The sequence below is a fragment of the Acidovorax sp. ACV02 genome (assembly GCF_014851475.1).
In the GTDB taxonomy this organism is placed as follows: Bacteria; Pseudomonadota; Gammaproteobacteria; order Burkholderiales; family Burkholderiaceae_C; genus Acidovorax; species Acidovorax delafieldii.
Window position 1 is genome coordinate 112754 of the sequence record NZ_JACUZU010000008.1, and the last position, 112972, is coordinate 225725.

The 112972-nt window shown below is 63.9% G+C and carries 104 protein-coding genes and 8 tRNA genes (2 of these 112 cut by a window edge); 64 read left to right on the forward strand and 48 right to left on the reverse strand.

The window, feature by feature from the left end:
• Positions 1-1245, reverse strand: the 5' portion of a protein-coding gene (locus tag IB236_RS19515; protein WP_192421874.1) for a PLP-dependent aminotransferase family protein. The gene continues 240 nt to the left of window position 1, outside the view; the window shows 1245 of its 1485 coding nt (coding positions 1-1245); its start codon is at positions 1243-1245; its stop codon lies beyond the left edge, outside the window.
• A 170-nt stretch (positions 1246-1415) separates the two neighbouring features.
• Between IB236_RS19515 and IB236_RS19520 the strand changes: the two genes are divergently transcribed.
• The 12 genes from IB236_RS19520 to IB236_RS19575 all read left to right on the forward strand — a co-directional run bounded on the left by IB236_RS19520 (position 1416) and on the right by IB236_RS19575 (position 18225).
• Positions 1416-2228, forward strand: a complete 813-nt coding sequence (locus IB236_RS19520; RefSeq protein WP_192421875.1) for a c-type cytochrome — start codon at positions 1416-1418, stop codon at positions 2226-2228.
• Between the two features lie 14 nt (positions 2229-2242).
• Entirely contained in the window at positions 2243-3523 is a 1281-nt protein-coding gene (locus tag IB236_RS19525) for a cytochrome c (RefSeq protein WP_056746505.1), read from the forward strand.
• 59 nt (positions 3524-3582) lie between these two features.
• Positions 3583-3984 (forward strand): thioredoxin family protein, encoded by a 402-nt coding sequence (locus IB236_RS19530; protein WP_056746498.1) that lies wholly within the window; start codon positions 3583-3585, stop codon positions 3982-3984.
• Between the two features lie 201 nt (positions 3985-4185).
• The gene (locus IB236_RS19535) at positions 4186-7536 is read left to right on the forward strand and encodes a DEAD/DEAH box helicase (RefSeq protein WP_192421931.1); all 3351 of its coding nucleotides are present in this window, start codon (positions 4186-4188) and stop codon (positions 7534-7536) included.
• A gap of 377 nt (positions 7537-7913) precedes the next feature.
• Entirely contained in the window at positions 7914-8510 is a 597-nt protein-coding gene (gene rimP / locus IB236_RS19540) for a ribosome maturation factor RimP (protein WP_056063893.1), read from the forward strand.
• Between the two features lie 80 nt (positions 8511-8590).
• A complete protein-coding gene (gene nusA, locus IB236_RS19545) occupies positions 8591-10075 on the forward strand; it encodes a transcription termination factor NusA (protein WP_192421876.1) in 1485 nt (494 codons plus the stop codon).
• A gap of 24 nt (positions 10076-10099) precedes the next feature.
• Positions 10100-12973 (forward strand): translation initiation factor IF-2, encoded by a 2874-nt coding sequence (gene infB / locus IB236_RS19550; protein ID WP_056746494.1) that lies wholly within the window; start codon positions 10100-10102, stop codon positions 12971-12973.
• A gap of 18 nt (positions 12974-12991) precedes the next feature.
• On the forward strand, positions 12992-13363 hold the full coding sequence (rbfA, locus tag IB236_RS19555) for a 30S ribosome-binding factor RbfA (protein WP_008904004.1): 372 nt from the start codon (positions 12992-12994) through the stop codon (positions 13361-13363).
• Between the two features lie 3 nt (positions 13364-13366).
• On the forward strand, positions 13367-14368 hold the full coding sequence (gene truB, locus IB236_RS19560; protein WP_192421877.1) for a tRNA pseudouridine(55) synthase TruB: 1002 nt from the start codon (positions 13367-13369) through the stop codon (positions 14366-14368).
• Positions 14365-16188 (forward strand): translational GTPase TypA, encoded by a 1824-nt coding sequence (typA, locus tag IB236_RS19565; protein ID WP_056063883.1) that lies wholly within the window; start codon positions 14365-14367, stop codon positions 16186-16188. Before truB ends, typA begins: the two co-directional genes overlap by 4 nt.
• Before the next feature lie 70 nt (positions 16189-16258).
• Positions 16259-17134, forward strand: a complete 876-nt coding sequence (locus IB236_RS19570) for a DMT family transporter (RefSeq protein WP_192421878.1) — start codon at positions 16259-16261, stop codon at positions 17132-17134.
• Entirely contained in the window at positions 17131-18225 is a 1095-nt protein-coding gene (locus IB236_RS19575) for an enoyl-CoA hydratase/isomerase family protein (RefSeq protein WP_192421879.1), read from the forward strand. Before IB236_RS19570 ends, IB236_RS19575 begins: the two co-directional genes overlap by 4 nt.
• A gap of 40 nt (positions 18226-18265) precedes the next feature.
• Here the strand turns inward: IB236_RS19575 and IB236_RS19580 are convergent, their stop codons facing one another.
• From IB236_RS19580 to smpB, 4 genes are all read right to left on the reverse strand, one after another.
• Positions 18266-19171 carry an anti-sigma factor gene (locus tag IB236_RS19580; protein WP_192421880.1) on the reverse strand — a complete coding sequence of 302 codons (906 nt, stop codon included), beginning with the start codon at positions 19169-19171 and terminating at the stop codon, positions 18266-18268.
• Between the two features lie 23 nt (positions 19172-19194).
• Positions 19195-19746: an RNA polymerase sigma factor gene (locus IB236_RS19585; RefSeq protein WP_192421881.1), complete on the reverse strand. Its 552-nt coding sequence runs from the start codon at positions 19744-19746 to the stop codon at positions 19195-19197.
• A 34-nt stretch (positions 19747-19780) separates the two neighbouring features.
• Positions 19781-20152, reverse strand: coding sequence for a hypothetical protein (locus tag IB236_RS19590; protein WP_116747265.1), 372 nt, complete (start codon positions 20150-20152; stop codon positions 19781-19783).
• Positions 20153-20372: 220 nt separating this feature from the next.
• Positions 20373-20846, reverse strand: a complete 474-nt coding sequence (smpB, locus tag IB236_RS19595; RefSeq protein ID WP_056746487.1) for an SsrA-binding protein SmpB — start codon at positions 20844-20846, stop codon at positions 20373-20375.
• Between the two features lie 130 nt (positions 20847-20976).
• Between smpB and IB236_RS19600 the strand changes: the two genes are divergently transcribed.
• Together IB236_RS19600 and IB236_RS19605 are read left to right on the forward strand one after the other, a co-directional pair.
• A complete protein-coding gene (locus tag IB236_RS19600; RefSeq protein ID WP_192421882.1) occupies positions 20977-21417 on the forward strand; it encodes a type II toxin-antitoxin system RatA family toxin in 441 nt (146 codons plus the stop codon).
• The gene (locus tag IB236_RS19605; RefSeq protein ID WP_121942681.1) at positions 21410-21775 is read left to right on the forward strand and encodes an RnfH family protein; all 366 of its coding nucleotides are present in this window, start codon (positions 21410-21412) and stop codon (positions 21773-21775) included. The genes IB236_RS19600 and IB236_RS19605 overlap by 8 nt, the downstream gene beginning before the upstream one ends.
• Before the next feature lie 42 nt (positions 21776-21817).
• Here IB236_RS19605 and IB236_RS19610 read toward each other — a convergent pair whose 3' ends face one another.
• Complete coding sequence (locus tag IB236_RS19610) at positions 21818-22342, reverse strand: DUF4124 domain-containing protein (RefSeq protein ID WP_192421883.1); 525 nt, start codon at positions 22340-22342, stop codon at positions 21818-21820.
• A gap of 108 nt (positions 22343-22450) precedes the next feature.
• Between IB236_RS19610 and guaB the strand changes: the two genes are divergently transcribed.
• The 4 genes from guaB to guaA all read left to right on the forward strand — a co-directional run bounded on the left by guaB (position 22451) and on the right by guaA (position 26335).
• Positions 22451-23926 carry an IMP dehydrogenase gene (gene guaB, locus IB236_RS19615; RefSeq protein WP_055398151.1) on the forward strand — a complete coding sequence of 492 codons (1476 nt, stop codon included), beginning with the start codon at positions 22451-22453 and terminating at the stop codon, positions 23924-23926.
• Between the two features lie 91 nt (positions 23927-24017).
• On the forward strand, positions 24018-24275 hold the full coding sequence (locus tag IB236_RS19620) for a type II toxin-antitoxin system Phd/YefM family antitoxin (protein ID WP_056746479.1): 258 nt from the start codon (positions 24018-24020) through the stop codon (positions 24273-24275).
• Entirely contained in the window at positions 24272-24706 is a 435-nt protein-coding gene (locus IB236_RS19625; RefSeq protein ID WP_121942684.1) for a type II toxin-antitoxin system VapC family toxin, read from the forward strand. The genes IB236_RS19620 and IB236_RS19625 overlap by 4 nt, the downstream gene beginning before the upstream one ends.
• A gap of 12 nt (positions 24707-24718) precedes the next feature.
• Positions 24719-26335 carry a glutamine-hydrolyzing GMP synthase gene (gene guaA, locus IB236_RS19630; protein ID WP_121942685.1) on the forward strand — a complete coding sequence of 539 codons (1617 nt, stop codon included), beginning with the start codon at positions 24719-24721 and terminating at the stop codon, positions 26333-26335.
• Positions 26336-26612: 277 nt separating this feature from the next.
• Here guaA and IB236_RS19635 read toward each other — a convergent pair whose 3' ends face one another.
• Positions 26613-27503: a hypothetical protein gene (locus IB236_RS19635; RefSeq protein ID WP_121942686.1), complete on the reverse strand. Its 891-nt coding sequence runs from the start codon at positions 27501-27503 to the stop codon at positions 26613-26615.
• Positions 27504-27915: 412 nt separating this feature from the next.
• On the opposite strand from IB236_RS19635, the gene IB236_RS19640 reads away from it, so the two are divergent.
• Entirely contained in the window at positions 27916-28983 is a 1068-nt protein-coding gene (locus IB236_RS19640; RefSeq protein WP_192421884.1) for a DUF6352 family protein, read from the forward strand.
• A 100-nt stretch (positions 28984-29083) separates the two neighbouring features.
• On the opposite strand, the gene putA is transcribed toward IB236_RS19640, so the two are convergent.
• The gene (putA, locus tag IB236_RS19645; RefSeq protein WP_192421885.1) at positions 29084-32842 is read right to left on the reverse strand and encodes a trifunctional transcriptional regulator/proline dehydrogenase/L-glutamate gamma-semialdehyde dehydrogenase; all 3759 of its coding nucleotides are present in this window, start codon (positions 32840-32842) and stop codon (positions 29084-29086) included.
• Positions 32843-32969: 127 nt separating this feature from the next.
• Between putA and IB236_RS19650 the strand changes: the two genes are divergently transcribed.
• From IB236_RS19650 to rlmD, 3 genes are all read left to right on the forward strand, one after another.
• On the forward strand, positions 32970-33443 hold the full coding sequence (locus tag IB236_RS19650; RefSeq protein ID WP_060985213.1) for an Lrp/AsnC ligand binding domain-containing protein: 474 nt from the start codon (positions 32970-32972) through the stop codon (positions 33441-33443).
• A 92-nt stretch (positions 33444-33535) separates the two neighbouring features.
• Positions 33536-33832: a hypothetical protein gene (locus IB236_RS19655; protein WP_099730513.1), complete on the forward strand. Its 297-nt coding sequence runs from the start codon at positions 33536-33538 to the stop codon at positions 33830-33832.
• Positions 33833-33890: 58 nt separating this feature from the next.
• Entirely contained in the window at positions 33891-35354 is a 1464-nt protein-coding gene (gene rlmD, locus IB236_RS19660) for a 23S rRNA (uracil(1939)-C(5))-methyltransferase RlmD (RefSeq protein WP_192421886.1), read from the forward strand.
• Positions 35355-35431: 77 nt separating this feature from the next.
• On the opposite strand, the gene IB236_RS19665 is transcribed toward rlmD, so the two are convergent.
• Entirely contained in the window at positions 35432-35806 is a 375-nt protein-coding gene (locus tag IB236_RS19665) for a hypothetical protein (protein WP_056063836.1), read from the reverse strand.
• Positions 35807-35919: 113 nt separating this feature from the next.
• Positions 35920-36615 carry a Bax inhibitor-1/YccA family protein gene (locus tag IB236_RS19670; RefSeq protein ID WP_015014565.1) on the reverse strand — a complete coding sequence of 232 codons (696 nt, stop codon included), beginning with the start codon at positions 36613-36615 and terminating at the stop codon, positions 35920-35922.
• Positions 36616-36837: 222 nt separating this feature from the next.
• Between IB236_RS19670 and IB236_RS19675 the strand changes: the two genes are divergently transcribed.
• Positions 36838-37245, forward strand: a complete 408-nt coding sequence (locus tag IB236_RS19675; RefSeq protein WP_015014564.1) for a heme-binding protein — start codon at positions 36838-36840, stop codon at positions 37243-37245.
• Between the two features lie 254 nt (positions 37246-37499).
• Here the strand turns inward: IB236_RS19675 and hemP are convergent, their stop codons facing one another.
• The 9 genes from hemP to IB236_RS19720 form a co-directional block, all read right to left on the reverse strand.
• Positions 37500-37724 (reverse strand): hemin uptake protein HemP, encoded by a 225-nt coding sequence (hemP, locus tag IB236_RS19680; RefSeq protein ID WP_056746730.1) that lies wholly within the window; start codon positions 37722-37724, stop codon positions 37500-37502.
• Between the two features lie 293 nt (positions 37725-38017).
• A complete protein-coding gene (locus IB236_RS19685; protein WP_015014562.1) occupies positions 38018-38431 on the reverse strand; it encodes a biopolymer transporter ExbD in 414 nt (137 codons plus the stop codon).
• Positions 38432-38434: 3 nt separating this feature from the next.
• The gene (locus IB236_RS19690) at positions 38435-39151 is read right to left on the reverse strand and encodes a MotA/TolQ/ExbB proton channel family protein (protein ID WP_056063831.1); all 717 of its coding nucleotides are present in this window, start codon (positions 39149-39151) and stop codon (positions 38435-38437) included.
• 25 nt (positions 39152-39176) lie between these two features.
• Positions 39177-39866 carry an energy transducer TonB gene (locus IB236_RS19695; RefSeq protein ID WP_192421887.1) on the reverse strand — a complete coding sequence of 230 codons (690 nt, stop codon included), beginning with the start codon at positions 39864-39866 and terminating at the stop codon, positions 39177-39179.
• A gap of 103 nt (positions 39867-39969) precedes the next feature.
• The gene (locus tag IB236_RS19700) at positions 39970-40242 is read right to left on the reverse strand and encodes a bacterioferritin-associated ferredoxin (RefSeq protein WP_056063825.1); all 273 of its coding nucleotides are present in this window, start codon (positions 40240-40242) and stop codon (positions 39970-39972) included.
• A 136-nt stretch (positions 40243-40378) separates the two neighbouring features.
• Complete coding sequence (locus IB236_RS19705) at positions 40379-41521, reverse strand: alpha-hydroxy acid oxidase (RefSeq protein ID WP_192421888.1); 1143 nt, start codon at positions 41519-41521, stop codon at positions 40379-40381.
• A gap of 115 nt (positions 41522-41636) precedes the next feature.
• Positions 41637-42329: a Fe2+-dependent dioxygenase gene (locus tag IB236_RS19710; RefSeq protein ID WP_192421889.1), complete on the reverse strand. Its 693-nt coding sequence runs from the start codon at positions 42327-42329 to the stop codon at positions 41637-41639.
• A 66-nt stretch (positions 42330-42395) separates the two neighbouring features.
• A complete protein-coding gene (locus IB236_RS19715) occupies positions 42396-44618 on the reverse strand; it encodes a TonB-dependent siderophore receptor (RefSeq protein ID WP_192421932.1) in 2223 nt (740 codons plus the stop codon).
• Between the two features lie 270 nt (positions 44619-44888).
• A complete protein-coding gene (locus IB236_RS19720) occupies positions 44889-45209 on the reverse strand; it encodes an SWIB/MDM2 domain-containing protein (RefSeq protein WP_015014555.1) in 321 nt (106 codons plus the stop codon).
• 435 nt (positions 45210-45644) lie between these two features.
• Here IB236_RS19720 and rraA point away from each other — a divergent pair, with 435 nt between their 5' ends.
• Positions 45645-46166: a ribonuclease E activity regulator RraA gene (gene rraA, locus IB236_RS19725; RefSeq protein WP_192421890.1), complete on the forward strand. Its 522-nt coding sequence runs from the start codon at positions 45645-45647 to the stop codon at positions 46164-46166.
• Between the two features lie 76 nt (positions 46167-46242).
• Here the strand turns inward: rraA and IB236_RS19730 are convergent, their stop codons facing one another.
• Positions 46243-47154: a DMT family transporter gene (locus IB236_RS19730; protein WP_370539935.1), complete on the reverse strand. Its 912-nt coding sequence runs from the start codon at positions 47152-47154 to the stop codon at positions 46243-46245.
• Positions 47155-47247: 93 nt separating this feature from the next.
• Here IB236_RS19730 and IB236_RS19735 point away from each other — a divergent pair, with 93 nt between their 5' ends.
• The 14 genes from IB236_RS19735 (at position 47248) to IB236_RS19800 (ending at position 60394) form a co-directional block, all read left to right on the forward strand.
• Positions 47248-47670 carry a gamma-glutamylcyclotransferase gene (locus tag IB236_RS19735; RefSeq protein ID WP_192421892.1) on the forward strand — a complete coding sequence of 141 codons (423 nt, stop codon included), beginning with the start codon at positions 47248-47250 and terminating at the stop codon, positions 47668-47670.
• Positions 47671-47922: 252 nt separating this feature from the next.
• Entirely contained in the window at positions 47923-49254 is a 1332-nt protein-coding gene (gene aceA / locus IB236_RS19740) for an isocitrate lyase (protein ID WP_055402695.1), read from the forward strand.
• A 230-nt stretch (positions 49255-49484) separates the two neighbouring features.
• Complete coding sequence (locus IB236_RS19745; RefSeq protein ID WP_192421893.1) at positions 49485-50270, forward strand: hypothetical protein; 786 nt, start codon at positions 49485-49487, stop codon at positions 50268-50270.
• A gap of 96 nt (positions 50271-50366) precedes the next feature.
• Complete coding sequence (locus IB236_RS19750; protein ID WP_192421894.1) at positions 50367-51281, forward strand: glycosyltransferase family 32 protein; 915 nt, start codon at positions 50367-50369, stop codon at positions 51279-51281.
• A gap of 519 nt (positions 51282-51800) precedes the next feature.
• Positions 51801-53720 carry a threonine--tRNA ligase gene (gene thrS, locus IB236_RS19755; RefSeq protein WP_192421895.1) on the forward strand — a complete coding sequence of 640 codons (1920 nt, stop codon included), beginning with the start codon at positions 51801-51803 and terminating at the stop codon, positions 53718-53720.
• Between the two features lie 80 nt (positions 53721-53800).
• The gene (gene infC, locus IB236_RS19760) at positions 53801-54409 is read left to right on the forward strand and encodes a translation initiation factor IF-3 (protein ID WP_082522461.1); all 609 of its coding nucleotides are present in this window, start codon (positions 53801-53803) and stop codon (positions 54407-54409) included.
• 183 nt (positions 54410-54592) lie between these two features.
• Complete coding sequence (gene rpmI, locus IB236_RS19765) at positions 54593-54796, forward strand: 50S ribosomal protein L35 (RefSeq protein ID WP_008904041.1); 204 nt, start codon at positions 54593-54595, stop codon at positions 54794-54796.
• A gap of 26 nt (positions 54797-54822) precedes the next feature.
• Positions 54823-55182: a 50S ribosomal protein L20 gene (rplT, locus tag IB236_RS19770; RefSeq protein ID WP_005795139.1), complete on the forward strand. Its 360-nt coding sequence runs from the start codon at positions 54823-54825 to the stop codon at positions 55180-55182.
• A gap of 101 nt (positions 55183-55283) precedes the next feature.
• On the forward strand, positions 55284-56336 hold the full coding sequence (pheS, locus tag IB236_RS19775; RefSeq protein WP_056063795.1) for a phenylalanine--tRNA ligase subunit alpha: 1053 nt from the start codon (positions 55284-55286) through the stop codon (positions 56334-56336).
• Positions 56337-56408: 72 nt separating this feature from the next.
• A complete protein-coding gene (pheT, locus tag IB236_RS19780; RefSeq protein WP_192421896.1) occupies positions 56409-58856 on the forward strand; it encodes a phenylalanine--tRNA ligase subunit beta in 2448 nt (815 codons plus the stop codon).
• Positions 58857-58881: 25 nt separating this feature from the next.
• Entirely contained in the window at positions 58882-59208 is a 327-nt protein-coding gene (locus tag IB236_RS19785) for an integration host factor subunit alpha (protein ID WP_056063789.1), read from the forward strand.
• Positions 59209-59304: 96 nt separating this feature from the next.
• Complete coding sequence (locus tag IB236_RS19790) at positions 59305-59739, forward strand: MerR family transcriptional regulator (RefSeq protein ID WP_056746443.1); 435 nt, start codon at positions 59305-59307, stop codon at positions 59737-59739.
• A 30-nt stretch (positions 59740-59769) separates the two neighbouring features.
• Positions 59770-59846 (forward strand) — tRNA-Pro (locus IB236_RS19795).
• A gap of 236 nt (positions 59847-60082) precedes the next feature.
• Positions 60083-60394 (forward strand): single-stranded DNA-binding protein, encoded by a 312-nt coding sequence (locus IB236_RS19800; RefSeq protein WP_056746726.1) that lies wholly within the window; start codon positions 60083-60085, stop codon positions 60392-60394.
• A gap of 81 nt (positions 60395-60475) precedes the next feature.
• Here IB236_RS19800 and IB236_RS19805 read toward each other — a convergent pair whose 3' ends face one another.
• The 7 genes from IB236_RS19805 to IB236_RS19835 form a co-directional block, all read right to left on the reverse strand.
• Entirely contained in the window at positions 60476-60682 is a 207-nt protein-coding gene (locus IB236_RS19805; protein ID WP_225581271.1) for a hypothetical protein, read from the reverse strand.
• Positions 60683-61040: 358 nt separating this feature from the next.
• Positions 61041-61116: transfer RNA gene (locus IB236_RS19810), tRNA-Thr, on the reverse strand.
• 11 nt (positions 61117-61127) lie between these two features.
• Positions 61128-62135, reverse strand: a complete 1008-nt coding sequence (locus tag IB236_RS19815) for a class 1 fructose-bisphosphatase (RefSeq protein WP_056063775.1) — start codon at positions 62133-62135, stop codon at positions 61128-61130.
• 23 nt (positions 62136-62158) lie between these two features.
• Complete coding sequence (pepN, locus tag IB236_RS19820; protein WP_192421897.1) at positions 62159-64915, reverse strand: aminopeptidase N; 2757 nt, start codon at positions 64913-64915, stop codon at positions 62159-62161.
• Positions 64899-65573, reverse strand: coding sequence for an HAD family phosphatase (locus IB236_RS19825; protein ID WP_056746407.1), 675 nt, complete (start codon positions 65571-65573; stop codon positions 64899-64901). Before IB236_RS19825 ends, pepN begins: the two co-directional genes overlap by 17 nt.
• Positions 65574-65582: 9 nt before the next feature.
• Positions 65583-66687 (reverse strand): peptide chain release factor 2 gene (prfB, locus tag IB236_RS19830; RefSeq protein WP_099730502.1). Its coding sequence is split into 2 segments (ribosomal slippage): positions 65583-66605 and positions 66607-66687, totalling 1104 coding nucleotides; the frame shifts between segments, so codons are not numbered across the junction.
• Positions 66688-66888: 201 nt separating this feature from the next.
• Positions 66889-67797: an alpha/beta fold hydrolase gene (locus tag IB236_RS19835; RefSeq protein ID WP_056746405.1), complete on the reverse strand. Its 909-nt coding sequence runs from the start codon at positions 67795-67797 to the stop codon at positions 66889-66891.
• 157 nt (positions 67798-67954) lie between these two features.
• On the opposite strand from IB236_RS19835, the gene IB236_RS19840 reads away from it, so the two are divergent.
• Positions 67955-69016, forward strand: a complete 1062-nt coding sequence (locus IB236_RS19840; protein WP_192421898.1) for an aldo/keto reductase — start codon at positions 67955-67957, stop codon at positions 69014-69016.
• Positions 69017-69109: 93 nt separating this feature from the next.
• Here IB236_RS19840 and IB236_RS19845 read toward each other — a convergent pair whose 3' ends face one another.
• Together IB236_RS19845 and IB236_RS19850 are read right to left on the reverse strand one after the other, a co-directional pair.
• Entirely contained in the window at positions 69110-70534 is a 1425-nt protein-coding gene (locus tag IB236_RS19845) for a M20 family metallopeptidase (RefSeq protein WP_192421899.1), read from the reverse strand.
• A 25-nt stretch (positions 70535-70559) separates the two neighbouring features.
• The gene (locus IB236_RS19850) at positions 70560-71558 is read right to left on the reverse strand and encodes a tripartite tricarboxylate transporter substrate binding protein (protein ID WP_192421900.1); all 999 of its coding nucleotides are present in this window, start codon (positions 71556-71558) and stop codon (positions 70560-70562) included.
• A 177-nt stretch (positions 71559-71735) separates the two neighbouring features.
• Here IB236_RS19850 and IB236_RS19855 point away from each other — a divergent pair, with 177 nt between their 5' ends.
• The 3 genes from IB236_RS19855 to plsY all read left to right on the forward strand — a co-directional run bounded on the left by IB236_RS19855 (position 71736) and on the right by plsY (position 74008).
• Positions 71736-72695 carry a LysR family transcriptional regulator gene (locus IB236_RS19855; protein ID WP_146871923.1) on the forward strand — a complete coding sequence of 320 codons (960 nt, stop codon included), beginning with the start codon at positions 71736-71738 and terminating at the stop codon, positions 72693-72695.
• A 71-nt stretch (positions 72696-72766) separates the two neighbouring features.
• Positions 72767-73258, forward strand: a complete 492-nt coding sequence (locus tag IB236_RS19860; protein WP_192421901.1) for an aminoacyl-tRNA deacylase — start codon at positions 72767-72769, stop codon at positions 73256-73258.
• Positions 73259-73315: 57 nt separating this feature from the next.
• The gene (gene plsY, locus IB236_RS19865) at positions 73316-74008 is read left to right on the forward strand and encodes a glycerol-3-phosphate 1-O-acyltransferase PlsY (protein WP_056746399.1); all 693 of its coding nucleotides are present in this window, start codon (positions 73316-73318) and stop codon (positions 74006-74008) included.
• 34 nt (positions 74009-74042) lie between these two features.
• Here plsY and IB236_RS19870 read toward each other — a convergent pair whose 3' ends face one another.
• The 3 genes from IB236_RS19870 to IB236_RS19880 are packed head-to-tail and all read right to left on the reverse strand — an operon-like array spanning position 74043 to position 76336.
• Positions 74043-75062, reverse strand: a complete 1020-nt coding sequence (locus tag IB236_RS19870) for an HD-GYP domain-containing protein (RefSeq protein WP_056063748.1) — start codon at positions 75060-75062, stop codon at positions 74043-74045.
• A 16-nt stretch (positions 75063-75078) separates the two neighbouring features.
• Complete coding sequence (locus tag IB236_RS19875; protein WP_225581272.1) at positions 75079-75849, reverse strand: TIGR02281 family clan AA aspartic protease; 771 nt, start codon at positions 75847-75849, stop codon at positions 75079-75081.
• A gap of 1 nt (position 75850) precedes the next feature.
• Complete coding sequence (locus IB236_RS19880; RefSeq protein WP_056063745.1) at positions 75851-76336, reverse strand: YajQ family cyclic di-GMP-binding protein; 486 nt, start codon at positions 76334-76336, stop codon at positions 75851-75853.
• Positions 76337-76421: 85 nt separating this feature from the next.
• Between IB236_RS19880 and murB the strand changes: the two genes are divergently transcribed.
• Entirely contained in the window at positions 76422-77495 is a 1074-nt protein-coding gene (gene murB, locus IB236_RS19885; protein WP_192421902.1) for a UDP-N-acetylmuramate dehydrogenase, read from the forward strand.
• 220 nt (positions 77496-77715) lie between these two features.
• On the opposite strand, the gene argG is transcribed toward murB, so the two are convergent.
• The 4 genes from argG to IB236_RS19905 form a co-directional block, all read right to left on the reverse strand.
• Positions 77716-79053, reverse strand: a complete 1338-nt coding sequence (gene argG / locus IB236_RS19890; RefSeq protein ID WP_056063739.1) for an argininosuccinate synthase — start codon at positions 79051-79053, stop codon at positions 77716-77718.
• An 85-nt stretch (positions 79054-79138) separates the two neighbouring features.
• The gene (locus IB236_RS19895; RefSeq protein ID WP_015014470.1) at positions 79139-79456 is read right to left on the reverse strand and encodes a pyrimidine/purine nucleoside phosphorylase; all 318 of its coding nucleotides are present in this window, start codon (positions 79454-79456) and stop codon (positions 79139-79141) included.
• 163 nt (positions 79457-79619) lie between these two features.
• Complete coding sequence (locus IB236_RS19900; protein WP_192421903.1) at positions 79620-80282, reverse strand: glycine zipper 2TM domain-containing protein; 663 nt, start codon at positions 80280-80282, stop codon at positions 79620-79622.
• A gap of 135 nt (positions 80283-80417) precedes the next feature.
• The gene (locus tag IB236_RS19905) at positions 80418-80801 is read right to left on the reverse strand and encodes an arsenate reductase (RefSeq protein ID WP_192421904.1); all 384 of its coding nucleotides are present in this window, start codon (positions 80799-80801) and stop codon (positions 80418-80420) included.
• 61 nt (positions 80802-80862) lie between these two features.
• Between IB236_RS19905 and folC the strand changes: the two genes are divergently transcribed.
• From folC to IB236_RS19965, 12 genes are all read left to right on the forward strand, one after another.
• Positions 80863-82188, forward strand: a complete 1326-nt coding sequence (folC, locus tag IB236_RS19910) for a bifunctional tetrahydrofolate synthase/dihydrofolate synthase (RefSeq protein ID WP_192421905.1) — start codon at positions 80863-80865, stop codon at positions 82186-82188.
• A 22-nt stretch (positions 82189-82210) separates the two neighbouring features.
• The gene (locus IB236_RS19915) at positions 82211-83053 is read left to right on the forward strand and encodes an SPOR domain-containing protein (RefSeq protein WP_192421906.1); all 843 of its coding nucleotides are present in this window, start codon (positions 82211-82213) and stop codon (positions 83051-83053) included.
• A gap of 25 nt (positions 83054-83078) precedes the next feature.
• Positions 83079-83567 carry a CvpA family protein gene (locus IB236_RS19920; RefSeq protein ID WP_121942709.1) on the forward strand — a complete coding sequence of 163 codons (489 nt, stop codon included), beginning with the start codon at positions 83079-83081 and terminating at the stop codon, positions 83565-83567.
• Positions 83568-83645: 78 nt separating this feature from the next.
• The gene (gene purF, locus IB236_RS19925) at positions 83646-85151 is read left to right on the forward strand and encodes an amidophosphoribosyltransferase (protein WP_121942710.1); all 1506 of its coding nucleotides are present in this window, start codon (positions 83646-83648) and stop codon (positions 85149-85151) included.
• A gap of 144 nt (positions 85152-85295) precedes the next feature.
• Entirely contained in the window at positions 85296-86717 is a 1422-nt protein-coding gene (gene gltX / locus IB236_RS19930; protein WP_192421907.1) for a glutamate--tRNA ligase, read from the forward strand.
• 65 nt (positions 86718-86782) lie between these two features.
• Positions 86783-86858, forward strand: a tRNA-Ala gene (locus tag IB236_RS19935).
• Between the two features lie 32 nt (positions 86859-86890).
• Positions 86891-86966, forward strand: a tRNA-Glu gene (locus IB236_RS19940).
• A gap of 53 nt (positions 86967-87019) precedes the next feature.
• A tRNA-Asp gene (locus IB236_RS19945) sits at positions 87020-87096 on the forward strand.
• 63 nt (positions 87097-87159) lie between these two features.
• Positions 87160-87235 (forward strand) — tRNA-Ala (locus IB236_RS19950).
• Between the two features lie 37 nt (positions 87236-87272).
• A tRNA-Glu gene (locus IB236_RS19955) sits at positions 87273-87348 on the forward strand.
• Positions 87349-87401: 53 nt separating this feature from the next.
• A tRNA-Asp gene (locus IB236_RS19960) sits at positions 87402-87478 on the forward strand.
• A 210-nt stretch (positions 87479-87688) separates the two neighbouring features.
• Positions 87689-90571 carry an EAL domain-containing protein gene (locus tag IB236_RS19965; RefSeq protein WP_192421908.1) on the forward strand — a complete coding sequence of 961 codons (2883 nt, stop codon included), beginning with the start codon at positions 87689-87691 and terminating at the stop codon, positions 90569-90571.
• 229 nt (positions 90572-90800) lie between these two features.
• Here IB236_RS19965 and IB236_RS19970 read toward each other — a convergent pair whose 3' ends face one another.
• The 3 genes from IB236_RS19970 to IB236_RS19980 form a co-directional block, all read right to left on the reverse strand.
• A complete protein-coding gene (locus tag IB236_RS19970) occupies positions 90801-91559 on the reverse strand; it encodes a 3-hydroxyacyl-CoA dehydrogenase (RefSeq protein ID WP_015014461.1) in 759 nt (252 codons plus the stop codon).
• A 120-nt stretch (positions 91560-91679) separates the two neighbouring features.
• Positions 91680-92732: an extracellular solute-binding protein gene (locus IB236_RS19975; RefSeq protein ID WP_056746389.1), complete on the reverse strand. Its 1053-nt coding sequence runs from the start codon at positions 92730-92732 to the stop codon at positions 91680-91682.
• A gap of 382 nt (positions 92733-93114) precedes the next feature.
• Positions 93115-93663: a phasin family protein gene (locus tag IB236_RS19980; RefSeq protein WP_056063715.1), complete on the reverse strand. Its 549-nt coding sequence runs from the start codon at positions 93661-93663 to the stop codon at positions 93115-93117.
• A 199-nt stretch (positions 93664-93862) separates the two neighbouring features.
• Between IB236_RS19980 and IB236_RS19985 the strand changes: the two genes are divergently transcribed.
• The 7 genes from IB236_RS19985 (at position 93863) to IB236_RS20015 (ending at position 102013) form a co-directional block, all read left to right on the forward strand.
• Entirely contained in the window at positions 93863-94795 is a 933-nt protein-coding gene (locus IB236_RS19985; protein ID WP_192421909.1) for a histone deacetylase, read from the forward strand.
• Positions 94792-95274: a thioesterase family protein gene (locus IB236_RS19990; protein WP_192421910.1), complete on the forward strand. Its 483-nt coding sequence runs from the start codon at positions 94792-94794 to the stop codon at positions 95272-95274. The genes IB236_RS19985 and IB236_RS19990 overlap by 4 nt, the downstream gene beginning before the upstream one ends.
• Before the next feature lie 252 nt (positions 95275-95526).
• Complete coding sequence (pncB, locus tag IB236_RS19995; protein WP_056063706.1) at positions 95527-96747, forward strand: nicotinate phosphoribosyltransferase; 1221 nt, start codon at positions 95527-95529, stop codon at positions 96745-96747.
• A gap of 66 nt (positions 96748-96813) precedes the next feature.
• Positions 96814-98226, forward strand: coding sequence for a sodium:proton antiporter (locus tag IB236_RS20000; RefSeq protein ID WP_192421911.1), 1413 nt, complete (start codon positions 96814-96816; stop codon positions 98224-98226).
• Between the two features lie 17 nt (positions 98227-98243).
• On the forward strand, positions 98244-99227 hold the full coding sequence (locus IB236_RS20005; protein WP_192421912.1) for a D-glycerate dehydrogenase: 984 nt from the start codon (positions 98244-98246) through the stop codon (positions 99225-99227).
• Positions 99228-99302: 75 nt separating this feature from the next.
• Positions 99303-100850, forward strand: coding sequence for a DNA recombination protein RmuC (gene rmuC / locus IB236_RS20010; protein ID WP_192421913.1), 1548 nt, complete (start codon positions 99303-99305; stop codon positions 100848-100850).
• The gene (locus IB236_RS20015) at positions 100847-102013 is read left to right on the forward strand and encodes an MFS transporter (protein ID WP_192421914.1); all 1167 of its coding nucleotides are present in this window, start codon (positions 100847-100849) and stop codon (positions 102011-102013) included. The genes rmuC and IB236_RS20015 overlap by 4 nt, the downstream gene beginning before the upstream one ends.
• A gap of 58 nt (positions 102014-102071) precedes the next feature.
• Here the strand turns inward: IB236_RS20015 and IB236_RS20020 are convergent, their stop codons facing one another.
• From IB236_RS20020 to IB236_RS20040, 5 genes are all read right to left on the reverse strand, one after another.
• Positions 102072-102935, reverse strand: a complete 864-nt coding sequence (locus IB236_RS20020; protein WP_056746378.1) for a TIGR00730 family Rossman fold protein — start codon at positions 102933-102935, stop codon at positions 102072-102074.
• A gap of 119 nt (positions 102936-103054) precedes the next feature.
• Complete coding sequence (gene crcB / locus IB236_RS20025; protein ID WP_121942719.1) at positions 103055-103438, reverse strand: fluoride efflux transporter CrcB; 384 nt, start codon at positions 103436-103438, stop codon at positions 103055-103057.
• A gap of 122 nt (positions 103439-103560) precedes the next feature.
• Positions 103561-104865, reverse strand: a complete 1305-nt coding sequence (locus IB236_RS20030) for a TRAP transporter large permease (protein WP_192421915.1) — start codon at positions 104863-104865, stop codon at positions 103561-103563.
• Between the two features lie 17 nt (positions 104866-104882).
• Positions 104883-105392, reverse strand: coding sequence for a TRAP transporter small permease (locus tag IB236_RS20035; protein WP_192421916.1), 510 nt, complete (start codon positions 105390-105392; stop codon positions 104883-104885).
• 18 nt (positions 105393-105410) lie between these two features.
• The gene (locus tag IB236_RS20040) at positions 105411-106394 is read right to left on the reverse strand and encodes a TRAP transporter substrate-binding protein (protein WP_056746370.1); all 984 of its coding nucleotides are present in this window, start codon (positions 106392-106394) and stop codon (positions 105411-105413) included.
• A 187-nt stretch (positions 106395-106581) separates the two neighbouring features.
• On the opposite strand from IB236_RS20040, the gene IB236_RS20045 reads away from it, so the two are divergent.
• Both IB236_RS20045 and IB236_RS20050 read left to right on the forward strand, forming a co-directional pair.
• The gene (locus IB236_RS20045; RefSeq protein ID WP_056063673.1) at positions 106582-107118 is read left to right on the forward strand and encodes a winged helix DNA-binding protein; all 537 of its coding nucleotides are present in this window, start codon (positions 106582-106584) and stop codon (positions 107116-107118) included.
• Between the two features lie 92 nt (positions 107119-107210).
• Positions 107211-110861, forward strand: coding sequence for a hydantoinase B/oxoprolinase family protein (locus tag IB236_RS20050; protein ID WP_192421917.1), 3651 nt, complete (start codon positions 107211-107213; stop codon positions 110859-110861).
• A 65-nt stretch (positions 110862-110926) separates the two neighbouring features.
• Here IB236_RS20050 and mnhG read toward each other — a convergent pair whose 3' ends face one another.
• The 4 genes in view from mnhG to IB236_RS20070 are tightly spaced (at most 38 nt apart) and all read right to left on the reverse strand, a layout consistent with a single transcriptional unit that may run on beyond the window.
• Positions 110927-111325, reverse strand: coding sequence for a monovalent cation/H(+) antiporter subunit G (mnhG, locus tag IB236_RS20055; protein ID WP_192421918.1), 399 nt, complete (start codon positions 111323-111325; stop codon positions 110927-110929).
• The gene (locus IB236_RS20060; protein WP_099730474.1) at positions 111322-111600 is read right to left on the reverse strand and encodes a K+/H+ antiporter subunit F; all 279 of its coding nucleotides are present in this window, start codon (positions 111598-111600) and stop codon (positions 111322-111324) included. The genes mnhG and IB236_RS20060 overlap by 4 nt, the downstream gene beginning before the upstream one ends.
• Positions 111597-112106 carry a Na+/H+ antiporter subunit E gene (locus IB236_RS20065; protein WP_192421934.1) on the reverse strand — a complete coding sequence of 170 codons (510 nt, stop codon included), beginning with the start codon at positions 112104-112106 and terminating at the stop codon, positions 111597-111599. Before IB236_RS20065 ends, IB236_RS20060 begins: the two co-directional genes overlap by 4 nt.
• 38 nt (positions 112107-112144) lie before the next feature.
• Positions 112145-112972 carry the end of a monovalent cation/H+ antiporter subunit D gene (locus IB236_RS20070; protein ID WP_225581273.1) on the reverse strand. The gene runs 894 nt beyond the window's last position, so 828 of the gene's 1722 nt are visible here — the last part of the coding sequence; its start codon lies beyond the right edge, outside the window; it ends in the stop codon at positions 112145-112147.

Here is a 112972-nt window from a genome sequence, read left to right on the forward strand (position 1 = left end):
CAGCTCCACCCACAAGAAGTACCCACCCTCAGGCCGCGATACCCGGGTGCCGGGTGGGAAGTGCTGTGCGACCACCGCCAGGGCCAGCGCCTGCTGCTCGGCCAGGCTGCGGCGCAGCTGGCGCAGGTGCCGGTCGTAGCCGCCCTGGGCCAGGTACTCCGACAGCGCCTGCTGTGACGGCGTGGCAGCCGATAGCGTGGTCATCAGCTTGAGCCGCTGCACCGCCTTGGCCTGGCGGCCCGCCGCCACCCAGCCCACGCGGTAGCCGGGCGCAAGGCTTTTGCTGAACGAGCTGCAGTGCATCACAAGCCCCTCGGTATCAAACGCCTTGGCTGGGGGCGGGCGCTGGGGGCCAAAGTGCAGCTCGCCATACACGTCGTCCTCGATCAGCGGCACGCCGTGGCGCGCCAGCAGGGCGACCAGCTCGCGCTTCTTGTCCTCGGGCATCAGGCTGCCCAGCGGGTTCTGAAAACTGGGCATGAGCCAGCAGGCCTTGATGGGCTGGTGGGGTGTTTGCCGCTCCAGTGCTTGCGCCAACGCCGCTAGGTCGATGCCATCGCGCGGGTGGGTGGCGACTTCCAGCGCCTGCAGGTTCAGTCGCTCCAGGGCCTGCAACGCGGCGTAGAAGGTGGGCGATTCGACCACCACCACGTCGCCGGGCTGGGTGACGGCCTCCAGGCAGAGGTTGAGCGCCTCCATGGCGCCGTTGGTGATGATGATTTCTTCCACATCCACCGCCATGCCGTGCACGCCGTAGCGCAGTGCAATCTGCTGGCGCAGGCGTTCGTCGCCGGGCGGCAGGCTTTGAACGATGGTCCACGGGTCGAGCTTGCGCATGCCGCTGCCCAGGCAGCGCGCCAGGCGCTCCAGTGGAAACAGCTCCAGCCCTGGAAAGGCCGAGCCCAGCGGCACCAGGTCGCGGTCGCGCGCCAGGCCCAGCACCTCGAACACCAGGTCGCTGATGGCCACGCCGGTGGAGGTGGCGGCGGGCTGCGAGGGCTGGGGCTCCGCGGGTCGAACCTCGGCCGTACCCGGTAGCTGGGCGCTGACGTAGTAGCCCGAGCGCGGGCGCGCATGGATCAGGCCCTGGGCCTCCAGCAGGTAATACGCCTCGAACACGGTGGACGGGCTGATGCCCCGTGTGCGGCTGGCCTCGCGCACCGAGGGCACGCGGTCGCCGGGGCGCAGGGCGCCGCTGTGGATGAGCTGGGCAATGGCGTCGGCGTGGCGTTCGTAGCGCTTCATGGGCAGGGCGAGGTTGATACAGGGCAAACTGATCTGTATTTTTAACTCGAAACTGAATCTGTACTGTTTTTGGGGGCGGGCGTAGAGTGGCGGACTGTGTGGGCGCACGCCTTGCGTGTTTGGCCGCTGTGGGCCACCCAACCGTTTCTTTCCCGGACAAAAAGATTCCCATGACCGATTGCCTGCGCAGCTTGCTGCGCCCCGTTCTCAGCCTGCCTGCGGCCACTGCCCTGTTGGCGCTGGCCTTGAGCGCTGGCGCTGTGGCCCAGACGGTGCCTGCCAGCGCCACCCCTGCAACCCCGGTGGCCACTGCATCCGCTGCGGCCACGGTGCCCGTGTCTTCCATGTCTTCGCGCGTGCTGGCCTGCACCGCCTGCCATGGCAAGGAAGGCCGTGCCACGCCCGACGGCTACTTTCCGCGCATTGCGGGCAAGCCGGCGGGCTATCTGGCCAACCAGCTGCTCAACTTCCGGGACGGGCGGCGCAGCTACCCGCAGATGGGCTACCTCATCGAGCACCTGACGGACGATTACCTGCGCGAGATGGCCGAGCACTTTGCCGCGCTCGACTTGCCGTACGCACCGCCGCCTGCACCACAAGCGCCCGCCGCCGCGCTGGAGCAGGGCCGCCAGCTGGTGCAGCAGGGCGACGCGGCGCGCCGCATTCCCGCCTGTGTGGCCTGCCACGGTGCGGCCATGACGGGCGTGGCACCGTCCATCCCCGGCCTGCTGGGCCTGCCGCGTGACTACCTCAACAGCCAGCTGGGCGCCTGGAAGACCGGCCAGCGCCGCGCGCACGTGCCCGACTGCATGGCCGATATTGCCCGCCAGCTCACGCCCGATGACGTGAGCGCTGTCTCGGCCTGGCTGGCCGCCCAGCCCGTGGCGGCGGGTGGCAAGCCGGCCCGCACGCTGCCCGCCGCCATGCCGGCGCGTTGCGGCGGTGTGGCGGAGGTTCCCGTTGCTGCTGCAGCGGCACGCTGAGAAGGGATGCACCGATGAAACGCATCCTCTGGACCCTCTCTTCCGTGCTGGCGGCGCTCGGCATTGCCGCCGCCGTGCTGATCACCCTGAACCTGCGTGGCGAAGAGCCGCTGCCGGCCGCCGAGACGCTGCAATCCACGCCCGTGCTGGTGCAGCGCGGCGAATACCTGGCCCGCGTCGGCAACTGCTTGGCCTGCCACACCACCCAGGGCGGCGCGCCGTTTGCCGGTGGTCGCGGCATCGAGACGCCCTTTGGCGTGGTGCACAGCTCCAACCTCACGCCCGACAGGGTGCAAGGCATTGGCAGCTGGACCTCGGCCGAGTTCTGGCGCGCCATGCACCACGGCCGCAGCAAGGACGGACGGCTGCTGTACCCGGCCTTCCCGTACCCCAACTACACGCAGGTGACGCGCGATGATTCGGACGCCATCTTTGCCTATCTGCAAAGCGTGCCCGCTGCGCCAGATGCCAACCGCGCCCATGCGCTGCGTTTTCCGTACAACACGCAGGCGGCATTGGCCGTGTGGCGTGCGCTGTTCTTCGCACCCGGAGCGCCCAGCGCCGAACCCACACAGACGGCGGAATACAACCGGGGCGCCTATCTGGTCAACGGCCTGGGCCATTGCACCGCCTGCCACACGCCCCGCAATGCACTGGGCGCCACGTCGGACGCCAAGGCCTTCACCGGCGGGTTGATCCCGGTGCAGAACTGGTATGCCCCCGCACTCAATGCGGCGCACGAGGCGGGCGTGAAGGAGTGGCGCACCGACGACGTGGTGGCACTGCTCAAGACCGGCGTGGCCCCGCAGGGCTCGGTGCTGGGCCCCATGGCCGAGGTGGTGTTTCGCAGCACGCAGTACCTGAGCGACGCCGATGCGCGCGCCATGGCCGTGTACCTGCAGGGCCTGCCGCAGCAGGATCGCAAGGCGCCTGCCACCGTGGCCGCCCCCCCGGCCAGCGCGATGGCGCGGGGCGGCAAGGTGTACGAGCAGCAGTGCGCGCAGTGCCACGGCGACCGGGGGCAGGGCGAACCCGGCGCGTTTCCGGCACTGGCGGGCAACCGCGCCATCACGCTGGCCGATCCCACCAACCTGGTGCGCGTGGTGCTGCAGGGCGGCTACCTGCCCGCCACCGCAGGCAACCCGCGTCCGCACGGCATGCCGCCGTTTCAGCAGACCTTGTCGGACGAGGAGGTGGCGGCGGTCACCACGTTTGTGCGCAACAGCTGGGGCAACCAGGCGCCAGGTGTGGGTACCATCGAGGTCTATCGCGCGCGTGAGCGCCGCGGCATGTAGCGCCAGGCCCGGGGCCCGCGCCCGCCGCCCCGCAGCGCGGCCCTCCAGGAGCCCTTTTGATGTCCAGTCCCGCCGCACTGCCCCAACCCACCCCCACGAGCCCTGGTGCCGCCACGCCCAGCGGCTGGTGGGCCGTGTGCCTGTGTGCAGCGTGGTGTGGCACCTGCGGCATTTATCGCCCCTTGTTCGACGAATTGGCCCGTGCACACCCGGACGTGCGGTTTGAATGGGTGGACATCGAAGACGAATCCGATCTGGTCGGGGACCTGGATGTGGAGACCTTTCCCACCCTGCTGATTGCCGACGGCGAGCGAGCCCTGTTCCTGGGCCCGTTGTTGCCGCAGGCGCCAGTGCTCACGCGGTTGTTGACCAGCCTGCAGGCGGCAGCGCCCGGCAGTGCCGGTGCGGGGGGCGAGGCCCAGAGCGTTTTCGAGCGGGTGCGCGCAGCACGCCGCGCCTAGCGGGCGGGCTTGCGGGCTGGCAGCGGTGGCTACCGTACCATCGCCCACATCTTGAATGCTCTTTTTTTGATAGCTGACGGCGCATGATCCACTAGCGCTACAGCCACTTTTTTCTCGAAATCTGTGTCCACACCCCCTCCACCCTGGTTCCCGCTCAACTCGCTGCAGGCCCAGTGCGACAAGGGCACCTGGGAGCGGGGCATGGAGCTGTACCGCCAGGCAGATGTGGTGCGCGTGGGGCTCCAGCAACAGGCCGAGGGCCGCTGGGCCTTGGCGGGTGAAGTGCAGGGCAGCTCGCCCGACCCGTACGAAGTGTCCGTGCAACTGGTGCTTGCGCCCAATGGCCAGGTCAAGCAATGGTCGGGCGATTGCAGTTGCCCCGTGGGGGCAGATTGCAAGCACGCCGTGGCCCTGGCCCTGGAGGCCGCGCACCGCGACCCGGCGCAGGGCCCATCGTCCACGCGGGCCGCCGATGCGCTCAAGACCATGCAGGAGCGCAAAGAGGCCCTGGCGCGCGCCGAGGCCGAGGCGCGGCTGGTGCACTGGCTGCAGGAGTGGGACCGCGCTTTGGGCGGTGCGGTGCCGCAGGAGCCAGTCGCACGGCCGGGGCGGCCCGAGTGTTATCTCTATCTCGTCTCTACCGTAGGGCGGGCGCGCACCAGCGTGCCGCAGTTGCAGCTGGAGGCCGTGGTGTCGTACCCCAAGCTCACGGGGGGGTGGGCCAAGCCGCAACAGATCCGCACCCAGCCCGCGCCCGGCCAGGCGGTGTACGACCGCGCCAGCGACGCCGACCGCCAGGTGCTGCAGCTGCTGCGTGCCATGCCCCGCAGCGTGGGGTACTACTCGGCCTACAGCGTCGCGCCCATTGGGGTGCTGGAGGGTGCTGTGGGCTTGCTGGCGCTGGAGCAGGCTGCGGCCACAGGCCGCCTGTTTGTGGATGCGGGTGGCTCCACCGTGGGCGAGCCTTTGCGATGGGGCGATCCGCTGCCCATCGCGTGGGCATGGCAGGCGTCCACGCCCGCGCAAGGCGGCGAGGCCGTCTGGGGCCTGCGGGCCAGTCTGCCAGGCGACACCGCTGTCCTGTGCGATAACCATCCGCCCTTGTACCTGGACGCCGGCCGGGGCGTCTGCGGCCCGGTGCACGCCGAGGGCCTGAGCCCGGCCCAGGTGGCCATGCTGCTCAAGGCCCCCGCGCTCAGTGCTGCGGCGCTGCAAAAGCACCATGCCGAGGTGGTGCGCCGCATTGGCGGGGTGTTGCCGTTGCCGCCGGCGCTGGGTCCGCTCACACAGGTGCGGGGGGTGAAACCCGTGGCGCGCCTGCATCTGGCTCCGTCATCTCCGAACCAGGTGGCTGAAATGGGGCTTATCACCGCGCACTTGCGTTTTGACTACCAGGGCCATGTGGGCTGGTGGGCAGGGCAGGAGCTGGCGGTGCTGGTGCCCGGTGCCGACGGCGGCCAGGTGCTGCTGCAGCGCGATGCGATGGCTGAGCGCCATGCCGTCGAGCGTCTGGAAGGTCTGGGTCTCCTGGCCACCGACGACGGCCTGTTCGGCATCCCTGGCGAGCGTGCGCAGGATGACTGGATGCATTGGGCAGACAACGGCTTTGCAGGGCTGCGCGACGCGGGTTTTGATGTCACGCTGGACGCGGCGCTGCATGGCTGGGTGCAACACGCCGACCGACTGGATGTGGTGCTGCAGCCTGAGGGGGATGACGCGACCACATCGCCCTGGTTTGCGCTGTCGCTGGGCATGGAGATCAATGGTGTGCGCCACAACATCCTGCCCTGGCTGCCCGATCTGATTGCCGCAGCGGCGGCACAGCCGCTGGACCCTGCGACGGGCTTGCCCCAGCTGCCGGGACATGTCTACATGCCCTCGTTGACCGGTGCCGGGTTCGTGCGCCTGCCGACAGATACTCTGCGGCCCTGGATGGCAGCGCTGCTCGACCTCGCGGGCGACCGCGCGCGTGACTTCAACGCCGACCGCCTGAAGCTCTCGCGCCTGGACGCCCTGCGCACCAGTGCTGCGCTGGGCGAGGGCGCGGTGTGGCAGGGCGCCGGTGCCTTGCGCGACATGCTGGCCCAGCTGCGGGGCGCCAGCGCCTTGCCCGAGGTGCCGCTGCCCGCCAGCGTGCGTGCCACGCTGCGCCCGTACCAGCAGCAAGGCCTGAACTGGCTGCAGTTTTTGCGGGCCCACGGCCTGGCCGGTGTGCTGGCCGACGACATGGGCCTGGGCAAGACCCTGCAGACCCTGGCGCACATCCAGGTCGAAAAGGACGATGGGCGGCTGACGTGCCCTGCGCTGGTCATTGCGCCCGTGAGCCTGATGGGCAACTGGCAGCGCGAGGCCGCTCGCTTTTGCCCGGGCCTGCGGTGCCTGGTGCTGCATGGCGCGGATCGCCATGAAGTGGCCGATGAAGTCACCGAGCACGACCTGGTCATCGCGCCGTATTCGCTGCTGCAACGCGACCGAGACCGCTGGCTGGCGCACCAGTGGCACCTGGTGGTGCTGGACGAGGCCCAGAACATCAAGAACGCCAGCAGCCAGGCCGCACAGGTGGTCAGCGAACTGCAGGCGCGCCACCGGCTGTGCTTGTCGGGTACGCCCATGGAAAACCACCTGGGCGAGGTCTGGAGCCTGTTCCACTTCTTGATGCCGGGCTTTCTGGGCAGCCAAACGCGCTTCAAGGAGGTGTTTCGTACGCCCATCGAAAAGCAGGGCGACGGCGCGCGCATGGCCCAGTTGCGCGCCCGCATCACCCCCTTCATGCTGCGGCGGACCAAGGCGCTGGTGGCAGGGGAGCTGCCGCCCAAGGTCGAATCGGTCATGCCTGTGGAGCTGACCGGCGCGCAGGCGGACCTGTACGAAACCATCCGCCTGGGCATGGAGAAGACCGTGCGCGAAGCGCTGCAGTCCAAGGGGCTGGCGCCATCGCAGATCACCATCCTGGATGCGCTGCTCAAGCTGCGGCAGGTGTGCTGCCACCCGCAACTGGTGCCGCTGGACGCAGCCAAGGCCGTGGAGACCTCGGCCAAGCTGGACCATTTGATGACGCTGCTGCCCGAAATGTTGGCCGAGGGGCGGCGCATTTTGCTGTTCTCGCAGTTCACCAGCATGCTCAGGCTGATAGAGATCGAGCTGAAAAAGCGCGACCTGCCCTGGGTCAAGCTCACGGGGCAGAGCCAAAAGCGCGACGCGATCATCGAGCAGTTCACCAGCGGGCAGGTGCCTTTGTTTCTCATCAGCCTCAAGGCGGGCGGGGTGGGGCTGAACCTGCCGCAGGCCGACACGGTGATCCATTTCGACCCTTGGTGGAACCCGGCGGTGGAAAACCAGGCCACCGACCGCGCCCACCGCATGGGTCAGACGCAAAGCGTGTGGGTGATCAAGCTGGTGGCGCAGGGGACGATCGAGGAGCGCATCCTGGCCCTGCAGGAGCGCAAGGCGCAGCTGGCGGGCAGCCTGTACAGCGGAGCTGCTGCCCGCAAGGAGCCGCTCTTCACCGAAAGCGATCTGGCAGAACTGCTGCAGCCGCTATCACTGTCATAGCTGCTGGTGCAGCTTGGACAAGCGTGTGGTGCCATTGAGGCAGGGCACCGCCCGGAAGGCCGCATGGACACTGGCTTGGGCGTCCTGCCTGAGCGTGTTGACAACAGTTTTCCCTGCCTGCGCCTTTGCAAATCAACACTTTGCACGCTACAATACGAATCTCACGACCAAACGGGCGGGTACCAACCGCCCGTTTTTTTTGGTCGAACGCTTTTGGAGCTCGAAGCTGTCGGGGAAGAGTCTCCGGGGGTTATCGGGTTTTTTGTTTTGGATTTGCGCAAATGCGGGGGCACAAACAGTGCTCCCACTTGGGTGGGCTGGTGGCTCGGTCCTGATTGGCGCAAGTTGTGTGGTTTATCCGGGATTGAACTGAACACGTGGCATTGCAGCAAGTCGTTGAACAAATTGTGACGGGACTGGGGTATGACCTGGTGGAGATCGAGCGCTCTGCCGGCGGCTTGTTGCGCGTCACCATCGACTTGCCTTGGGTGCAGCCGGCCGCTGATGCACCCCAGCCCGTGATCGAGCAGTTTGTGACGGTCGAGGATTGCGAGAAGGTCACCCGCCAGCTGCAGTTTGCGCTGGAGGTCGATGGCGTCGAGTACAAGCGCCTCGAAGTGTCATCTCCTGGTATCGACCGGCCCTTGCGCCACGAGCAAGACTTCGTGCGCTTTGAAGGCTCTGTCATCGACATCACCCTGAAGGCGCCCATCGGCGCAGCAGCAGCGGGAGGCCAGGTCAACGCCACCCGCAAGAAATTTCGCGGCACGCTGGAGCGGGCCGAGGCCGGAGGCTGGCAGATCGTCTGGAGCGACGAGCCGCCGGTCAAGCCAGGACAAAGAGTCAGCAAGAAACGCGTGCCCGCCCCGTTGCAGGCGATGGGCTTCACCTTGGACGAATGCCGGGATGTGCGCCTTGCGCCCATCGTGGACTTCAAGGGACGCGCAGGCAAGGCCGGGGCTGCACCTGCCTGATTTGCTGCTGAAAATTGTGGGGTGGGTGGCTGCAGTGCGTTGCCTTGCCCTCGGGTGATTGAAAACAGGAGAGTCGTCGCATGAATCGCGAATTGTTGATGTTGGTTGAGGCCATTTCGCGCGAGAAGAACGTGGAGCGTGATGTGGTCTTGGGCGCCGTGGAGTCGGCCCTGGCCCAGGCTACCAAGAAGCTGTACCAGGGCGAGGTGGACATTCGCGTGTCCGTGGATCGCGACAGCGGCAACTACGAGACTTTCCGTCGCTGGCTGGTGGTGCCCGACGATGCGGGCCTGCAAAACCCCGAAGCCGAAGAGCTGCTGATGGATGCGAAGGATCGCATCCCAGACATCGAAGTCGGCGAGTACATCGAAGAGGGTGTCGAGTCGGTGCCCATCGGTCGCATCGGCGCCATGGCTGCCAAGCAGGTCATCCTGCAGAAGATCCGCGACGCTGAGCGCGAAATGTTGCTCAACGACTTCATGTCGCGCGGCGAGAAGATATTCACCGGCACCGTCAAGCGCATGGACAAGGGCGACATCATTGTCGAGTCCGGCCGCGTGGAAGGCCGTCTGCGCCGCAGCGAAATGATCCCCAAGGAAAACCTGCGCAGCGGCGACCGCGTGCGGGCCATGATCATGGAAGTGGACCTGACGCTGCGCGGCGCTCCCATCATCCTGTCGCGTTCGGCGCCTGAGTTCATGATCGAACTCTTCCGCCAGGAAGTGCCCGAGATCGAGCAAGGCCTGCTGGAGATCAAATCCTGCGCCCGTGACCCCGGCTCGCGTGCCAAGATCGCCGTGCTGTCCCATGACAAGCGCGTGGACCCCATCGGCACCTGCGTCGGCGTGCGTGGCACCCGTGTGAACGCGGTGACCAACGAGCTTGCTGGCGAGCGCGTGGACATCGTGCTGTGGTCCGAAGACCCCGCACAGTTCGTGATTGGCGCACTGGCTCCGGCCAACGTGTCCTCCATCGTGGTCGATGAAGAAAAGCACGCCATGGATGTGGTCGTGGACGAGGAAAACCTCGCCATCGCCATCGGCCGTGGTGGTCAGAACGTGCGCCTGGCGTCCGACCTGACCGGCTGGAAGATCAACATCATGGACGCCGCCGAAAGCGCGCAAAAGCAGGCCAACGAGACCGATACGGCCCGCAAGCTGTTCATGGAAAAGCTCGATGTGGACGAGGAAATCGCCGACATCCTGATCTCCGAAGGCTTCAACAGCCTCGAAGAAGTGGCCTACGTTCCCCTGCAGGAAATGCTGGAGATCGAAAGCTTCGATGAAGACACCGTCAACGAGCTGCGGGCCCGTGCCAAGGACGCGCTGCTCACCATGGAAATTGCCCGTGAGGAAAGCGTGGAAGAGGTCTCCCAGGACCTGCGCGACCTCGAAGGCCTCACCCCTGAGCTGATTGCCAAATTGGCCGAAGGTGGTGTGCACACACGTGACGACCTGGCCGATCTGGCCATTGATGAACTGACCGACCTGACCGGACAGTCTGATGAGGAAGCCAAAGCCTTGATCATGAAGGCGCGCGAACACTGGTTCGCGGGGCAAGAGTAAAGGTCAGGGAGGCACGAACCACATATGTCCAGTAACACTGTTGCCGAGTTCGCTACCGAACTCAAAAAATCGCCTGAAACCCTGCTCGACCAGCTCAAGGCTGCCGGCGTGGGCAAGGCTGCTCCCTCTGACGCGTTGACCGAGTCGGACAAGCAAAAGCTGCTTGCTTACCTGCAGGCCAGCCACGGCACGGCCTCGGCCGATCGCAAGAAGATCACGCTGGTCAAGAAGTCCACCAGCGAAATCAAGCAGGCGGACGCTACGGGCAAGGCCCGTACCATCCAGGTGGAAGTGCGCAAGAAGCGCACGTTCATTCAGCGCGACGAAGGTGCAGAGGCTGCTGCAGAGTCGCACGCCCCCGCGGCGGTGGAAGAACCCGCTGTGTCGAGTGAAGACCTTGAGCTGTCCCGCCGCGAGGAAGAAGCCCGCCGCCAGGCCGAGCTGATCCGCCGCCAGGAGGCGGAATTGGCCGAAAAGCGCGCCGAGCGCGAAGCCCGCGAAAAGCGCGAGCGCGAAGCCGAAGAGCGTGCTGCCGCCTACGCTGCTCAGGAAGCTGAGAAGAAGGCCCAGGCTTCTGCCGTCAAGCAGGAAGCCACCCGCGAGCAGGCTGCCGAAGCCGCTGCGCGCACGGCAGCACAGAACGAAGCCCGCGAAAAGGCTGCTGCCGAATCCAAGGCCCGCTCTGACGAAGAAGCCGCCCGTGCGGCCGACCTGGATGCACGTCGCCGCAAGGCCGAGGCAGAAGCTGCCGCCATTCGCTCCATGATGGCCACGCCCAAGAAGGCGGTCATGGTCGCCAAGAAGCCCGAGGAACCCAAGCCAGTGGCCAAGCCTGCTGCCGTGGGCGACGCCAAGAAGGGCACGCTGCACAAGCCGGCCGTCGGTACTGGCGTGGCGCGCGCCGGTGCTCCCGCTGCTGCTGGAGCGGGCGCGGGTGCGCCTGGCGCTGGCAAGGAAGTGAAGTCAGCCAAGCTGTCCTCCAGCTGGGCCAATGACACGGCCAAGAAAAAAGAAATCAAGACCCGCGGCGACAGCAGCGGCGGTGTCGGTCGCAACAACTGGCGTGGTGGCCCGCGTGGCCGCCGTGGCGACAACCGCGACCACCGTGATGATCACCAGCAGGCCGCACCGGTCGAAGCACGCATCATCGAAGTGCATGTGCCCGAGACCATTACCGTGGCTGAACTGGCGCACAAGATGTCCATCAAGGCCAACGAGGTCATCAAGGCGCTGATGAAGATGGGCCAGATGGTCACCATCAACCAGCCGCTGGACCAGGACACGGCCATGATTGTGGTGGAAGAGCTGGGCCACAAGGCCGTCGTGGCTGCGCTGGACGACCCGGAAGCCTTCACCGACGAAGATGCAGGCCAGCAGAACGCAGAACTGTTGCCGCGCGCTCCGGTCGTGACCGTGATGGGTCACGTGGACCATGGCAAGACCTCGCTGCTGGATTACATCCGCCGCGCCAAGGTGGCTGCGGGTGAAGCCGGTGGCATTACCCAGCACATCGGTGCCTACCACGTGGAAACGCCACGCGGCATGGTGTCGTTCCTCGACACCCCGGGGCACGAGGCTTTCACGGCCATGCGTGCCCGTGGTGCCCAGGCCACCGACATCGTGATTCTGGTGGTGGCCGCCGACGACGGCGTCATGCCCCAGACCAAGGAAGCCATCAAGCACGCCAAGGCGGCGGGTGTTCCGATCGTGGTGGCCATCACCAAGGCTGACAAGCCCGATGCCAACCCCGACCGCGTCAAGCAGGAGCTGGTGGTCGAAGAGGTGGTGCCTGAAGAATACGGTGGCGATTCGCCCTTTGTGCCCGTGTCCTCCAAGACCGGCATGGGCATCGACACCCTGCTGGAGCAAGTGCTGCTGCAGGCCGAAGTGCTGGAACTCAAGGCGCCGGTGGATTCGCTGGCCAAGGGTCTCGTGATCGAAGCCCAGTTGGACAAGGGCCGAGGCCCTGTGGCCACGGTGCTGGTGCAGTCCGGTACGCTGAAGGTGGGCGATGTGGTGCTGGCTGGCCAGACCTATGGCCGCGTGCGCGCCATGCTGGACGAAAACGGCAAGGTCGCCAAGACGGCTGGTCCATCGATTCCTGTCGAAATCCAGGGTCTGACGGAAGTGCCGCAGGCGGGTGACGAATTCATGGTGTTGACGGACGAGCGCCGTGCCCGTGAGATCGCGACGTACCGTGCAGGCAAGTTCCGCAACACCAAGCTGGCCAAGCAGCAAGCTGCCAAGCTGGAAAACATGTTCGCCGACATGACGGCGGGTGAGGTCAAGACCCTGCCCATCATCGTCAAGGCCGACGTGCAAGGCTCGCAGGAAGCGCTGGCCCAGTCGCTGCTCAAGCTCTCGACCGACGAGGTCAAGGTGCAACTGGTGTACGCCGCTGTGGGCGCCATCAGCGAGTCCGACATCAACCTGGCGATCGCCTCCAAGGCCATCGTGATCGGCTTCAACGTGCGTGCCGATGCCGGTGCGCGCAAGCTGGCCGAAGGCAATGGCGTGGACCTGCATTACTACAGCATCATTTACGACGCTGTGGACGAGTTGCGTGTGGCGATGTCCGGCATGCTGGCTCCCGAGCAGCGCGAAGAAGTCATTGGTACGGCCGAGATCCGCACCGTGTTCGTGGCCTCCAAGATCGGTACTGTGGCGGGTTCGTACATCACGTCCGGCATGGTCCATCGCAACGCCAAGTTCCGTCTGCTGCGCGACAACGTGGTGGTCTACACCGGCGAAGTCGACTCGATCAAGCGCCTCAAGGACGATGTCAAGGATGTCAAGGAAGGCTTTGAGTGCGGTATCAAGCTCAAGAACTACAACGACATCAAGGAAGGCGATCAACTCGAGTTCTTTGACATCAAGGAAATCGCCCGGACGCTGTAAAGCCTCGGTGACGACGATATGGCTGCGAAGAAATCTTCCACTCCCAACCGCGCCTTCAAGGTGGCCGACCAGATCCAGCGTGATCTGACGGAGCTGATCGCGCGCGAGTTGAAAGACCCGCGCGTGGGCATGGTGACGCTGCAGGGCGTGGAGGTGACTCCCGACTACGCCCATGCCAAGGTGTTCTTCAGCCTGTTGACGGGCGACCCTGTGGAAACGCAGGCGGCGCTCAACCAGGCGGCTGGATTCCTGCGCAATGGCTTGTTCAAGCGCCTGCACATCCACACCGTGCCTACGCTGCACTTCGTGTTCGACCGCACCTCTGAGCGTGCGGCCGACATGAACGCCTTGATCGCCAAGGCGGTGTCTTCGCGCGCCAAAGAGGATTAGTCCATGCACGCGCCACGCACCAGGGTGCAGCGGCGCCCTGTGCATGGGGTGTTGCTGCTCGACAAACCGCTCGGCCTTTCGAGCAATGACGCCTTGCAAAAGGCGAAATGGCTGCTGCGCGCCGAGAAAGCGGGCCATACGGGCACGCTGGATCCGCTCGCCACGGGCGTGTTGCCGCTGTGTTTCGGCGCCGCCACCAAGTTCAGCCAGCTGCAGCTGGATGCCGCCAAGACCTACGAGGCGATTGCGCTGCTCGGCGCCACCACGACCACCGGCGATGCCGAGGGGGACGTGGTGCAACGCTGCGACGTAGATGCTGCCCAACTCACGCCAGAGCGCCTGGCGGCTGTTCAGCAACAGTTCACGGGGCCCATCCGCCAGGTGCCGCCGATGCACAGCGCGCTCAAGAAGGACGGCAAGGCGCTGTACGAATATGCACGCGCCGGTGTCACGGTGGAGCGCGAAGCACGGGACGTGATCATCCATGCCCTCAAGCTGACGCTGGTGCATACGGATCAAGCGCAGGCAGCTATTAAAATGATAGTGACCTGTAGCAAGGGCACCTACATCCGTACGTTGGGTGAAGACATTGGCGCGGCATTGGGCTGCGGGGCTCACCTGACCTTCTTGCGCCGCATCGACACTGGGGGCATTGGTGTGGAGCGCTGTGTCACGCTGGCCCAGCTGGAGGCCATGCCCGAGGCAGAACGCCTGGCCAGTCTGGAAGCGCCCGAGTCACTGCTGGCACAACACATGCGTGTCACGCTGGACGGTGAGAATGCAGCCCGATTCCTGTCGGGCGTGCGTCGCCGTGGCAACTGGCCCGATGCCAGTGCCGTGGCGGTGTTTGGCGAGAATCCCCCGGCGCTGCTGGGGGTGGGCCACATCGTGGGCGGGGAGCTGGTGCCGGACAGGCTCCTGAGTCCGCTGGAAATTCAACAAATTTTGGAAAGCACGCCGCATTCCGCGTCCATGGCGCACAGCGGCATATTGGAAAAACTATGACTAAACAAATCCGCAATATCGCCATCATTGCCCACGTTGACCATGGCAAAACCACCATGGTGGACCAGCTGCTGCGCCAGTCCGGCACCTTCGCCGACCACGAAAAGGTCGTCGATACCGTGATGGACAACAACGCGATCGAAAAGGAACGCGGCATCACCATCCTGGCCAAGAACTGCGCCGTGAGCTGGAAGGGTACGCACATCAACATCGTGGACACCCCCGGCCACGCGGACTTCGGTGGCGAAGTGGAACGTGCTCTGTCCATGGTGGACAGTGTGGTGCTGCTGATCGATGCGCAAGAAGGCCCCATGCCCCAGACGCGTTTCGTGACCAAGAAGGCCCTGGCGCTGGGCCTGCGCCCCATCCTGGTGGTGAACAAGGTGGACAAGCCCGGTGCCAACCCCGACAAGGTGGTGAACGCCGCGTTCGACCTGTTCGACAAGCTCGGTGCTACCGATGAACAGCTCGATTTCCCCGTGGTGTACGCCTCGGGCATCAACGGCTGGTCGTCGCTGGAAGAAGGCGCGCCCGGTGAGCAGTGGGGCCCCGACATGTCGGCCCTGTTCGACACCATCCTCTCGCACGTTCCACCCAACACGGGCGATGCCAATGCGCCGCTGCAGCTGCAGATCTCTGCGCTGGACTTCTCCAGCTTCGTGGGCCGCATCGGCGTGGGCCGCATCAGCCAGGGTACCCTGAAGCCCATGCAGGACGTGATCGTCATGGAAGGCCCTGATGGCAAGGCCGTGAAGGGTCGTGTGAACCAGGTGCTGACATTCCAGGGCCTCGATCGCATGCAGACCCCCTTGGCGGGCCCTGGCGACATCGTGCTGATCAACGGCATTGAAGACATCGGTATCGGCGTGACCGTGACCGACCCCGCCAACCCCGCGCCGCTGCCCATGCTGAAGGTGGATGAGCCCACGCTGACCATGAACTTCTGCGTGAACACCAGCCCGCTGGCCGGCCGCGAAGGCAAGTTCGTGACCAGCCGCCAGATCTGGGACCGCCTGCAAAAAGAACTGCAGCACAACGTGGCCCTGCGCGTGAACGAAACCGACGAAGAAGGCATCTTCGAAGTGATGGGCCGTGGTGAACTGCACCTGACCATCCTCTTGGAAAACATGCGCCGCGAAGGTTACGAGCTGGCCGTGTCCAAGCCCCGCGTGGTGTTCAAGGACATCGACGGTGTCAAGCACGAGCCTATCGAGCTGGTGACGGCCGACATCGAAGAAGGCCACCAGGGCGGCGTGATGCAGGCCCTGGGCGAGCGCAAGGGCGAGCTGGTGAACATGGAGTCCGACGGCCGTGGCCGCGTTCGCCTGGAGTACCGCATCCCGGCCCGTGGCCTGATTGGTTTCACCAACGAATTCCTGAACCTGACGCGCGGCTCCGGCCTCATCAGCAACATCTTCGACAGCTACGAGCCGCACAAGGGCGACATCGGCGGCCGCAAGAACGGCGTGCTGATCTCCATGGACGACGGTGAAATCTTCACCTACGCGCTGGGCAAGCTGGACGACCGTGGTCGCATGTTCGTGAAGGCCAACGACCCTGTGTATGAAGGCATGATCGTCGGCATCCACAGCCGTGATAACGACCTGGTGGTGAACGCCACACGTACCAAGCAACTGACCAACTTCCGCGTGTCCGGCAAGGAAGACGCGATCAAGATCACGCCTCCGATCGACCTCACGCTCGAATACGGCGTGGAGTTCATCGAGGACGACGAACTGGTCGAAATTACGCCCAAGTCCGTGCGCCTGCGCAAGCGCTATCTGACCGAAAACGAGCGCAAGCGCGCCTCCCGTTCTTGATAAGCTCAGCGTTTCCGAAAGGGCCACTGCCACGCAGTGGCCTTTTTTCCGTCTGAACCCTGCACAAACCATGTTGAAACTCACCCATACCCGGGCGGTGCTGCTGATGGTGGCGGTGACCCTCATGTGGTCCATCGCCGGCGTGGTCACGCGCCACCTGGAGCATGCGGCAAGTTTTGAAGTGACCTTCTGGCGCAGCTTTTTCACGTTGCTGTCGCTGCTGGTCATCTTGCCCGTGCTGCAAGGCAGGGCGGTGTTTGCCTCCATGCGCCACAGTGGCCGTGCGTTGTGGATCTCTGGCGTGTGCTGGAGCGTGATGTTCACGGCGTTCATGGTGGCGCTGGTTCTCATGCCGGTGGCCAATGTGCTGGTCACGATGGCCGTGGGGCCGCTGCTCACAGCGCTGTTTGCAAGGGTGTTCATCGGCCATCACATCGCCCCGCGCACCTGGGCTGCGATTGCCGTGGCGGGGCTGGGTATTGCGTGGATGTATGGTTCGCAGATGGCGGGCCTCCCTCTGGCGGGAACGCTGGTGGCGCTGTGTGTGCCTGTGGCCGCTGCCATCAACTGGACGGTGGTACAACATTCGCAGCGCCATGGCCATGCGGTGGACCTGGTGCCTGCGGTGTTGATCGGCGCAGTGACTTCGGTGGTGGCCACGCTGCCACTGGCGCTGCCTTTTCAGGCGTCGGCCCACGACCTGGGCCTGCTGGCCTTGCTGGGCGTGGTGCAATTGGCCATCCCTTGTGTGCTGGCCGTGCGCTGCGGGCGCGTGCTCAAGGCGCCCGAGATGGCGCTGCTCGGGCTGCTTGAAGTGATCTTTGGCATCTTGCTGGCATGGCTGGGCGCGGGCGAAAAGCCTGGCACGGCGGTGCTGACGGGGGGCGCACTGGTGATTGGTGCGCTGGTTTTCAATGAACTGTTGGGTTGGAAGGAACAAAAATGACGGAGACGGTCGTGTCTGAAGTGTTGAGCGAAGTGCGTGGCCAGGTGGGCTTCATTACCCTGAACCGCCCGCGTGCGCTCAATGCCTTGTCGCTGGGTATGGTGCGTGACCTGATGGGCATCCTGCTGGCATGGCAGAACGATGCGCGGGTGCTGGCCGTGGCCATCCGTGGCAGCAACAAGGAAGGCCCGTTTGGTGCTTTCTGCGCAGGCGGCGATATCCGCTTTCTGCACCAGGCAGGTAGCCAGGGCAACCCGCTGATCGAGGACTTCTTCACCGAGGAATACGCGCTCAACCACCTGATCCACAACTACGCCAAGCCCTACATCGCCTTCATGGATGGCATCGTGATGGGGGGCGGCATGGGCATCAGCCAGGGCGCCGCCCTGCGCGTAGTGACCGAGCGCACCAAGATGGCCATGCCCGAGACGGCGATTGGCCTGTTCCCGGACGTGGGCGGGGGTTACTTCCTGAGCCGCTGCCCGGGCCGCGTGGGCGAGTGGCTGGCGCTGACCGGCGACACCATTGGCGCGGGAGATGCCATTGCCTACCAGCTGGCCGATGGCTGCCTGCCGTCAGACCGGCAGGCAACGGTGTGGGATGCGCTGGCTACCCAAAGCTTTGCAGATGGCGCGGCCATCAAGGCCTATGTTGCTTCTCAATTTGTAGCATCTCAGGCAAGCGGTACTAGCGCTCTGGCCGATATTGACCAATATTTTGCACTGCCGACCGTCGGCGAGATCGTGCGGGCACTCGAGGCCGCCGACAGCGACTGGGCGCGCACCACGGCTGCCACGCTGCGCAAGCGTTCGCCACTGATGCTGCATGTGGTGCTGGAGCAGATTCGCCGCGCCCGTGCGATAGGCCTGGCCGACGACCTGCGCATGGAGCGCGATATGGTGCGCCACTGCTTTTTCCTGCGCCCAGGACAGAGTGAGACCGTGGAAGGCATCCGTGCCCTGGCCGTGGACAAGGACCATGCGCCTCAGTGGAATCCAGGCCGCATTGAAGATGTGACGCCGGAGATGGTGGCGCCGTTCTTTGCCAGCCCCTGGCCTGCACACGCCCATCCGTTGGCCCATTTGTCCTGACCGCATACGGACACGGTCGGGCCAGGCCCCCGGCGGCGCGTCAGGGGTTCAGCTGCTGATACACCGCTGTGGCCAGGCTCAATAACTCGGGGCGCGACAACTGTCCGCTCAGGGCGTAGCCAAAGCCGGTATCCGTCCAGTAAAAGCCCGGCACCGGGCCTTCGTGTGTGAACTGGAACGCGGTGGTGGGTGCTGCCGCCGGTGCTTCCGTGCGCGCTTTGGTGCCGCCCTGGTTGTCACTGGCAGGGCGGGGCGGGGTGGGGGCGAGAGCGCCCAGGTACAGCGTGATTCGCTGGCCTGCGCTGTTCTGGTACATGAACTGCGCGCGCACTCCGGTATCGCCGGGCAGCAACCGGCCTCCCACCAGTTCATAGCCCTGGGCGCCCAGCACAGGGACTTTCAGCGGTCGGTCCAGCCGTTTGGACAGCCATTGCACCAGGTGGTCTTGCTGGGCAGCCGTGACCTCAACGGGGTGACGCACTTCGGGTTGGTACACCGCATGGGCCACCGAGGCCTGCTGCGCGAAGCGCTGTGCCGGTTCGGCTGCCACCAGCGCGGCTCCTTGGCCAGTCGCCAGCGTTTTGCCGGGTAGCCCTGCGGGCCACTGGCTGCGGCCCGTCCAGCCCAGTACAAAGGCCAGCAGGACCGATGCAGCCATGCCACCCCAACGCCACCACTGCGCCTGTTGCTCCCTGCGGTCTGCGGCGCGCAATGCTGCGGCCAGCAAGGCATCGGGAACGGGGGCGTGGAGAAGGTCCTGGTGTAGGTCGTGCAGCCGCTGCCGCTGCGCCTGCCAGTGGGCCAGTGTGGCCGGAGCCTCCTCATCGTCCCGCAGTTGCTCGCGCAACGCCTGTGCCTGAGCGGGCGACAACTGGCCGTCCACAAGGGCATGCCAGGCGCTGCTCTCTTCTGCGCGTGCTGGGGGGGGTGGGTATGTCGGGTCCATGGTGGAGGATCGGGTCAGGGTGGCTATTTGAGACGGCGCAGTGCAGGCGTCGTGCCTGTGACTGCGCCCGCCTGGGCGGCCGGTACAGCCGGTGCGGTGCCTGATGTGGGCTCCCGGTCCATCAGCACTCGCAGGCGCATGCGGGCCCGCGACAGGCGTGACATGACGGTACCCACCGGAATGCTCAGGATGCGTGCGGTGTCTTCGTAGCTCATGTCCTCCATCGCCACCAGCAGCAGCACGGCCCGCTGGTCGGCGGGCAGGCGCTGCAGGCAGCGCTCCAGGTCCAGGGCGTCATCCGAGGGCGCACGGGCGCCTTGCAGCTGGTCTTGAACCTCATCGATGTCCAGAGGGGGCAGCGCGGGCAACGCGCGGCGTTGGTTGAGATACAGGTTGTGCATCAGGGTGAACAACCATGCGCGCAGGTCGCTGCCGGTGCGCCACAGCAGCCATTTGCTGCAGGCCCGCTCCAGCGTGTCCTGCACGAGGTCATCAGCCGCCCAGGCATCGCCCGTCAGCACCCGCGCGTAGCGGCGCAGGCCCGGCAGCTGTTCGATGACCTGGGAGCGATTCATGCCGTGCGGGGCCTGTGTTGCGCTGTGCGTGCTCTTACGGCCGTGCGGTGCGCCACACCTGGTTCACGCCTTCGCCCGTCTTGTCTCCGGGCTTGGTGTCCTTGATCCAGTAGTACAGCGGCTTGCCCTTGTAGGCAAGCTGGGTCTTGCCATCGTCGCGGGTGACGACGCTGTAGTCGCCGCCAGGGGCCTTGCTGGCCATCAGCGGCGGCCAGTTGGTGGCGCAGGGGCCGTTGCACACTGACTTGCCACTGCCTGCAGCATCGCGGTCAAACGTATAGAGCGTCATGCCGCCCGCGCCGACCAGTACGCCGTCCATGGTCTTCACGGGCGAGTCGTCCATGGTGGCGCAGCCAGCCAGTGCAGCGGCTGCGACGAATGCGGCCATCGAGATCAGTTTCTTCATGGGTTTCTCCAGAGGGTGGTGCAGGCGGAGGCGAATGCTGCCTTGCACCGGGATGAACACCCGGACATGGTGATTTATTCCATCACAACTGAAAAAATAGTGACCAGCAGCGCGCAGGGCTTTCAAAACTGGCACGGCCCGGGCCGGCGCATCCGTTCAAGGCTGCTCTGCCTCCCCGTATGCGGTCCTCTTGGGGGACATCGCTCAGCGACTTTGGGGACTATTTGTTCCTGCTCTTCATGGCGCGCTCCACCTCGCGCTTGCCTTCGCGGTCTTTGATGGTGTCGCGCTTGTCGTGCTCGGCCTTGCCTTTGGCCAGGGCGATCTCGCACTTCACGAAACCGTTCTTCCAGTGCAGGTTGATGGGTACCAGCGTGTAGCCCTTTTGCTCGACCTTGCCAATCAGGCGCTTGATGTCGTCCTTCTTGAGCAGCAGTTTCTTGGTGCGTGCCGATTCGGGGTTGACATGGGTGGACGCTGTCTTGAGCGGCATGATCAGGCAGCCGAGCAGATACAGCTCGCCATCGCGGATCAGCACGTAGCCATCGGTCAGCTGCACCTTGCCCTCGCGCAGCGCCTTGACCTCCCAGCCGTGCAGCACCATGCCCGCCTCGTGGCGCTCCTCGAAGAAGTAGTTGTAGGCCGCTTTCTTGTTGTCGGCAATGCGGGACGTGGGATCGGGTTTTTTGGCCATGTAGATCAGATGCGGCGCCCTGCGGGAGATAAAAGGTCTCCCTACATACAATTGTGGCCGTTCAGAGACCCGTGATTCTAGTTTCCCCGGCCCGCCTTTCCCCTTCGAAAGCCCCGCGCTAGTTGCCTGCATGAAAACCGTCCACAAGTCCGTCCTCATTTGGTACAGCCCCGAAGAGATGTTTGCCCTGGTCACCGGGGTGGAGCACTACCCGCAGTTCCTGCCCTGGTGCGACCGCGCCGCAGTGCTGGAGCAGACCGACGAGGGCATGACCGCCGAGGTGGGCATTGCATTCAGCGGCATTCGCCAGACCTTTGTCACGCGCAACACGCACGAAGTGGGCAGGCGTGTGCAGATGCATCTGGTGAAAGGACCGTTCTCACGGCTGGACGGGGATTGGCACTTTCATCCCGTGGGGGACGGCACGCAGCGTGCGTGCAAGGTGGAGTTGATGCTGAACTATGGGTTTGATAGTGCCGCGTTGGCCACGCTGGTGGGGCCGGTGTTTGACCGCATCGCAGGGAGCATGGTCGATGCCTTCGTCAAGCGAGCGGAACAGGTCTATGGCTGAGGTGGGTGGAGGTGCCTCGGCGACCATCGCTATCACCGTTGTCGTCTGTCTGGCTCCGCGCGAGGTGCGTGAGTGGACTCTGGATTTGCCGGTGGGCGCCACGGTAGCGGATGCACTGCACGCCAGCTGCGGTATGGCCACGCTGTCCGCGCTGGAGGAGGGGGGCGCACCGTGCGTCGGTATCTGGGGCCGTGCTGCCAATCTGGATGTGGTGTTGCAGCCCCAGGACCGCGTAGAAATCTACCGACCCTTGAAGGTGGACCCCAAGGTAGCACGGCGGGAGCGCTTTGCCCGACAAGGGGCGCGCACTACAGGACTCTTTGCGCGCCGCCGACCAGGGGGCAAGTCAGGCTACTGATACTGCTGAGTTGATCCGTGCGGTAGCGGAGCAGCACGCAGCTCAGCGTACGCAGTCGGCCGCGACAATCTCGTCGATGCGCTTGGCTTCGGCCGCGCGGGCGGGGCCGTCCAGGAAGATTCTTTCGCCCTGGGCGTTCGCTTGTGTGATGGGCTTGCCAGCATCGAACGCCGCTTTGGCTGCGCGTGCACGGGTGCAGTTTTCAGCCTTGGCCTTGGCGATCTTTTCGTCCTCGGCCTTTTTCTTGGCGGCTTCTGCGGCCTCGGCCTGGGCTTTCTTCTCTTCCAGCTCCTTGTCCTTGCCAGCACCAGGGGCGCTGGCAGCGGTCTTGGGCGCTGCTGCTGCTGCGGGCGCCGCGTCAGAGGCTGCTGGCGCGGCCGGGACGGCAGTCCGTGCCGGGCGGTTGCCCCCAGGCTGTTTCAGGATACTTTTTTCGGGGATATCGGGTGGTGGCGGACGATCGCTGAAGACTTTGCGCCCGTCTTTGTCTGTCCACTGCCATTGCGCCGCCGCGCCCATGGCCCAGGTGCAGGCCACGGCCAGCAGGAGAAGCTTGTGCATTTTCATGCGGACAAGTTTATCCATGTGATTCCCCCCCCGCCAGTGCGTTGCAGACGGGTGGGCGCGTTTTCACCACACGCGGCGCGGGTACAATCCGTTTTTTGGAGCTTTCTCATGCGCCTTCTTGGAAAAGCGCTCACCTTCGACGATGTGTTGCTGGTGCCAGCGTACTCCCAGGTCCTGCCCAAGGACACGTCCCTCGCGACGAAACTCTCCCGCAATATCCAACTGAACCTGCCGCTTGTGTCCGCCGCCATGGACACCGTGACCGAGGCGCGTCTGGCCATTGCCATTGCCCAGGAGGGCGGCATCGGCATCGTGCACAAGAACCTCACGGCGCAAGAGCAGGCTGCTCATGTGGCCAAGGTCAAGCGCTACGAGTCTGGCGTGTTGCGTGATCCCGTGGTCATCACCCCCGAGCACACCGTGCTGCAGGTGCTCCAGCTGTCCGAACAGCTGGGCATCTCGGGCTTCCCGGTGTGCGACGGCGGCAAGGTGGTGGGCATTGTCACTGGCCGTGACCTGCGCTTCGAGACCCGTTACGACGTCAAGGTCCACCAGATCATGACCCCGCGCGAGAAGCTCATCACGGTCAATGAAAAAGAGGGCACCACGCCGGCCGAAGCCAAGGCGCTGCTCAACAAGCACAAGCTCGAACGCATCCTGGTCGTGAACGACGCCTTTGAACTCAAGGGCCTGATCACGGTGAAGGACATCACCAAGCAGACCAGCTTTCCCAACGCGGCCCGCGATGCCGCAGGCCGCCTGCGCGTAGGCGCGGCGGTGGGTGTGGGCGAGGGTACCGAAGAACGCGTTGAAGCCCTGGTCAAGGCCGGTGTGGATGCCATCGTGGTGGACACGGCCCACGGCCACAGCAAGGGCGTGATCGACCGCGTGCGCTGGGTCAAGCAGAACTACCCGCAGATTGACGTGATCGGTGGCAACATCGCCACCGGCGCTGCAGCCCTGGCACTGGTTGAGGCCGGCGCGGATGCGGTCAAGGTCGGTATCGGCCCAGGTTCCATCTGTACCACCCGCATCGTGGCGGGTGTGGGAGTGCCCCAGATCATGGCCATCGACAACGTGGCCACGGCCCTCAAGGGCACCGGCGTGCCGCTGATCGCGGACGGCGGTATTCGCTACAGCGGCGACATCGCCAAGGCCCTGGCCGCTGGCGCTGGGACGGTGATGATGGGCGGTATGTTTGCGGGCACTGAAGAAGCGCCGGGCGAAGTCATCCTGTTCCAGGGCCGCAGCTACAAGAGCTACCGCGGCATGGGCTCCATTGGCGCCATGCAGCAGGGCAGTGCGGACCGCTACTTCCAGGAATCGAGCACCGGCAATCCCAATGCCGACAAGCTGGTGCCTGAAGGCATCGAAGGTCGCGTGCCCTACAAGGGCTCCATGGTCAGCATCGTCTACCAGATGGCTGGCGGCGTGCGTGCCTCCATGGGCTACTGCGGTTGCGCCACGATCGAAGAGATGAACAACAAGGCCGAGTTCGTCGAGATCACCACTGCTGGTATCCGCGAAAGCCACGTGCACGATGTGCAGATCACCAAGGAAGCGCCGAACTACCGCGCTGACTGATCGTTGCAAACCGATCTGGCCTGATTGAAAAATCTGGTCAGACTGATATAGTCTGGTCTGAATTCGCCATTCAGGCCAGACTTTTTTATTTATGCAGTCCGTTGGCATCTACGAAGCAAAAAGCAAGTTCTCTGCCTTGATCGAACTGGTCGAGCAGGGCGAGGAAGTGCGCATCACCCGCCATGGCAAAGAGGTGGTGCGCATGCTGCCGGTGCGCCGCCGTCCAGTGATTTCTGACGAACAGATTGCGCGCGAACTGGGCCAGATGGACGTGTTGCATGCCAGCATTCAACCCGCTGGGTCAACAACAGTGGATGGCTTGCGCCGTGCAGGGCGGAGCACTGCATGACCGCCTTCGTGCTCGATGCCTCGGTCACTGCCGCCTGGCTGCTGCCTGACGCGGCCAGCGAACACACCCGCCGCCTGTACGCCCTGATCCGCCGCGATGAGGTCGAGCCGCAGGCGCCCAACCTCTGGCACTGGGAGTGTCACAACATACTGGCCACCGGTGTGAACAGCAGGCGCATTCCAGCCGCTTCAGTCGAAGGCCTGTGGGGCGTGCTCGAAGCCATTCGTCACCGCGTCGAATTGCACGAACTGGCCCCTGCCCAGCACAAAGCCGTGCTCGATGTGGCATTGGAAACCGGCCTGCCCACCTTTGATGCTGCATACCTGTGGCTGGCGCGCTCGCTGCGCCTGCCTTTGGCCACCTTTGATTCTCACCAGATCGCTGCCGCCCAGCGCAGCGGCGTCCCGCTTCTTGATCTCTCCAGCCTCTGACGGACCACCACCATGCAACACCAGAAAATCCTCATCCTCGATTTCGGCTCGCAAGTCACCCAGCTCATCGCCCGCCGCGTGCGCGAGGCCCATGTGTACTGCGAGGTGCACCCCTGCGACGTGACCGACGAGTGGATCCGCGACTACGCCAAGGACGGCTCGCTCAAGGGCGTGATCCTGTCGGGCAGCCACGCCAGTGTGTACGAGGTGGATGACAAGGCGCCGGATGCGGTGTTTGAACTCGGCATCCCCGTGCTGGGCATCTGCTACGGCATGCAGACCATGGCCCAGCAGTTGGGCGGCAAGGTCGAGGGTTCCAACACCCGCGAATTTGGCTACGCCGAAGTGCGCGCCCATGGCCACACCGAACTGCTCAAGGGCATCGAAGACTTCGCCACGCCCGAAGGCCACGGCATGCTCAAGGTGTGGATGAGCCACGGCGACAAGGTCACTGTCTTGCCCCCGGGCTTCAAGGTGATGTGCTCCACACCCTCGTGCCCCATCGCTGGCATGGCCGACGAAAGCCGCCACTACTACGCCGTGCAGTTCCACCCTGAAGTCACACACACCGTGCAGGGCCGCGCCTTGCTGGAGCGTTTTGTGCTGGGCATCTGCGGCACCCGTGCCGACTGGGTCATGGGCGACTACATCGAAGAGGCTGTGCAAAAGATTCGCGAGCAGGTGGGCGATGAGGAGGTGATCCTCGGCCTGTCGGGCGGCGTGGATTCGTCCGTGGCTGCCGCGCTGATCCACCGCGCCATTGGTGACCAGCTCACCTGCGTGTTTGTGGACCACGGCCTGCTGCGCCTGAACGAAGGCGACATGGTCATGGACATGTTCGAGGGCAAGCTGCACGCCAAGGTCATCCGCGTGGACGCCAGTGACCTGTTCCTGGGCAAGCTGGCCGGGGTGAGCGAGCCCGAGCAAAAGCGCAAGATCATCGGCGGCCTGTTTGTGGACGTGTTCAAGGCCGAGGCCGCCAAGCTCAAGGCAGGCACCGGTGGCCACAAGGGTGCCACCTTCCTGGCCCAGGGCACGATCTACCCCGACGTGATCGAATCCGGCGGCGCCAAGAGCAAGAAGGCCGTCACCATCAAGAGCCACCACAACGTGGGCGGCCTGCCCGAGCAGTTGGGCCTGAAGCTGCTGGAACCCCTGCGCGACCTGTTCAAGGACGAAGTGCGCGAACTGGGCGTAGCCCTGGGCCTGCCGCCCGACATGGTCTACCGCCACCCCTTCCCCGGCCCCGGCCTGGGCGTGCGCATCCTGGGCGAGGTGAAGAAGGAATACGCCGACCTGCTGCGCCGTGCCGACGCGATCTTTATCGAAGAGCTGCGTAACTTCAAGGACGAAGCTACAGGAAAGACCTGGTACGACCTCACCAGCCAGGCCTTCACCGTGTTCTTGCCCGTCAAGAGCGTGGGCGTGATGGGCGATGGCCGCACGTATGACTACGTCGTCGCCTTGCGCGCCGTGCAGACCAGCGACTTCATGACCGCCGACTGGGCTGAACTGCCGTATGCGCTGCTCAAGAAGGTGTCCGGCCGCATCATCAACGAGGTGCGTGGCATCAACCGCGTGACATACGACGTGAGCAGCAAGCCCCCAGCGACGATTGAATGGGAATAATAGCTATCCCTCATGTCCTCATATCCCTCTGCACCCGTACTGGCAACACGCTGGTAGGGAGCATGGGGAGATGCTTTGGTGCGGTAGGCATGGCGCCTGCCCTGAGGGTGTGAACATTGCACGGGGGTAAACGGCCCAGCGGGAAAGGCGGGGCGACCGGCCTAGTCCTGGACTCTCGGCGCTGATTGCGCCGGGTCTCTGCTGAAACGCCTGCTGTGATCTTTTTGGCTTCGCTCAGGAGTACTATGACTTCAGGTGATGAGCGAGGGGATTTTGCTCAAGCTTTGGCCTCACCAGTCACTGGGTCGTAAGCGACGCCTTCATGGTCAATGATGCTGTTGGTTGTCGCATCGTAGGTTGTTCTGCGGTAGGTATCGGAGCCTTTGCCGTCCAGGCCGATGTAGGGTGCATGTGCGAAGACCGTTCGATTGTCCTGTGCCACGATGCCGTTGGCAGTCCATTTGTTGCTCATCAGCCATTCTGATGGGTTTGCGCCTTCGGGGATTTCCACTTTGCCTTCCATCCGCATTTTGGCGAGCGTGGGGTCCATGTTGAAGCCCTCGGCTGCCAATAACTCGGCGGTATGTCCCTTGTAGTACGCCGCAGTCTCTGTGGGCATCGTGGACAGGTCGCTTTTGACCAGTGTGGAACCATCCGTGGGGAATTTCGACAATTCGCCGCTGCGGATCGCCGCGTAGTCGGCGGCGAACTCCGGGTTGTTCTTGAAGAACATGTAGCGGCTCACGACAGCCTCATCGCCTCCACCGAGTGAGGTCGAAATCATCCGTACGTAGTCTGGAACCTCGTAGTCTTCTGCCAGTGTGTCTCCCAGACCCTTTTCCCAGGCACGGAACTCCGTGAGGTTGTTGAAGGGCGCCTTGGCGGTGGATTCGGTGGCTTCGCCAGTCTCCGTGCCTGTCTTGTACAGGGCCGAGGTGGATTGATAGGGTTTGGTTGACGCCGTCGTTGTAGACGTGGCGCTCGCTGTACTGCTGCCAGCCGCACTCTCGGAGGAGAACTCTTTCAACGTGGTCTGGAGTTCTTTGAGGAACGCGAGAGCGTCGGTACCTCCCTGGCTTTGTGCCGTTCGCTCGGCAACCTTGGCCGCCAGTGTGCTGGAGACGCCCAACGAAGTCAGCATGTTGGTAGCTTTTGAGATATCGAGCATTGTGCGACTCCTTCTGAGGAACGATCATTCACCCGCTGGCAACGTGCCAGGGTGGTTATGCGGTTATTGGCCCTATGGTCCTCCAGCTGCCGTTCGCTGTCTTTTCAGTAAGCGCCATAAAACCGGGCCTGTTTGGCTTTTAGGGATGACATCTGGTGTGCACGCCTGCGTGCCGTGAATTGACGCCCCTGCGCGCAGGGCTTTGACATTGCTGTTCGCGCGTCGTGTGGAGCCGGGCAAAATATGCGGATTGGTGGGAGATGTTTTTAGCCAGGGGCGGCACCCATTGCGGCCTGGGAGCTTTTTCACTCCCTCGCGCCGACGGTCCGGCCTCCTTCCCTCGATTCCTGGCGCCTCCTTCCTGCCTCATCAACGCTGCTTTGCCGTGCGCGCGAGCGCTCATTCCATGAACATGACTTCCACAGATTTCTGGCCTGGTTGCGGGTTTTCTGCCCTGTTGCGCGATACGCGGGGATGGTTGGTACCGACCGATGAATACTTGTGTTGGCTGCTGGCCCGCCCAGAGTTGGCGTTGGTGCCCGAGTCCTGCGCGGCGGAGCGGGCATTGAACGCATCACTGGGTGTTACCCCTGCACGCAAGGTATCTGGAGAAGAACTTGCTGCTCTGCAGGACGCTGATGCCCGCGAGAACTACACCGTGTTCCTGCGCTTCCGAGATGGCTTGCTCGCTGCTGGCACGCTGGAGGCCTACTACCTGCAGCTCATGCGCAGTGGCTCGGTGAACGTGCCCGTCGTGTTCATTGACGCTGTGGTGCAGGCCCTGCTGCGCAACGTGCTGGACGACTGCAACGACGCCTTCGAAGCCCGCGCCGCCGAGATGCTGTTTAGCCCGCAACGTATTACCTTGCAAGACGGGCAAATGCTGGCAGGCGACCGTGCGACGCTCGACATGCTCAACGAAACTGCGGGCCTGGGCGAGGTGGGACGCTTGCTGTTGCAAAGCGGTGCGCTACAGCCCACGGCGCAGGTCAAGGTGCTGTCGGCCGACAACGCGGCGCAATATTGGCAGGAGAGTGACCGCCACCACTTTCTGCTCGACCTGACCCATGAGCTGACACAGGACCTGAGCCATGGCCTGACCTTCAAGATGACCCGCGCCCGCTCGGGCCTCAAGGCGCTGGCGCGGGTGCTGGAGCGCTGGGTCGCCCACCTGCTGGGCGTGCAGGTGTTGATCGAGCCTGTGCACGAGGTCACCGACAGCGCCTGGCGCTGGCATGTGGGGCTGGATGTGGAGTCCACCGCCATCCTCAACGACCTGTACCAGGACCGGCCCGTGGAGTCTGAGCGCATGGCGCGGCTGGTGAGCCTGTTCACGCTGACCTTTGCCAACCCGGCCGAGATGCGCGCCGATGTGGCGGGCAAGCCGGTGTATCTGGGGTTGGCGACAAACGCCGAGGGTGTGGTGCGCATCAAGCCGCAGAACCTCTTGCTCAATCTGCCGCTGGCATCGCCATCTTGATTGCTATTGAATCAATAGCTGCTAGCGCATGAAAAATATGCGCTAGCGGCCAATTTGATTCAAATTTCTCCCTGACGGATGACAACCAAGTGCCGTACGCTCATCCAATGGTCATCAGGCTCGCATTGCCCCCTGCCGCCGCCGTGTTCACGCTCAACGCGCGTTCGATGAGCAGGCGCTCCAGCGGGATATCGGTCGCGCCGGGCTGGAGCGCAGTCACGCCCACGATGGGTCCGGTGCGGCGAGCGAGGGCGGTGCACACCGCATGCAGGGATGGGGCGTCGCCATGGTGCAGCACGGCGTCCAGCGCCTGCGTGCCGTCGTTCAGTGTGTTGTCTCGTAGCAGAACCTGCGCCTGCACCAGCGTGGGTAGCTGTGTGCGGAGGTGGGCTTGGGCAGTGGGCCACAGGGCGGTGCCGCCACTGGCAAGCACGGCAGCCGTCTGCACCAGGAGGTCTTCCGTGCTTTGCGCCAGACACAGCAAGCGGGCACGGGGCGCCAGGGTGTAGACGTTGCGCTCTCCGGTGGGGCCGGGCAGGGTGCGGGCGGTGCCGCTTTGGGTTTGCTGGGCGAAGCGCTGGCAGGTGGCGGCCAGCGCGGCGTTGCCTTGTTGCAGCGCCCATTGCTCCAGCGTGGTCAGCGGTGCCAGCAGGCGCTCGCGCCGCTCGGTGTCGGGTGGGCTGAAGCGATCAGCTTCGGCAAAGGTGCGTGCCAGCGCATCGGCCGGGCGCTGCGATAGCAGGCGCAGCAGGTACAGCGGCCCACCTGCCTTGGGCCCCGTGCCCGACAGGCCTTCGCCGCCAAAGGGCTGCACGCCCACCACGGCGCCCACCATGTTGCGGTTGACGTACACGTTGCCAGCATGGGCCCGGTTCACCACGCGGGCAATGGTTTCGTCGATGCGGGTGTGCACGCCCTGCGTCAGGCCGTAGCCGGTGGCGTTGATCTGGTCGAGCAACTGGTCCAAGTCATTGCGGGCGTAGCGCACCAGGTGCAGCACGGGGCCGAAGACTTCGCGCTCCAGCTCACCGATGTGGTTCAGTTCGATCAATGTGGGAGGCACGAAGGTGCCTTGTATGCCGGCGGCCGACACATGGTTCGGGTGCTGGAACACCCGATGGCCCTTGGCCTTGAAGTTCTCGATGTGTCGGACGATGCCCGCTTGTGCTTCGGCATCGATGACGGGGCCCACGTCCACACGCAGCGCTCCGGGGTTACCCACGCGCAGTTCGCCCATGGCGCCCTGCAGCATCTCGACGACGCGGTCGGCGGCTTCTTGCTGAACGCACAGCACGCGCAGGGCGGAGCAGCGCTGGCCTGCGCTGTCAAAGGCGGACGACACCGCGTCGCCAACCACTTGCTCGACCAATGCGGATGAGTCCACGATCATCGCGTTCTGCCCACCGGTTTCGGCAATCAGCGGGATGGGGCGGCCTGCAGCATCCAAGCGCCCGGCCACGGTGCGCTGCAGGATGCGCGCCACTTCGGTGGAGCCGGTGAACATCACGCCCATCACGCGGGCGTCGCCAATCAGGCGGGCACCTACCGTCTCGCCCTGGCCGGGCAGCAGTTGCACGGCGGCACGGGGCACACCGGCCTGCCACAGCAGGCGCACGGCCTCGGCGGCGATCAGCGGGGTTTGTTCGGCGGGCTTGGCCAGCACGGGGTTGCCTGCGGCCAGTGCAGCCGCCACCTGGCCCATGAAGATGGCGAGCGGGAAGTTCCAGGGGCTGATGCAGGCCACGGGGCCGAGCGGGATGTGGGTGGCGTTGTCGAAGGTGCTTTGCACCTGTGCCGCGTAGTAGCGCAGAAAGTCCACCGCCTCGCGCACCTCGGCCACGGCGTTGCTGGCGCTCTTGCCCGCTTCGCGCATCAGCAGGCCCAGCAGGGGCTGCATGCGGGCCTCCAGAAGGTCAGCGGTGGCCAGCAGGGCGGCGGCGCGTGCCACGGGTGGTGTGGCGGCCCAAGGGGCTGCGGCGGCCTGGGCGTGGGCCAGTGCCTGGTCCACATCGGCGGTAGTGGCCTCTTGCACGGTACCCACCACATCGCTGTGGTCGGCGGGGTTGCGCACGGGCTGCATGGGGCCTGCGGGGGCATCGGCGCCCAGCAGGGGGGCGGAGGTCCAGGCATGGGTGGCGGTGGCTTGCAGGGTGGTGGCCAGCTCGGTCAGCGTGTTTTCGTTCGACAGGTCCAGCCCGCGCGAGTTGGTGCGGTGCACGCCATACAGGCCCTGGGGCGTGGCAATGCGGGGGTGGGGCAAGCCCGCAGTGCCTTCTGCCGCAGCTTGCTGGTCCACCACTTGCACGGGGCTGCGTACCAGCTCATCCAGCGCAATCGTTTCATCGGCAATGCGGTTCACAAACGAGGTGTTGGCGCCGTTTTCGAGCAAACGGCGCACCAGGTAGGCCAGCAGGGTTTCGTGCGTGCCCACGGGGGCGTAGATGCGGCACGGGCGGCCGAGTTTGCCTGCGGTCACAGCGCCTACCACCTGCTCGTACAGCGGCTCGCCCATGCCGTGCAGGCACTGGAACTCGTACTGCCCCGCGTAGTAGTTGCTGCCCGCCAGTTGGTAGATGGTGGCCACCGTCTCGGCGTTGTGCGTGGCGAACTGGGGGTACACGGCCTCGGGCGCGGCCAGCAGCTTGCGTGCGCAGGCGATGTACGAAATGTCGGTGTGCACCTTGCGGGTGTAGACGGGGTAGTCCTCCAGCCCATCGACCTGGGCACGCTTGATTTCGCTGTCCCAGTACGCGCCCTTGACCAGGCGCACCATCAGCCGGCGCTGGGTGCGGCGGGCCAGGTCCACGACATAGTCGATGACGAACGGGCAGCGCTTTTGGTAGGCCTGGATGACAAAGCCAATGCCGTTCCAGCCCGCCAGCGTGGGCTCGTGGCACAGGCGCTCCAGCAGGTCCAGCGACAGCTCCAGGCGGTCGGTTTCTTCGGCGTCGATGTTCAGGCCAATGTCGTACTGCTTGGCCAGCGCGGTCAGGCGCAACACCAGCGGGTACAGCTCATCCATCACACGGCCAAACTGTGCGCGGCTGTAGCGCGGGTGCAGGGCCGAGAGCTTGATGGAGATGCCAGGCCCTTCGTAAATGCCGCGCCCGGCAGAGGCCTTGCCAATCGCGTGGATGGCCTGCTCGTAAGAGGCATAGTAGTGCTTGGCGTCTTCGCTGGTCAGCGCGGCCTCACCCAGCATGTCGTACGAATAGCGAAAGCCCTCGGACTCCATCGTGCGGGCGTTGCGCAGGGCTTCGTCGATGGTTTCACCGGTCACAAATTGCTCGCCCATCATGCGCATGGCCATGTCCACGCCCTTGCGGATCAGGGGCTCGCCGCCCTTGCCGATCAAGCGGCTGAGCGAGTTGCCCAGGCTGCCTTCGCTGTGCGTGGCCACCAGCTTGCCGGTGATGAGCAGGCCCCAGGTGGCAGCGTTGACGAACAGCGAGGGGCTTTTGCCCAGGTGGGCATCCCACTGGCCGTGGCTGATCTTGTCGCGGATCAGCGCATCGCGTGTGGCCTTGTCGGGGATGCGCAACAGCGCCTCGGCCAGGCACATCAGCGCCACGCCTTCTTGCGACGACAGCGAAAACTCCTGCAGCAGCCCCTGCACGATGCCTGCGCGCCCGGCGCTGGCCTTGCGTTCGCGCAGCGCCTTGGCAATGCGCAGCGCCAATTGCTCGGCGGACGCCGCTTGATCGGCAGGCAGGCGGGCCTGGGCCAGCAGCGGGGCCAGGGCCTCGGGCTCGGGGCGGCGGGTGGCGGCGGTGATGGCGGCGCGCAGCGGGTTGCTCAGCGGGGTGCGGGGAGCGAAGTCGGCAAACGGAGCTGAGGGCTGGGCGTTGGGCTGCGTCATGGCGGTGGCTTTCGGTGGGTCTGGAGGGCCAAACGAGGGTTTGGCGCGTTATGGGTGATGATCCTTGGCTTGATGATGAATAAATGATCGAAAATTGGTATTCACACCGGATAAATCGCTAATTGAAATGCAAGCAGAACCCGATCTGGACCGCATTGACCGCAAGATCCTGTCAATCCTGCAGGAAGACGGCCGCATTGCCAACCTCAAGCTGGCCGAGGCCGTGGCCCTGTCGCCCACGGCCGTGCTGGCACGGGTGCAGCGCCTCACGCGCGATGGCTTCATCCTGGGCTACGAGGCGCGCCTGAACCCTCTGAAGCTGGGCGCGGGCATGTTGGTGTTTGTGGAGGTGCTGCTGGACCGCACCACGCCCAACGTGTTCGACCAGTTCAAGGCCGCCGTGCAGGTGCACCCCGAGATCATGGAATGCCACATGGTGGCGGGCGGGTTTGACTACCTCCTCAAGACGCGATCGGCCGACATGAATGCCTACCGCGTGTTTGCGGGCAATGTGCTGTGGCAACTGCCCGGCGTGCGCGAGACGCGGACCTATGCGGTGATGGAAGAGGTCAAGCACACCAACCACCTGTACCTGCGCTGACTCCACACCATGCGCGTACACCCACCGGATTGGCGGTGCTGGCAGAAGCCCGCATAATTCTCTGCAGATCTGCTTGCATGAGGAGCCATACCATGACGACCGCTTTCCCCTATGCCGCCGCAGCCCTGGTGGCTGCCCTGTTCAGCCAGACGGCCGCTGCATCCTGCTACGTCGTCTATGGCCCTGACAAGGACATCGTGTACCGCGCCCCGGTGCCGCCGGTGGACATGTCACGGCAGATTCACGAAACCCTGCCCCTGGTGGCCCCGGGCTCGACCCTCGTGTTTTCGCCCGACAACTTTGGCTGCGAACTCACCATCAACAAGCTGCCACTCACGGCCGTGTCCGCGCCCGGGGGCATGCGGCCTGCGCGCGCTGACCGGGGCTGAAACGGACAGTTCGCAGGGGTGCGGCCAGTGGGCGTGCCGCGCCTGAGACAATCGGGGGATGAGCGAACCGAAAGAACTATCCCCCTCGTTTGAACCCACCGAGCAGAATTCCCAAAGCGACCTGCCCGAAGGCTGGCTGCACGTGCAGTCCATGGACCTGGACGCCCAGGGCGTTGCCCGCAAGCCCGATGGCAAGGTGGTCTTTATCGATGGTGCCTTGCCATTCGAGCTGGTCACCGCCAACACCCACCGCAAGAAGAACAACTGGGAGCAGGCCAGCCTGGTAGCGATCCACCGCGAGTCGTCCCAGCGCGTGCGGCCGGATTGCCCCCACTTTGGCCTGCACGCAGGCGCCTGTGGCGGCTGCAAGATGCAGCACTTGCACGTGGGCGCCCAGGTGGCCGTCAAGCAGCGGGTGCTGGAAGACAACCTCTGGCACCTGGGCAAGGTCAAGGCCGAGACCATGCTGCGTCCCATCGAGGGGCCCGCCTGGGGCTACCGTTACCGCGCCCGCCTGGCGGTGCGCCACGTGATCAAGAAGGGCCAGGTCCTGGTGGGCTTTCATGAGCGCAAGAGCCGCTACATCGCCGACATGCAGACCTGCAAGATCTTGCCCCCGCATGTCGATGCCATGCTGATGCCCCTGCGGGCACTGATTGCCAGCCTGGATGCCCGCGACACCTGCCCACAGATCGAGCTGGCCTGCGGTGACACCGTGACCGCGCTGGTGCTGCGCCACCTGGAGCCGCTGAGCACCGATGACATCGCCCGGCTGCGCGCCTTTGCGGCGGAGCACCATGTGCAATGGTGGCTGCAGCCCAAGGGCCCGGACACGGTGAAGCTGCTGGACGAAGGCGGCGAGCAGCTGTCGTACGCACTGCCAGACTTCGGCATCACCATGCCTTTCAAGCCCACGGACTTCACCCAGGTGAACCCGCACATCAACCGCGTGCTGGTGAGCCGCGCGCTGCGCCTGCTGGACGTGCAGCCCCACGAACGCGTGATCGACTGGTTCTGTGGCCTGGGCAATTTCACGCTGCCCCTGGCCACGCAGGCGCGCGAGGTGCTGGGCATCGAGGGCAGCGAGGCCCTGGTGGCCCGCTCGCGTGAGAACTATGCACTGAATCAGGCCCAGGCGCCAGACCATAAAGCACTGGCAGCTACGGATTTTGTAGCGCGCAACCTGTTCGAGATGACGCCCGAGATGCTGGTGGCCGACGGCACTGCCGACAAGTGGCTGGTGGACCCACCACGCGAGGGGGCGTTTGCGCTGGCCAAGGCGCTGGCGGACATTGAACAGGCCCGCATTGGCGCCGAGGGCGCTGGCCCCTTGCCTGCAGGGGCCGAAGGCTGGATGCCCCCGAAGCGCATTGTGTACGTGAGCTGCAACCCAGCCACCCTGGCGCGCGATGCTGGGCTGCTGGTGCATCTGGCCGGCTACCGGTGCACGGCGGCGGGCATGATCAACATGTTCCCGCACACGGCCCATGTGGAGAGCATGGCGGTGTTCGAGCGGGTCTGAGTCCGGTTGCCAGAAAGAGGCTTCAGGAAGGGGAGGGCGCAGCCCTCGTCCCGCGGCCTTGCCTCCCCCGCGCAATATCAGCTGCGGTTGCGGCTGGCTGCGGGGTCGCGGGGTTCGGTTTCGATGTCGGGCGCGCGTTCGCTGCGTTCGGGCTTTTCCACCTTGCCCAGCACCGAGGGCGTGCCCTCGATCTTGTTCTCACGCATGTAGGCGTCCATGTCCTTCCAGCCCGCAAACACCGAGGCCTTGGAGGCCTTGGGGTTGAGGGTGTAGCAGTCTTCCAGCCCCCGCAGTGCGTGTCGGCAGGCACCGCCGATGGCCTTGGCCTCGGCATCGCGTTGGGCCACGCGCGGGTCAGGGCCCAGGCCCGGGATCTTGTCGCAGCCTGCAAGCAGCAACAGGCCCGCCAGAACCATCAGGCGCAATGCGGTGGAAGGGCTTTGTGGATACATGTACTTGCATTATCGGCACACTGGCCGCGCTATTGAGGCTTGATCCTGGGGCGCGACCCACAAAAAAGGCTCCCGAGGGAGCCTTTTGATGGAGGTCAAGGGACTGGCAGGGCTCAGTCGCGCTCGCCGCCCATGATGCCCAGCAGGGCCAGCAGGCTCTGGAACACGTTGAAGATGTCCAGGTACAGGGCCAGCGTGGCGCTGATGTAGTTGGTTTCGCCGCCGTCCAGGATCTGCTTCAGGTCATACAGCATGTAGGCGCTGAAGATGCCGATGGCCAGCATCGAGATCACCATCATGCCCACGCCAGAGCCGACGAACACGTTGATGATGCCGCCGACCATGAGCACCAGCGCGCCCACCATCAGCCACTTGCCCATGCCCGAGAGGTCGCGCTTGATGACGCTGGCCAGGCTGGCCATCACAAAGAACACACCGGCCGTGCCGGCAAAGGCCGTCATGATGAGGTCGGTGCCGTTCTTGAAGCCCAGCACCATGCCGATCATGCGCGACAGCATCAGGCCCATGAAGAACGTGAAGGCCAGCAGCACCGGCACGCCTGCGGCCGAGCGCTTGGTCTTTTCGATGGCGAACATGAAGCCGAACGCGCCGCCCAGGAACACGATCAGGCCCAGGCCGCCGGTCAGCGAGCGGGTGATGCCGGTGGCCACTCCGATCCAGGCGCCCAGCACCGTGGGGATCATGCTCAGGGCCAGCAGCCAGTACGTATTGCGAAGCACCTTGTGGCGCTCTTCCTGCGAGATGCCATAGCCCGCAGAGTGGCCCAGGGTGGTGACTTGGTCATTCATCTTGTGTCTCTCCTTGTTGGCCTGCACGACGCAGACATCACAAATTCTAGGTGGTGATGCTTTTTTGCTTTGCAATGACCGCACCCGGTCACCTACTTTTGGTAAGGATACTTTCACCCTGGCTGAGGGCAACGGCGCCGGGGATGCCGGTATGCTCGGTTCTCTTTGCGTGCCGGGGCGGCCTGTGCGGCCCGGTTTCCTCTCCCACTTTCGGATCCTTTCATGAAAACCAAGCACGAACTCGAACTGGCCGACGTCAAGGCCGTGGCCGCTGCCGCTGAAGCCGAGGCCCTCAAGAACAACTGGGCCGTGACCATCGCCATCGTGGACGATGGCGGCCACCTGCTGTGGCTGCAGCGCCTGGACGGTGCCGCAGCCGTGTCATCGCACATCGCTCCTTCCAAGGCCCGCACGGCCGCTCTGGGCCGTCGCGAAAGCAAGGTCTACGAGGACGTGATCAACGGCGGCCGTACCTCGTTCCTGAGCGCGCCCACCATTGACGGCCTGCTCGAAGGCGGCGTGCCGATCATGAAGGACGGCCAGTGCCTGGGTGCCGTGGGCGTGAGCGGCGTGAAGTCCACCGAAGATGCACAGATCGCCCGCGCGGGCATTGCAGCCCTGGGCCTCTGATTCGGGGGCTCCCGGCAGGGAGTGTGGTTGCTATTATTTTGATAGCTTCGAGCGCATGTTCCACTAGCGCATGGGGCTGAAAACGCTTCAAAACCCTCTGGGAGCATGAAAAAACCGGCCTGTGGGCCGGTTTTTTGTTGGCAGGGTCGGGGGGGCGGCAAAAAAAAGCCTGGCTACGCGGGAGCAAACCCGTTGGCTGGCAAAAACGACCCTTGCGAGCTTGTTGCAAGCCCGGGAGTCGCCCCACGATGAAACTATTTGGTCAGGATGAGCTTGCCCAGCTTGGTGGCCTGCAGGCGGTACACCGAGCCGTTGTGGCTGATGGCGACGGTCTTGTGCCCTTGCAGCAGCACGCTGCTGTCCAGTGCAGCAGTGGCGCAATGCGCACCGGACGACGGGGCCTCGCCAGATGCCGAGGCGTCTGCGGAGTCAGCCGGCGCAGCGCGGCGGAGCGGGGCGGAGGTCAGGGAGGCTTGCATGGAGTTTTCCTGGGTCATTGCAGTGCGTTTTGTTAATGATAACGATTCGCAATTACAAGTCAAGCGAACGGTGTGTTTCTTTTTGTTCTTGGTTCCGCCCCGCATCAGGTGCAAGGGCGAGGCGTTGAGCAGCGCTCTGGGCGCGGGGCAAAGGTTCGTGCGCCCTGGGCGCCGTGCAGGGGGCTGCGAGCCCGCTGCACGGGCCCTGCGTTCCCTGGCGCCCGCCAGCGCGCCCAAGACGGGTGGGCTGGCCAAGATGCGCAGGGACCGGGCCGGTGACTTTCGCCGTGTCTTTACTGGCCCTGCGGGTCGGTTACAAACCCGATCTTGCGCACGCCAGCGCGTTGCGCGGCCGCCATGGCCTGGGCCACGAATTCGTAGCGCACGTTCTTGTCGCCACGGATGTGGAGGTCCGGCTGGGGCTCCTTGGCGGCCTCGGCCTGCAGGCGGGGGAAGAGCTCTTCTTCCGACACCTGGGACTCGTTCCAGAAGAACTTGCCATCGGCCGACACCGACAGGCGCACGGTCTCGGGCTTGACGTTTTCGGGCTGGTTGGTGGCGCGGGGCAGGTCCACGTTCACCGCGTGTTTCATCACCGGCACGGTGATGATGAAGATGATGAGCAGCACCAGCATGACGTCCACCAGGGGCGTCATGTTGATCTCGTTCATCACGTCATCGGTGTCGTCTTGGGTTCCAAAGGCCATGGCTTAGCCGCCTTTCTTCATGGGCAGCACCTTGCCGGGCTCGCCAGCGTTCACGCGGGCGCCGGTCACAAAGTAGGCGTGCAGGTCATGGGCAAAGCTGTTCAGGCCATTCAGGATGGACTTGTTGCCGCGCACCAGCGCGTTGTAGCCCAGCACCGCCGGGATGGCCACGGCCAGGCCCAGCGCGGTCATGATCAGCGCCTCGCCGATGGGGCCGGCCACCTTGTCGATGGTGGACTGGCCCGAGGTGCCGATGGCCAGCAGCGCATGGTAGATGCCCCACACGGTGCCGAACAGGCCGATGAACGGGGCGGTGGAGCCCACCGACGCCAGGATGGCCAGGCCCGAGGACAGGCGGGCGGTGAACTCGTCGATGCAGTTGCGCAGGCAGCGGGTCACCCAGTCACTCACGTCCAGGCTGTCGTGCAGGTGGGCCTTGGTGTTGCGGTGGTGGGCGGTGGCTTCGCGGCCTTCCAGCGCCAGGTGGCGGAAGGGGTTGGTCGGGTCGGCGCCCAGCTTGGTCAGGCCCGCGGCAAAGTCCTCGCTGTGCCAGAAGTCCTGGGCGGCGCGGGCGTGTTTTTTGAACTTGATGATGTCCAGTGCCTTGATGAGGATGACGATCCACGAGGCCAGCGACATGGCCAGCAGCAGGATGGCGACGGCGCGGGTGACAAAGTCACCCTGGATCCAGACGTTGGCGATGCCGAATTGCGATTCCATGAAAACTCCCTGAGCGGTGATTGGTTTATTCGAGAACAAAGTTGACGGGGACGAGGTTCCACATGGCCTCGGGCACGCCGTTGCGTTTGCCGGGCACAAAGCGCCAGCGCATCACGGCATCCTGGGCCTGGCGGTCCAGCCGGTCAAAGCCGCTGGACTTGTTGACTTCGACCTTTTGCGGCACGCCATCGGTGCCGATGAGCACCCTGAGCACCACCTTGCCTTGCTCGCCCATGCGTTTGCTGATGGCGGGGTAGCTGGGCTTGGGGTTGTTGAGATAGGCCGCGTCGCTGGACGGCAGCTCGATCTTGGGTGGTACGGGTGGTGCCGGGGGCGCAGGCGCGGGGGCCGGGGGCGCCACGGGAGCCTCGATGGGCGGTGCGGGCGGCTGGGGCGTGGTGATGCCGGTGGGGGCATTGGGCGCTGGCGTGGGGTCGGCAATGGCGACGGGCATTGGTGCCGGGCGCGGCGCGGCCTTGGGCGCTGGCTTGGGAGGGGGCGGTGGTGCCGGTGGCGGCGGGGTGACCTTGGGCGGGGCGGGCGGCGCGATGAATTCGCTGAGCAGTTCGGCCGGCACGATCACCTCGGCCGCCTTGCGCACCAGGCCGGACTGCAGGGCCCAGATGCCCGCCACATGCAGCGCCACCACGGAGCCGACGATCACGGCATTGCGGCTCACACCGCCAGGGGGGGCGAAACGATCAGGGTGAGACATAAAAAGAAAGGAAGGGCAGCGCCGCCCCTAGCATAGGGCGGACGTTGCCGGGTAAACCCGGATTATTTGCGAAAGATCCACCAGGCCGAACCTGCGACCAGGATCAGGCTGCCTGCGAGGGTAGAGAGGAGTTCCATGACTTGCTTTCCAGGATGGAGCTGGCAAGCTGGATCGTCTGCGGTGCCGCATCGTTGCGCAAGGCGGCTACCGGGTTCGAGACACTGCACTGCGCCACCACGTCGCGGGCGCAGCTTTCGCAGCATCCGCATTGGGTGGCCACGCCCAGTTCGAACTGGATCTCATCGAAGCTCATGCCAGCACGGGCATGGCGGGCAATCTCACGGTCCGAAACCCGGCGGCAAACACAGACGATCATGGCGGCAGGCAGTGTGGCTGGCTGTTGAAAGGATGATTGAGATTATAAATACGAATCTATCGCATTTGCAATAAATCATTCCTGCCGACAGGGGGAAGGCGCACCTGCCCGTGTGGAGCTGCCGATACCCCGGGCCTCAGATCGCGCCCGCCGCGGGCTCGTCGCGGCCGTCCAACAGCGCGGAAGTCGCTTCGGCAAGGGTGGAGCAGCCGGTCAAGGCCATGGCGACCTCCAATTCGTCGCGCAGCAGGCGCAGCACATGGGCCACGCCCGCAGCGCCTGCATTGGCCAGGCCCCACACGGCAGGGCGGCCCACCAGCACGGCCGATGCGCCCAGCGCCATGGCCTTGAGCACATCGGTGCCGCGCCGGATGCCGCCGTCCACCAGCACCGGCACCTTGCCCTGCACGGCCTGCACCACACGAGGCAGCGCGGTGGCGGTGGCAGGGGCCGTGTCCAGCGTGCGCCCGCCATGGTTGGACACGATGAGGCCCGCAGCGCCCAGCGACACGGCCTGGCGCGCGTCGGCGGGGTGCAGCACACCCTTGAGCAGCACCGGCAGCCGGGTGATGGACTGCAGCCACGCGATGTCGTCCCACGTGGGCGCATGGTGGAGCAGGCCGTCGAACAAGGCACTCTGGCCGGGGCCCAACGCAGAAGGGGTGGGTGCCTGCAGGCCTGCCAGGTTGACGGGGCCCACGCCGGGCGGAAGCCGAAAGCCCGCACGCCGTTCGCGGTCGCGCACGCCGCTGGTGGGGGCATCCACCGTGAGCACCAGGGCCTCGTAGCCGGCCGCTTCGGCACGCTGCACCAGAGCCTGGGTGAAGCCACGGTCAGGTTGCAGGTACAGCTGAAACCACAGCGGGCCGCGCCCCGGGTCGGGCAGGACGGCCTGGGCCACGCTCTCCAGCGACACGCTGGCCTGGGTGCTGAGCACCACGCCCGCGCCCAGCGCCGCTGCGGCATAGGCCATGGCCAGTTCGCCGTCGGGGTGCGCCAGGCGCTGGAAGGCCACGGGTGCGAGCAGGATGGGGTGCGCCAGCGTGCGGCCCAGCAGGGGCACGCGGGTGTGCCCACCCGCCAGCGGCCGCAGCACGCGGGGCCACAGCGGCAGGGCGTCCCAGGCGCTGCGGTTGGCGTGCAGGCTGATCTCGTCGGCCGCGCCGCCACTGAAGTACGCCCAGGCGTTGTCGTCCAGCTGCGTGCGCGCGTGTTGCTCGTGGTCGGCCAGGGTGACCAGGCCCGGGGGGATGGTGTGGCGTGCAGGAAATTGGGTCATACAAATAAAAATAGCACCAAGCGCTAGTGGATCATGCGCTGGGTGCTATCAAAATAATAGTTCTTGCGGGGTGTCTCATACCCCCGGTCGCAGCCGTGGGGTAGGGGTCTGCGGTTCACACATCGGCCCACATGCGCAGCAGGTTGTGGTACGTGCCCGACAGCGCGATGGCCGACGGGTCGGTGTCGCCGTGGGTCTGGCGCAGCTTGAGCAGTGCCATGTCCATGTCGAACAGCAACTGGCGCTGCTCCAGCCCGCGCACCATGCTCTCTACCCAGAAGAAGCTGCTCACGCGGTGCCCGCGCGTGACCGGCGCGACCTGGTGCACGGTGCTGCTGGGGTACACGATCATGTCGCCCGCAGGCAGCTTGATGCGCTTCTCGCCCAGGGCTTCGGCAATCACCAGCTCGCCACCGTCGTAGTCGTCGGGCGGCGTGAGGAACAGCGTGCACGACAGGTCGCTGCGCACCCAGCAGCTGTCGGCGCGGGAGTGCATGACGGCGCTGTCCACATGGTTGCCATAGTAGTTGGCGCCATCGCCATACTTGTTGAACAGCGGGTTGTAGATGCGGCGCGGCAGTGCGGCCGAGAAGAAGAGGGCGTTGCGATTCAACGCGGCCTTGACCAGGCCCTGGAGCTGGGCGGACAGCTCGCTGGCTTGTGCGAGCTGCAGGTTGTTTTTATGGTGCACCGCCTGGCCGCCCGCGCTGCGGGTGCCGTCCACCCAGGGGGCGTCGGCCGCCCAGAGCTTTTGCCGGAAGAACGCGACCTCGTCGGCGGTGAGAACGTCTTGGATGTGCAGGAACATGGAGCCATTGTGAACCGGCCCCGGGCAGTGCCGGGGCCGGTTCATTCGAGGGACTTCAGAGGTGCGTCAGAAGCGTGTCTTCAGCGTCAGCTGCACTGCGCGCGGGGCGCCGGGCGTGTAGAAGCCGCGGTACAGGCCTTCGGCATACGTGCGGTCGAACAGGTTGCTCACGTTCAGCTTCAGCGAGGTCTTGTCGTCAAACGCGTACTCGGCCATGGCGTCCACCACGGCAAAGCCGCTGGCGTACACGGCGCGCGAGCCCTCGGGGTTCTGCTTGGCGCGGTATGTCAGGCCAGCACCCACACGCAGCTTGGAGGTGACGGCGTAGGTGCTCCACACGCTGCCGCTGTGCTTGGGCGTGAGGCCGGGTCGGTCACCCTGCACCTGCGCGCCGCCGCCGTTGGCGGCCAGCACCACGTTGCTCTTGTCGATCTTGGCCGACGGGATCCAGGTGTGGTTGAAGAACAGTTCCCATTGGGGCGTCAGCCGGCCCGCCAGGTTGAACTCCATGCCGGTGGCGTGGCGCTTGCCCGAGAGCAGTTCTTGCGCGGCAGCGGTGTCGGGGTCGGTGTTGCGCTCGTTGTACTTCTGGCTGTAGAAGGCGGCCACACCCAGCAGGGCGCGGCGCTCGAACAGCTCGAACTTGCCGCCGACTTCGATGTTGCGGCTCTTTTCTGGATCGGTGTTGGCGGTGCGCGCCGTGGTGGTGCCGGGGTTGCCAAACTGGTAGGTGTCGCCCGAGGTGTTGTACGAAGTGCCGTACGACAGGTAGTACGAGGTCAGCTCGTCAGGCTGGAAGATCATGCCCACGCGGGGGCTGAACAGGCTGTCGGAGCGCGAGTTGCTCAGGCTGCCTGCGGCGTTGTGGTACGCGGCGCGGAAGTTGTCGTAGCGCAGGCCGCCGACCAGCTTGAGCGTGTCGCTCAGCGAGACCGTGTCCTGGAAGTACAGGCCCAGGTTGCGCGATGTGAACGTGTTCCACTGCACCGGCGCACGACCGTCGGCCACCCACGCGCCGTCGTTGGGCGTGCCCACGGTGGTGGTGGGGCGGGTGGTGGTGTTGGCGTAGTTCTGGTTGCGCTTGGCGTCGTCGTCGTAGTAGTCCACGCCGGTCAGCACCGCGTGCTTCTTGCCACCCCAGTTGTAGGTGTTGCTGTAGTCGCTTTGCACCTGCAGCACATTGCTCTCGCCCACGCGGCCCTTGGAGCCACGGGTCAGCACGGTGTTGCTGTTGATCTGGTCCAGCGTGATGGCGCTGTTCTGGAAGCCGATGGTGCTGGCCAGCAGGTCGCGCTCGTACTTGCCGTAGCGCAGGCGCGTGGTCAGCTCGCCGCTGTCGTCAAAGCGATGGATGTGGCCCAGCGTGACGTACTGCGATGTGGTGTCGTTGTGGTCGCTGGCCAGGCCGTAGTACTTGCCGGCTTCCAGCGGCATGTTGATCTTGCCGTCGGCCGAGAGGCGCCAGGGGTGGTTGTAGAGCGGGCGGCCCTTGGATTCGAGGTAGTACAGCCCGACGGAGAACTCGTCGCGCGTGCCGATGCCCCAGGCAAAGGTGGGTGCAATGCCGCGCTTGTCCTGCTTGGCACCGTAGTTGTCGTACTCCTGCACCATGGCGTTCAGGCGGAAGGCCGAGTTCTCGCCCGTCACCCAGTTGAAGTCGCCGGTGGCGCGGTGGTACTTGCCGGTGCCCAGCGTGTAGCCGGCTTCGTGCTGGTCGATCAGCAGCGGGTACTTGTTGACCTGGTTGACCACGCCGCCGGTCGAGCCCTTGCCGAACAGCATGGAGGCCGAGCCCTTGAGCACTTCGATGCGGTCGTTGTTGAAGGTGTCGCGCTCGATCAGCGGGGCGTCCTTCATGCCGTCCACGTAGATGTCGCCCGCCAGGCCCAGCGAGAAGCCGCGCAGGCGCACGTCTTCTTCACCGGTCTCGCCGGACTGGAAGGTCACGCCCGCCGTGGTGCGCAGCACTTCGCGGAAGTCGTCCTGGTTGCGGTCGTTCATCAGCTTTTCGGTGAACACCGTCACGGACTGAGGGATGTCCTTGATGTCCTGCTTGCCCTTGCCCACGGTGGTCTTCTTGATGAGCAGGGTGTCCTTGCCCTGGACTTCAGCGGCTTCCTTCACCGTCACGGTGGACAGGGTGGTCTCGGACGTGCCGGTCTGCGCCATGGCGCCCATCGAGGCGGCCAGCATCAGCGCGCCCAGTGGCAGCAAAGCTCTGTCGGATTGCGAAGCCTGGGGCGACAGGGTGGCGGGAGAAGCAACGAATGCGGGAGAAGAACGCAGCATGCCGCTGCAGCGCTGGGCGCGAGATTTAGCCAAGAGGGCCTCCGTCAATAGGGGTGTGCAGGTGGCGCGCAGGGGCACCAAGAGCAGGCGAGAGGCAGTGGCTAGATCAACATGGCTGTGCGTCGTCGTGCAGCTTTATGTTACATCAAATGCGGGTCATTCTCATTTGCATTGATGCGGGCGCGCCACACTTCGACAGGGTGTGGGCGTAAAAAAACCGGCAGAGCCGGTTCTTTTACGGGTGCGACGCGGGTCGCAAAGCGCCAGGGCTTACTTGACGTGCTTGCCGATCAGGCCAGCCAGTTCAAACATGGAGACCTGTGGCTTGCCGAACAGCTCCTTGAGCTTGGCGTCGGCGTTGATGTTGCGCTTGTTGGTGGCGTCCTGCAGGTTGTTGGCCTTGATGTAGACCCACAGCTTGCTGATGATCTCCGTGCGCGGCAGAGGAGCCGAGCCCACCACAGCGGCCAGCGCGGGGCTGGGCGTGAGCGCCTTCATGAAAGCGGCGTTAGGGGTCCGCTTCTTGGCGGGTGCAGCGGCCTTCTTGGCTGCTGGGGCTGTGGTTGCCGGAGCTTTTTTTGCAGTTGCCATGTTGGGTTGTCCTTGTTGGGAATAAATTTTTACCAGCGAAAACGACGCTTTCCCACTGGCAGGCTGATGCTAATGGGAAAAAAACGCGTTTCCAAGGGAGAAACGGCTTTTTTTGCCTCGATTTGTAGCGGTGGCGCCGCGCACCCCGCAGCAATAGGCCGCCAAGGCGCGCCAGGCTTGACAAAGACGCGGCAGAGGGCGGGTTTCAAGTGCGGTTCGCCGGGGGGCATCTTCTGGGTGCGGCCTTGGGCACCGCGTCTGGGGTGGCTGCTGCTGCAGCACAATCTTGCACAACAGATTTGCCGCTCAACGAACGCGGCTCGCCCGCAGGCGTGTACCCCGGTGGGGGGCGTTCGGTGTGGGGTTCGTGCTCGCCTCTGCTGTTGGGGCGGGTTTGATTGTTGAAACCGTCTGATTGACTGAAAGGATCTTGGAATGGCTGCAGCTTCGCCTCTTCCCCTCACGCCGTTTGCCACCTGCAACTTTTGTGACGTCCACAAGGGCGACACCAGCGGTGCGTTCCGCGTGCTGCCCCCGGTGTTCCAGAGCTTTGGGGGCGTTGCCGCGTTCGCGGGCCCCGTCACCACCGTTAAGTGCCACGAGGACAACACCCAGGTCAAGGCGGCTGTCGAGTCTGCGGGCGAAGGCCGGGTGCTGGTGGTGGATGGCGGCGGTTCGCTGCGCCGGGCCCTGGTGGGCGGCAACCTGGCGGCAGCCGCCGCTCGCAATGGCTGGGCCGGCATCGTGGTGGACGGCTGTGTGCGTGACGTGGCCGAGCTGAACGCGGAAGCCGTCGGCATCCGCGCGCTGGCGCTGATGCCGCTGCCCACCGAGCGGCGTGGCGAGGGGCAACGCGATGTGGCTGTGTCGATCCAGGGCGTGCCCGTGCGCCCCGGCGACTGGCTGTATGCCGATGCCGATGGCATCGTGGTCAGTGCGCAGCCCTTGCACGGCTGAGTCCGGCCTTCTCTGGTTCTGCCCGGTCTGTCCAGTCCCCGTGGCAGGATGGTGAAGACGGTTGCCGAAGGGCCCGTCAGTCGGCGCTGCCGCCCCGCCGCCCTACGCGCAGCGCCGCGCGCGAGGGCAGGGTGGCCAGCAACACGCTGGCCAGGGCAATGACAAAGGCGACCAGTTGCAGGCCCGTCAATACCTCGCCCAAAAACAGCACGCCCACCAGTCCAGCACTCACCGGCAGCATGACCGAGAAGACACCGCCTTGCGCAGCGGGCACGGCCTTGAGCCCGGTCATCCACAGCCACACCGTCCACATGCAGGCGGCCAGCGCATAAAACAGCAGCAATAGCCAGGTGCCCCATCCCACCGAGGCAAACGGGAAGTCCAGCGCCAGGTACAGGCCAAACGGTGTCGTCAGCACAAAGCCCCACAGGTTGATGAGCGAGGTGATGCGCTTGGGCCCCAGGCTGCCGGTCAGCTTCTTGCCGATCACCGTGTAGGCGGCCTCGCAAATCACTGCCCCCAGCAGCAGCAATTGGCCCCAACAGGCATCGTTTGCAGTGTTTCTGGCTCCAAGCGCAGGTTCCATATGTGCTGCGTGCTCTGGTTTTGATAGTGAGAACAGGGCAATGCCAATCACCGCACAGAGCACCGCCATCCAGGTGCGAGGCGCCACCCGTTCACCCAGAAATGCCCATCCCATCAATGCCACGGCTGCAGGAATGGCTGCCATGGTCACCCCTGCGGAGACAGCGTCGGTCAGGCTCACGCCATAGATCATGCAGATGGTGAATAGAAAGTTGCCCAGAAAGGACTCCAGGAACAGCAGCCGTTTGGTCTGCGGTGTCAGTGGCGGCTCGTTGGCGGGCTTCTTGAGCCAGTGCAGCATGGCGATGCCTCCGATGCCAAAGCGCATCCAGGCGAGCAAGAGCACGGGCAGCACGGCTGCCAGGGGTTTGGAGAGTGCCACATAACTGCCCACCAGCGACATGCTGAGGGCCAGGCACACATAGGCGAAAGGGCGGCTGGGAGCGGGCGTATTCACTAGACTGGGGCGCTGTTCAATCAAAAACGACTGCGCATCATGCCCGAGCCTTCTTTGCCTGCTGGCACCCCACGCCATGTGTTTGTATACGGCACCTTGCGCCGCGGTGGGTCGAATGACATCACGCGCTTGTTGCCTGCGCCACACTGGGTGGGTTTTGCGCAGGTGCCGGGAGTGTTGTTTCACCTGGGGGCGTATCCGGGCATGACGCTGGGTGGCGATCAGCCGGTGCATGGCGAGGTGTACGCCATCGAGCCTGCGCTGGAGGAGGTTCTGGATGCCATTGAAGGGTTGACCGGAGATCACCCCACCGACGAATACCTCAAGCGCGAGATCGTGGTGACAGTTGAGGGCCAACGGCTGTCTTGTCTGGTGTACGAGATCCATCCCCGATACGCAGAGGGCGTACGCCGGATCGAGCATGGCAACTGGCTCAGGGCAGTTGGCACTGCGCCCACTTGAATTATCACCATACGAAAGCTAAATTTCTTGATGTGGAATGCGATAGATGTTGCATTGCCGCAATTTTTCTTGATATGAGAAATCAATTTCTGTATTGAGAAATCACGTGGTTAAGTGGTTGTTTTGAAAGAAGAAAATTTATATCTTCTATAAGACATAAGAGCTTGCACAAGTCTTATAGAAGACTTAAAGTTGTCTTCAAGGGCGGCACACAGCAGCCCGGCGTTTTCAACCAACCTCTGGAGTGATCTCATGCCCCAATCCCTCAACGAACAACTGAGCCGCGAACAGCAAATTGCCGCCCTGGAAAAAGACTGGGCGACCAACCCCCGCTGGAAGGGTGTGAAGCGCGGTTACTCCGCTGCCGACGTGGTGCGTCTGCGTGGTTCGCTGCCTATCGAGCACACGCTGGCCAAGCGCGGCGCTGAAAAGCTGTGGGACAAGATCAACGGCGGCGCCAAGAAGGGCTATGTGAACGCATTCGGCGCGATCTCCGCCGGCCAGGCCATGCAGCAGGCCAAGGCAGGCCTCGAAGCCGTGTACCTGTCGGGCTGGCAAGTGGCCGCTGACGGCAACACGTCCGAGACCATGTACCCCGACCAGTCGCTGTACGCCTACGACTCGGTGCCCACCATGGTTCGCCGCATCAACAACACCTTCAAGCGCGCCGACGAAATCCAGTGGGGCCGTGGCATCAACCCCGGCGACAAGGAATTTATCGACTACTTCCTGCCCATCGTGGCGGACGCGGAAGCCGGTTTCGGCGGCGTGCTGAACGCCTTCGAACTGATGAAGAACATGATCCAGTCGGGCGCTGCAGGCGTTCACTTCGAAGACCAGCTGGCCGCTGTCAAGAAGTGCGGCCACATGGGTGGCAAGGTGCTGGTGCCTACACAAGAAGCCTGCGAAAAGCTGATCTCCGCACGTTTTGCCGCTGACGTGATGGGCGTGTCCACCATCGTGCTGGCCCGCACCGATGCCGAAGCTGCCAACCTGATCACGTCCGACCACGACGCCAACGACAAGCCCTTCCTGACCGGCGAGCGCACGCAAGAAGGCTTCTACCGCGTGAAGAACGGCCTGGAACAAGCCATCAGCCGCGGCGTGGCCTACGCTCCCTATGCCGACCTGGTGTGGTGCGAAACCGGCGTGCCAGACATCGGCTTTGCCCGTGAATTCGCGCAAGCTGTGCACGCTGCCTGCCCTGGCAAGCTGCTTTCGTACAACTGCTCGCCTTCGTTCAACTGGAAGAAGAACCTCAACGACAAGCAGATCGCGTCGTTCCAGGAAGACCTGTCGGCTCTGGGCTACAAGTACCAGTTCATCACGCTGGCCGGTATCCACATCAACTGGTTCAACACCTTCCAGTTCGCCCATGCATACGCTCAAGGCGAAGGCATGAAGCACTACACCGAAATGGTGCAAGAGCCAGAATTCGCAGCACGCGAAAAGGGCTACACCTTCGTGTCGCACCAGCAGGAAGTGGGCGCAGGCTACTTCGACGACGTGACCACGGTGATCCAGGGCGGCTCGTCCAGCGTGAAGGCCCTGACGGGTTCGACCGAAGAAGAGCAGTTCCACTGAGATGGAGTTTCAGCCTCTGCCTATCGGCAGGGGGAAGCTGGAAGCCCGGGCGACCCCCGGGCTTTTTTGTTGTGAACTGGCGTCATGAAAAGGTGCTGTCCTTCCAGCGCGAATGCAGAATTGGGTGCTTTTGTTCCTCCGACTGATATAACCACCAAGCGCCACTCCCCATTTCGAGTTACATCGAACCAAAGCGGAGCAGAGCTGCGCTAGAGGGTGCTTTTGCAAGCGTGTATGACCCGTTGATCCTGGCGGCTTTTGATCGAAAGATATTGCGGATGACCCCGAGTGAGGTAGTGGAAAAAGCGGAGACCCTTCGGGCGCAGGGATGTGTCGTGTTGCCGGGGTTGTTCCCGTTGAGTCAAGTCGAGTGGGCCAGGGCGTTGGTCTTGGGCAACCTTGGTTTTCTGAAGCAAACACGTCCCCATCCATCGGCGCGTCATCTTGCAGGTTTTCATCGGTATCCGGATCTGGAGCCGCTTCACACCTGGATCTCTGGAAACGCACAGATACTGGAAGTGCTGGGTGCGGCATCAGGCGCGGGAAGGCCGCGATCAATCGGTCTGAGCGACATCACCGTCAACCGATCACAAGCGTGGCATGTGGATTTGCTGAGGGGGAAATATCAGCATCACCTCACTACAGATTTGTGTTGGGGGGTCGACGGCGGCGGCGTGTACAAAGCGCTGGTGTACTTGCAGGCTGGCAAAAGCCTGAAGGTCGTACCCGGTGCCCATGTGGTTCCGCGTTCACTCGACAAGGACTCCGCCAGCGAGCCCGCTGACTCAGCGCTGATTCAGTCCCTCTTTGTGGAGGCAGGAGACGTGATCTTGATGGATATCAGGCTGCCACATTGCGGCTCTTCGGAGGAAGAGCTGGCCAGGACCGTGTACCTTGGGGGGGCTCAGAAAATCTTGCTCTCCACAGTGCTGGGTGCGCACCACCGGTCGCTGACAAGGGCAATGGAGATTGGTAATTTTGCAAGGCTGCAGGATTGGGATGCGGCGCATCCGTGAAACATGCCGAAGATCTCGCAGCTGCACCTGTTGGAGCGATTGGCACGGATGTTGATCGCCTGCGGTCTTCGGCCACTTCTGGGTGACGGGTGAGAAATGCTGTTGACCAGTATTTTTCTCAGCCCGTCAGGGCTGCCTGATGGGGAGCCCTTGCCACCGCTGATCCTTGAAAACATCCGGTCGTTCCGGAAGAGACATCCCCGAATCCCTCACAAGTTGTTTGGGCAGGCAGAGCTGACGGCATTCATCGAGCAAAAATTCTCTTCGGAGGTAGTGAACGCTTTTGTGCAGCTGAAGCCTTTGGCGTACAAGGCGGACTTGGCTCGTTACTGCGTCATGTATGAACATGGCGGTGTCTACGCAGATCTCTCGTATTATTTTTTGCGTTCACTGCCCGTTGACGCACATCGCGTAACCGTGTTCCGCGATTTCATGTGGTCGTCGCCGTGGGATACAAGCAATGGCGTGTTTTCCGCTCCCCCTAAACACAAGGTCTTCGAAGCTGCCATCCAGATGATCTGCGCTAACGTGCGTCGCGGCTACTATGGGAATACACCGCTGTGTCCCACGGGGCCAGCGCTTTTTGGCAAGGCGTTGGCCATGGTGTGCGAGCCCCAAGATCTTGTCACGGGTGTAGCGGGTATGGTCGGCAAAGACCTGGTCGCGAGAGCTGCCCGAGACATTGATCTCCCTACCGATGAAAAGGCGCATTGTTTGATCTTGCGTGATGGGATCGTTGCTGTCAAAAGAAAGCGGATGGGGTCGCCAGGTCTGTTGGACTTCGGGGTTGCCGGTGGTAGTGGGTATTCCGACCTGTGGCGACGGCGCGATATTTACGCCACCGATGTAGATGCGCCAGCTGGATTCGACGTTGGACGCAGTGCGCAGGATGAGGAGTTTCGCGACGACCATGGAGTGTCCATGCCTTGGAGTGTTGCCGACTGGTTCGACACCGCGCCCAGGGCGTCCCCTGGGCTCTTGCACCGACTGATCGCTAAGTTGCGGCGTTGAGTGAAGGAGGCTTGATATTTGCTCTCGCCTGCAGGTGGTTATGTGCGTGTCATTCGCGGTGTGCTCTGGTGCGGGGGGCGGATTCTGGGTCGCGGCACCTATCGGGCCAAAACGCGGGGGATCGCAAACTCATCGCTGTCGAGTGTGCCGAAATCCGACGAGGCGACTGTTGCTCCACGCCCGGATGGTCTTTGCCAGATTCGCGCGCGGTGTTGACGACACGTTACTCTGTAGCACAAATGCCATTCGAGAGAGGTAAATGCGCAGCGTTTGGATGCCGATTTCTAGTCGAGGGTAAAATGAAGTACTGTTTCATTGAATAAGAGCGAGAAAGGCAATCTGGTTATGACACCGCGAACTACATCGGAGATGTTGACCGGCCGTTGAGGCTGGCTGTTCGCGCCTGCACGAGATTGCACACACCTCCAAAAAGCGCGGACCTGTTCCGCGCTTTTTTGTTTCCTGGGCCTGGCGCGTGCCCGCACCCATTGCACTGATTGAAAAGAAAGAGTTACTCCCATGATTCACATCACGCTTCCTGACGGTTCGCAGCGCGAATTTCCGGGCCCTGTCACGGTGGCCGAAGTGGCTGCCTCTATTGGCTCGGGTCTGGCAAAAGCTGCTTTGGCGGGGAAGATCGGTGACAAGGTGGTAGACACCAGCTACCAGATCACGGCTGACAGCGCGCTGTCCATCGTCACTGCCAAGGATGCCGACGGTCTCGAGGTGATCCGGCACTCCACCGCGCACTTGTTGGCTTATGCCGTCAAGGAGCTGTTTCCTGATGCGCAGGTCACCATCGGTCCGGTGATCGAAAACGGTTTTTATTACGACTTTGCCTACAAGCGTCCCTTCACGCCCGAAGACCTGGTGGCCATCGAAAAGCGCATGGCCGAACTGGTATCCAAGGACGAGCCCGTGGTGCGCCGCGTGCTGCCGCGTGACGAGGCCGTGGCGTATTTCAAGGGCCTGGGTGAGCACTACAAGGCCGAAATCATTGCCAGCATCCCCAGCAACGAAGACGTGAGCCTGTACCGCGAAGGCAATTTCGAAGACCTGTGCCGCGGCCCCCACGTGCCCAGCACCGGCAAGCTCAAGTTCTTCAAACTCATGAAGGTGGCAGGCGCCTACTGGCGTGGCGATCATCGTAATGAGATGCTTCAGCGGGTCTATGGCACGGCCTGGGCCACCAAGGATGAGCTGCAGCAGTATTTGACGATGCTGGAGGAGGCAGAAAAGCGCGACCACCGCAAACTCGGCCGCGAGCTGGATCTGTTCCACATCGACGAACACTCGCCTGGCACAGTGTTCTGGCACCCCAAGGGCTGGACGGTGTGGCAGGAGGTGGAGCAGTACATGCGCCGCGTGTACCGCGACAACGGCTATCAGGAGGTCAAGGGGCCGCAGATCCTTGACCAGGGCCTGTGGGAGAAAACCGGGCACTGGGACAAATACCGCGAGAACATGTTTGTCACGGAGTCGGAAAAGCGCGACTACGCGCTCAAGCCGATGAACTGCCCTGGGCACATCATCATCTTCAAGCAAGGTATCAAGAGCTACCGTGACCTGCCTTTGCGGTTTGGCGAGTTCGGCCAATGCCACCGCAACGAGCCGACCGGGGGGCTGCACGGCATCATGCGCGTGCGTGCTTTCACACAGGACGACGGCCATATCTTCTGTACCGAAGACCAGATCCAGTCCGAAGTCGTGGCGTTCACCACGTTGCTGCAGAAGGTTTACAAGGACTTCGGGTTCACGGACATCATCTACAAGCTGTCCACACGGCCTGAGAAGCGAATCGGTAGCGAGGAAAGCTGGGACCGCGCCGAGAACGCATTGGCTGAGGGTTTAAGGGCATCCGGTTGCGAATTTGAATACCTGCCCGGAGAGGGCGCCTTTTACGGTCCCAAGATCGAGTACACGCTCAAGGACGCGCTGGGGCGCCCCTGGCAGTGCGGCACGATTCAGGTGGATCCGAATATGCCCGAGCGCCTGGACGCAGAGTTTGTGGGCGAAGATGGCGCCCGCCATCGGCCCATCATGCTGCATCGCGCCATCGTGGGTAGCTTGGAGCGCTTCATTGGCATTCTGATCGAGCAGCACGCGGGTGCCTTGCCTACATGGCTCGCTCCCGTGCAGGTTTCGGTGCTCAACATCACGGACGCTCAGTCCGATTACTGTCGTGAAATCGCAGCAAAACTGCAAAAAGCGCTGCCCAATCAAGGCCTTAGGGTGGCCCTGGATCTGCGCAATGAGAAGATTACGTATAAAATACGGGAGCATTCGATGCAAAAGCTGCCCTACATCCTCGTCGCAGGCGACAAGGAAAAGGCAGCCGGCGCCGTCGCAGTGCGAGCCCGGGGTAATCGTGATCTCGGCGTGATGTCTGTGGATGCGTTCATTGAATTGATCGCTAGTGACATCGCCAACAAAGCCTGATTTTGAACACAAAACTGCTTTGCCGCTCGCGGACTGTGCGGAAGTAGCTACTTTATTTGTAGCATTTTGATTCAAGGAAGATAGCCATCGCTACTGAATTTCGTGATCGTCGCCACCGGGAAGAGCGCAAGCACCGCCTGAACCGTGAAATCATGGCCCCGGAAGTCCGCCTGTCCGGGCCAGACAACGAGCCTTTGGGTGTTGTCAGCCTCATGGAGGCCTTGCGCATGGCCGGTGAGCTGGACGTGGATCTGGTGGAAATCGCCGCTACGGCGAATCCGCCGGTATGCCGCCTCATGGACTACGGCAAGTTCAAGTACCAAGAGCAAAAGCGTGCGGCAGAAGCCAAAGCCAAGCAGACGGTCATTGAGATCAAGGAAGTCAAGTTCCGCCCCGGGACGGACGATGGCGACTACAACATCAAGATGCGCAACATTCGCCGCTTTTTGGCGGATGGCGACAAGTGCAAGATCACGCTGCGGTTCCGCGGGCGTGAAATCACTCACCAGGAACTCGGGTTGGCTTTGCTGAACCGGATTCGTGACGAGTTGGCTGACAGCATCATCATTGAGCAGTTTCCTAAGTTGGAAGGCCGCCAGATGATCATGATGATTGCTCCGGGCAAGAAGAAGCCCGCGGCCAAGCCAGCGGCTGAAGGCGCGGCCCCAGCAACGGGTGCGGCGGCGTAGGTTTGCCAATCAGTGTCAGATTTTGAGCGCCACGCCCGAAGGGGCGGGGTGTTTGAAAAGGTGGGGCTTTCGAGCACTGCCGACCGGAAGGTGAAAGCCTTTCGATAAAAGTGGCTCGGGGCCAACAAGTTTGCAGATCGGTTTGCAAACGCCTCACGAGCACAACGAAAAAGGAGCATTCACATGCCCAAAATGAAGACCAAGAGCAGCGCGAAAAAACGTTTCCGCGTTCGTCCAGGTGGTACCGTCAAGCGCGGTCAAGCCTTCAAACGTCACATCTTGACCAAGAAGACCACCAAGAACAAGCGCCATCTGCGTGGTGCGGTTGCTGTGCACGAGACCAATATGGGCTCGATTTCACAGATGCTGCCCGGCATGGGCGTTTAATTTACTGACGAACAAGGAGTACATACATGCCTCGCGTCAAACGTGGTGTAACGGCCCGTGCCCGTCACAAGAAAGTTCTCGCCCTTGCCAAGGGTTTCCGTGGTCGCCGCGGTAACGTCTTCCGTATCGCCAAACAGGCGGTAATGAAGGCTGGGCAATATGCCTACCGTGACCGCCGCACCAAGAAGCGCGTGTTCCGCCAGTTGTGGATCGCCCGTATCAACGCCGCTGCCCGTGAACTGGGCCTGACCTACAGCCAGTTCGCCAACGGCCTGAAGAAGGCATCCATCGAGATCGACCGCAAGATGCTGGCCGACCTCGCAGTGCACGACAAGGCTGCCTTTGGCAGCATCGTGGAGCAAGTCAAGGCCAAGCTGGCTGCTTGAGTTCACGATGAGCGGCTATCGTTCTGATAGCTGCTTGCGCAATAACAGCAAGGGCTAGGGCTTGAAAAGGCACTAGCCCTTGTTCATTTTCAAGAGTCGATATGAACGAGTTGGATTCCCTGGTCGAGAGCGCGACGCAACTGTTTGCCCAAAGCGCAACCCCTGCTGACCTCGAAAACGCCAAGGCGCAGTTTCTGGGCAAGTCAGGTCGCGTGACCGAGCTCATGAAGGGCATGGCGCAGCTGTCCGTCGAGGAAAAGAAATCCCGCGGCGCAGCCATCAACGTTGCCAAGCAGGCCATCGAGGCTGCGCTGACCGCTCGCCGCCAAGCTCTGGCCGATGCCGAACTTCAATTGCAGCTCAAGGCCGAAGCACTGGACGTGAGCCTGCCAGGCCGCCAGCGCGGGCAGGGTGGCTTGCATCCGGTGTCGCTCACGCTTGAACGCATCCAGGGCATCTTCGGTTCCATGGGTTTTGACGTCGCCGAAGGTCCTGAGATCGAGACCGACTGGTTCAACTTCACTGCACTGAATACGCCGGAAGACCATCCTGCGCGGTCCATGCATGACACGTTCTATGTGGAGGGCGGCACTGCCACCGCCCCCAACCTGCTGCGCACACACACCAGCCCCATGCAGATCCGCCATGCGGTCCAGCATGTCAAAAAGCACCGGGCTGCGCTCGATGCCGGTCAGGCGATGCCCGAGATCCGCGTCATTGCCCCCGGCCGTACCTACCGCGTGGACAGCGACGCTACGCACTCGCCCATGTTTCACCAGTGCGAAGGTCTCTGGATTGGTGAGAACGTGAGTTTCAAGGACCTGAAAGTCATCTTCACGGATTTCTGCCGCACGTTCTTCGAGAGCGACGATCTCGTGCTGCGCTTCCGTCCCAGTTTCTTCCCGTTCACAGAGCCCAGCGCCGAGATCGATATCCAGTTCCAGACGGGCCCGCTGGCAGGCCGTTGGCTCGAAGTGGCGGGCTCGGGCCAGGTGCACCCCAACGTGGTGCGCAATATGGGTCTTGACCCTGAGAAGTACATCGGCTTTGCATTCGGCATGGGACCCGACCGCCTGACCATGCTGCGCTATGGCGTCAATGACCTGCGCCTGTTCTTTGACGGCGACATCCGCTTCCTGTCGCAGTTCCAGTAAAGCCCGCCGACTTCGCGCCGTGCGCGTGCCCTGTGGCCGTGCTGCGCACCTTCCGTACAAGAGTGTCCGACTATGCAATTTCCTGAATCCTGGTTGCGTGAGTTCTGCAACCCCCCTTTGACGACGGCCGAGCTGGCCGAAACGCTGACGATGGCCGGCCTCGAGGTGGAGGAGCTGCGCCCCGTGGCCCCGCCTTTCACCAAGATCGTGGTGGGTGAGATCAAGGAGGCGGTACAGCACCCAGACGCCGACCGCCTGCGTGTGTGCCAGGTGGACGTGGGGCAGGACGCCCTGCTGAACATCGTTTGTGGTGCGCCCAATGCCCGCGTGGGTATCAAGGTGCCTTGCGCACTGGTGGGTGCCGAGCTCTCGCCGGGTGACGATGGCAAACCTTTCCTCATCAAGGTGGGCAAACTGCGCGGTGTGGAAAGCCAAGGCATGTTGTGCTCCGCCCGTGAGCTCAAACTGTCAGAGGACCATGGAGGCCTGCTGGAGCTGGATGCCTCAGCCCCCGTGGGCCAGGACATCCGCGAACACCTGAACCTGGATGACACTCTGTTCACGCTCAAGCTCACGCCCAATCTTGCGCATTGCCTGAGCGTCTATGGCATCGCGCGAGAAGTGTCCGCATTGACGGGTACGCCGCTGAAAAATACATCGTTCCCTGCCGTGGCCGCAAAGCTGACGGACAAATTGCCCGTCAAAGTGAGCGCGCCTGACCTGTGTGGCCGTTTCTCCGGCCGTATCGTGCACAACGTGAATACGCGGGCTGCCACGCCTCAGTGGATGCTCGATCGCCTGGCACGCTGTGGCCAGCGTGGTGTGTCGCCGCTGGTAGACATTTCCAACTATGTGATGTTTGAGTTGGGACGTCCTTCGCACATTTTTGATCTGGACAAGATCCATGGTGGCCTGGACGTGCGCTGGGGAAAGCCGGGTGAGCAGCTGAAGCTGCTCAATGGCAACACCATCACGGTGGATGACAAGGTGGGCGTGATCGCCGATGACAGCCAGGTGGAATCGCTGGCGGGCATCATGGGCGGAGACGCCACGGCGGTGTCTGATGAAACCCGGCACATCTATATCGAGGCGGCTTTCTGGTGGCCCAAGGCGGTGGCAGGCCGTTCGCGCCGCTTCAACTTCTCGACGGATGCCGGCCATCGTTTTGAGCGCGGCGTGGATCCGAGCCTGACGGTGGAGCACATCGAGCGCATTACCCAACTCGTCATCGATATCTGCGGTACGGCCGATACAGCATGCGGCCCTATGGACGACCAAGTGGTGAACTTGCCAGTGCCACAGCCTGTCACGCTGCGCGTGGCGCGTGCTGCCAAGGTCATCGGCATGCCGCTGACGCAGGTGCAATGCGCCGACGCGCTGACCCGCCTGGGCCTGCCGGTGGTGCAGGGCGACGGTGCGCTCACGGTCACGCCGCCGTCGTTCCGTTTCGATATCACCATCGAGGAAGACCTGATCGAAGAAGTGGCCCGTATGGTGGGCTACAACAACCTTCCGACCACTCCACCGCTGGCACCCATTACGCCCAAGCTAGCGCTCGAGGCCACGCGCAGCCCGTTTGCGGTGCGCCGTTCGCTGGCAGCCCTGGGGTATCAGGAAACGATCAATTTCAGCTTTGTGGAAGAGCGTTGGGAGCACGAGTTGGCCGCCAACCCGCAACCCATCAAGCTGCTCAATCCGATCGCAAGTCAGATGAGCGTGATGCGCTCGACTTTATTGGGTTCTCTGCTACAAGTTTTGAAGTTCAACCTGGACCGCAAGGCCGAGCGGGTGCGCGTCTTCGAACTGGGCCGTGTGTTCCTGCGCGACGGCGGCGTGCGCAACACCGACACCACGGTCGAAGGCTTTCACCAGCCCATGCGCGTGTCGGGACTGGCGTATGGTCCGAACGACATGCTGCAGTGGGGGCGCATGGATCAGGCCATCGACTTCTTTGATGTGAAGGGGGACGTGGAAGCGCTTCTGGCCCCCCTGCGCGCAACGTTCGAGCCCGGCACCCACCCTGCCATGCACCCTGGCCGTTGCGCCCGCGTGCTGGTCGATGGGCGTGCTATTGGCTTCGTGGGCGAATTGCATCCACAGTGGCGCCAGTCGTGGGACCTGCCTCAGGCACCTGTGATGTTCGAACTGGAGCTTGACGCCGTGCTGCAGCGTGTGGTGCCTCAGTTCAAGCCGGTGACCAAACACCAGGCTGTCGAGCGCGATTTGGCCGTGGTGGTGGCAGAGCGCGTGACGCACGCCGACATCATGGGTGCGGTAGAGCAGGCCGTTCCGGGTGGCATGCTCCGCTCTGCCGTGCTGTTTGACGTGTATCGGCCCAAGGCGCTGCGGGCGGGCGAAGAGGCGCCTGCGGGTGGCTTGGCCCCCGGCGAGAAGAGCCTGGCCGTGCGCCTCACTCTGGGGCGCGATGAAGCCACGCTCACCGAGGCAGAAATCGACGCAGCGATGCAATCCGTGATCACTCAGTTGACGCAGCGCACGGGCGCCCGTCTGCGGGTGTGATGATGTCCAAGGGGAGTGACGAGCCATGATCGAATTCGCAGTTGAAAGCCTGGAAACACCGGCACTGACCAAGGCGCAGTTGGCGGATCTGTTGTTCGATCAGATCGGCTTGAACAAGCGCGAGTCCAAGGACATGATCGATGCCTTCTTCGACTTGATTGCCCAAAGCCTTGTCGAAGGCAAGGACGTGAAGCTTTCGGGGTTTGGTAACTTTCAGATCCGGACCAAGGCTCCCCGTCCCGGGCGCAATCCCCGCACGGGCGAGGCCATACCCATCAAGGCGCGTCGCGTGGTGACTTTCCATGCCAGCAGCAAGCTCAAGGAGCAGATTCAGACGGCCGCTGTTGCGTGAGTTTGTGCTGTTTTTGTTGCCAAGATGTTCTTGGTGGCTGGCGGTGCAGGCTGGTCTGCAGTACGCTTGAAAGCTTTCCCGTTTGAACACGCAGCCATGGGCACCACCCTCCCTTCCATTCCCGCCAAGCGATACTTCACGATTGGTGAGGTTGCGGAGCTGTGCGGCGTCAAACCGCATGTTTTGCGTTACTGGGAGCAGGAGTTCACGCAGCTGCGGCCCATGAAGCGGCGTGGCAACCGGCGTTATTACCAGCACCATGAGGTGCTGATGATTCGCCGCATCCGTGATCTGCTGTACGACCAGGGCTTCACCATCAGTGGAGCGCGCAATCGCCTGCAAGAGCTTGCACATGCTGCGCGAGAAGTTGTTGGGTCGGACGAGGCTTCTCTGCCGCAGGACGCAGAGCCACCCAGCATGCTGGTGGACAGCGCGCGCGACCTTTCCATCGTTGCTGCGGGCTTCTCCCTGGACTCCAACGCAGTGCGCCAAGAATTATTTGAAATTCGTGCGCTACTTTCTCTGAACTGAGCTTTTTTCTGCATATAATCTAAGTCTTGTCGGCGTGTAGCGCAGCCTGGTAGCGCACTTGCATGGGGTGCAAGGGGTCGCGAGTTCGAATCCCGCCACGCCGACCATTGATAGCAAAAGCCCAGAGCCGAAAGGTTCTGGGCTTTTTTGCTTTTCTCCTCCGCTGGTTTTAACGGCGTCAGCGTTGCGGTTCGGTGGTGGCGCATCGCTCCATGCACACACTGTGCTTGCGTGCCGTGCGTGCGGCGACGTCAGGCGCCCTTGCCGGTGACATTGGCCATGCAGTGATTGCGGGGCCTGGGAGGGGCGCAACAACACGCCCACGATGGGCATGGAGACCTTCATGATTGATGGCTTGGTAGCCGGACGGCTTTACGGTGAGGCGGAGCGCCGCACGGACAAAGCGGGCAAGGCCTACACACTGGCGAAGGTGAGAGCCAGCACGGCAGAGGGCGAAGTGCTTTTCATCAACGTCATCGCCTTTGACGAGGGTCTCTGCGCGTCGCTTCACCAGTTGCGCGACGGTGATTCGGTGGCGCTTTCCGGCAGCTTGAATCCTCGTGTCTGGACGGACAAACAAGGCAACGCGAGGCCCGCGCTGGATATGGTGGCACACCGGTTGATCAGCCTGCCGCTCTCTGGCATCGAGCAGTAGGCATATGCGGCGCAAGCTGTGTCACGGGATGACAGGCGGAGCAGGGCGCGCCCACAAGCGCACCCGGACCAGGCGCTGTACCTAGCCTGTCTTGCGAGGGCTGCCTTTGGGCGTGGGCGCGAAGCCCAATGCCTTGAGCTCATCCTCGCTCATGTGTAGCTCTGTCAATTCGGGCTGGCGCGCCTCGATGGCTCGGCGCCGCTCGAAATTGGTGGGAGGACCTTTTTCTTCCTGGCGGCGATCCTTGCCAGTGCGGCGGTCCATGCTGCCTCTGCGTTCGACACTCATGATGGTGCTGGTAGTGGAGGTGTGAGACTTTGGTGTGCGGTCTGTTGCCAGTTGACCAAGCAACCTGTGGTGGCAAGCTGAAGCGCACAGTCTGCATCAGTTGCCGATGTTTGCAAACACCTAAGCTGCCATCTGGCGGATGCAACACACGCGCGACACCATTGTTGACGATGGCGGTGGCCGCACCAAGTGGCGGCGCTTCCAGTTGGCAACGCTGTATCGCATGTCCCGGCAGTGGGTTGATCTGCGCCACCCATTGGCCGCACTGCCTGTTCTTGTTGTCCAGCGGTGGGCTGGGTTGTTGCTCTGGAGCGGCCAATGAAAAAGCCCTGACTCTTGCGAATCAGGGCTCTTCATTTGGTGCCGGAGAGATGAATCGAACACCCGACCTTCTCATTACGAATGAGCTGCTCTACCGACTGAGCTACACCGGCTTAGCCTTGGATTATAGCGTGGAATGGTAGCTGGTCACGCGCTCAACCTCATTTTTTGAGCCGAGGATCACGCTGACGCGCTCATGAAGCTGGGTGGGCTGGATGTCGAGGATGCGTTGCTTGCCATTGGTGGCAGCGCCACCGGCTTGTTCTACCAGCCAGCCCATGGGGTTGGCCTCGTACATCAGGCGCAGCTTGCCGGGCTTGTTGGGCTCGCGTTTGTCCCACGGGTACATGAAGACGCCACCACGGGTCAGTATGCGGTGCACGTCGGCCACCATGCTGGCGATCCAGCGCATGTTGAAGTCCTTGCCGCGCGGGCCTTCCTTGCCCTGCAGGCATTCGTCGATGTAGCGCTTCACGGGCTCGTCCCAGTGGCGCATGTTGCTCATGTTGATCGCGAATTCTTTGGTGTCCTCGGGGATGCGCACGTTCTCCTCGGTCAGCACGAAGGAGCCCTGTTCGCGGTCGAGCGTGAACATGGCTACGCCATCGCCCACGGTGAGCACCAGGGTGGTCTGCGGGCCGTAGATGCAGTAGCCCGCTGCCACTTGCTGGGTGCCGGGCTGCAGGAAGTCGCCTTCCTCCACGCCGCGATCACCATCGGGCTTTTTCAGCACGCTGAAGATGGTGCCGATGCTCACGTTCACATCGATGTTGCTGGAGCCATCGAGGGGATCGAACAGCAGCAAGTATTCGCCCTGGGGGTAGCGGTTGGGCACCAGGTAGATGCCATCCATTTCTTCAGACGCCATCGCCGCCAGGTGGCCGCCCCATTCGTTGGCCTCGATCAGCACCTCGTTGGCGATGATGTCGAGCTTTTTCTGGATCTCGCCCTGCACGTTTTCACTGCTGGCCGTGCCCAGCACGCCACCCAGTGCGCCCTTGTTCACGGCGTGGCTGATGCTTTTGCAGGCGCGAGCCACCACTTCCAGCAGCAGGCGCAGTTGCGAGGGAATGAGTCCGTCCACCCGTTGTTGTTCAACAAGGTAGCGGGTCAGGCTGATGCTTTTTGCCATGTCAGTCTCTTCTCGGTCGTGGTTTATTCGGCGAGTGCGCGGGTCACTACCTCGCGCACATCGTTGGACAGATCAGGCTTGGCGGCCACGCGAGCAATGGCCTCGCGCGCGGCGCTGCGCCAGGGGTCCGCCAGCTTCTTCCAGCGGTCGAGCGCGCGCGCGAGGCGGGCCGCAACCTGCGGGTTGATGGCGTCCAGCTCGATCACGCGGTCGCTCCAGAACACGTAGCCCGCAGCGTCCGACCGGTGGAACGCACCGGGGTTGGCGCTGCAGTAGCTGAAGATCACGCTGCGCGCCCGGTTGGGGTTCTTCAGGCTGAAGTCCGGGTGCTGCATGAGCTGGCGCACGGCGGGCAAGACGTTGCCGCCACGGTCGGGCGCACCCGCTTGCAGTGCAAACCACTTGTCGATGACCAGGGGCTCGTCCTTGAACAGTGCATGGAAGCGGGCGAGGGCGGGTGTGGCCAGTTCGCTGCCGCTGGCCACCAGGGCCGTGAGGGCGTTGAACCGGTCGGTCATGTTGCCCGCGACCTTGAAGCGCTGGTACGCCTTGCCAGGCCAGACCACATCGCCTGTCTTTCGCGCGGCAATGCACAGCATGTGCAGCGCAAGGCCACTGAGTGCGCGGCGGCCGGAGGAGACGGGGTCGGGGCGATAGCCGCCGGTGTCCTGGTTCTGTTCCCAGACGGTTTCCCAGTCGGCCTGCAGCGCCAGCGCCAGTTCCTCGCGCATGGCTTCACGCACTGCGTGGATGCGCTGCGGGTCCACCACATCCAGTTGCTCGGCGATGTACGTCTCGGAGGGCAGCGTGAGCACCAGCTCCTTGAACGCAGCGTCCAGGGCCGGGTTGCGCAGCACGCTGCGCATCGCCTCTACAAACGCTGTCGACAGAATGGTTTGCTCAAATCGGCCGGTAGCGCCGGTTGTATATGCTTCATTAGCTATTGTATTAATAGCAATTCGCAATGCCAGGCGCTGTCCAGCTTCCCAGCGGTTGAAAGCGTCGGCGTCGTGCGCCAGCAGCGTGAGCAACTGCGCGTCTGTGTAGTCGATGTCCAGCACCACGGGAGCACTGAACCCGCGCAGCAGCGATGGCACAGGCTCGCTGTCCAGGTTGGTGAAGGTGAGGGTCTGCGATGCCTCGGTGAGCACGACCACGCGCGAGGTGGTGTGGGCTGCGCCTTCTGCAGCGCCTTCACCTGCGAGGTGCAAGGGCAGGGCGGCACCGGTGGTGGCATCGATCAGGCCCAGCTCGACCGGGATGACGAAGGGCAACTTCTCGCTTTGGCCGGGCGTAGGGGCGCAGCTTTGCGACAGCGTGAGTGCATAGCAGCGCGTGGCAGCGTCGTAGCGGCCCGTGGCGCGCACGCGGGGCGTGCCGGCCTGGCTGTACCAGCGCTTGAACTGCCCAAGGTGCTGCGTGAGCGGACTGCCCGGGTTGGCATCGGCTATTGATTGCACGAAGTCGTCGCAGGTCACGGCCTGGCCGTCGTGGCGCTCGAAGTACAGCTTCATGCCCTTGGCAAAGCCTTCGCGGCCCACCAGGTTGTGCTGCATGCGCACCACTTCCGCACCCTTTTCGTAGATGGTGACGGTATAGAAGTTGTTGATCTCGACGTAGCTGTCGGGCCGCACCGGGTGGGCCATAGGGCCAGCGTCCTCGGGGAACTGGGCGGTGCGCAGCACGCGCACATCCTCGATGCGCTTGACGGCGCGGGCGGAGGGGCTGCCCGCGAGGTCCATGCTGAATTCCTGGTCGCGGAAGACCGTGAGGCCTTCCTTCAGGCTGAGCTGGAACCAGTCGCGGCAGGTCACGCGGTTGCCCGTCCAGTTGTGGAAGTACTCGTGGCCGACCACGCTTTCGATGTTGGCGAAGTCGGTGTCGGTGGCCGTGGATTCGCTGGCCAGAACGTACTTCGTGTTGAAAATGTTCAGGCCCTTGTTCTCCATGGCGCCCATGTTGAAGTCGCTGGTGGCGACGATCATGAAGCGCTCCAGGTCCAGCGGCAGGCCGAAGCGGGCTTCGTCCCAGGCCACGCTGTACATCAGCGAGTTCATGGCGTGTTCGGTCTTGCCCAGATCGCCGGGGCGCACGTACACCTGCAGCAGGTGGTCGGTGCCCGAGCGGCTCTTGATCTTCTGCTCGCGGGCCACCAGCTTGCCTGCCACCAGGGCGAACAGGTAGCAGGGCTTCTTGTGCGGGTCCACCCACTTGGCAAAGTGGCGGCCGTCTTCCAGGTCGCCGCTGTCCACCAGATTGCCGTTGGACAGCAGCACCGGGTACTGGGCCTTGTCGGCGCGCAGTGTGACGGTGTAGCTGGCCATCACGTCCGGGCGGTCCAGGAAGTAGGTGATGCGGCGAAAGCCCTCGGCCTCGCACTGCGTGAAGAAGGTGCCCTGGCTCACATACAGGCCCATGAGCTGCGTGTTCTTGGCGGGGCAGCAGGTGGTGAAGATTTCGAGCGCAAAGGGCTCGGAGCCTTCTGGCAGGTTCTCCAGCACCAGGCGGGTGCCTTCCATCTTGAACGAGGTGCCCTGGCCGTTGACCAGCACACGTGCCAGGTTCAGGTCATCGCCATCGAGCTTGAGCGGCTGCACCGCCACGTCGGGGTTGCGCCGCAGCGTCATGCGGTTGAGCACGCGCGTCTTGTTCGGGTCCAGGTCGAAGGTCAGCTCGACGCTGTCGATCCAGTAGGCGGGGGCGGTGTAGTCCTCGCGGCGGATGGCGATGGCCGGGGCCGCGCCGTCTCCGCTTCCGTCGGCTTTATGCAGTTGCAACATGGATGCTCTCCAGAAAGTCGGTGTTCATGAGTTCGGTGTAGTCGCGCACGGCGGCCAGCACATGGGGCCCGGCCAGTTGTTCGGGCGTGTGGGTGCTGCAGATGGCCACGGCACGCATGCCCGCGCGGCGCGCTGCCTCGATGCCGAAAGGCGCGTCTTCAAAGACGATGCAATGCTCGGGGGCTGCCGCGATGCGGCGTGCCGCCTCCAGGAAGATCGCGGGCTGGGGCTTGCCGGGCAGGCCCTCATCGCCACGCACGATGGCCTGGGGCGCGGGTTCCAGGCCCAGGTGGCCCAGTGCGAATTCCACGTTGCCGATGTCACCCGCGGTGCCCACCGCCACCTTGAGACCACGCGCGCGCACCTGGGCCGCAAACTGGCGAAAGCCCGCCACTTCGGAGAAACGCGGGGCAAACAGCTCGCGGTAGATGGTTTCTTTTTCGTGCGTGAGCGCGTCGGCCTCGTCCTGCGACACGGGGCGCCCCAGCAGTTCCACGATGCACTCGGTGCCATTGCGGCCCGTGGTGCGGGCCATGAGGTCGGGCACGTCGATGTCCATGCCCCGGCGGCGTGCGAACTCGACCCACGCCTGGGCGTGCCAGGGCATGGAGTCGATCATGGTGCCGTCCATGTCGAAGATGATGGCGTCGGTGCGCATCCGCATCGCTCAGACGCCTTGCTTCAACGAAGCTTCGATGAAAGCGTCCAGGTCGCCGTCCAGCACCTTTTGCGTGGCCGAGATTTCAACGTTGGTGCGCAGGTCCTTGATGCGGCTGTTGTCCAGCACGTAGCTGCGGATCTGGTGTCCCCAGCCCACGTCGGTCTTGGTGTCTTCCAGTTTCTGTTGCTCTTCCATGCGCTTGCGCATCTCGAAGTCGTACAGGCGGCTGCGCAGGCGCTGCCATGCCACGTCGCGGTTGCTGTGCTGGCTGCGACCGTCCTGGCACTGCACCACGATGCCGGTGGGGATGTGCGTGAGTCGCACGGCCGAGTCGGTCTTGTTGATGTGCTGACCGCCCGCGCCGGAGGCTCGGAAGGTGTCGGTGCGCACGTCGGCAGGGTTGATGTTGATCTCGATGGAGTCGTCGATTTCGGGGTACACGAACAGCGAGGCGAACGATGTGTGGCGGCCGCCGGAACTGTCGAACGGGCTCTTGCGCACCAGGCGGTGCACACCGGTTTCGGTGCGCAGCAGGCCGAAGGCGTACTCACCCTCGATCTTGATCGTGGCGCTCTTGATGCCGGCCACGTCGCCCGGGGTTTCTTCTTCGACCGTGGCCTTGAAGCCCTTGCGTTCGGCGTACTTGAGGTACTGGCGCAGCAGCATGCTGGCCCAGTCGCAGGCTTCCGTGCCGCCAGCGCCTGCCTGGATGTCCACAAAGCAGTTGAGCGGATCCGCCTCGTTGCGGAACATGCGGCGGAACTCCAGCTCTTCCACCGCTGCGCGCATCGTGGCGGCTTCCGACTCGATGGTCAAAAGGCCGGCTTCATCGCCTTCCTCTTTGCTCATCTCATACAGCTCGGCGTTGTCGGCCAGATCGCGGGTGAGCTTGTCCAGCGTGACGACCACGCTGGAGAGCGACTTTTGTTCCTTGCCCAGCTCCTGGGCCTTCTTGGGGTCGTTCCAGACGGAGGGGTCTTCCAGCGATGCGTTTACCGTGCGCAGGCGTTCAAATTTGGCATCGAAGTCAAAGATACCTCCGTAACTCTTGCGTGCGCAGAGCCAGGTCGCTGAGGGTGGTGCCGATGAGGTTGATGCGTTCTGCGTCCATGATTCTTGTCCTGCGTGTTCTGTGGAATAACCCGCGATTTTCTCATGGGACGGGCAGGTGCCCTGCTAATGCCCTTTGTGCCAGACCGCCGCCGGATCTGCGCAGGCCGGCGTGTGGGCTCCGAGTGGCATTCATATCAAAAATGATAGCTGCTCAGGCAATATCCACTAGCGCTTGCGGGCGCAAGGACTTCAAATTGCCTCAGGCAGCATCCAAAAACGCTTCGATCAGCTGGGCCACCTGCTCCGGCTGGTCATGGTGCAGCATGTGGCCCGCGTCTTGCACGACGGCGGTGCTGCAGGTACGCACATGGGTCAGGCGCTGGTGGTATTCGTCCAGGGTGTACCGGCCGTTCCACCACTGGCCCAGGCTGTCGCCACTGGCCTCGATGGCCAGCACGGGGGCCGCAATGCGCTCGTAGATGGCCAGGGCCTCGTCCGCTCGGTACAGCTGCGCGCTGGTGATCTTGTGGGCGGGGTCGCCCAGGATTTCCCACTGCCCCTGCGCGTTGGGTCGCGCCCAGTGCTGGGCCAGCCATTGGGCCTTGTCTTCGGACAGGCGGGGGTTGGTCTTCATCAGGCGGCGGGCGACGCCGTCGGCGCTTTCATAGGTCTTGAGCTCCTTGGTGCCCTGGTGCAGCTGCTTGATCTCGTCGATCCATTGCGCGTAGCGGGTGGGCGCCTGCGCGGGGCGTGTGGCGGGCAGGCCAAAACCTTCCAGGTTGACGAGCTTGCGCACGCGCTCGGGCCGCACACCGCCGTACATCATGGCCACGTTGCCGCCCATGCTGTGGCCCACCAGGTCAATGGCTTCGCCGGGGGCATAGTGGTCCAGCAGCAGGTCCAGGTCGGCCAGGTAGTCGGCAAACACATAGTGGTCTACCGGTGCACCGGTGGTGAGGCCAAAACCGCGCCAGTCCGGCGCGATGATGCGGCGTGGTTGCCGCAGCGCGTCCACCGTGAACTGGTAGGAGGCACTGACGTCCATCCAGCCATGCAGAAGCACCAGCGTGGGCAGGTCGCTTTGCTCGGGGCCCCAGTGGCGGACGTGGTAGTTGAGGTGCCGCAGCGCCAGTGTGCTGCTGCGCGAAGGGGTGAGGACTTGGTACATGCTGTGCCAATGTTACGTTGCCGCCACGCTGGCGGGGCGCCCTGCGGTGTCACCAAGGAGTCCGGCGTCCGGCAGGTTTTGGCGATCGCTTGTACCATCGCCAGCCGGGGCCGTAGCAGGCCCTGCTTACTTTTCCACCTTCTGGAGCCTTCACCGCATGAACACCGTCCGCTTGGGTCAGAGTGACCTGCTTGTCACCCCCATTTGCCTGGGCACCATGACCTTCGGCGAGCAGGTCAATGAGGCCGACTCGCATGCCATCCTGAGCCAGTCGCTTGCGCGCGGCGTGAACTTCATCGACACGGCCGAGATGTACGCCGTGCCCGCCAAGGCCGAGACCTTTGGTGCCACCGAAACCATCATCGGCAACTGGTTTGCCAAGAACCCTGGCGCGCGCCAGAAGCTGGTGGTGGCGACCAAGGTGGCCGGCCCATCGCGCGGCATGCCCTGGGTGCGCGAGGGCAAGGGCATGACCCCGTCCGACATCGTGGCGTCGTGCGAGGCCAGCCTGCGTCGCTTGCAGACCGATGTGATCGACCTGTACCAGATCCACTGGCCCGAGCGCCATGTGCCAGCGTTCGGCAACCTGTATTACGACCCTTCCAAGGAAACCTCGCAAACCCCCATTCGTGAGCAACTGGAAGCGCTGGCCGGCCTGGTGAAGGCGGGCAAGGTGCGCTACATCGGCCTGTCAAACGAAACCCCGTATGGCGTGCACGAGTTCGTGCGCCTGGCCGAGCAGCACGGCCTGCCGCGTGTGGCCACGGTGCAGAACCCGTACTGCCTGATCAATCGCACCTGGGAAAACGGGCTGGATGAAACCTGCCACCGCCTGGATGTGTCGCTGCTGGCCTATTCGCCGCTGGGTTTTGGCCTGCTGACGGGCAAGTACGACGAAAGCGGCATTACTGGCCCCAATGCCCCGCAGGGTGCGCGCATTGCATCGTATGAATCCGTGCGCAAACAACGCTGGGGCCGCCCTGAGGCGCTGGAGGCATCGCGCCGCTACAACGCACTGGCGCGTGCCAATGGCATGACACCCACGCAGATGGCGCTGGCGTTCTGCTACACCAAGTGGCAAGTGGCCAGCACCATCATCGGCGTGACGTCGGTGGCGCAGCTGGAGGAAGACCTTAATGCCTGGGGCACGACGCTGTCGCCCGATGTGCTGAAGGCCATTGATGCGATCCGCTGGGAGCTGCGCGACCCTGCGCTGTGACCGGGGGCAGGGCGTGGCCCTGCGAATCGGCAAGATCAAACCAAGGGGCCGTGCAGGCCCCTTTGTTTTTCTGCGAGTTTGTGCGCGCTGCTGTCAGGCAGTTGCCTCCTGCCGGGTGGTGCGCCCTTCAACCCACGGCGTCCCTTGGGGCTCACCCAGGTCCCAGAACAGCCCGGCCATCACCGCCAGACCTTCTCGTGCCACGGGCGCCAGCAAATGTTCGTTGGGTGCATGCTGGGCGCAGGCGGGGTACGAGTGCGGCACCCACAGCGTGGGCAGACCGAGCTGGTCGGCAAAGATGTCGTTGGGCAGCGAGCCTGCCAGGTTGGGCAGCAGCGTTGCGGGCTGGCCTGCGCTGGCCTGCAGCGAGGCCATCGTCCAGTCCACCCAGGGGCTGTGCAGATCGAGCCGCGTGGCGCCGCAGTGCATGCCCATGGTGATCTCGACCTGGCTGAAGCCATGCGCATCCAGGTGTTCGCGCAGCGTGGCCTGCACGTTCTGCCAATCGGTGCCCACCACAAAGCGCAGCTGGCAGTGCGCCACGGCCTGCGCGGGGATGGCGTTGATGGGCCGCTGCGCGTTGCCCGCGCCCAGCGCCAGCACCTCCAGCGTGTTCCAGCCCACCAGCTGCTCTGCGGGGGTCAGGCCGGGCTCGCCCCAGCCGGGGGTGAGGGCGGGGTCATCGGCGCCGGTGCCAATCACCACGTCCTTGAGGGCAGTGCGCAGCTTGTCGGGCACCGCGGGCGGCAGCAGGCCTTTGACGAGGATGCGGCCCTTCGCGTCCACCAGCGTGGCCAGGGCGTGCGTGAGCACGGTGGCCGGGTTGGCCAGCACGCCGCCCCAGTTGCCGGAGTGGTAGGCCTTGTCGCGGCTGCGCACCGCGAGAGAGAAGTTGATGGCTCCGCGTGAACCCAGGAAGAGGGTGGGGTGGCCCGCGTTCACGCGGGGGCCGTCGCTGGCCAAAAAAAGGTCGGCCCTCAGCGCGTCGCTGTGCTGCTCGCAGAAGGCGGCCAGGCCGGGCGAACCCGCCTCTTCGCCCATCTCCATGAGCAGCGTCACGTTGTACCCCAGGCGGCCGCCCCGGGCCTCGATGGTGTGGGCGAGTGCGGCCAGGCTCACGGTGTGCTGGCCTTTGTTGTCGGCCGTGCCTCGGCCATACCAGCGCTCGCCTTCGATGGTGAGCTCCCAGGGCGAGAGGCCCTCGCGCCATTGCGCGTCCTGCCCGTTGACCACATCGCCGTGGCCGTAGGTGAGCACGGTTGGCAGTGCAGGGTCTTCCACGCGGCGGGCCACCAAGAAGGGGCCGCCTTGTGGCGACGCGTTGTCGAGCACCTCGCATTCAAAACCCAGGGGCGCGAGCCAGGGCACCATTTCGTCGGTGAGGTAGGTGTGCAGTTCGGGCGGCACCTTGCCAGTGTCGCTTTCGGTGCGCCAGGCCACACGGCGGCGCAGGTCGGTGGCGAAGCGGCCATCGTCAAAGTAGCGCTGGACGTCTTGAATGAGTTGTTGGCGGTTCATCGTGCAGGTCCTTGTTGGGTGTTCGTCAGTCCACCACGATCTTGGCGCGGTGGGCCAGCGCGCGGTAGCGGCCGATCTCGTCATCGATCATGGCGCGCGTGGCCACGGGGCCCAGGTGCACGGGCTCCATGCCCTGGGTGCGCATCTGTTCCTGCAGACCACTGTCGCGGGTGACGGCTTCCACCTCGGTCACCAGCTTTCGGATGACAGACTGTGGCGTCCTGGCGGGGGCGGCGATGGCATACCAGGCGTCGAACACGGCGTCTGGCAGTTTGAGTTCCTCCACGGTGGGCACCCCCGGCAGCATGCTGGAGCGCGACTTGCCCGCAATGGCCAGGGCGCGCAGCTTGCCGGCCTTCACTTGCGGCGCCGCAGCGGCCACGGTGTCGATACCTAGCTGGATTTCGCCGCCCATGAGGGCGATCAGCGACTGGCTGCTGCCCCGGTAGGGCACGTCCTGCAGCTGGATGCCCGCGGCCTGCTCCAGCAGCGCGCCCGCCAGGTGCGGGCCAGAGCCCGAGCCGAAGGTGGCGTAGTGGATGCTCTTGGGCTTTGCCTTGGCTGCGGCGATCAGCGCGTTCAGGTCCTTGTACGGCGCGCTGGCGCTGACGACCAGCACCAGGGGTGCCCGGGCCACGGTGGCCACGGGCACGAGGTCCTTGGCAGGGTCGTAGGGCAGTTTGCTGCGCAGCGCCGGGTTGACCGTGTAGCTGGTGGAGCCCGAAACCAGCAGCGTGTAACCGTCGGGGTCGGCACGCACCACGGCTTCGGTGCCGATGATGGTGGAGGCACCCGGCTTGTTGTCGATCACCACCGGCGTGCCCAGGCGGCTGGCCAGTTTCTGTGCGAGCGCGCGTGCCACCACGTCGGTGCCGCCACCGGGCGGGAAGGGCACCACCATGCGCACGGGGCGCTGGGGCCAGGCGTCGGCAGGGGGTGCTGCCTGGGCGCAGGCCAGGCTGGCATGGCCGGCAAGAAATGCCAGGGTGGCAGACAGGAAAGAGGCTCGAACAAGGCGTTTCATGCGGACTCCGGTGATAGGGCCCCGGCAGCGGGCGGCGTGGGAGCAATGGCCACGTGGCGCCCGCGCAAGGGCATGGGTGAATTGGAGCCTCAAGCCATGCAAGATGGATGCTGGTTTACCATTGCTTGGAATAGAGATTTGGCAACTGACCATTGCCTTTTTGTGATTTAAACAACCATGGCCATTTCACTGCTCAGCCTGCCCTTGCGCTACTTTCTGGAGGTCGCGCGCACCGGCTCCGTCAACCAGGCCGCGCAGCGCCTGCACGTAGCCGCTTCGGCCGTGAGCCGGCAGCTGGGCAAGCTGGAAGACAGCCTGGGTGTGGTGCTGTTCGAGCGCCAGGCGCGCGGCATGAACCTGACCGAGGCGGGTACCCGCCTGCTGGCCCATGCCAGTGCACACGATGCGCAGGCGCTGGAGCTGGTCGAGCAATTGCAGGATCTGTCGGCCCAAGGTGCCCTGCGGGTGCGGCTGGCCTGCACCGAAGGGTTTGCGGCAGCCTTCATGCCGCTGGTCATGGCGGGGTTTCGGCAGGCGCACCCGCAGGTGCAGCTGCAGTTGCAGGTGGCCGTGCCGCAGGAGGTGTCGGCCCTGGTGCTGCGCGGCGAGGCCGATCTGGCGCTGAAGTACAGCACGGCGCCCGAGAAGGGCCTGCAGGTGCTGCACTCGGCCATCGCACCCATTTATGCCGTCATGCCCGCACAGCACCCGCTGGCGCGCCAGCGCAGTGTGAGCGTGGCTGACGTGGTGCGCTACCCACTGCTGCTGGGGGCCGCCAACACCACGGGGCGGCAGCTGTTTGACCTGAGCTGTGCGGTGCAGGGCCTTCGCTATGTGCCCGCTGTGGAGAGCAATTTTTCGTCGGCCTTGTTGCCGCTGCTGAGCGGGCAGGATGTGGTGCTGGCCAGCTACCTCACGGCGGCGCGATGGGTGGAGGCGGGCCTGTTGGCTGCCCGGCCATTTGACGAAACCCAGCTGCAGCAACGGCGCCTGCAGGTGCTGGCAGCCGAGGGCCGTAGCCAGTCCGCCCTGGTGCAGCAGTTCACGCAAGCGCTGGTGATCGCCATCGAGGAATACGGCAAGCGCAAGGTCGGGCGGCGCCGCAAGGCCACCCCAGCGCCTGCCTCGGTGTTCTGACACATTGCCGCAGATTCCAGCACGCTCACATTTGGATACGGATACCATCGGTGCCCTATCCGCACCACACCATGGCCAAGAAAGAACACGTTTCCGAGACCCAAGCCACCCAGCTGCTCAAGGCGAACAAGGTGGCGTTCACCGAACACCCGTATGAGTACCTGGAGCACGGCGGCGCGATGCACAGCGCCGAGGTGCTGGGTCTGGACCCGTTCACCGTGGTCAAGACCCTCGTCATGCAGGACCAGGACGCCAAGCCGCTCCTGGTGCTGATGCATGGCAACCGCAAGGTCTCCACCAAGAACCTCGCACGCCAGATCGGCGCCAAGTCGGTCGAGCCCTGTGCCCCCGAGGTCGCCAACCGGCACAGTGGCTACCTGGTGGGGGGGACGTCTCCGTTTGGCACGCGGCGCACCATGCCGGTTTACATCGAAGAAACCATCCTCGCGTTGCCCCGCATTGCCATCAACGGCGGGCGCCGGGGCTTTCTGGTGCAGCTGGACCCGCAGGTGTGTGTGCAGTTGCTGGGCGCCCAACCGGTGCAGTGCGCGCTGGCAGAATAGGCCGCCGCGCGATACAGCCCGTCAGAAGGCTGATCATTTGATTTCCAAGGAGTTGCTTTGACCGCCGTCTATCCCGTTCTTGCCACCGTGGCCGCCTACCTGCTGGGCTCGCTGTCGTTTGCCGTCATCGTGACGCGTGTCATGGGCCTGAGCGATCCGCGCACCTATGGCAGCAAGAACCCCGGCGCCACCAATGTGCTGCGCTCGGGCAGCAAGGCGGCGGCCATCGTGACCCTGCTGCTCGATGCGATGAAGGGCTGGCTGCCCGTGGCGCTGGTGATGTGGTTTGGCCACCCCTATGGGCTCGAAGACGGCACCGTGGCGCTGGTGGGGTTGGCCGCTTTCCTGGGGCACCTGTGGCCAGTGTTCTTCCGGTTTGAGGGCGGCAAGGGCGTGGCGACGGCACTGGGCGTGCTGGTGGGCATCAGCGGTTGGCTGGGTCTGGCCACGGCGGCCACCTGGCTCATCATTGCGTTCTTCTTCCGCTACTCGTCGCTCGCCTCGCTGGTGGCCGCCGCGTTTGCTCCGGTGTACTACCTGCTGGTGGATGGCGTGGTCTGGTATGCCGAAGGCACGATTGCCGCCTCGATCGTGGTGATGGCGCTGCTGCTGGCCTGGCGGCACCGCGAGAACATCCAGCGCCTGATTGCCGGCACGGAATCACGCCTGGGCAGCAAGAAGGCGAAACCTGCCGAGGGTGAAGAGAGCGCCAAGGCAAAGCCCACCGCAAAAGCCAAGGCCAAACACTGATGTAGCCACGCGCCCGGTTGGGCGCGTGCCCGTGTCAGAGCGCGCCGGGCGCCGTCACCAGCCCGCGCAACCCTGCGCTGTGCTGGGCGGCGTACAGCCCCAGCCGCACCATGGTGCGGTGGTTGAGTTCCAGGCTCACTGCGGACCGGGCCAAGGCAGACTGGATGCGGGGCTTGCCGCTCGCGGTCTGGTACAGGCTGGGCTGGCTGCGGTGGTTGCCGGTGCTGTCCAGCAGGCTGGCCACCAACGGGTGGTTGGCCTTGTCGCTGCGGCGCAGCACGATGGCGGTTTCGCCGTTGTCCAGTTTCACAAACGTACCTGGGGGGCACAGGCCGATGGACCGCACCAGGGTGTAGCTGACCTCGTCGCGTTGGTCCACCTCTTGTCCCACGATGGCACGCACCGAATCGGTGGCGCTGCGCCCGGCGCGGGATTTGCGCGGGCTGATCATGGCGGCATACCGGTCAATGGTGCCGAGGATGCGGGTGAGCCGGTCTATCGGCTCCTGGTTGGCCAAAGGCACGCGTTCGGCAATGCTGGCATGGTGTTGCCCCACCACGTCCAGCCAGAGCGGATCGTTGATGAACAGGCGTTCCAGCAGCAGCATGCTGTCTTCGGGGTGGCTCTTGATGGCCTCCTGCTGCTCCGCCGTGGGGCGCTCGCGCTGCACGGCCAGTTCGTCCTGCAGGGTCGTCATGCCAATGTTCATGGTGAGTGCCGCCCGCACCAGGCTGTCACGCTCACGCTGCGGCAGCTTGAGCTCCAGCGCCATGATGTGGCACAGCGTGCCGCACACCAGCGCGTGCGATGCGCTGTAGCCCACGGTGGATGTGGAGGCGTGCTGGAACATCAGGTACAGCGCCGCGTCGATGTCGTGCGCCACCAGGTCTTGCAGCCAGGCATCAAACTGCCGCACCTTGCCCGGAAAGTCCTGCACTTGCAGCGGCCGACTCAGCAGCACCGACAGGGCCGACTCCAGGTCGGACCAGAGGCTGAGCAGGTCTTCGTACTCCCCTTCGGAGTGCGCGTGGGTGGAGGAGGGGTGTGCGGACATTGCGGGTGTACAGGCGTCAGTGGCGCTTTTCGAGCACCATCTGGTCGTTGGTGCGGGTCATCTGGAACTCGTTCAGGAAGCTGTTGCCCAGCAGCACATAGGGCATGGGCTGCGAGGTGATGATGGCCTCTACCCCAAAGACCTCGACGTCGCCGATGCGGATGGAGTCGAGCTTCATGCGCCAGCCCTGGGCGACGCCATTGGCAGTGTTCACGCGCACCGGCTGGCCGCTTTGGTAGTTGAGGCCCATACGCTCTGCATCCGGCCGCCCGATGGCGACGGTGGAGGCCCCGGTGTCCACCATGTACTGCATCACCTGCCCGTTGATGGTGCCGCTGTTCACAAAATGGCCTCTGCCATCTGCCACCAGCAAAATGCGTTTGCCGCTGCCACTGCGTCCGCCCACGCTCACGGGCGCCTCGCCCAGTCGCAGTGTGCGCCGTGCGCCCTGGATCTCCACGGTGGCTTCGTCCTTGGCGACGGCGATGACTTTCACCCCCTGGAACTCATCCCCAGCGCCCACCGCCTTGGGCGGGTTGGCATTCACCACGATCAGCGCCTTGCTGCCCAGTACACCCGCCAGCGCCACAGCCTGCGCATGCGCCCAGGTGGGGCCCAGCAGCAACCCGATGCACAGGGCGAGGAGGCGCTGATACCGGCGCAGCCCTGGTGAGAGCAGCCGCGCAAGGACCGCCCCGCCGCGCTGGCGGCGTCCCCCTGGCTGCAGCGCTCCGCGCTGCGAGAGCGGGGGGAGGGCCCGCAGGACCTCAGCGGGGTGTCGCTTCATATCAGTCGCGGAAGTTGTCGAACGACAGCGGCACGTCCGTCACATCCTTGCGGATCAAGGCCATGGCGGCCTGCAGGTCGTCGCGCTTGGCTCCAGTCACGCGCACCTTGTCTTCCTGAATAGCGCCTTGCACCTTGAGCTTGCTTTCCTTGAGCAGCTTCTGGATCTTCTTGGCCAGCTCGCTCTCGATGCCGTTGCGCACCTTGATGACCTGCTTGACCTTGTCGCCGCCCATTTTCTGCACATCGCCCATGTCCAGAAAACGCACATCCACGCTGCGTTTGGTGAGCTTGTTGCGCAGAACATCTTCAATCTGGGTGAGCTGGAAATCAGCATCGCCGATCAGCGTGATGTCCTTGTCCTTGATCTCGATGCTGGCAGAGGTGCCCTTGAAGTCGAAACGGGTGGCGATTTCCTTGGCGGTGTTCTCGACGGCGTTTTTCACTTCAACCAGGTTGGCTTCGCAGACGGTGTCAAAAGATGGCATGGTGGGTCTCTATCTCGGGGAAAACAGGTGCAGATATGGGGGCGGATCGCGGGGAGCCAAAAGGCCGGGTGCGACAATCGGGCCAATGGTAGTCGAGAAAAACGCCCCTTTACAGCCCTGCAACACCTTCGGCATTGCCGCACGCGCCCAAACCCTGGTGCGAGTGCATTCGGTGGACGACCTGCGGGCTGTGCTGGCAGACCCCCAGCTCGCGCCGGTACCGAAATTTGTGCTGGGCGGCGGCAGCAACATCATCCTGACCGGTGACGTGAAGTCCGTCGTGCTCAAGATGGAAATCAAGGGCCTGCGCCTGGTGGATGAAACGCCCAAGGCCTGGATCGTGGAGGCGGGTGCTGGCGAGGTCTGGCACGACGCCGTGGCCTGGACGCTGGCGCACGGCTATCCCGGGTTGGAGAACCTGGCCCTGATCCCGGGCACGGTGGGGGCATCGCCCGTCCAGAACATTGGCGCGTATGGCGTGGAGCTGCAGGACCGTTTTGAGTCGCTCGACGCCATCGATCTGGCTACGGGCCAGTCGTTCAGCCTGGATGCCGCGCAATGCGGTTTTGGCTACCGTGATTCTGTTTTCAAGCATGCGCCTTCCGAAGCGCAGGACGGCAGCGGGCTGCCGCGCGGCATGGGGCTGGCAGGCCGGGCGGTGATCACCCATGTGCGCTTTCGACTGCCCAAGCCCTGGAAGCCGGTGCTGGGCTACCTGGACCTGGAGCGCCGCAGCGCCGAGGCAGGGGTGGAACACCCCAGTGCCCAGCAAATTTTTGACTGGGTCTGCGACATCCGCCGCGCGAAACTACCCGACCCTGCCGTGGTGGGCAACGCGGGCAGCTTCTTCAAGAACCCCACCGTGTCGCCCGACCAGTGCGCCGACATCATCGCCCGCGAGCCCAAGATCGTGCACTACCCCATGCCCGACGGCAGCATCAAGCTGGCGGCGGGCTGGCTGATCGATGCCTGCGGCTGGAAAGGCAAATCCATCGGCAAGGCCGGGGTGTACGAGAAGCAGGCCCTTGTGCTGGTCAACCGGGGGCAGGGCGCTGACAGCGTGACGGGGGGCGAGGTCATGACCCTGGCCAAGGCCATCCAGACGAGTGTGTACGAGCGCTTTGGCATCCGGCTGGAGCCCGAGCCGGTGGTGGTGTAGCGCGAAGTCTGAGGCGACCCCTGCGCCTCGAAAGGGCCGGTGTCGCGCCTGGTACGAGACCCCAATGAAAAAGCCACCCCAAGGGTGGCTTTTGCTCATCTATTGATAGCTGGAGAGGCAGTTTTCACTAGCGCTACCAGCCATTTTTGCTCCAAATGAGCCGCCAAGCTGCTCCCACTGGCAACCTGGGAGGCTTGGGGCCCATGGGGCGAGTGCTGCCTTACTTGCGGTCGTTGTCCAGCTGCGCCAGGGCTGCATTGCCTCCCAGCGACAGCAGGCCCGCCCGTGAGTACACACCCAGCTTGCCGCGCGTGTCCGAGATGTCCAGGTTGCGCATGGTCAGCTGGCCAATGCGGTCCAGCGGGCTGAACGGCGCGTCTTCCACCTTTTCCATCGACAGGCGCTCGGGGGCGTAGGTCAGGTTGGGCGACTCGGTATTCAGCAGCGAATAGTCGTTGCCACGGCGCAGTTCCAGTGTCACGGTGCCGGTCACGGCGCGGGCCACCCAGCGCTGGGCGGTTTCGCGCAGCATGATGGCCTGGGGGTCGAACCAGCGGCCCTGGTACAGCAGGCGGCCCAGCTTCAGGCCGTTCATGCGGTACTGCTCGATGGTGTCCTCATTGTGGATGCCGGTCACCAGGCGCTCGTAGGCGATGTGCAGCAGCGCAAGACCAGGAGCTTCGTAGATGCCGCGGCTCTTGGCTTCGATGATGCGGTTTTCGATCTGGTCGCTCATGCCCAGGCCGTGGCGGCCACCGATGCGGTTGGCTTCAAGGATCAGCTCGACGGGGTCGTTGAACTCCTTGCCGTTCAGCGCCACGGGCTGGCCTTCGTTGAAGGTCACGGACACTTCCTCGGCCTTCACTTCGACCTCGGGCTTCCAGAACGCCACGCCCATGATGGGGTTGACGATGCGGATGCCGCTGGACAGGAACTCCAGGTCCTTGGCCTCGTGTGTGGCGCCCAGCATGTTGCTGTCCGTGCTGTAGGCCTTCTCGGCGCTCATCTTGTAGCCAAAGCCGGCCTGCGTCATGAACGCCGACATTTCGGCGCGGCCGCCCAGCTCGTCGATGAACAGTTGGTCCAGCCACGGCTTGTAGATCTTGAGCGAGGGGTTGGTCAGCAGGCCGTAGCGGTAGAAGCGCTCGATGTCGTTGCCCTTGAAGGTCGATCCGTCGCCCCAGATGTTGACGTCGTCCTCCTTCATCGCGGCCACCAGCATGGTGCCGGTCACGGCGCGGCCCAGGGGGGTGGTGTTGAAGTAGGTCAGGCCGCCAGTGCTGATGTGGAAGGCGCCAGCCTGCAGGGCGGCAATGCCTTCGTGGGCCAGTTGCGTGCGGCAGTCCACCAGGCGGGCCTTCTCGGCGCCGTACTCCATGGCCTTGCGGGGGATGGCGTCGTAGTCGGGCTCGTCGGGCTGACCCAGGTTGGCGGTGTAGGCGTAGGGCACGGCGCCCTTGAGCTTCATCCAGTGCAGTGCGGCGCTGGTGTCCAGGCCGCCGGAGAAGGCGATGCCGACCTTTTGGCCGAGGGGGAGGTTCTGGAGGATGGTTGCCATGGAATCTTCTTCAAAAATGATAGCTGCCAGCGCATTGTGGACTAGCGCTAGAGGCCAAAATCAATCAAATTTCAGCCCGAACATCTCAGCCGAAATGGCAGATGTAGTGGTAGGCCTCGGTCACGCGGATGTCGAACTTGGAATTGCCGGGCACGCTGAACTTCTCGCCTGCGGACGATTTCACCCATGCGTCGGTACCAGCCAGCTTGTATTCGCACGAGCCCGCCACGCATTCCATGATTTCAGGGGCGCCGGTGTTGAACGTGAGCGTTGCGGGCAGCACCACGCCCACCGACTTCTTCGTGCCGTCCGGGAAGGTGATGCCGTGGCTCACGCACTTGCCGTCAAAGTACACATTGGCCTGGGTGGTGACGGACACGCCGTCGATTTTTTCGGTGGTCATGGATGCGCGGGTAGGAATGGAGGAAACCCGCGATTTTAGGGCAGGGTGCTGACGCATTGGGCTGTGCGAACCAACGAAACCCATGCCCGCCGCCGCTTGCACCAAGAAAAAGAGCCCCGAAGGGCTCTTTGTTCACTGGCTTGTGCGGCCACGCTGCCAGCCTTCAACGCCAGTAAGGGTTGCGGTGGTGCGGGTAGTGGGGGCGGCCGCTGTCGTAGCCGTATTCAATCACCGTCACCGGGGGCGTCACATAGGTGGGGGGCGCCTGGTACACCGGCTGCACGGGGTAGGTGGAGGTCACCACACCCGGTTGGCTGTAAACACCCTGGGCCGCATACGGGTCGGGTTGTGTGGAATAGGTCTGGCCAGCGGGCTGCACATTCACCGGGATCCAGCGGCCTGGGTCGTTCTGGGTGCGGGTGGTGTACTGGCGGCCTGCGTATTCATACACCACGTTGTAGCCTACGGTACGGTTTTCGTAGTACGTCTCGGTGGAGCAACGCTGCACGTTCTGGTATTGCGGCTGGCCGTTGCCCTCGATCTGGTTGCCTACTACGGCGCCACCCAGCACCCCAATGGCGGTGGCTGCTGCGCGACCGCTGCCCTTGCCGATGGTATTGCCCACCGCGCCCCCGGCAATCGCGCCAATCACAGCGCCGGCGCCCGTCGTGCGGTTGCCGTTGTAGACGGTCTCGTTGCCACACACCTGCTGCGGAACGCCGACCTGCTGAATGATGGGCGTGGCAGACAGCACACGGCCTTGTTCCTGAGCGCTGGCCACGACGGCGACGGCTGCCAGGGCAGAAAAAATGACGATCTTTTTCATGGAGAAACTCCTTTCGGGTCGGTACATAACGCACCAGACTGCAGAAAAGTTTAGGCCCGCAAGGTCAATTCGGGGCCCGGACGCCGTAAATCTGCGTAAAGATTTGTGCGATTTTCCCGCGTTCCCCGTCTCAAGTCAGCCCTTGGATGCGCCATTCAGCCCGCCAGGCCACTGCTCCGGCACAAATCCGACGGTCACATGCAGGCCTTGGGCGTCCTGCCACTGCGCCACGGGGCGCTTGATCACACTGGTTTGTTGCTGCATCAGCGCACTGGCGCTCGCGTCGTCCTGCACCGATGCCTGTGTGGCTGCGTCCAGCTTTCGCCAGGTGGTCCCTTGACGATTGACCAGCTTCTGCCAGCCCACGGCCTTCAGCCAGCCAGGGAGCAGCTCGGTGGGAACGCCTTGCTTTTTGAAGTCATGAAACTGGACTTCCAGCCCTTGTTCTGCAAACCAGGCGCGGGATTTTTTGACGGTATCGCAATTGGGGATGCCGTAGACGGTGATGGCGGTATTCATGCCGCGCATCATCCTCGAAATCGCGGGGGTGAATGCTGGCTCGGCGACAATCCCTGGCTGTATGCAAACCAAACCCCACACCCTGGAAGGCTGGCTGCGCCATTGCGAGCAGCTGCACCCCCGCAACATTGATATGGGCCTGGATCGGGTCGCCGAAGTCGCCCGCCGCATGGCGCTGCGGTTCGAGTGCCCGGTGATCACGGTGGCGGGCACCAACGGAAAAGGATCGACCTGCGCCATGCTCGAAGCGGTGGCGCTGCAGGCGGGTTATCGCACCGGCGTGTACACCTCACCGCATTTGGTGCACTTTGAAGAGCGCTGTCGTGTCCATGGCGAAATCGTGTCGGCGGCGGACCTGGTACCCCATTTCGAGGCGGTGGAGAGCGCCAGAACTCAGAACGGCAACGAGGTGTCTCTCACGTACTTTGAGTTCACCACCCTGGCCATCCTGCGCTTGATGAGCCATGCGTTGCTGGATGTGGCAATTCTCGAAGTCGGCCTCGGAGGGCGTCTGGATGCCACGAACGCGATCGACACCGACTGCGCCATCATCACCAGCATCGATATCGACCACACAGAATTTCTGGGCCCGGACCGCGAGAGCATTGGCCGCGAAAAGGCGGGCATCATGCGCACGGGGCGCCCAGCCATCGTGAGCGACCCCATGGCCCCGCAGAGCGTGGTGGATCACGCGCGGGAGATCGGCGCCGATTTGTGGAGTTTTGGGCGCGATTTCAATTTCTCGGGCGACAAGCAGCAGTGGAGCTGGGCTGGCCGGGGGCGGCGCTATGCCGGGCTGGCTTATCCGTCTCTGCGTGGGGCTAACCAGCTGGTGAACGCCTCGGGCGTGCTGGCGGCTTTCGAGGCATTGCGTGATCGGCTGCCGGTGACCGCCCAGGCCGTGCGCAACGGTATGGCCCTGGTGGAGTTGCCGGGACGTTTTCAGATTGTGCCGGGGCAACCGACCCTGGTGCTGGATGTGGCGCACAACCCGCACTCCGTGGCAGCGCTCACGGCCAACCTGGATGCGATGGGGTTCTTCCCAGTCACCCACGCGGTGTTTGGCGCCATGGCGGACAAGGACCTGGCGCCCATGCTGGCCAAGGTCGGGCCTCTGGTGGACCGTTGGTATTTCACCGATCTGCCCACTCCGCGCGCTGAGTCGGCCGCCGTGTTGCAGCAGAAGTGGAATGCCGTGCATATGGTGGCGGGCGGTCGTCGGGACGTTGCATCCAGCTTGCATGCCGACCCACTGCAGGCCCTGCAAGCGGCGGTGGCCGCCGCAGACCCCGCTGATAGAATCGTGGTCTTTGGCTCGTTCTACACGGTGGGTGGGGTGTTGATCAATGGAACACCCCGCTTGCACGCCAAACATATGGGCGCCTGAGCGCCTCACGAGTCCTTAGTCCATGGCATTTTTCAAGTTCCGGTGGCCCGGTCAGGGTGAGCAGCAACAGGCCGAAAAGCCGTCCAAGCGCTCGCGCACACCACAGGCTGAGAGCATCGAAGTGATGCGCCGCCGCGCCCGGCACCGTTTGATTGGCGCTGCAGTGCTGGTGCTGGTGGGGGTCATCGGGTTTCCGTTGCTGTTTGATACCCAGCCACGGCCTATCCCTGTGGACATTCCCATCGAGATTCCAGACCGCAACAAGGTGGCTCCCCTGGTGGTGCCTGCGCCAGTGGCCGAAACTACCGCCGCCAAGCCTGCTGCACCCTCCACCCCAGAGCCAGCCCCGACGGCTGCTGCGCAGCGGCCTGCGCCCTCGCGCACTGCCGCAGCCAATGGCTTGGCGGATGGTGAAGAACTGGTGCCTAGCGCTCGTACAGCAGCGGCCAAACCTGCGCCAGCCCCAGCGGTTGCCCCCCCAAAGCCCGAGGTGAAACACGAGGCCAAGCCGCCCGCTGCTCCCACACCTTCTCCCGTCCCCGAACCCAAGCCTGCACGTGCTGACGATTCGGCACGTGCCCGCGCCCTGTTGGAAGGCCGAAGCACCGAGGCGCCAGCCGCCGCCAGTGCCGAGGAGGCGCGCTTCATCGTGCAGGTGGGGGCCTTTGCAGATGCCGAAAAGGCCCGCGAAGCACGCACCAAGGTGGAACGGGCAGGTCTCAAGACCTATACGCAGGTGGTGGACACCAAGGACGGAAAGCGCACCCGGGTGCGTGTGGGCCCGTTTACCAACCGGGCAGAGGCAGACAAGGCGGCGGCGCGCATCAAGTCGCTGGACCTGTCGGCGTCGGTGCTCACCCTGTAAACATTGATCAGGCTGCCGCTTGTCCATGGCTGCGTTGGATTGGGTGTTTGTGGCCGTGTTGCTGGCCTCCATGCTGATAGGTGCGTGGCGCGGACTGGTATTTGAAGTGCTGTCGGTGCTGGGCTGGGTGGCGTCTTTTTTTGTGGCGCAATGGTTTGCGGCCGATGCAGCGGCCTTGTTGCCCATGGGTGGGTCGGGCGAGTCGCTGCGGTATGCAGCCGGTTTTGTCGTGGTGTTTGTGGCTTCGGTTTTTGCCTGTGGTTTTCTGGCATGGCTGGCCAAGAAACTGGTGGAAGCCGTAGGGCTGCGCCCGGCGGATCGTACCCTCGGCGCTGTTTTTGGTGTGTTGCGCGGCCTCGTTTTGTTGCTTGCTGTGGCCGTGGTGGCTGGCATCACCCCCGTGCACGAGGCACAGTGGTGGCAGGAGTCGCGGGGCGCGCCGGTCTTGGCCGAAGTGCTCAAGGGGTTGAAACCGGCGCTGCCGGACGAATTTGGAAGGCATCTGCCTTCGTGAGATCGAAGCGGTAGCGGCCAGAAGCTGCTGCCGTTGGATGACCGCGGGGCTGTTCCCGCAAACGGATGGAATACAACTATGTGTGGAATCGTCGGCGTCGTCAGTCCTGCGCCCGTCAATCAGCTGATTTATGACGCTTTGCTGCTCTTGCAGCATCGCGGCCAGGATGCTGCTGGCATCGTGACCCAGCAGGGCCGCAAATTCTTCATGCACAAGGCCAAGGGCATGGTGCGCGACGTTTTTCGCACGCGCAACATGCGCGCTCTGCCGGGTAATGTGGGGCTGGGCCAGGTGCGTTACCCCACCGCCGGCAACGCCTACAGCGAAGAAGAGGCGCAACCGTTTTACGTCAATGCCCCGTTCGGCATCGTGTTGGTGCACAACGGCAATCTGACGAACGCCCGCGAACTGCGCACCGAGCTGTTCCAGACGGACCACCGCCACACCAACACGGAAAGTGATTCGGAAGTCCTTCTGAACGTGTTTGCGCACGAACTGGAACGCGCCACGCGGGGCGTGCCTCTGCAGCCCGAGGACGTTTTCACTGCCGTGCGTGCGGTGCACAAGCGCATCAAGGGTTCCTATGCTGTGATCGCGCTGATCGCAGGCCACGGTCTGCTGGCCTTCCGCGACCCGCACGGCATCCGCCCGCTGGCCATGGGCCGCAGCCAGGACGGCACCGTGATGGTGGGCAGTGAGTCGGTGGCGCTGGAGGGCACCTCCCATGTGTTCGAGCGCAACATCAATCCGGGCGAAGCGATTTTCATCACGCTGGACGGACAGGTTCACGCCAGCCAGTGCGCAGAGAATCCGCAGCTCAACCCTTGCATTTTCGAGTTTGTTTACCTTGCTCGGCCCGATTCGGTGCTTGACGGCATCTCGGTCTACCAGGCCCGTCTGAACCTGGGTGAAGCCTTGGCCAAGCGTGTGGTGTCCACCGTGCCGCCCAACGAGATCGATGTGATCATCCCCATCCCCGAGTCCAGCCGCCCCAGCGCTACCCAGCTGGCACATCTGCTCGGCGTCCCGTACCGGGAAGGCTTCGTCAAAAACCGTTACGTGGGTCGCACCTTCATCATGCCCGGGCAGGGCGTGCGCAAAAAGTCGGTGCGCCAGAAGCTCAATGTGATTGGCAGCGAATTCAAAGGCCGCAACGTGTTGCTGGTGGACGACTCCATCGTGCGTGGCACGACCAGCCGCGAGATCGTGCAGATGGCGCGTGACGCGGGTGCCCGCAAGGTGTACCTCGCCAGCGCGGCGCCGCCCGTGCGCTACCCCAACGTGTATGGCATTGACATGCCCACCAGCAGCGAACTGGTGGCCCACGGTCGCACGGTCGAAGAGATTCGCCAGGCCATCGGCTGCGACGCTCTCATCTATCAGGATGTAGATGGCATGAAGAGGGCTGTGGGTGCGCTCAACAGTGCCATTGCCGGGTTCGATGCGTCGTGTTTTGACGGCGTGTACGTGACGGGTGACATCACTGCGGAAGGGATTGCCAGCCTGAATGAGGGGCGTGTAGGTGCAGAGGAGGGCGAGGAAGATACCTCGCGCCTTGCTTTGCCCAATGCGCAGGAAGCGTAGCCAAGGGCTTGCGCAGCCACCGCAGACCATCGCACGCGATGCTGTGCCCCCGGTTGTGCGCGTGATGCCCTAGCCGGGTCGGGCTGCGCCCGACGGATTGATCCTAGTTTGAACTGGCCCCATGGAGGGCCAGCATTGATTGTTATGACTGAAACCACTGCCACCAGCACGGGCCGCATACGCACCCGTTTTGCACCGTCTCCCACCGGCTTCATCCACCTGGGCAATATCCGCTCGGCGCTGTATCCTTGGGCGTTTGCCCGTGCCACGGGGGGGGATTTCATTTTGCGCATCGAAGACACCGACCTGGAGCGCTCCAGCCAGGCGGCGGTGGACGTCATCATCGAGGGCATGGCCTGGTTGGGTCTGAACCACGACGAAGGCCCGTTCTATCAGATGCAGCGCATGGATCGTTACAAGGCGGTCCTTGCAGAGTTGCAGGCCGCCGGTCACGTGTATCCCTGCTACATGAGCGTGGCTGAGCTGGATGCCCTGCGCGAGCGGCAGATGGCTGCCAAGGAGAAGCCTCGCTACGACGGCACATGGCGTCCTGAAGCTGGCAAGACCTTACCAGCCATTCCTGAGGGCGTGCAGCCGGTGCTGCGCTTCAAGAACCCACAGGGCGGCGTTGTGGCCTGGGACGACAAGGTCAAGGGCCGCATTGAGATCAGCAATGATGAGCTGGATGATCTGGTCATTGCACGGCCCGATGGCACGCCCACCTACAACTTCTGCGTGGTGGTGGACGATATCGACATGGCGATCACGCACGTGATCCGAGGCGATGACCATGTGAACAACACGCCGCGTCAGATCAACATCTTCCGCGCCCTGGGCAAGGAACCTCCGGTCTATGCCCACCTGCCCACCGTGCTGAACGAGCAGGGCGAGAAGATGAGCAAGCGCAACGGCGCCAAGCCCGTGACGCAATACCGCGATGAAGGTTATCTGCCCGATGCCATGGTGAACTATCTGGCACGTCTGGGCTGGAGTCATGGCGATGACGAAATTTTCAGTCGCGAGCAGTTTCTGCAGTGGTTTAACCTCGACCACCTGGGCCGCAGCGCTGCGCAGTTCGATGAAGCCAAGCTGCGCTGGGTGAATGCCCAGCACCTGAAAGCCATGGCTGACGACGCTTTGGCCGCGCTGGTTGCTCCGCAATTGCAGGCGCGTGGTGTTTCCGCTGAGGCGCTGGCCGACGGGCGTCTGCCCCGGATCTGTGCGCTGTTCAAAGACCGGTGCGACACCACCGTCGTGCTTGCCAACTGGGCGCAGGTGTTCTATGGCGACGTGACTCCGGTGGATGCAGAGCACGCTCAGCATGTCACCGACGCCATTGCTCCCGCTCTGGACGCACTGGCTAATGCACTGTCCGCCTGCGAGTGGGACAAGGCGTCCATCAGTGCTGCGTTCAAGCAGGTGCTGACGGCTCAGGGTCTGAAGATGCCCCAGCTGGCGATGCCTGCGCGTGTCCTGACGGTCGGAACCGCCCACACGCCATCGGTCGATGCTGTGCTGGAACTGGTCGGACGTGAAAAAGTTATAGCGCGTTTGCGAAACCGCTAAAAATCTGTCTATAATTCAAGGCTCAGGTGATGACAACAAATACAAAGTGTTTGAAGTCATTCAGTGGGGGTATAGCTCAGCTGGGAGAGCGCTTGCATGGCATGCAAGAGGTCATCGGTTCGATCCCGTTTACCTCCACCACGTCGCTTGATAACGGTTAGTTCCAAGGTTTTGACCCTATCGTCTAGAGGCCTAGGACATCACCCTTTCACGGTGAGTACCGGGGTTCGAATCCCCGTAGGGTCGCCAAGTTTGTAGCACTTGGCTTGTGTTGATAAATACAAGCGAAAAGCTGCCTGCCAGGAGTGGTAGTTCAGTTGGTTAGAATACCGGCCTGTCACGCCGGGGGTCGCGGGTTCGAGTCCCGTCCACTCCGCCAGTCATAAGCCTTTGCAGCTCTTTTGGGTGCACTGGTTTTCTTTGGCGTAAGTCGAAGAAGTTTGGGGGTATAGCTCAGCTGGGAGAGCGCTTGCATGGCATGCAAGAGGTCATCGGTTCGATCCCGTTTACCTCCACCAAATTTGTTAGTGGTATTTCGGTTAGTTCCAAGGTTTTGACCCCATCGTCTAGAGGCCTAGGACATCACCCTTTCACGGTGAGTACCGGGGTTCGAATCCCCGTGGGGTCGCCAAGTTTGTAGCACTTGGCTTGTGTTGATAAATACAAGCGAAAAGCTGCCTGCCAGGAGTGGTAGTTCAGTTGGTTAGAATACCGGCCTGTCACGCCGGGGGTCGCGGGTTCGAGTCCCGTCCACTCCGCCAGATATCAACCGCTGCAGTCGCAAGGCTGCAGCGGTTTTTTTATGCCTTGTTTTGATACGCCCTGCGCTGGCAGGCCGTGCAAGCAGCGTGAGACAGGGGCCGCTACTGGGATTCGACCTGTTACAAGTGGTGGGGCCTGTGCAAGAATCGTCGGTACCCGGCCACGCCGCCATGCCGCTCAGGCGGTCCTCACAGATCCATCCAGCGCCCATGAACCTTATTCGGCTGCAGATCCACCCACAGCACCTGGCCAGCTTCAAAGCCGTGGCGCCGGTGCTTTCCCTGTTAACCGGTGGGGTGATCGCAGCGTGGGTCTATTTTTCGGTGGCCAGCCCACAGCGGGTGGGGCATTACCTCACGTTGCACCAAGTGCTGGAGACGCTGTCCATTGCAGTGTCTGCCCTGGTGTTTGCGGTGGGGTGGAAGGCGCACAGTCTCAATCCGCAGCGCAACGTGCTCATCCTGGCCTGCGGCTTCCTGGGCGTGGCGATCCTGGATTTTTCGCACATGCTGTCATTCGCCGGCATGCCCGACTACATCACGCCCAACTCGGTAGCCAAAGGCATCAATTTCTGGTTGCCCGCCAGATACCTGGGGGCGCTGACGCTCCTGGCTGCGGTGACGCTGCACTGGCGCGTGCCTGGCGATGCGGCCGCACCCGGCCCTGGCAGATTTGTGGTGCTGACGCTGGTATTGGCTGCAGTGGCCGCCATTCATGCTGTTGTGTTCTGGTTTCCTCAGTGGTACCCGCAAACCTACGACGCCCAGGGGCTCACGCGGTTCAAGATCGCCTCCGAGTACGGCGTGGTGGCCTTGTATGCAGCATCGCTGGGCGTGCTGCTGCACTGGGGGCGGGAGCGTGCCGCCTTTGATGTGGCAAGACTCTTCGCGGCCGTGTGGGTGATGGCCCTGAGCGAGTTCTTCTTCACGTTCTACATCATCGCTACCGATCCATTCAATCTGCTGGGCCACATATACAAGGTGGTGGGGTACTACTACCTCTACCGGGCCATCTTTGTGGGCACCATCGAGGCGCCGTATCGGGTGCTCAAGCAGTCCGACAAAGCCATGCGCGCTGTGCTGGATGCAGTGCCCGACCTGATGTTCGAAGTGACCCGCGATGGCCACTACGTGCAGATCCATACGCGCCAGCCCGAGCTGTTGCTGATGCCAGCCAGCGAGGTGGTGGGCCGCTCTATCCACGACATCTTGCCCCCAGCGGCCGCAGCGGTAGCCCAAGCTGCGATCAATACGGCGGCTGAACAGGGCCTGGCCCGTGACTTCCAGTACGCGCTGGACTTGCCCGATGGCAAGCACTGGTTTGAGTTGTCCGTGGCGCGCAAGGTGATGGACGATGAAGCGGACGATCACTTTGTGGTGCTGTCGCGTGACATCACGCAGCGCGTTCAGACACTCGATACTTTGCGCAAGCTACGCCATGCCGTGGAGCAGGCGCCCAATTCCATCTTCATTGCGGGCGCTGATGGCAACATCGAATACGTGAACCCTGCGTTCACCGCCACGACGGGCTACAGCCCCGAGGAGGCGATAGGCCGCAACCCGCGCCTGCTCAGCGCAGGGGCCACGCCAGCCAGCGTGTATGCCGACCTGTGGGCGCATTTGACGTCAGGCCGTCCGTGGCGCGGCGAGTTCGTGAACCGGCGCAAGGGCGGAGGCGAATACAACGAGTCCGCCATCATTTCGCCACTGCACGACGAGCAGGGCCGCATCACCCATTACCTAGCCGTGCAGGAAGACGTGACGGAACGTCGGCGTGACGAGGAGCGCATCCGCAAGCTGATCAACTTTGATGCGCTGACAGGCTTGCCCAACCGCACGATGTTCGCCTCCCGTTTCAGCCAGGCCCTTGCACTGACCCAACGCAGCGGCCATCAGCTTGCCTTGTTGTATCTGGACCTGGACCACTTCAAGAACGTGAACGACTCGCTGGGTCACCAGGTGGGCGATGGGTTGCTGATCGAGATTGCGCACCGCTTGCAGTCGGTGGTGCGCGACGAGGACACGGTGTCCCGACAGGGCGGGGACGAGTTTGTCATTGTGCTGCCGCTCACCGATGCCCAGCAGGCAGCCCACGTGGCCGACGAGCTGCAGGCACAGGTGCGCCGCATCTGCAAGCTGGAGCACCACGAGCTGGTGGTCACGTCATCGATCGGTATTGCGATGTACCCCGAAGATGGTGGTGACTTTGAAACCCTGGCGCAGCGCGCCGACGCAGCCATGTTCCGCGCCAAAGAGTCGGGGCGCGACACCTACCGGTTCTTCTCGGCGGACATGCAGGCACGGTCGCTCAGGGTGTTGCACATCGAGAACGCTCTGCGCAGCGCCCTGGTGCAGGGCCAGCTGACGCTGCACTACCAGCCGCAAATCCGGCTGAAGGACCGTCAACTGGTGGGAGTGGAGGCCCTGCTGCGCTGGACCCACCCCGAGCTGGGCGCCGTCAGCCCGGCCGAGTTCATACCGGTCGCCGAGAGCAGCGGCCAGATTCTGGGCATCGGTGAATGGGTGCTGCGCACTGCGCTGGCCCAGGCCCGGCAATGGCGCGATGCTGGGCACACCGAGCTGGTGGTGGCGGTGAACCTGTCGATGGTGCAGTTTCGCCATCCGGGTCTGGTGGACATGGTGGGCCGGGCGCTGGCCGACAGCGGGGTGCCGTCGCAAATGCTGGAGCTGGAGCTGACCGAGAGCATCGCCATGGATGCGCCCGAGCAGGTGATTGCCATCGTGCGGCAGCTGTATGACCTGGGTGTTCAGCTGTCCATTGACGACTTTGGGACCGGGTACTCATCGTTCAGCTATATCCAGCGCCTGAAGGTACACAAGCTCAAGATCGACCAGTCGTTTGTGCGTCATTTGGGCGACGACCCCAGCGCGCCCCACATCGTGCGGGCCATCATTGGTCTGGCGCAAAGCCTGGGCCTGGAAACCATTGCCGAGGGCGTGGAGACGGCTGCGCAGCGTGACGTGCTTTGGGGACTGGGCTGCGACACCGGGCAGGGCTACCACTTCAGCCGTCCCGTGCCAGCTGCCGACTTGGAGGGGCTTCTCACCCAAGGCCACGCAGTCTTGGGTTGAGGAGGCGGGAGACCGAGGTAAGCCACCGCCACAACGAAACCGCCGCGTTGTGAGCGCGGCGGTCGGGTGGGCATCAGCAAAGTGTTTGGCTCTCAGGAGTCCTGCGGCCTTTCCGGGCCCCTTGTGGACGACTTTTTGTGCCAAACAGGCACCATGCGCTAGAGGAATATGCCTGAGGTGCTATTGAAAGAGTAGCATTCAGACATGCCTCTTTAACTCAATCCCCAGCTCAGCGTGGTGCCAGGCGAATGGCACCGTCCAGACGGATCACCTCGCCATTGAGCATGTCGTTTTCGAGGATGTGGCGCACCAGCTTGGCGTAGTCCTGGGGGGTGCCTAGGCGGCTGGGGAAGGGCACGCCCGCGGCCAGCGCGTCCTGCACTTCCTGCGGCATGCCAAACAGCATGGGGGTGCCGAAGATGCCGGGGGCAATGGTCATGTTGCGGATGCCGTTGCGCGCCAGGTCACGGGCAATCGGCAGGGTCATGCCGACCACGCCGCCCTTGGAGGCTGCGTAGGCGGCCTGGCCGATCTGGCCGTCATACGCGGCCACGCTGGCCGTGGAGATCAGCACGCCACGTTCGCCGGTGGATTCCGGCTCGTTCTTGCTCATGGCCTCGGCGGCCAGGCGGATCATGTTGAAGCTGCCGATCAGGTTGACCGTGATGGTCTTGCTGAACAAGGCCAGCGCATGCGCACCGTTCTTGCCCACCGTCTTCTCGGCGGGGGCGATGCCGGCGCAGTTCACCAGGCCCACCAGTTTGCCCAGCGACACGGCCTTGGCCACCACGGCCTGGCCGTCTGCCTCGTTGCTCACATCGCATTTCACGAACGCGCCGCCGATTTCCTTGGCCACGGCTTCGCCTTTTTCTGCCTGCATGTCGGCAATGACCACGGTGCCGCCCTGGGCGGCCAGCATGCGTGCCGTGCCTTCGCCCAGGCCCGAAGCGCCGCCGGTGACGATGAATACCTTGCCTTGGATGTCCATGGTTGTCTCCAGTAAGTGACGTTAACGTAAACGTCAATTATGGCGCATCTCCTCACCGTGCTGAACGCGAAAAAAAGCCCGGACCAGGCCGGGCTTGTGGTGGATGAGGGCAGGGGCAGCTTACTGGAAGCCCACGCGGTCCAACATCTGCTGCACCTTGGTCGTGTTGGCGCCCACCGCGCTGATCGGGATGGTCTCGCTCTTGAAAGGCTTGCCGCCGGTCATGGCCTTGAGGGCCGGGTTGTCCAGTGCCACGCCCTTGGCAGCAGGCCACTCGTTGTTGCCGTTTGCAAAATAGTTCTGTGCCTCGGGGCTGGCCAGATATTCAAGGAACTTGATGGCGTTGGCCTGGTTCTTGGAGTGCTTGGCCACCGCGCCGCCAGCGATGTTCAGGTGCGTGCCCCAGGATTCCTGGTTGGGGAACACCACGCCCACCTTGTTGACCACAGCCACGTCTTCGGGCTTGTTGGAGCGCATCATGCGCGCCAGGTAGTAGGTGTTGGTCACTGCAATGTCGCACTCACCTGCAGCCACGGCCTTGATCTGGTCGGTGTCGCCGCCCTTGGGGGGGCGGGCCAGGTTGGCCACCATGCCCTTGAGCCAGGCTTCGGCCTTCTGCTCGCCCATGTGTTCCGTCACAGCGCCGAACAGGCTCAGGTTGTAGGGGTGCGAGCCAGAGCGGATGCACAGCTTGCCCTTGTTCTTGGGGTCACCCAGTTCTTCGTAGGTGTCCACATCGGCCTTCTGCATCTTGACCTTGTTGTAGACGATGACGCGCGCGCGGGTGGACAGGCCAAACCACGAGATGCCGCCGTCCGCTGCCGGCTGGCTGCGCAGATTAGCGGGGATGGCATCGTTCAGCACCTTGGACTGTATGGGCTGAAACAGGCCATCGACCTCGCCCTTGTACAGGCGGGCTGCGTCCACCAGAAGGATCACGTCGGCGGGCGAGGCGGTGCCTTCGGCCTTCAGCCGGGCCAGGATGCCGGCATCGTCCGCGTCCACGCGGTTGATCTTGATGCCCGTGGCCTTGGTAAAGCCGGTGTACAGCGCTTCGTCGGTGGAGTAGTGGCGGGCCGAGTAGAGGTTGACCACTTGTTCCTGGGCGTGCACGGCGCCTGCAGCGGCGGCCAGGGCACAAGCGCTCAGCAAGGCTTTCACAGTCTTCGACATGGGTTGCGTCTTTCGGGGTTGAAACTGCGTCAATGATAAAGCAAACGCGAATTATTCTTGATCAATGTCTTGCGCAAAGGCCGGATTTCGGGTCCGGGTTTGAGGTGGCGCAAGGGCCGCATGCCGTGGATGCCGGACCACCATAAAAAGATCGGTTCGCCGCGCGGGCCCGTTCTCACGTTTGCGGCCTGTGGGTGGTCAGGCCAAAAAAAAGCCCGGTCGTAAAACCGGGCTTTAAAAGGATCCTTGAAACGGGGGTTTCGAGAGGATCCAAGGAGACAACTGAGGCGCTGTAGACAAGGTCAGCAGCGCATAGGTTGAATTATCAGGGTATTCCCTGAACACGGCCTAGAGGTTGCACTCCAGACCGCAGGTAGGGCGATTAACGCTTGCGGGGAGCGGCCGTCTTGGCAGCGTTGGCAGCGGTGTTGGCCACGGCGTTGAAGTTGGCTTCAGCCACATCAGACGCTTGCTTCACAGCCTTTTGTACCGACTCAAACGCGTTGTTGGCGGCAGACACGGCGCTCTTCATCACGGCCACAGCGGTTTCGGAACCGGCGGGGGCGTTCTTGGCGGCGCTGTCCACCAGGTTGGTGAAAGCCTTCTGTGCGTCGGTGGCCTGGGCTTCGAAAGCCTTGCCGAACTCAGCGCCCGTGCCCGAAGCGATGTCGTACAGGTGACGGCTGTAAGCGGCGGTCTTTTCAGCCAGGGGCTGGAACAGGCCAGCTTGCAGGGCCAGCAGTTCTTGTGCGTCCTTCACGCCCAGCACGGCTTGCGTGTGGTTGGCGGCTTCGGACAGGGCAGCGCGCGAAGCGGTCACGTTCAGTTCGACCAGCTTTTCCACGCCTTCGAAAGCCTTGGTGGTCAAGCCAAACAGGGTTTCGATGTTGGCCTTGTGGGATGCCAGGATTTGTTCTGCGGTCAGCGACATGTCATATCTCCTAAAAATGAGGGCCCAGGGGGCCGGGTGGTTCACAGACATCTGCGCTGACCTTGACCTGTTGGGTCATGTTGCAGTGCAGCATGGGTTGAATTTTAGGGACTTGCAGCGCTATTGCAAGGGCTTTTTGTTGCACTGCAGCAAATTAGACACGATCACCCAGAAATCCCCGGCTTGCCACAATTGCGTCATGCACGCCTACTACGCCGACCACTTCGTGTTGCCTTTGCCGGATGGTCACCGCTTCCCCATGGCCAAGTACCGCATGCTGCGCGACCGGATCGCCCAGCACCTGCCTGACGTGCTGTTGAAAGAAGCCCTGCCAGCATCGGATGAGGCACTGGTGCGGGTGCACAGCCCGCAGTACATCGGCGCCATCGCTCATGGCACGCTGGTGCCTGCCGCGCAGCGGGAGATCGGGTTTCCCTGGAGTCCTGCCATGGCAGAGCGCGCTCGCCGCTCGGTGGGCGCTACTCTGGCGGCCACCCGCGCCGCCTGGCGCGAGGGTGTGGCCGGCAACCTGGCTGGTGGCACCCACCACTCGTATGCCGACAAGGGCAGTGGCTTTTGTGTGTTCAACGATGTGGCGGTGGCTGCCCGGCAGGCACAGGCCGATCACCTGAACGATGGATCGGGCTGGCCGCTGCAGGTGGCGGTCATCGACCTGGATGTGCACCAGGGCAATGGCACGGCCCATATCTTTCAGGGCGACGACAGCGTGTTCACCCTGTCGCTGCATGGTGCACGCAACTTTCCTTTTCGCAAGGAGCCGAGTGACCTGGACGTGGAACTGCCAGACGGATGCGCTGACGACGACTACCTGCACGCCCTGGACCAGGCCCTGGAGGCGCTGGACCATCGCTGCAAACCGGACCTGGTGTTTTATCTCGCGGGGGCCGACCCCCACGTGGGCGACCGCCTGGGTCGTCTCGCCGTCACCCACGATGGGCTGGAGGCACGCGACCGGCGCGTGTTTGACTGGGCCTGGCAGCGGCGCATTCCCACGGTGTTCGCGATGGCGGGCGGCTACGGCAACGACCTGGAGGACACACTGCAGGCGCAGCTCACCACCTGGCGCGTGGCCTGGCAGTACCACCAGCGCTGGCAGAATGTGCGGCCATGACCTCTGCCGCCAGCCCCTCTCCCGTCGCTTCTTCCGCACCGGTCCGCCCGGCTCCGCAGCCGCGCAGCGCCTACCCCGTGTTCCGCCCCATCACCACACGCTGGGCCGACAACGATGTGTATGGCCATGTGAACAACGTCGTGTACTACAGCTGGTTTGACACGGCGGTGAACGCCCACCTGATCGACCAGGGCGTGCTGGACATCCATGCGGGCCAGACCATCGGCCTGGTCATCGAGACCCAATGCAATTACTTCGCGCCGCTGGCGTTCCCGCAGACGGTGGAGGCGGGCATCCGCGTGGCACGGCTGGGCGGCTCCAGTGTGCGTTACGAGGTGGGCCTGTTTGCGCAGGGCGAGCCGCTGACGGCGGCTGCGGGGCACTTCATCCATGTGTACGTGGACCGCGAAACCCGCCGCCCGGTGGCCGTGCCAGACGCATTGCGCAACGTGCTGCAGGCGCTGGTCATGCCCGGTTGACGGGTCGTTGATTGGCGGCTGATCAGTGGCTGCAAACCGTAGCTACTGATTTGATAGCGTCAGGCGCAGCTGCAATGTGCGCCTGGGCCCTGAACAGCTTGAATGCACAGCGGCGGCTGAACACTGGCTGACGCCGCCCGCAGCGCCGCGCACCGGGCGCCGTGATGGCCTACACTTTGCGGCTTTATTGTCCGGTCTGCGGCCGGAGCATCGCGTGCCCAGCGTGCGCGGTTTCTGAGGCGTGCCCTGTCCATGATCATCACCAGCCTGCTCGACACCGACCTGTACAAGTTCACCATGATGCAGGTGGTGCTGCATCAGTTTCCCGGGGCGCAGGTCGAGTACAAGTTCAAGTGCCGCAACCCCGGCGTGCAGCTGGCGCCGTTTGCCAACGAGATCCGCGACGAGATCCGTTCGTTGTGCAGCCTGCAGTTTCAGGATGCCGAGCTGGCCTACCTGCGATCGCTGCGATTCATCAAGAGCGACTTCGTGGACTTTCTGGGCCTGTTCAAGCTCAACGAGAAGTACATCACCGTGGTGCCCCAGCACAACGGTGAAATCGACATCACCATCCGCGGGCCCTGGCTGCACACGATCCTGTTCGAGATCCCGGTGCTGGCCATCATCAACGAGGTGTACTTTCGCAACACGCAGAAGGTGCCCGACTTTCCGGAAGGCCGCCGCCGTCTCGATGCCAAGATTGCGCTGCTGCAGGGCGAGGGCCTGTCCGACCTCAAGATTGCCGACTACGGCACGCGCCGCCGCTTCTCGCGCGCCTGGCACGAGGAAGTGCTGCGCGTGCTGGTGGCACGCCTCGGCACCGGGGACCGCCGCCCAGGTGCGCCCGCAGGTCCCGGGCAGTTTGCGGGCACCAGCAACGTGCTTTACGCGATGAAGCTGGGCGTGACCCCCCTGGGCACCATGGCGCACGAATATCTGCAGGCCTGCCAGGCGCTGGGCCCGCGGCTGCGCGATAGCCAGGTGTTTGGCTTCGAGATGTGGGCCAAGGAATACCGGGGTGACCTGGGCATTGCGCTGTCGGACGTGTACGGCATGAGCGCCTTCCTGCGCGACTTCGACCTGTACTTCTGCAAGCTGTTCGACGGTGCCCGCCATGACAGCGGCGACCCGTTTGCCTGGGGTGAACGCTTGCTGGACCACTACCGCAAGAACCGCGTGGACCCGCTGACCAAGACGCTGATCTTCAGCGATGCGCTCACCATCCCGCGCACCATCGAGCTGTACCAGCAGTTCCGGGGTCGCTGCCAGCTCGCGTTTGGTATCGGCACCAACCTGACCAACGACCTCGGTAGTCCGCCAGCCCACGAGCCTTTGCAGGTCGTCATCAAGATGACGCGCTGCAATGACCAGCCTGTGGCCAAGCTGTCAGACACGCCCGGCAAGGGCATGTGCGATGACGAGAAGTACCTGGCCTACCTGCGCCAGGTGTTTGATATCCCTTCGCCGGTGTGACCGTGCCCCGCAGGTGCCATGGCCCTGCGTCCCCTGATTTTTAGCAATGAGACGGAGACAAGAACCATGAAATTTTCGCGCGGGCTGGCAGTGGCCGGCCTACTGGCGGCGTTGCCGGGACTGGCACTGGCGGCCGATATTGATGGCAGTGCGTTGTCAGTGCTGTGGGGCGTGCCCTTTGCCGGCATTCTGCTGTCGATTGCCTTGATGCCGTTGTTGGCGCCCATCTTCTGGCACCACCACTTCGGCAAGGTTGCTGCCGGCTGGGCGCTGGCTTTCCTGGTGCCGTTTGCGCTGGTGTTTGGACCGGGCGCAGCGGGCGCAAGTTTTGTCCACGCGCTGGTGGCCGAATACATTCCGTTCGTCATCCTGCTCACCGCGCTGTTCACCGTGGCGGGGGGCATCTACATCAGGGGCAACCTGCATGGCAGCCCGGCGCTCAACACGGCCATCCTCGCCATTGGCGCGGTGCTCGCCAGCGTCATGGGCACCACGGGGGCGTCGATGCTGCTCATCCGCCCGTTGATCCGCGCCAATGACAACCGCAAGCACACAGCGCATGTGGTGGTGTTTTTCATCTTCATCGTGTCCAACGCCGGGGGCTCGCTCACGCCCTTGGGTGACCCACCGCTGTTCCTGGGCTTCCTGAAGGGGGTGGACTTCTTCTGGACGGTGAGCCACATCTTCCCCGAGACCCTCTTTTTGGTGGGCTCGCTGCTGGCCATCTTCTTCGTGATGGATTCCTGGTACTACCACCGGCGCGAAGAGGTGCTCAGGGCCGACCCCACGCCCGACACCAAAGCCATCGGCTTTGACGGTAAGGCCAACTTTGCGCTGCTGGGCGTGGTGGTGGTGCTGGTGCTGCTCAGCGGCCTGTGGAAGTCGCAGGTGGCGTTCACCATCGCCGGGGCCGAGGTGGGCCTGCCCGGCATCGTGCGGGACGTGGGCCTGATCATCGTGGCGCTGGTGTCCCTGCGCATAACGCCCAAGCAGGTGCATGAAGACAACCAGTTCAGCTGGGGCCCCATGCAGGAGGTGGCCAAGCTGTTTGCGGGCATCTTCCTCACCATCATCCCGGTGATCGCGATGCTCAAGGCGGGCGTCAATGGCCCCTTTGGTGCCGTGGTGTCCGCCGTCACGCGGCCGGACGGAACACCTGACCCCGCCATGTACTTCTGGGCGTCCGGGCTGCTCAGCTCCTTCCTCGACAACGCGCCGACCTACCTGGTCTTCTTCAACACCGCCGGGGGCGACCCGGCCGTGCTGATGACCACCCTGGCCCCCACGCTGGCCGCCATCTCGGCGGGCTCGGTGTTCATGGGTGCCAACAGCTACATCGGCAATGCGCCCAACATGATGGTCAAGGCCATTGCCGAAGACCGCGGCGTGAAGATGCCCAGCTTCTTCGGCTACATGCTGTGGTCGGGGGGCATTCTGGTGCCGCTCTTTATCGTCATGACTTTCATCTGGTTCCGTTGACAGGAGTTTTGAGCGCTATGAGCAAACCCCGCATCCTGGTCGCCCGCGCGATCTTTCCTGACATCGTGGACCGCCTGCGCGAGCACTTTGACGTGGAGGCCAACCCCGACGACGTGATCTGGACCCCGCAAGAGTTGGCTGCGCGCCTGGCCGACAAGGACGGGGTGCTGACCACCGGCAGCCAGCGCATCGATGCCACACTGCTGGCCGCTGCGCCGCGCCTCAAGGTCTGCGCCAACATGGCCGTGGGCTACAACAACTTTGACGTGGATGCCATGACCGCCGCGGGTGTGTTGGGCACCAACACGCCCGATGTGCTCACCGAGACCACCGCCGACTTCGGCTTTGCATTGCTGATGGCCACGGCCCGCCGCATGACCGAGAGCGAGCATTACCTGCGTGCCGGGAAGTGGACCAAGTGGAGCTACGACATGTTCGCGGGCAGCGACATCCACGGCAGCACGCTGGGCATCATCGGCATGGGCCGCATCGGGCAGGGCATTGCCAAGCGCGGCGCGCACGGCTTTGGCATGAAGGTGGTCTACCACAACCGTTCGCGCCTGTCGGCCGAGCTGGAGGCCGAATGCAAGGCCACCTACGTGGGCAAGGACGAGTTGCTGCGCACCGCAGACCATGTGGTGCTGGTGGTGCCCTACACGCCCGCGTCGCACCACACCATCGGCGCGGCCGAGCTGGCGTTGATGAAGCCCACGGCGACGCTCGTCAACATTGCGCGTGGCGGCATCGTGGATGATGCCGCGCTGGCTGTGGCCCTGCGCGAGCGTCGCATTGCGGCGGCGGGGCTGGATGTGTTTGAGGGTGAACCCAGCGTGCACCCCGACCTGCTGACCGTGCCCAACGTGGTGCTCACGCCGCACATTGCCAGCGCCACGGTGCCGACCCGGCGCGCCATGGCCAACCTGGCGGCGGATAACCTGATTGCCTTCTTTGACGGGCGGGGGCCGCTCACGCCGGTGAATCAGCCCGCCACCCTGCGTTGATGCGGGATTTTGGGTCCAATCGACCGGATGCGCTAGTCAATCATGCGCTGATAGCTATCAAAAATATAGTAAACCTTGGCCACTGACACACTTGTTCTCCTGGCGGCGCTGGCACTGGCGCTGGTCCTTCTGGTGGTGCTGTTGCTGCGCCGTCCCCGCGTGGATCTGCCACCCGAGTGGCTGGCACGCCTGCAGTCGCTGGAGCAAACCACACAGGCGACGCAGATTGCGGTGGCCAAGAATGATGGCGCGCTGGACGGCATGGGGCAGCAGCTGCGTGGTTTTACCCAGACCACGCAGTCCACGCTGGAGACACTGCGCCACGCCGTGGACGAACGCCTGGCCCAGGCCGTGGCCGAATCCCGCAACGGCCGCGCCGAGCTGTTGGCTGCCTTTGGCGTATTCGAGGCGCGGCTGGAGCAGCGCCTCACGGCCCTGGATGCGGCCACACGCCTCACGCTCGATTCGCTCAAGGGGGATACCCAATCGCAGCTGGGAGTGATGTCGCAAGCGCTCAAGGACCAGCTCGAAGCCAACGGCTTTCAGATCAAGAACCAGTTTGCGGTGCTGCAAGACGCCGTGTCGCAGCAGCTCACCGGGCTGGTGCAGGGCAGCCAGCACAACGCCGAGCAGCTGCGCACCGCGCTCAACGAGCGCCTGGCCGCCATCCAGGCCGACAACGCCACCAAGCTCGAAGAAATGCGCCGCACGGTGGACGAAAAGCTGCATGCCACGCTGGAGCAGCGCCTTGGCGAATCGTTCAAGCTGGTGAGCGACCGGCTCGAACAAGTGCACAAGGGCCTGGGCGAAATGCAGACCCTGGCAGGCAGCGTGGGCGACTTGAAGCGCGTGATGACCAACGTGAAGTCGCGCGGCACCTGGGGCGAAATGCAGCTCGGCGCCATCATCGACAACGTGCTCACGCCCGACCAGTTTGCGCGCAACGTCAAGACCGTGCCGGGCAGCGATGAGCTGGTGGAGTTTGCGATCCGCCTGCCCGGCAAGAGCGACGAGCACCCTGTGTGGCTGCCCATCGACTCCAAGTACCCCGTGGAACAGTACCAGCGCCTGCTGGACGCGCAGGACGCGGCCGACAAGGCAGCCATTCAGTCGGCAGGCAATGCGTTCGAGACGTCGATCAAGCTGGAGGCCAAGAAGATCTTTGCCAAGTATGTGTCGCCCCCACATACCACCGACTTCGCCGTGCTCTACCTGCCCACCGAGGGCCTGTTTGCCGAAGTCATGCGCCGCCCCGGCCTGGTCGAATCCGTGCAGAACGAGTGCCGCGTGATGATCACCGGCCCGGCCAACCTGGCCGCCATGCTCAACAGCCTGCAAATGGGCTTCAAGACACTGGCGATTGAAAAGCGCTCGTCCGAGGTGTGGAGCCTCTTGGGCATGGTCAAGACCGAGTTCGCCAAGTTTGGCGACGTGGTCGAGGCCACCAAAAAGTCCATTGACGCCGCAGCCAAGAAGTTTGACGAGGTAGGTGTGCGCACCCGCGCCATCCAGCGCAAGCTGCGGGATGTGCAGGACCTGCCTGCGCCCGACACAGCCGTGCCGCTGGCAGGGGCCAGTTCATCGGCATTGCCCGGTTTGGATTCCGAGGACGACCTGCCGTGAACTGGGCCCTGGCGCGCCTGATTGCGGGGCAGATCTGCGTGCACGCCTGCATGGCGGGCATGCGACTGGCGGCGCCACTGCTGGCGCTGCGCGAGGGCCACAGTGCAGCAGCCGTGGGGGTGTTGCTGGCATTGTTCGCACTCACGCAGGTTTTTCTGGCCTTGCCCGCAGGGCGCTATGCGGACCGGCACGGCTTGAAGCGCCCCGTGGGCTACGCGGTGGCCCTTGCATCGGCAGGGGCTGCGCTGGCGCTGGTGTTCCCCGTCTTTCCGGTGTTGTGTGTGGCTGCGTTGATGACCGGTGGCGCCACCGGAGCCGCCACCATTGCACTGCAGCGCCACGTGGGGCGCGCTGCGCACGACGCCACGCAGCTCAAGCAAGTGTTCAGCTGGCTGGCCATCGGGCCTGCGGTGTCCAACTTCATCGGGCCTTTCTGCGCGGGGCTCATGATCGACAACGCGGGCAGTGCGGCGGGCAGCACCGAGGGCTATCGCGCCGCCTTTGCCCTGATGGCGGTGTTGCCCCTGCTCACCTGGTTCTGGGTGCGAGACACGGTAGAGCTGCCGCCCGTGATTGCCGCCGCGGGCGGCCCCCCGCAGCGCGCGTGGGACCTGATGAACGAACCTCCGTTTCGCCGCTTGCTGCTGGTCAACTGGATCTTGTCCTCGTGCTGGGACGTGCACACCTTCGTGGTCCCGCTGCTGGGGCACGAGCGGGGCCTGTCAGCGTCCGTCATTGGCTCCATCCTGGGGGCGTTTGCGATTGCCGCTGCCGTCATCCGCGTGCTCATGCCCATCGTGGCAGAGCGCCTGCGCGAACGGGTGGTGGTGGCGGGCGCCATGGTCGCTACGGCCATGCTGTTTGGCGTCTACCCGCTGCTGCACAGCGCGCTGGCCATGGGCGCGTGTTCGGTGCTGCTCGGGTTTGCACTGGGCTCGGTACAGCCCATGGTGATGAGCCTGCTGCACCAGATCACGCCGCCGGCCCGCCATGGCGAAGCACTGGGCCTGCGGCTCATGGCCATCAACGCATCCAGCGTGCTCATGCCCATGCTGTTTGGCTCTGCGGGGGCCGTGATTGGGGTGGGAGGGCTGTTCTGGGTGGTGGGTTGCGCTGTGGGGCTAGGCTCTCGCCAGGCCTGGCTGATGGGGCGCAACCCATGAAGAGAGCCCTGCGGGGTAGGTAGGTGCTTCAGGCACCCGTCCCGCCTTATGTTGGCCGTCAGAGCTTGTAAAACGCCCGGATCAAGTCCCAGGCCTCCTGAGGGTCATCGGTGTAGTGAAACAGGTTGAGGTCCTGTGCAGAGATGGTGCCTTCTTCCACCAGCACGTCGAAGTTGATGAGGCGCTTCCAGTAGTCGGTGCCGAACAGCACGATGGGTACAGGTTTGGCCTTTTTGGTCTGGACCAGGGTCAGCACTTCAAACAGCTCGTCCAGCGTGCCAAAGCCGCCAGGAAAGGCCACCAGCGCCTTGGCGCGCATCATGAAATGCATTTTGCGCAGTGCGAAGTAGTGGAACTTGAAGGACAGTGAGGGCGAGATGAAGCGGTTGCCGCTTTGCTCGTGGGGCAGGGCGATGTTCAGGCCCACGTTCAGCGCACCCGCATCGTGGGCGCCCCGGTTGGCGGCCTCCATGATGCCGGGGCCGCCGCCCGTGCAGATGTAGATCCGGTCGGCAGGGCGCTGGCGTTCGCTGTAGTCGGCCACCAGCTTGGCGAACTGGCGGGCCAGGTCGTAATAGCCTGCGTTGCGCACGGCCAGGCGTGCGCGGCGCACGCGTTCGGCGTCGCCACTGGCTTCGGCCTCGCCTAGCTGTGCTGCGGCTTCGTCGGGTGCGACAAAGCGCGCGCTGCCGTACACCACCACAGTGCTTTCAATGCCTTGTTCGGCCTGGCCCAGGTCGGGCTTGAGCATTTCGAGCTGAAAGCGGATGCCCCGGGTTTCGCGGCGGAACATGAATTCGGGGTCGGCGAAGGCCATGCGGTTGGCATCGGCCTGCAGCGGGTTGCCGTTGTGGGCGTGGTTGTGCAGCTCGGCCCAGGCATCGGCCAGGCGGCGTTCGTTGAGTTGGGTGTTGGCTTCCATGAGGGGCTCGCGTATCGGTAGATGAACAGAGAAGAAAGGGGCGGCACCGGCAGCAGCGGGTGAGGGCCCATGCAGTGTGGCGTGAATGAATGAAGAAATGACGTGCTAGTGTAGGAACATCAAGCGCGTGATGCTATGAAATACGAAGCAGTTTGCATGCCAAGCACCGTGAGGCCCAGGGAGCCCAGCAGGTGCAGTGCTGTGGTGCCCAGCGCCATGGCATAGCGCTGCACCATCAGCATCTCGACGACTTCGGCCGAGAAGCTGGAAAACGTGGTGAGAGCGCCCAGGAATCCTGTGACCAGTGCCAGTCGCCACACAGGGTCGAGTTGCGGCATGGCGTGGAACACAGCGACGCACACCCCGATGAGATAGCCACCCACCAGATTGGCGGCCACCGTGCCCCAGGGAATGAGCCCCCCGGGGCTGAGCCACAGACCCAGGCGCCAGCGCGCCAGTGCGCCCACACAGGCGCCGATGCAGATGGCAAGAACGTTCAACATCGGGCCATTGTCGCCGGATTTTTGGAGCGTCGGACTGGCTCCTCTCCATCCCTCAAAACGCCAAGCGGGGCGTCCCCGGTGGGGGCGCCCCGCTTGGCTGTGCCTGCTGGCGGCAGGTGCGTTCAGCGCGCCGACATCTGCTGCGGCAGCCAGGTCACGATGCCGGGGAAGACATAGATCAACGCCACGGCGCCACACATCAGGAAGAACATGGGCATGGCCACCTTGGCGATCCAGGGCAGCTGGCGACCTGTCATGCCCTGCAGCACAAACAGGTTGAAGCCCACGGGCGGCGTGATCTGCGCCATCTCCACCACCAGCACGATGAAGATGCCGAACCAGATGGGGTCGATGCCGGCTGCCTGCACCGTGGGCATGAGCACGCCCATGGTCAGCACCACCATCGAGATGCCGTCGAGAAAGCAGCCCAGGATGATGTAGAAAACCGCCAGCGCCACGATGAGCTGCGCCTGGTTCAAGCCCAGCGACGCGATCCATTCCGCCAGGTGGCGCGGCAAGCCGATGTAGCCCATGGCCAGCGTGAGAAAAGCGGCGCCAGCCAGGATCAGCGCGATCATGCAGTACAGGCGCGTGGCGCCCATCAGCGAGTCCTTGAACGTGCCCCAAGTCATGGAGGCCTGCACGGCCGACAGCACCAGCGAGCCGACCACGCCCACGGCCGCGGCCTCGGTGGCGGTGGCAAAGCCGGTGTAGATGGAGCCCAGCACGGCCGCGATCAGCAGCACGACAGGGATCAGGCTGCGGGATTCGGACAGCTTTTGCATGAAGGTCATGCGCACATCGGCCGCAGGCACCTGCTCGGGGTGGCGCAGCGCCCACAGCATGATGTAGCCCGAGAACAGCGCCGCCAGCAGAATGCCCGGCAGCACACCCGCAATGAACAGCTGCGAGATCGACACCTCGGCCGACACGCCGTACACGATCATGATGATGGACGGCGGGATCAATAGGCCCAGCGTGCTGGCACCGGCCAGCGTGCCCACCACCATGTGCTCGGGGTAGCCGCGGCGCGTCAGCTCCGGCAGCGTCATCTTGCCAATGGTGGCGCAGGTGGCGGCGCTGGACCCCGACACGGCGGCAAAGATGGTGCAGCCCACCACGTTGGTATGTAGCAACCGGCCCGGCAGCGCCTGGACCCACGGGGCCAGGCCCTTGAACATGTCTTGCGACAGCCGCGTGCGAAACAGGATTTCGCCCATCCAGATGAACAGGGGCAGGGCGGTGAGGGTCCAGCTGGAGGCGCTGCCCCAGATGGTCACGGCCATCGCATCGCCCGCCGGGCGGGCGGAGAACAGCTGCATGGCGATCCAGGCGACGCCGGAGAGGGTGAGCCCGATCCATACGCCGCTGCCCAGGATCAGGAACAGTGACAGTACGAGCAGGCCGGTTATGGCGAGATCACTCATGGTAGGTCGTGCCGGGTTTATTCATTGCGCAATGCTTCGCCGGAGGAGGCATCCACACGCTTGCCCATCATCTCCAGCACCAGCTCGTCCAGGAACGCGATCGCCAGAATCACCGTGCCCAAGGCCATGGCGATCTGCGGAATCCACAGGGGCGTGGCGTCGCTGCTGGTGGAGATGTCGTGAAACTCGTGCGACTGCCAGGCCAGCTTGCAGCTGTACACCGCGAACAGTACGGCCAGCAGGGTGGCAATGGCCAAAGCCCAGATCTCGAACGCCTTCTTGGCGCCGCCCTTCAGAAAGTTGAGAAACAGCGTGACGCGGATGTGCTCGCCGCGCTTCAAGGTGTGGGCGAGCGCCAAGAAGCCCGATGCGGCCATCAGATAGCCCGCATAGGCATCCGTGCCCGGCACGTGGAAGTGGAACTGGCGGCTGGCGATGGACAGCAGCACCATCCCCAACAAGCCGACCATGAAAAGCGCCGCCAGGGCGGCGGCGCTGTCGTACAGAAAGTCCAGCAGACGACGCATGTGCGTGGGCGCCTGGGCTTACTTGCGGTAGGCGTCGATGAGCGCCTTGCCTTCGGGGCCGGCCTTGTCCAGCCATTCCTTGAGCATGGTGTCACCCACCTTGGCCATGTCGGCCTTCAGGGCAGCCGGTGGGGCCACCACATCCATGCCATTGGCCTTGAGCTTGGCGACGGTATCGGTGTTGACTTTGGCACTGTTGGCCCAGCCGCGTGCTTCGGCGTCGGCACCGGCCTTCAGCAGCGCGTCCTGGCTGGGCTTGTCGAGGGCGTCAAACGCCTTCTTGTTCACCAGCACGGCGTTCTTGGGCAGCCAGGCCTGGGTGTCGTAGTAGAACTTGAGGTGTTCGTACAGCTTGCTGTCCACACCTGTGGCGCCCGAGGTCATCGTCGATTCGACCACGCCCGTGGCCAGGGCCTGCGAGAACTCCGCAGCCTGCACCGTCACGGGCTGGGCGCCGACCAGCTCGGCAATGCGCGCGGTGGCAGGGCTGTAGGCGCGCCACTTGATGCCCTTGAGGTCGGCGGCAGAGGCCAGCGGCTTCTTGGTGTAGATGCCTTGCGGAGGCCAGGCCACGGCGTACAGCAGCATCATTCCCTGCTCAGCCAGCTTCTTTTCCAGGAAGGGCTTTTGGGCCGCGTAGAGTTTCTTGGAGGCGTCGTAGCTGTCGGCCAGGAAGGGCAGGCCATCCACGCCAAACAGCTGCCATTCGTTCTGGAAGTTGGCCAGCAGGATCTCGCCCATCTGCGCCTGGCCGCCTTGCACAGCGCGCTTGATTTCAGGGGCCTTGAACAGCGCGGCGTTGGCATGCACCGTGATCTTGAGCTTGCCGCCCGTGGCCTTGTCCACATCGCTGGCCAGCTGCACCATGTTTTCGGTGTGGAAGTTGGTGGCGGGGTAGGCGGCGGCCAGGTCCCACTTGGTCTGGGCGAATGCCGAGGTGGCAGACAGGCCCGCAGCCAGTGTCAGGGCGAGTGCGGTCACGGGGAAGATTCGACGCTTCATGGATATTGCTCCGCAGGGTTGTATGTACAAGGTTGGATGTAACAAATCACTGTATCGGAAGCCGATCCGATTGCGATAGGTGTTTTGCCTAAACGCTGACAAATTGCCAACAAATTACCATCGACTTGCCTACAATGCCCCATGCATATCCCGTGCCAATGACAGAACCCGCAGGCCTGAACCCGCCATGAAATCTGACGCCAAGCCCAAGGCCAAAACCGACTCCGGTCCCATCGTGTCTTCGGCGCATCTGGTGTCGGCGCAGAGTGCAGAGATGAGCGAGTTCGAGTTCGGCCTCATCGTGGCGGGCAACGCGTTCCACCGCTGGGTGGTGCACTGCATGGCGGCGGCGGGTCTCAAGGACCTGACGCCGCTCGACGTGGTGGTGCTGCACCACGTCACGCACCGTGCGCGCGACAAGCGACTGGCCGACATCTGCTTCATCATGAACGTGGAAGACACCCACCTGGTGAACTACTCGCTCAAAAAGCTGCAGACCCTGGGCGTGGTCGCCTCGCAGAAGAACGGCAAGGAAGTCACCTACGCCGCCACTGACACCGGCCGCGCCTATGTGCAGCGCTACCGCGAGATCCGCGAGAGCTGCCTCATTGATGCCTTGAATGCCGATGACGCGCTCAACCGCGACATCGGCGAACTGGCCCGTTTGCTGCGTGTGCTCTCGGGCATGTATGACCAGGCAGCGCGCTCCGCAGCGTCGCTGTGACAACCTGCCCCTGGTTTCTGATTTTTTGAATGAAATGCAGCTGTAGCGCAGGTATTCAATGCGCTGGCAGCTATTGATTAGATAGCATCATCATGTCCCAACAAGTTTCTCCTTTGTCCCGCTGGCAGTTCTGGATCGACCGGGGCGGCACCTTCACCGACGTGGTGGGAAAGCGCCCGGACGGCAACTTGGTCACGCACAAGCTGCTGTCGGAGAACCCCGAGCAGTACAAGGATGCAGCCGTGGCGGGCATTCGCCACCTGCTGGGTCTGAAGTCCGGCGAACCCGTGACGCCCGAACTGGTGGAGTGCGTGAAGATGGGCACTACCGTGGCCACCAACGCGCTGCTGGAGCGCAAGGGCGAGCCCACGCTGCTCATCACCACCAAGGGCTTTAAGGACGCGCTGCGCATTGCGTACCAGAACCGCCCCCGTTTGTTTGACCGCCACATCGTGCTGCCCGAGCTGCTGTACGAGCGCGTCGTCGAAGCGCAGGAGCGCATGGGTGCACAGGGCGAAGTGATCGAGCCGCTGGACGAAGCCCACCTGAAGGAACGCCTGTGGGCGGCCTACGACGCGGGCCTGCGCAGCGCGGCCATCGTGTTCATGCACGGCTACCGCTACACCGCACACGAAGAAGCCGCCGCCCGCATCGCGCGCGAAATCGGCTTTACGCAGGTGAGCGCATCGCACGCCACCAGCCCCATGATGAAGCTGGTGAGCCGGGGCGACACCACGGTGGTGGATGCGTACCTGTCGCCCATCCTGCGCCGCTATGTGGACCAGGTGGCGAGCGATATGCCGGGCGTGAAGCTGTTCTTCATGCAATCGTCGGGCGGCCTCACGGATGCGCAGGTGTTCCAGGGCAAGGACGCGATCCTGAGCGGCCCTGCAGGCGGCATCGTCGGCATGGCGCGCACTGCCGGGCTCGCGGGCCACGACAAGGTCATCGGCTTTGACATGGGTGGCACCAGCACCGACGTGAGCCACTACGCGGGCGAGTTCGAGCGCGAGTTCGAGACCCAGGTGGCGGGCGTGCGCATGCGCGCGCCCATGATGAGCATCCACACCGTGGCAGCCGGGGGCGGCTCCATCCTCGGCTTTGATGGCGCACGCTTCCGCGTGGGCCCCGAAAGCGCGGGCGCCAACCCTGGCCCCGCCAGCTACCGCCGTGGCGGCCCGCTGGCCGTGACGGATGCGAACGTGATGGTGGGCAAGATCCAGCCTGCACATTTCCCCAAGGTGTTTGGCCACGCGGCCAACGAGGCGCTGGATGGCGATGCGGTGGCGCAGAAGTTTGAAGGCCTCGCCACACAGACCGGACGCAAGGCCGAGGATGTGGCCCATGGCTTCATTCAGATCGCCGTGCAGCAGATGGCCAATGCCATCAAGAAGATCAGCGTGGCGCGCGGCTACGACGTGACGCGCTACACGCTGCAGTGCTTTGGCGGCGCGGGCGGCCAGCATGCTTGTTTGGTGGCCGATGCCCTGGGCATGACGCGCGTGTTTGTGCACCCGTTGGCGGGGGTACTCAGCGCCTACGGCATGGGCCTGGCGGATCAGAACGTGATCCGTGAACAGGCGGTGGAAACCAAGCTCGTGCCGGACGCGTTGCCCGGCATCGAGGCCACGCTGGAGCAACTGGCCACCACCGCGCGCACCGAGCTGGAGCGCCAGCAGGTGGGCGCGGGCACTGCGGTGGTGCACCGCCGCGTGCATGTGCGCTACGAGGGCAGCGACTCGGCACTCATCGTGCCGTTTGGCTCGCTGGCCGAAATCACCGCCGCGTTCGAGAACGCCTACCGCCAGCGTTTTGCCTTCCTCATGCAGGGCAAGGGCCTGGTGGTGGAGGCTGTGTCGGTCGAGGCCGTGGTGCCCGGCGATGCCCCCGTGGAGCCACGCCACGCGCTGCAGCCCGCCCGCACGTTGCCGCGCCGCAGCACCGTGCGCATGTACACGGGTGGTGTGGATGGAATCGCTGCCTGGCACGATGCGGCGCTGGTGGTGCGCGAGGATTTGCGTCCCGGCGACGTGATCCCCGGCCCGGCCATCATTGCCGAGAAGAACGCTACAACAATAGTGGAGCCCGGCTGGGAAGCCGCGCTGACGGACCTGGACCACCTGCTGCTCAACCGCCGTGTGGCGCGCGCCGTGCAGCACGCCGTGGGCACCACGGTGGACCCGGTGCTGCTCGAAGTGTTCAACAACCTGTTCATGAACATTGCCGAACAGATGGGGCTGCAGCTGCAGAACACGGCGTACTCGGTCAACATCAAGGAGCGGCTCGATTTCAGCTGCGCGCTGTTTGACACCGCGGGCAACCTGATCGCCAATGCGCCGCACATGCCCGTGCACCTGGGCAGCATGGGCGAGAGCATCAAGACCGTGATCCGCGAGAACGCGGGCCGCATGCAGCCCGGCGATGTGTTCGTGCTCAACGACCCGTACCACGGCGGCACGCACCTGCCGGACATCACGGTCATCACGCCGGTCTACATCGCCAACGAGGCCGAGCCCACGTTCTATGTGGGCAGCCGAGGCCACCACGCCGATGTGGGCGGCACCACGCCGGGCTCCATGCCGCCGTTCTCCACGCGCATTGAAGAAGAGGGCGTACAGATCAACAACGTGAAGCTGGTGGAACGCGGCACCTTGCGGGAACGCGAGATGATTGCGCTGCTGGAAAGCGGCGAATACCCCAGCCGCAACCCGCAGCAGAACATGGCCGACCTGCGCGCGCAGATTGCCGCCAACGAGAAAGGCCAGCAGGAGCTGCGCCGCATGGTGGCCGAGTTTGGCCTCGATGTGGTGCAGGCCTATATGCGCCATGTGCAGGACAACGCCGAAGAGTCCGTGCGCCGTGTCATCACGCGCCTGAAGGATGGTGCGTTCACGCTGCCCCTGGACAACGGCGCGCAGATCAGCGTGGCCGTGAAGGTGGATGCAGCGAGTCGCAGCGCCACCATCGACTTCACCGGCACCAGCGCGCAGCAGACGAACAACTTCAACGCGCCCACGGCGGTGTGCATGGCGGCGGTGCTGTATGTGTTCCGCACGCTGGTGGACGACGACATTCCGCTCAACGCCGGGTGCCTCAAGCCGCTCAACGTCATCATCCCGCCCGGCAGCATGCTCAACCCCAACCCACCAGCTTCAGTGGTGGCTGGCAATGTGGAAACGTCCACCTGCATCACCAATGCGCTGTACGGCGCCTTGGGTCTGATGGCGGCAGGACAGTGCACCATGAACAACTTCACCTTTGGCAGCACGCGCTACCAGTACTACGAGACCATCTCGGGCGGCAGCGGCGCGGGTGGTGTATGGGATGCCAACGGGCAGCTGGTGGGCGGTTTTGGTGGCACCAGCGTCGTGCAATGCCATATGACCAACTCGCGCCTGACGGACCCCGAGGTGCTGGAGTTCCGCTTTCCGGTGCGGCTGGAGGGCTACGAGATCCGCAAGGGATCGGGCGGTGCCGGGCAGTGGAAAGGTGGCGACGGCGGCGTGCGCCGTGTGCGCTTCCTGGAGCCGATGACGGCCAGCATCTTGTCGAACGGGCGCCACCATGGCGCGTTTGGCATGGCGGGCGGCCAGCCGGGTGCCGTGGGTATCAACAAGGTGGTGCGCAGCGATGGCCGGGTGGAGCTGCTGGACCACATCGGCCAGGCCGAGATGGCGCCGGGCGATGTGTTCGAGATTCACACTCCCGGTGGCGGCGGGTTTGGTGCGCCAAGGACGAAATAAGCGCCAAAAATGCTGCAGGCGCATGTTTTATATGCGCCTGCAGCTATCAAATCAGGAGTGATTGATCAGGAGTCTTTGGGTTCCGTGCCGCCATCCACCTTGGGCTGGCTCAGGCTGGGCGGCACATCGCGCCCGGCCTGCCGTGCGCGGAACAGCGCCGCGCGCATGAGAAAGATCGACATCACCGGCACCGTGATCGCCACGAACACGGCGATCAGCAGCGCATGCAGCGCCAAGCTGCGGTCGGCCACCGAGAAGTACAGCACGGTGCCGTGCATGATCAGCCAGCAGCCCAGCGTGGCAATGATGGAGGGCGCGTGTACCCGTTCAAAAAAGGTCGGCAGGCGCAGCAAGCCGATGGAGCCCAGCAGGGCCAGCGCGGCACCAGCCAGCACCAGCACGGCCACGATGATTTCCAGCCACAGCGGAAGAACAGCGGTGGCGGTGGTGGCGGCTTCGGTCATTCGATCACCTCGCCGCGCAGCAAAAACTTGGCCATGGCCATGGAGCCGACAAAGCTGAGCAGCGCCAGCAGCAGTGCGGCCTCGAAGTAGTTCTTGCTGCCGTAGAGCAGACCCAGCACCAGCATCACCAGCATGCCGCTCAAGTACATGCAGTCCAGCGCCAGCACGCGGTCTTGCGCGGAAGGGCCCTTGAGCAGTCGGATCAACGCGCAGCCCATGGCCAGCGCGAGCATGAGCAGGGCGGCCGGCAGGGCCCAGTCCAGCACGGGGGTCATTCAAAAATCTCCATCAGGGGCGTCTCGTAGCGCTGCTTCACGTCAGCGATCACCGTGGCGGGGTCGTCCAACTCCAGCACGTGCAGCAGCAGCATGCTGCGGTCCAGCGAAATCTCGGCCCACGCGGTACCGGGTGTGATGCACACGATCATCGCCAGCACGGCCAATGCGTTGGGGTCTCGCACGTCCAGCGGGATGTGCACAAAGCCCGCAGGATGGCGCCTGCGGCCGGGTGCCAGCAGCAGGCGTGCCACCGCCAGGTTGGACCGGGTGGTGTCTGCCACCACCGTGAGTGCCAGGCGCAGGACGGTGCCCGGCTTGCGGATGCGTACCGGCAGCGGGCGCAGCCCGGCGGTGAGCAGCGGGATGGCCAGTGCCAGCACCGTGCCCAGCACGAAGTGGCCCGCGCTCAGGCTGCGGTTGAGCAGCAGCCACAGGCCCAGGAGCGCCAGCGAGAGCAGGGGGGCTGGCACCAGGCGCCGCAATGGACCGGGGCGTGGCGGCATGGCGGGGGCGTTGGACGCCGCAGGTTGAGCAGGTTGGGTCATGGCTTGTCCCCCGTTGGCGTGGTTTCAGGCATCGCCGCAGGCGAAGCCGCGACGGGCGCAGCGGTCATCACCGCACGCACGTAAGTGCCGGGCGCATGCAGGGCATCGGCCGTGGCCTGGGTGTAGCGCATCACCGCCCCAGCCTGCCACACCAGCGCCACACAGGCCAGCAGCAGCAGTGCAATGGGCAGCCCCTCCAGCACCAAAAGCTGCGGTGACGCGCGGCCCTGGGCCGACCAGAAATGGCGAATGCCCGCGCGTGTGAGCGCCAGCAGCGCCAGCAGCCCCGAGCCCACCAGCAACGCCACCAGCATCCAGCCCGCAGCGCCCAGGCGGATGCCCTGGGCCGCGCCCAGCCCCAGCGGGTTGAGCAGTGCATGGATCATGGCGAACTTGCCCACAAAACCGGGCAAGGGCGGCAGGCCCGCAATGACCAGCGTGCAGGCCATGAACGCCAGGCCCAGAAAGGCCGCTGCGGCGGGGATGACCTGGCCGATCAGCGCCTGTTCCTTGTCGTCCAGGTTCATGCCCTCGGTGGGCACCAGGTCGGCCGACAGAAAGGGTGCGTCGTCAGTCTGCTCATACGGAGCCAGGTTGGCACCGTTGTTGCGCCAGCGGTCGATCAGGTCGGTGAGCAGGAACAGCGCACTCACGGCCAGGGTAGAGCTGAGCAGGTAGTACAGCAGCCCGCCCGTGAGCAGGTTTTGGCCGAAGCCCACGGCGGCCAGCAGTGTGCCCGACGACAGCACGGCGCTGAACCCTGCCAGGTGCCCCAGCCGCTGCGAGCCCAGCATGCCCATGGCACCAAAGGCCATGGTCAGCAT

Bases quoted from the DNA above. Each gene is read 5' to 3' on its own strand.
- infB (WP_056746494.1), top strand. From the start codon at position 10,100: ATGTCCAGTAACACTGTTGCCGAGTTCGCTACCGAACTCAAAAAATCG.
- IB236_RS20040 (WP_056746370.1), bottom strand. From the start codon at position 106,394: ATGAAGCGTCGAATCTTCCCCGTGACCGCACTCGCCCTGACACTGGCT.
- IB236_RS19850 (WP_192421900.1), bottom strand. From the start codon at position 71,558: ATGAAACGCCTTGTTCGAGCCTCTTTCCTGTCTGCCACCCTGGCATTT.
- rraA (WP_192421890.1), top strand. From the start codon at position 45,645: ATGGCTGCAGCTTCGCCTCTTCCCCTCACGCCGTTTGCCACCTGCAAC.
- IB236_RS19690 (WP_056063831.1), bottom strand. From the start codon at position 39,151: ATGGAATCGCAATTCGGCATCGCCAACGTCTGGATCCAGGGTGACTTT.
- IB236_RS20060 (WP_099730474.1), bottom strand. From the start codon at position 111,600: ATGACCCCCGTGCTGGACTGGGCCCTGCCGGCCGCCCTGCTCATGCTC.
- rpmI (WP_008904041.1), top strand. From the start codon at position 54,593: ATGCCCAAAATGAAGACCAAGAGCAGCGCGAAAAAACGTTTCCGCGTT.
- IB236_RS19520 (WP_192421875.1), top strand. From the start codon at position 1,416: ATGACCGATTGCCTGCGCAGCTTGCTGCGCCCCGTTCTCAGCCTGCCT.
- IB236_RS19785 (WP_056063789.1), top strand. From the start codon at position 58,882: ATGATCGAATTCGCAGTTGAAAGCCTGGAAACACCGGCACTGACCAAG.
- IB236_RS19535 (WP_192421931.1), top strand. From the start codon at position 4,186: ATGGAGCTGTACCGCCAGGCAGATGTGGTGCGCGTGGGGCTCCAGCAA.
- IB236_RS19575 (WP_192421879.1), top strand. From the start codon at position 17,131: ATGACGGAGACGGTCGTGTCTGAAGTGTTGAGCGAAGTGCGTGGCCAG.
- IB236_RS19685 (WP_015014562.1), bottom strand. From the start codon at position 38,431: ATGGCCTTTGGAACCCAAGACGACACCGATGACGTGATGAACGAGATC.
- IB236_RS19610 (WP_192421883.1), bottom strand. From the start codon at position 22,342: ATGAAAATGCACAAGCTTCTCCTGCTGGCCGTGGCCTGCACCTGGGCC.
- mnhG (WP_192421918.1), bottom strand. From the start codon at position 111,325: ATGACCGAAGCCGCCACCACCGCCACCGCTGTTCTTCCGCTGTGGCTG.
- IB236_RS19920 (WP_121942709.1), top strand. From the start codon at position 83,079: ATGGCTGCGTTGGATTGGGTGTTTGTGGCCGTGTTGCTGGCCTCCATG.
- IB236_RS19915 (WP_192421906.1), top strand. From the start codon at position 82,211: ATGGCATTTTTCAAGTTCCGGTGGCCCGGTCAGGGTGAGCAGCAACAG.
- IB236_RS20065 (WP_192421934.1), bottom strand. From the start codon at position 112,106: ATGCCGCCACGCCCCGGTCCATTGCGGCGCCTGGTGCCAGCCCCCCTG.
- IB236_RS19640 (WP_192421884.1), top strand. From the start codon at position 27,916: ATGACTTCCACAGATTTCTGGCCTGGTTGCGGGTTTTCTGCCCTGTTG.
- IB236_RS19735 (WP_192421892.1), top strand. From the start codon at position 47,248: ATGCCCGAGCCTTCTTTGCCTGCTGGCACCCCACGCCATGTGTTTGTA.
- pncB (WP_056063706.1), top strand. From the start codon at position 95,527: ATGATCATCACCAGCCTGCTCGACACCGACCTGTACAAGTTCACCATG.
- IB236_RS20005 (WP_192421912.1), top strand. From the start codon at position 98,244: ATGAGCAAACCCCGCATCCTGGTCGCCCGCGCGATCTTTCCTGACATC.
- rlmD (WP_192421886.1), top strand. From the start codon at position 33,891: ATGAGCGAACCGAAAGAACTATCCCCCTCGTTTGAACCCACCGAGCAG.
- purF (WP_121942710.1), top strand. From the start codon at position 83,646: ATGTGTGGAATCGTCGGCGTCGTCAGTCCTGCGCCCGTCAATCAGCTG.
- IB236_RS19605 (WP_121942681.1), top strand. From the start codon at position 21,410: ATGGCTGAGGTGGGTGGAGGTGCCTCGGCGACCATCGCTATCACCGTT.
- truB (WP_192421877.1), top strand. From the start codon at position 13,367: ATGCACGCGCCACGCACCAGGGTGCAGCGGCGCCCTGTGCATGGGGTG.
- IB236_RS19975 (WP_056746389.1), bottom strand. From the start codon at position 92,732: ATGTCGAAGACTGTGAAAGCCTTGCTGAGCGCTTGTGCCCTGGCCGCC.
- IB236_RS20020 (WP_056746378.1), bottom strand. From the start codon at position 102,935: ATGGAAGCCAACACCCAACTCAACGAACGCCGCCTGGCCGATGCCTGG.
- IB236_RS19835 (WP_056746405.1), bottom strand. From the start codon at position 67,797: ATGTACCAAGTCCTCACCCCTTCGCGCAGCAGCACACTGGCGCTGCGG.
- gltX (WP_192421907.1), top strand. From the start codon at position 85,296: ATGACTGAAACCACTGCCACCAGCACGGGCCGCATACGCACCCGTTTT.
- putA (WP_192421885.1), bottom strand. From the start codon at position 32,842: ATGACGCAGCCCAACGCCCAGCCCTCAGCTCCGTTTGCCGACTTCGCT.
- smpB (WP_056746487.1), bottom strand. From the start codon at position 20,846: ATGGCCAAAAAACCCGATCCCACGTCCCGCATTGCCGACAACAAGAAA.
- nusA (WP_192421876.1), top strand. From the start codon at position 8,591: ATGAATCGCGAATTGTTGATGTTGGTTGAGGCCATTTCGCGCGAGAAG.
- IB236_RS19715 (WP_192421932.1), bottom strand. From the start codon at position 44,618: ATGCTGCGTTCTTCTCCCGCATTCGTTGCTTCTCCCGCCACCCTGTCG.
- rplT (WP_005795139.1), top strand. From the start codon at position 54,823: ATGCCTCGCGTCAAACGTGGTGTAACGGCCCGTGCCCGTCACAAGAAA.
- IB236_RS20035 (WP_192421916.1), bottom strand. From the start codon at position 105,392: ATGCGTCGTCTGCTGGACTTTCTGTACGACAGCGCCGCCGCCCTGGCG.
- IB236_RS20050 (WP_192421917.1), top strand. From the start codon at position 107,211: ATGTCCCAACAAGTTTCTCCTTTGTCCCGCTGGCAGTTCTGGATCGAC.
- argG (WP_056063739.1), bottom strand. From the start codon at position 79,053: ATGGCAACCATCCTCCAGAACCTCCCCCTCGGCCAAAAGGTCGGCATC.
- IB236_RS19750 (WP_192421894.1), top strand. From the start codon at position 50,367: ATGCTGTTGACCAGTATTTTTCTCAGCCCGTCAGGGCTGCCTGATGGG.
- IB236_RS19620 (WP_056746479.1), top strand. From the start codon at position 24,018: ATGCAGTCCGTTGGCATCTACGAAGCAAAAAGCAAGTTCTCTGCCTTG.
- rbfA (WP_008904004.1), top strand. From the start codon at position 12,992: ATGGCTGCGAAGAAATCTTCCACTCCCAACCGCGCCTTCAAGGTGGCC.
- IB236_RS19670 (WP_015014565.1), bottom strand. From the start codon at position 36,615: ATGAATGACCAAGTCACCACCCTGGGCCACTCTGCGGGCTATGGCATC.
- IB236_RS19965 (WP_192421908.1), top strand. From the start codon at position 87,689: ATGAACCTTATTCGGCTGCAGATCCACCCACAGCACCTGGCCAGCTTC.
- IB236_RS19590 (WP_116747265.1), bottom strand. From the start codon at position 20,152: ATGAAGAAACTGATCTCGATGGCCGCATTCGTCGCAGCCGCTGCACTG.
- IB236_RS19665 (WP_056063836.1), bottom strand. From the start codon at position 35,806: ATGTATCCACAAAGCCCTTCCACCGCATTGCGCCTGATGGTTCTGGCG.
- IB236_RS19895 (WP_015014470.1), bottom strand. From the start codon at position 79,456: ATGACCACCGAAAAAATCGACGGCGTGTCCGTCACCACCCAGGCCAAT.
- IB236_RS19855 (WP_146871923.1), top strand. From the start codon at position 71,736: ATGGCCATTTCACTGCTCAGCCTGCCCTTGCGCTACTTTCTGGAGGTC.
- IB236_RS19700 (WP_056063825.1), bottom strand. From the start codon at position 40,242: ATGATCGTCTGTGTTTGCCGCCGGGTTTCGGACCGTGAGATTGCCCGC.
- IB236_RS19860 (WP_192421901.1), top strand. From the start codon at position 72,767: ATGGCCAAGAAAGAACACGTTTCCGAGACCCAAGCCACCCAGCTGCTC.
- pheT (WP_192421896.1), top strand. From the start codon at position 56,409: ATGCAATTTCCTGAATCCTGGTTGCGTGAGTTCTGCAACCCCCCTTTG.
- IB236_RS19980 (WP_056063715.1), bottom strand. From the start codon at position 93,663: ATGTCGCTGACCGCAGAACAAATCCTGGCATCCCACAAGGCCAACATC.
- IB236_RS20045 (WP_056063673.1), top strand. From the start codon at position 106,582: ATGAAATCTGACGCCAAGCCCAAGGCCAAAACCGACTCCGGTCCCATC.
- hemP (WP_056746730.1), bottom strand. From the start codon at position 37,724: ATGCAAGCCTCCCTGACCTCCGCCCCGCTCCGCCGCGCTGCGCCGGCT.
- IB236_RS19900 (WP_192421903.1), bottom strand. From the start codon at position 80,282: ATGAAAAAGATCGTCATTTTTTCTGCCCTGGCAGCCGTCGCCGTCGTG.
- IB236_RS19580 (WP_192421880.1), bottom strand. From the start codon at position 19,171: ATGGACCCGACATACCCACCCCCCCCAGCACGCGCAGAAGAGAGCAGC.
- IB236_RS19825 (WP_056746407.1), bottom strand. From the start codon at position 65,573: ATGCGCACCGACGCCATCATCTTCGACATGGACGGCACCATGATCGAC.
- IB236_RS19570 (WP_192421878.1), top strand. From the start codon at position 16,259: ATGTTGAAACTCACCCATACCCGGGCGGTGCTGCTGATGGTGGCGGTG.
- folC (WP_192421905.1), top strand. From the start codon at position 80,863: ATGCAAACCAAACCCCACACCCTGGAAGGCTGGCTGCGCCATTGCGAG.
- crcB (WP_121942719.1), bottom strand. From the start codon at position 103,438: ATGTTGAACGTTCTTGCCATCTGCATCGGCGCCTGTGTGGGCGCACTG.
- IB236_RS19695 (WP_192421887.1), bottom strand. From the start codon at position 39,866: ATGTCTCACCCTGATCGTTTCGCCCCCCCTGGCGGTGTGAGCCGCAAT.
- IB236_RS19970 (WP_015014461.1), bottom strand. From the start codon at position 91,559: ATGGACATCCAAGGCAAGGTATTCATCGTCACCGGCGGCGCTTCGGGC.
- IB236_RS19985 (WP_192421909.1), top strand. From the start codon at position 93,863: ATGCACGCCTACTACGCCGACCACTTCGTGTTGCCTTTGCCGGATGGT.
- typA (WP_056063883.1), top strand. From the start codon at position 14,365: ATGACTAAACAAATCCGCAATATCGCCATCATTGCCCACGTTGACCAT.
- IB236_RS19635 (WP_121942686.1), bottom strand. From the start codon at position 27,503: ATGCTCGATATCTCAAAAGCTACCAACATGCTGACTTCGTTGGGCGTC.
- IB236_RS19720 (WP_015014555.1), bottom strand. From the start codon at position 45,209: ATGGCAACTGCAAAAAAAGCTCCGGCAACCACAGCCCCAGCAGCCAAG.
- pheS (WP_056063795.1), top strand. From the start codon at position 55,284: ATGAACGAGTTGGATTCCCTGGTCGAGAGCGCGACGCAACTGTTTGCC.
- IB236_RS19705 (WP_192421888.1), bottom strand. From the start codon at position 41,521: ATGACCCAATTTCCTGCACGCCACACCATCCCCCCGGGCCTGGTCACC.
- IB236_RS19875 (WP_225581272.1), bottom strand. From the start codon at position 75,849: ATGAAGCGACACCCCGCTGAGGTCCTGCGGGCCCTCCCCCCGCTCTCG.
- IB236_RS19650 (WP_060985213.1), top strand. From the start codon at position 32,970: ATGCAAGCAGAACCCGATCTGGACCGCATTGACCGCAAGATCCTGTCA.
- IB236_RS19805 (WP_225581271.1), bottom strand. From the start codon at position 60,682: ATGAGTGTCGAACGCAGAGGCAGCATGGACCGCCGCACTGGCAAGGAT.
- IB236_RS19815 (WP_056063775.1), bottom strand. From the start codon at position 62,135: ATGGCAAAAAGCATCAGCCTGACCCGCTACCTTGTTGAACAACAACGG.
- IB236_RS19525 (WP_056746505.1), top strand. From the start codon at position 2,243: ATGAAACGCATCCTCTGGACCCTCTCTTCCGTGCTGGCGGCGCTCGGC.
- IB236_RS20000 (WP_192421911.1), top strand. From the start codon at position 96,814: ATGAAATTTTCGCGCGGGCTGGCAGTGGCCGGCCTACTGGCGGCGTTG.
- IB236_RS19800 (WP_056746726.1), top strand. From the start codon at position 60,083: ATGATTGATGGCTTGGTAGCCGGACGGCTTTACGGTGAGGCGGAGCGC.
- IB236_RS19845 (WP_192421899.1), bottom strand. From the start codon at position 70,534: ATGAACCGCCAACAACTCATTCAAGACGTCCAGCGCTACTTTGACGAT.
- pepN (WP_192421897.1), bottom strand. From the start codon at position 64,915: ATGTTGCAACTGCATAAAGCCGACGGAAGCGGAGACGGCGCGGCCCCG.
- thrS (WP_192421895.1), top strand. From the start codon at position 51,801: ATGATTCACATCACGCTTCCTGACGGTTCGCAGCGCGAATTTCCGGGC.
- IB236_RS19840 (WP_192421898.1), top strand. From the start codon at position 67,955: ATGAACACCGTCCGCTTGGGTCAGAGTGACCTGCTTGTCACCCCCATT.
- IB236_RS19870 (WP_056063748.1), bottom strand. From the start codon at position 75,062: ATGTCCGCACACCCCTCCTCCACCCACGCGCACTCCGAAGGGGAGTAC.
- guaA (WP_121942685.1), top strand. From the start codon at position 24,719: ATGCAACACCAGAAAATCCTCATCCTCGATTTCGGCTCGCAAGTCACC.
- IB236_RS19880 (WP_056063745.1), bottom strand. From the start codon at position 76,336: ATGCCATCTTTTGACACCGTCTGCGAAGCCAACCTGGTTGAAGTGAAA.
- IB236_RS19600 (WP_192421882.1), top strand. From the start codon at position 20,977: ATGAAAACCGTCCACAAGTCCGTCCTCATTTGGTACAGCCCCGAAGAG.
- IB236_RS19790 (WP_056746443.1), top strand. From the start codon at position 59,305: ATGGGCACCACCCTCCCTTCCATTCCCGCCAAGCGATACTTCACGATT.
- aceA (WP_055402695.1), top strand. From the start codon at position 47,923: ATGCCCCAATCCCTCAACGAACAACTGAGCCGCGAACAGCAAATTGCC.
- IB236_RS19675 (WP_015014564.1), top strand. From the start codon at position 36,838: ATGAAAACCAAGCACGAACTCGAACTGGCCGACGTCAAGGCCGTGGCC.
- IB236_RS19990 (WP_192421910.1), top strand. From the start codon at position 94,792: ATGACCTCTGCCGCCAGCCCCTCTCCCGTCGCTTCTTCCGCACCGGTC.
- IB236_RS19710 (WP_192421889.1), bottom strand. From the start codon at position 42,329: ATGTTCCTGCACATCCAAGACGTTCTCACCGCCGACGAGGTCGCGTTC.
- IB236_RS19655 (WP_099730513.1), top strand. From the start codon at position 33,536: ATGACGACCGCTTTCCCCTATGCCGCCGCAGCCCTGGTGGCTGCCCTG.
- guaB (WP_055398151.1), top strand. From the start codon at position 22,451: ATGCGCCTTCTTGGAAAAGCGCTCACCTTCGACGATGTGTTGCTGGTG.
- IB236_RS19730 (WP_370539935.1), bottom strand. From the start codon at position 47,154: ATGTCGCTGGTGGGCAGTTATGTGGCACTCTCCAAACCCCTGGCAGCC.
- IB236_RS19585 (WP_192421881.1), bottom strand. From the start codon at position 19,746: ATGAATCGCTCCCAGGTCATCGAACAGCTGCCGGGCCTGCGCCGCTAC.
- IB236_RS19530 (WP_056746498.1), top strand. From the start codon at position 3,583: ATGTCCAGTCCCGCCGCACTGCCCCAACCCACCCCCACGAGCCCTGGT.
- IB236_RS19625 (WP_121942684.1), top strand. From the start codon at position 24,272: ATGACCGCCTTCGTGCTCGATGCCTCGGTCACTGCCGCCTGGCTGCTG.
- IB236_RS20030 (WP_192421915.1), bottom strand. From the start codon at position 104,865: ATGAGTGATCTCGCCATAACCGGCCTGCTCGTACTGTCACTGTTCCTG.
- IB236_RS19905 (WP_192421904.1), bottom strand. From the start codon at position 80,801: ATGAATACCGCCATCACCGTCTACGGCATCCCCAATTGCGATACCGTC.
- murB (WP_192421902.1), top strand. From the start codon at position 76,422: ATGGTAGTCGAGAAAAACGCCCCTTTACAGCCCTGCAACACCTTCGGC.